This is a genomic window from Bacteroides sp. AM16-13, assembly GCF_003602705.1.
Classification (GTDB): domain Bacteria; phylum Bacteroidota; class Bacteroidia; order Bacteroidales; family Bacteroidaceae; genus Bacteroides; species Bacteroides xylanisolvens.
The window spans coordinates 1-115,343 of the sequence record NZ_QTLK01000011.1; the positions used below are offsets into that span (position 1 = coordinate 1).

At 41.7% G+C, this 115,343-nt stretch carries 65 protein-coding genes (1 of these 65 running past the window's edge); 22 read left to right on the forward strand and 43 right to left on the reverse strand.

Translation table 11 applies throughout. The annotated features are described in order from the left end of the window. Window positions 1–215 precede the first annotated feature (215 nt). Window positions 216–3,347 (forward strand): SusC/RagA family TonB-linked outer membrane protein, encoded by a 3,132-nt coding sequence (locus tag DW173_RS10670; protein WP_004315619.1) that lies wholly within the window; start codon window positions 216–218, stop codon window positions 3,345–3,347. 24 nt (window positions 3,348–3,371) lie between these two features. Further along, window positions 3,372–5,453 carry a RagB/SusD family nutrient uptake outer membrane protein gene (locus DW173_RS10675; protein WP_004315618.1) on the forward strand — a complete coding sequence of 694 codons (2,082 nt, stop codon included), beginning with the start codon at window positions 3,372–3,374 and terminating at the stop codon, window positions 5,451–5,453. Window positions 5,454–5,545: 92 nt separating this feature from the next. On the opposite strand, the gene DW173_RS10680 is transcribed toward DW173_RS10675, so the two are convergent. The 4 genes from DW173_RS10680 to DW173_RS10695 all read right to left on the reverse strand — a co-directional run bounded on the left by DW173_RS10680 (window position 5,546) and on the right by DW173_RS10695 (window position 12,507). Continuing rightward, complete coding sequence (locus DW173_RS10680; protein WP_049701942.1) at window positions 5,546–6,235, reverse strand: SGNH/GDSL hydrolase family protein; 690 nt, start codon at window positions 6,233–6,235, stop codon at window positions 5,546–5,548. 88 nt (window positions 6,236–6,323) lie between these two features. Beyond that, on the reverse strand, window positions 6,324–7,706 hold the full coding sequence (locus tag DW173_RS10685) for a glycoside hydrolase family 28 protein (protein ID WP_083444165.1): 1,383 nt from the start codon (window positions 7,704–7,706) through the stop codon (window positions 6,324–6,326). Window positions 7,707–7,768: 62 nt separating this feature from the next. Then, window positions 7,769–9,856 carry a beta-galactosidase gene (locus DW173_RS10690; protein WP_049701941.1) on the reverse strand — a complete coding sequence of 696 codons (2,088 nt, stop codon included), beginning with the start codon at window positions 9,854–9,856 and terminating at the stop codon, window positions 7,769–7,771. A gap of 293 nt (window positions 9,857–10,149) precedes the next feature. Next, a complete protein-coding gene (locus DW173_RS10695; RefSeq protein WP_182019501.1) occupies window positions 10,150–12,507 on the reverse strand; it encodes a family 43 glycosylhydrolase in 2,358 nt (785 codons plus the stop codon). 243 nt (window positions 12,508–12,750) lie between these two features. On the opposite strand from DW173_RS10695, the gene DW173_RS10700 reads away from it, so the two are divergent. The 6 genes from DW173_RS10700 to DW173_RS10725 are packed head-to-tail and all read left to right on the forward strand — an operon-like array spanning window position 12,751 to window position 23,269. Beyond that, window positions 12,751–15,627 (forward strand): sugar-binding domain-containing protein, encoded by a 2,877-nt coding sequence (locus DW173_RS10700; RefSeq protein WP_049701939.1) that lies wholly within the window; start codon window positions 12,751–12,753, stop codon window positions 15,625–15,627. A 56-nt stretch (window positions 15,628–15,683) separates the two neighbouring features. Continuing rightward, window positions 15,684–16,922, forward strand: a complete 1,239-nt coding sequence (locus tag DW173_RS10705) for a rhamnogalacturonan acetylesterase (protein WP_118220128.1) — start codon at window positions 15,684–15,686, stop codon at window positions 16,920–16,922. 48 nt (window positions 16,923–16,970) lie between these two features. Continuing rightward, entirely contained in the window at window positions 16,971–18,506 is a 1,536-nt protein-coding gene (locus DW173_RS10710; protein ID WP_118220127.1) for a glycoside hydrolase family 28 protein, read from the forward strand. Then, window positions 18,457–19,059 carry a DUF4450 domain-containing protein gene (locus DW173_RS10715; protein ID WP_049701936.1) on the forward strand — a complete coding sequence of 201 codons (603 nt, stop codon included), beginning with the start codon at window positions 18,457–18,459 and terminating at the stop codon, window positions 19,057–19,059. The genes DW173_RS10710 and DW173_RS10715 overlap by 50 nt, the downstream gene beginning before the upstream one ends. Beyond that, entirely contained in the window at window positions 19,056–20,459 is a 1,404-nt protein-coding gene (locus DW173_RS10720) for a glycoside hydrolase family 28 protein (protein ID WP_049701935.1), read from the forward strand. The genes DW173_RS10715 and DW173_RS10720 overlap by 4 nt, the downstream gene beginning before the upstream one ends. Next, complete coding sequence (locus DW173_RS10725) at window positions 20,459–23,269, forward strand: glycosyl hydrolase (RefSeq protein WP_049701934.1); 2,811 nt, start codon at window positions 20,459–20,461, stop codon at window positions 23,267–23,269. Before DW173_RS10720 ends, DW173_RS10725 begins: the two co-directional genes overlap by 1 nt. Before the next feature lie 255 nt (window positions 23,270–23,524). On the opposite strand, the gene DW173_RS10730 is transcribed toward DW173_RS10725, so the two are convergent. Continuing rightward, a complete protein-coding gene (locus DW173_RS10730) occupies window positions 23,525–24,697 on the reverse strand; it encodes a MalY/PatB family protein (RefSeq protein ID WP_049701933.1) in 1,173 nt (390 codons plus the stop codon). A 68-nt stretch (window positions 24,698–24,765) separates the two neighbouring features. Between DW173_RS10730 and DW173_RS10735 the strand changes: the two genes are divergently transcribed. The 4 genes from DW173_RS10735 to DW173_RS10750 all read left to right on the forward strand — a co-directional run bounded on the left by DW173_RS10735 (window position 24,766) and on the right by DW173_RS10750 (window position 30,961). Beyond that, the gene (locus DW173_RS10735) at window positions 24,766–25,551 is read left to right on the forward strand and encodes a Cof-type HAD-IIB family hydrolase (protein ID WP_049701932.1); all 786 of its coding nucleotides are present in this window, start codon (window positions 24,766–24,768) and stop codon (window positions 25,549–25,551) included. 105 nt (window positions 25,552–25,656) lie between these two features. After that, window positions 25,657–27,657 (forward strand): tetratricopeptide repeat protein, encoded by a 2,001-nt coding sequence (locus DW173_RS10740; protein ID WP_120144436.1) that lies wholly within the window; start codon window positions 25,657–25,659, stop codon window positions 27,655–27,657. 83 nt (window positions 27,658–27,740) lie between these two features. Next, window positions 27,741–30,266, forward strand: a complete 2,526-nt coding sequence (locus DW173_RS10745; protein ID WP_120144437.1) for an AsmA-like C-terminal region-containing protein — start codon at window positions 27,741–27,743, stop codon at window positions 30,264–30,266. A gap of 80 nt (window positions 30,267–30,346) precedes the next feature. After that, window positions 30,347–30,961 carry an L-threonylcarbamoyladenylate synthase gene (locus tag DW173_RS10750; RefSeq protein ID WP_015532391.1) on the forward strand — a complete coding sequence of 205 codons (615 nt, stop codon included), beginning with the start codon at window positions 30,347–30,349 and terminating at the stop codon, window positions 30,959–30,961. A 93-nt stretch (window positions 30,962–31,054) separates the two neighbouring features. Here the strand turns inward: DW173_RS10750 and nagB are convergent, their stop codons facing one another. The 7 genes from nagB to DW173_RS10785 form a co-directional block, all read right to left on the reverse strand. Further along, window positions 31,055–31,867: a glucosamine-6-phosphate deaminase gene (nagB, locus tag DW173_RS10755; protein WP_004301540.1), complete on the reverse strand. Its 813-nt coding sequence runs from the start codon at window positions 31,865–31,867 to the stop codon at window positions 31,055–31,057. A 51-nt stretch (window positions 31,868–31,918) separates the two neighbouring features. After that, on the reverse strand, window positions 31,919–33,115 hold the full coding sequence (locus tag DW173_RS10760) for an FprA family A-type flavoprotein (RefSeq protein ID WP_008020770.1): 1,197 nt from the start codon (window positions 33,113–33,115) through the stop codon (window positions 31,919–31,921). 54 nt (window positions 33,116–33,169) lie between these two features. Further along, a complete protein-coding gene (locus DW173_RS10765; protein WP_178286503.1) occupies window positions 33,170–34,150 on the reverse strand; it encodes a TIGR01212 family radical SAM protein in 981 nt (326 codons plus the stop codon). 437 nt (window positions 34,151–34,587) lie between these two features. Continuing rightward, window positions 34,588–35,406, reverse strand: coding sequence for a LytTR family DNA-binding domain-containing protein (locus DW173_RS10770; RefSeq protein WP_009039071.1), 819 nt, complete (start codon window positions 35,404–35,406; stop codon window positions 34,588–34,590). 3 nt (window positions 35,407–35,409) lie between these two features. Further along, window positions 35,410–36,204, reverse strand: a complete 795-nt coding sequence (locus DW173_RS10775) for a LiaF transmembrane domain-containing protein (RefSeq protein WP_120144438.1) — start codon at window positions 36,202–36,204, stop codon at window positions 35,410–35,412. A 173-nt stretch (window positions 36,205–36,377) separates the two neighbouring features. After that, window positions 36,378–37,955, reverse strand: coding sequence for a polysaccharide lyase family 1 protein (locus DW173_RS10780; RefSeq protein WP_008642165.1), 1,578 nt, complete (start codon window positions 37,953–37,955; stop codon window positions 36,378–36,380). Between the two features lie 47 nt (window positions 37,956–38,002). After that, complete coding sequence (locus DW173_RS10785; protein WP_120144439.1) at window positions 38,003–39,643, reverse strand: pectate lyase; 1,641 nt, start codon at window positions 39,641–39,643, stop codon at window positions 38,003–38,005. A gap of 297 nt (window positions 39,644–39,940) precedes the next feature. Between DW173_RS10785 and DW173_RS10790 the strand changes: the two genes are divergently transcribed. From DW173_RS10790 to DW173_RS10800, 3 genes are read left to right on the forward strand one after another with little or no spacing between them, the layout of a single operon-like run. Next, window positions 39,941–43,162, forward strand: coding sequence for a SusC/RagA family TonB-linked outer membrane protein (locus DW173_RS10790; protein ID WP_120144440.1), 3,222 nt, complete (start codon window positions 39,941–39,943; stop codon window positions 43,160–43,162). A 26-nt stretch (window positions 43,163–43,188) separates the two neighbouring features. Continuing rightward, on the forward strand, window positions 43,189–45,186 hold the full coding sequence (locus DW173_RS10795) for a RagB/SusD family nutrient uptake outer membrane protein (RefSeq protein WP_120144441.1): 1,998 nt from the start codon (window positions 43,189–43,191) through the stop codon (window positions 45,184–45,186). 32 nt (window positions 45,187–45,218) lie between these two features. Then, on the forward strand, window positions 45,219–46,829 hold the full coding sequence (locus DW173_RS10800) for a DUF5123 domain-containing protein (protein ID WP_049701917.1): 1,611 nt from the start codon (window positions 45,219–45,221) through the stop codon (window positions 46,827–46,829). Between the two features lie 72 nt (window positions 46,830–46,901). Here DW173_RS10800 and DW173_RS10805 read toward each other — a convergent pair whose 3' ends face one another. The 4 genes from DW173_RS10805 to DW173_RS10820 all read right to left on the reverse strand — a co-directional run bounded on the left by DW173_RS10805 (window position 46,902) and on the right by DW173_RS10820 (window position 55,807). Further along, window positions 46,902–51,437 (reverse strand): two-component regulator propeller domain-containing protein, encoded by a 4,536-nt coding sequence (locus DW173_RS10805; RefSeq protein WP_199722836.1) that lies wholly within the window; start codon window positions 51,435–51,437, stop codon window positions 46,902–46,904. A gap of 81 nt (window positions 51,438–51,518) precedes the next feature. Continuing rightward, entirely contained in the window at window positions 51,519–53,267 is a 1,749-nt protein-coding gene (locus DW173_RS10810) for a pectinesterase family protein (protein ID WP_199722834.1), read from the reverse strand. A 359-nt stretch (window positions 53,268–53,626) separates the two neighbouring features. Then, on the reverse strand, window positions 53,627–54,598 hold the full coding sequence (locus tag DW173_RS10815; protein WP_120144442.1) for a pectinesterase family protein: 972 nt from the start codon (window positions 54,596–54,598) through the stop codon (window positions 53,627–53,629). Window positions 54,599–54,607: 9 nt separating this feature from the next. Further along, on the reverse strand, window positions 54,608–55,807 hold the full coding sequence (locus DW173_RS10820; protein ID WP_004315060.1) for a glycoside hydrolase family 88 protein: 1,200 nt from the start codon (window positions 55,805–55,807) through the stop codon (window positions 54,608–54,610). 301 nt (window positions 55,808–56,108) lie between these two features. Between DW173_RS10820 and DW173_RS10825 the strand changes: the two genes are divergently transcribed. The 3 genes from DW173_RS10825 to DW173_RS10835 all read left to right on the forward strand — a co-directional run bounded on the left by DW173_RS10825 (window position 56,109) and on the right by DW173_RS10835 (window position 60,349). After that, window positions 56,109–57,515: a PTS galactitol transporter subunit IIC gene (locus tag DW173_RS10825; RefSeq protein ID WP_120144443.1), complete on the forward strand. Its 1,407-nt coding sequence runs from the start codon at window positions 56,109–56,111 to the stop codon at window positions 57,513–57,515. 67 nt (window positions 57,516–57,582) lie between these two features. After that, a complete protein-coding gene (gene kduI / locus DW173_RS10830; RefSeq protein WP_004324875.1) occupies window positions 57,583–58,503 on the forward strand; it encodes a 5-dehydro-4-deoxy-D-glucuronate isomerase in 921 nt (306 codons plus the stop codon). Window positions 58,504–58,831: 328 nt separating this feature from the next. Continuing rightward, on the forward strand, window positions 58,832–60,349 hold the full coding sequence (locus DW173_RS10835) for an MFS transporter (RefSeq protein ID WP_004301500.1): 1,518 nt from the start codon (window positions 58,832–58,834) through the stop codon (window positions 60,347–60,349). 399 nt (window positions 60,350–60,748) lie between these two features. On the opposite strand, the gene DW173_RS10840 is transcribed toward DW173_RS10835, so the two are convergent. The 6 genes from DW173_RS10840 to DW173_RS10865 form a co-directional block, all read right to left on the reverse strand. Further along, window positions 60,749–64,240: an AAA domain-containing protein gene (locus tag DW173_RS10840; protein ID WP_120144444.1), complete on the reverse strand. Its 3,492-nt coding sequence runs from the start codon at window positions 64,238–64,240 to the stop codon at window positions 60,749–60,751. Next, window positions 64,203–65,039: a twin-arginine translocase subunit TatC gene (tatC, locus tag DW173_RS10845; RefSeq protein WP_004301498.1), complete on the reverse strand. Its 837-nt coding sequence runs from the start codon at window positions 65,037–65,039 to the stop codon at window positions 64,203–64,205. Before tatC ends, DW173_RS10840 begins: the two co-directional genes overlap by 38 nt. Before the next feature lie 17 nt (window positions 65,040–65,056). Continuing rightward, complete coding sequence (tatA, locus tag DW173_RS10850) at window positions 65,057–65,278, reverse strand: twin-arginine translocase TatA/TatE family subunit (RefSeq protein ID WP_004301497.1); 222 nt, start codon at window positions 65,276–65,278, stop codon at window positions 65,057–65,059. 147 nt (window positions 65,279–65,425) lie between these two features. Continuing rightward, window positions 65,426–67,966, reverse strand: coding sequence for a bifunctional UDP-N-acetylmuramoyl-tripeptide:D-alanyl-D-alanine ligase/alanine racemase (locus DW173_RS10855; RefSeq protein ID WP_049701911.1), 2,541 nt, complete (start codon window positions 67,964–67,966; stop codon window positions 65,426–65,428). Further along, window positions 67,942–68,931 carry a GSCFA domain-containing protein gene (locus DW173_RS10860; RefSeq protein ID WP_120144445.1) on the reverse strand — a complete coding sequence of 330 codons (990 nt, stop codon included), beginning with the start codon at window positions 68,929–68,931 and terminating at the stop codon, window positions 67,942–67,944. Before DW173_RS10860 ends, DW173_RS10855 begins: the two co-directional genes overlap by 25 nt. Window positions 68,932–68,957: 26 nt before the next feature. Continuing rightward, a complete protein-coding gene (locus tag DW173_RS10865) occupies window positions 68,958–70,415 on the reverse strand; it encodes an RNA-binding domain-containing protein (RefSeq protein ID WP_118407818.1) in 1,458 nt (485 codons plus the stop codon). A gap of 148 nt (window positions 70,416–70,563) precedes the next feature. Between DW173_RS10865 and DW173_RS23825 the strand changes: the two genes are divergently transcribed. The 4 genes from DW173_RS23825 (at window position 70,564) to DW173_RS10885 (ending at window position 75,688) form a co-directional block, all read left to right on the forward strand. Next, the gene (locus tag DW173_RS23825; protein WP_153882607.1) at window positions 70,564–70,701 is read left to right on the forward strand and encodes a hypothetical protein; all 138 of its coding nucleotides are present in this window, start codon (window positions 70,564–70,566) and stop codon (window positions 70,699–70,701) included. A 268-nt stretch (window positions 70,702–70,969) separates the two neighbouring features. Then, window positions 70,970–72,874: a 1-deoxy-D-xylulose-5-phosphate synthase gene (gene dxs, locus DW173_RS10875; RefSeq protein WP_004301493.1), complete on the forward strand. Its 1,905-nt coding sequence runs from the start codon at window positions 70,970–70,972 to the stop codon at window positions 72,872–72,874. 1 nt (window position 72,875) lies between these two features. After that, window positions 72,876–74,216, forward strand: a complete 1,341-nt coding sequence (trkA, locus tag DW173_RS10880) for a Trk system potassium transporter TrkA (protein WP_004301492.1) — start codon at window positions 72,876–72,878, stop codon at window positions 74,214–74,216. Between the two features lie 20 nt (window positions 74,217–74,236). Beyond that, entirely contained in the window at window positions 74,237–75,688 is a 1,452-nt protein-coding gene (locus tag DW173_RS10885) for a TrkH family potassium uptake protein (protein ID WP_085929774.1), read from the forward strand. 213 nt (window positions 75,689–75,901) lie between these two features. Here the strand turns inward: DW173_RS10885 and DW173_RS10890 are convergent, their stop codons facing one another. The 21 genes from DW173_RS10890 to DW173_RS10990 all read right to left on the reverse strand — a co-directional run. Then, complete coding sequence (locus tag DW173_RS10890) at window positions 75,902–77,284, reverse strand: SGNH/GDSL hydrolase family protein (protein WP_004301490.1); 1,383 nt, start codon at window positions 77,282–77,284, stop codon at window positions 75,902–75,904. Between the two features lie 49 nt (window positions 77,285–77,333). After that, entirely contained in the window at window positions 77,334–78,467 is a 1,134-nt protein-coding gene (locus tag DW173_RS10895; protein ID WP_008020726.1) for a glycoside hydrolase family 130 protein, read from the reverse strand. Between the two features lie 78 nt (window positions 78,468–78,545). Next, the gene (locus DW173_RS10900) at window positions 78,546–80,702 is read right to left on the reverse strand and encodes a GH92 family glycosyl hydrolase (RefSeq protein WP_004301488.1); all 2,157 of its coding nucleotides are present in this window, start codon (window positions 80,700–80,702) and stop codon (window positions 78,546–78,548) included. Window positions 80,703–80,732: 30 nt separating this feature from the next. Then, complete coding sequence (locus DW173_RS10905) at window positions 80,733–83,006, reverse strand: GH92 family glycosyl hydrolase (protein WP_008020725.1); 2,274 nt, start codon at window positions 83,004–83,006, stop codon at window positions 80,733–80,735. Between the two features lie 55 nt (window positions 83,007–83,061). Continuing rightward, window positions 83,062–85,050 carry a sialate O-acetylesterase gene (locus tag DW173_RS10910; protein WP_008020724.1) on the reverse strand — a complete coding sequence of 663 codons (1,989 nt, stop codon included), beginning with the start codon at window positions 85,048–85,050 and terminating at the stop codon, window positions 83,062–83,064. A gap of 102 nt (window positions 85,051–85,152) precedes the next feature. Continuing rightward, a complete protein-coding gene (locus DW173_RS10915) occupies window positions 85,153–86,460 on the reverse strand; it encodes a DUF5005 domain-containing protein (protein WP_008020723.1) in 1,308 nt (435 codons plus the stop codon). A gap of 170 nt (window positions 86,461–86,630) precedes the next feature. Continuing rightward, window positions 86,631–88,016, reverse strand: a complete 1,386-nt coding sequence (locus tag DW173_RS10920; RefSeq protein ID WP_008020722.1) for an SGNH/GDSL hydrolase family protein — start codon at window positions 88,014–88,016, stop codon at window positions 86,631–86,633. Window positions 88,017–88,232: 216 nt separating this feature from the next. Further along, window positions 88,233–91,316 (reverse strand): SusC/RagA family TonB-linked outer membrane protein, encoded by a 3,084-nt coding sequence (locus tag DW173_RS10925; protein WP_008020721.1) that lies wholly within the window; start codon window positions 91,314–91,316, stop codon window positions 88,233–88,235. A gap of 4 nt (window positions 91,317–91,320) precedes the next feature. After that, on the reverse strand, window positions 91,321–93,084 hold the full coding sequence (locus DW173_RS10930; RefSeq protein WP_008020720.1) for a RagB/SusD family nutrient uptake outer membrane protein: 1,764 nt from the start codon (window positions 93,082–93,084) through the stop codon (window positions 91,321–91,323). A 12-nt stretch (window positions 93,085–93,096) separates the two neighbouring features. Next, window positions 93,097–95,928: a SusC/RagA family TonB-linked outer membrane protein gene (locus DW173_RS10935; RefSeq protein ID WP_008020719.1), complete on the reverse strand. Its 2,832-nt coding sequence runs from the start codon at window positions 95,926–95,928 to the stop codon at window positions 93,097–93,099. Between the two features lie 34 nt (window positions 95,929–95,962). Further along, window positions 95,963–97,027, reverse strand: a complete 1,065-nt coding sequence (locus DW173_RS10940; protein ID WP_008020716.1) for a DUF4961 domain-containing protein — start codon at window positions 97,025–97,027, stop codon at window positions 95,963–95,965. 15 nt (window positions 97,028–97,042) lie between these two features. Then, complete coding sequence (locus DW173_RS10945; RefSeq protein WP_008020714.1) at window positions 97,043–97,498, reverse strand: DUF5004 domain-containing protein; 456 nt, start codon at window positions 97,496–97,498, stop codon at window positions 97,043–97,045. A gap of 27 nt (window positions 97,499–97,525) precedes the next feature. Beyond that, on the reverse strand, window positions 97,526–99,367 hold the full coding sequence (locus DW173_RS10950; RefSeq protein WP_008020712.1) for a RagB/SusD family nutrient uptake outer membrane protein: 1,842 nt from the start codon (window positions 99,365–99,367) through the stop codon (window positions 97,526–97,528). Between the two features lie 206 nt (window positions 99,368–99,573). Next, window positions 99,574–101,718, reverse strand: coding sequence for a TIM-barrel domain-containing protein (locus tag DW173_RS10955; RefSeq protein ID WP_087317505.1), 2,145 nt, complete (start codon window positions 101,716–101,718; stop codon window positions 99,574–99,576). Between the two features lie 1,033 nt (window positions 101,719–102,751). Further along, on the reverse strand, window positions 102,752–105,427 hold the full coding sequence (locus DW173_RS10960) for a family 78 glycoside hydrolase catalytic domain (protein WP_087317503.1): 2,676 nt from the start codon (window positions 105,425–105,427) through the stop codon (window positions 102,752–102,754). A gap of 9 nt (window positions 105,428–105,436) precedes the next feature. Then, a complete protein-coding gene (locus tag DW173_RS10965) occupies window positions 105,437–106,843 on the reverse strand; it encodes an SGNH/GDSL hydrolase family protein (RefSeq protein WP_087317501.1) in 1,407 nt (468 codons plus the stop codon). A 45-nt stretch (window positions 106,844–106,888) separates the two neighbouring features. Further along, window positions 106,889–109,978, reverse strand: a complete 3,090-nt coding sequence (locus DW173_RS10970; RefSeq protein WP_087317499.1) for a discoidin domain-containing protein — start codon at window positions 109,976–109,978, stop codon at window positions 106,889–106,891. A gap of 48 nt (window positions 109,979–110,026) precedes the next feature. After that, the gene (locus tag DW173_RS10975) at window positions 110,027–112,366 is read right to left on the reverse strand and encodes a GH92 family glycosyl hydrolase (protein WP_120144446.1); all 2,340 of its coding nucleotides are present in this window, start codon (window positions 112,364–112,366) and stop codon (window positions 110,027–110,029) included. Between the two features lie 18 nt (window positions 112,367–112,384). Next, window positions 112,385–114,949, reverse strand: coding sequence for a glycoside hydrolase family 38 C-terminal domain-containing protein (locus DW173_RS10980; protein WP_120144447.1), 2,565 nt, complete (start codon window positions 114,947–114,949; stop codon window positions 112,385–112,387). A gap of 12 nt (window positions 114,950–114,961) precedes the next feature. After that, window positions 114,962–115,192: a hypothetical protein gene (locus DW173_RS10985; RefSeq protein ID WP_004312118.1), complete on the reverse strand. Its 231-nt coding sequence runs from the start codon at window positions 115,190–115,192 to the stop codon at window positions 114,962–114,964. A 77-nt stretch (window positions 115,193–115,269) separates the two neighbouring features. Continuing rightward, on the reverse strand, window positions 115,270–115,343 hold the final stretch of the coding sequence (locus DW173_RS10990) for an RNA polymerase sigma-70 factor (RefSeq protein WP_004312117.1). The gene runs 451 nt beyond the window's last position; 74 of the gene's 525 nt are visible here — the last part of the coding sequence; the start codon falls outside the window, past its right edge — the gene reads right to left on this strand; it ends in the stop codon at window positions 115,270–115,272.

A 115,343-nucleotide genomic window follows, 5' to 3' on the forward strand; every position in this document is an offset into this window, starting at 1 on the left:
TAAAAAGAGAATCTAACTTTTGTTTAACTCTATAATAAATGTGCTATGTAAATATAGAAATATCACACAATATATTATACTACTAAACCTCTATAAAGTACTACGTTACAGGAATATCCATATAAAAAGAAACAAAGAGTCTTCATTAGAGGATAAAAAGATAAATCAACAATAAAGGATCTATAAACCAATATTTATAACTTAATAATTAAAGTATGAAAAGCAACAAAAAAGGTAATCACCTGTATGCCTATAAGGATACTATCCGACGGCTATTTCTTCTCACTTTGTTCTCCTTTTTAATAGTAGAATCCTATGCCCAAAACAAAACGATTTCGGGTACGGTTACAGATTTTACCGGAGAACCGGTTATTGGTGCCAGTGTGTTGGTTAATGGTACTACTAATGGTACAATTACTGATTTAAATGGCAAGTTTTCTCTTTCCAATGTACCAACCAAAGGTACAATCACTATCACTTATATAGGATACAAAAAGCAAGAAGTATCCGTAGCAGGAAATACTAACTTCAAGATAACTCTTCAAGAAGATACTGAAACGCTGGATGAAGTAGTAGTTGTGGGCTACGGTGTACAGAAGAAAAGCGATGTAACTGGCGCTATGGCCCGCGTAGGAGAAAAAGAATTAAAAGCAATGCCTGTAAGAAATGCATTGGAAGGAATGCAGGGCAAAACAGCAGGTGTGGATATTACATCTAGCCAACGTCCCGGAGAAGTCGGTAACATTAACATTCGTGGGCAACGCTCTATTAATGCAGAACAAGGACCACTGTATGTCGTAGACGGTATGGTAATTCAAAATGGAGGTATTGAAAACATCAATCCTTCCGACATTGAAGCTATTGACATTTTGAAAGATGCTTCGGCCACAGCCATTTATGGTTCACGTGGTGCCAATGGTGTAATTCTCGTAACTACTAAAAAAGGAAAAGAGGGAAAAGTAACCCTGAACTATTCAGGTACTGTTACTTTTGAAACATTACATGATGTCACAGAAATGATGTCTGCTACAGAATGGCTGGATTATGCTCGCCTAGCCAAATACAATGCGGGTTCTTATGCTTCGGCCACTCCAACTTTTGAAGCAGATAAAGCAGCATTCGGAAGTGTAAGCGCTTCGTGGAAGAATATCGAGCAAGCATGGTCAAACGGCAATTATGATCCCTCAAAGGTCGGCTCCTACGACTGGGCATCTCACGGCAAACAGACGGGTATCACCCACGAACATACCTTAAGTGCCTCCGGAGGTTCGGACAAATTCCAAGGTTATGCTTCATTCGGCTATCTAGATCAAAAAGGAACACAACCAGGACAAGCCTATGAACGTTATACATTAAAGACATCATTTGACGTAACTCCTGTTGATTGGTTCAAAATGGGTTCTTCAATTAACGCATCATATTCTACTCAAGACTATGGATATAGTTTCTCTAAATCCGTAACTGGTTCCGGTGACTTCTATAGTGCATTAAGAAGCATGATCCCATGGACTGTGCCTTACGATGAAAACGGTGAATATGTCCGTTATCCAAGCGGTGACGTAAATATCATCAACCCCATCCGGGAATTAGACTATAATACCAATCAACGCCGTACTTTCCGTGCTTCTGCCAGCATGTACTCACAGATTGATTTCGGAAAAATTTGGAAACCACTGGAAGGTTTATCCTATCGTCTTCAGTTTGGTCCCGAATTTCAATTTTACACTCTAGGAGTTGCTAACGCTGCTGATGGCATCAATGGAGATGGTAACAACGGTGCACAATATAAGAACGAACAAAAGCGTGCATGGACATTGGATAACCTGATCTATTACAATAAAACTCTAGGTCAGCATAGTCTAGGAATGACATTGATGCAATCCGCTTCTGCCTATCATTACGAGATGGGAGATATGAGAGCCACCAATGTAGCCTCGTCGGATGAGCTTTGGTATAATATGGGATCTGCCGGTACATTGAATTCCTTTGGTACTGGACTAACCGAAACTCAGATGGCATCTTATATGGTTCGACTGAACTATGGTTACAAAGATAAATACTTGTTAACGGCATCTATGCGTTGGGATGGTGCCTCTCAATTAGCCGAAGGGCACAAATGGGCAAGTTTTCCTTCTGCAGCTATTGCATGGAGAATGGATCAGGAAGATTTCATGAAAGACATCAGTTGGTTGAATCAGTTGAAACTTCGTGTAGGTATGGGTGTCACAGGCAATGCAGCTATCAAAGCATACGCAACCAAAGGTGCCATCACCGGTTTATACTATAACTGGGGACAAAGTGATTCATCTTTAGGTTATGTACCTTCCGATCCTTCACAAAAAGAGCCTGCTAAAATGGCTAATCCAACCTTAGGCTGGGAACGAACTACACAATACAATGTCGGTATTGACTATGGTTTCTTTAATAACCGACTTACCGGTAGTATTGATGCATACAAAACAAAAACCAATGACTTATTATTAGAAATGTCAATCCCTTCATTAACGGGTTATGTTTCTACGTATGCCAATGTGGGTAAAACATCCGGATATGGTATTGATTTGCAAGTAAATGCAATACCAGTACAAACCAAAGATTTTACCTGGAGCACTACTTTAACATGGTCTATGGATAGAAACCGAATTGACGAATTATCTAACGGCAGAACTGAAGATGTGAATAACAAATGGTTTGTCGGTGAAGAAATCGGTGTTTATTACGACTGGGTATATGATGGAATATGGAAAACGGAAGAAGCTGAAGAAGCTGCTAAATACGGACGTAAGCCAGGACAAATCAAAGTAAAAGATTTAAATAATGATGGTGCAATAGATGCTAACGATGACAAGCAAATTGTAGGGCATACACGTCCACGCTGGACAGGTGGATGGAGCAACACTTTCAGCTATAAGAATTTTGAGCTTTCCTTCTTTATTCTGTCACGCTGGGGATTCACAGTCCCGCAAGGAGCTGTAACGCTCGACGGTCGCTATATGCAACGTAAAGTAGACTATTGGGTGGCTGGTACAAATGAAAATGCAAAATACTATTCACCCGGCTCCAACGGCGAAGGAGCCGATGCTTTCAACAGTGCAATGAACTATCAAGATGGATCGTACATTAAAGTACGTAATATTTCATTGGGCTATAATTTTACCCCGCAACAATTAAAGAAGTTGGGTATCAATAATCTGAAGCTATATGTTCAAGCCATGAACCCATTCAATATCTATAAGGCATGTGACTTTTTAGATACAGACTTGGTAAACTATGACAATAATACCAAGACATTTGGTTCACCTACCACTTTGAAGAGTTTTGTAATAGGTGTCAACATCGGATTCTAATCAACAAATTAAAGTAAAGACATTATGAAATTAAATAGAATATTATTTGCTGCTTTAATAGCCAGCGTAACAGGAAGCTCGATCACATCGTGCAGTGAGTCTTTCCTTGATGAAAATCTTACGACTCAATATAGTACAGACCGTTTTAAAACCCAGGAAGGTCTTGATGAATTGGTAACTGGCGCCTATCAGAAACTTAAATTTAAATTCAATTATATATGGGGAATCCAATGTTACAATATGGGAGTGGACGAGTTTACCGATGCTAACAATGTAATTCCTGCATGGAATCACTATAGCCAGGATTTAAACTCATCTGAAAATGGTGCCAACCAACCCATCTGGGATAATTACTACGGACTAGTTGAACCCGCAAACATATTGATTCAGAACATACCTCAATATTATAATCAGAGTTCACCTACATACAACACCCGTTTAGGAGAAGCACATTTCCTTAGAGCTTATGCTTATTTTGAATTAGTAAAACAATTTGGTGGCGTACCTTTGAAATTAGCTCCGTCTACAAGTGCCGAAACATATTTCACACGGAATTCTGCTGAAGAAATATACACACAGGTTATATCTGATTTTGGAGAAGCCTACAGACTACTTCCCAATAAAGGTGAATCAATCGGACGGATTAACAAATATGCTGCCGCACATTTCCTTGCAAAAGCACATTTATTCCGTGCATCTGAATTGTACAGCGATTGGAACAGTAATTATGTAGCATCCGACCTCGATGCTGTTATTCAATATGGTTCGGAAGTTGTAGATGCACATCCGTTGTGTAGTGATTATGTAGAACTTTGGGACTATGAACAGCCAAACGGAGCCAATGAAAAAGTAAGCGAAGTGATTCTAGCGGCTCAATTCTCTAATGATGAATCAACATGGGGACGCTTTGGAAATCAGATGCATCTTTATTATCCGGCCGTATATCAAGGCAATGATATAGGTGGATGTAAACGTGACATCTCAGGAGGACGTGAATTCTCATACGTAAGTGCTACAGAATATACCATGCAGGTATTTGACCGTGTCAATGACTCTCGTTTCTGGAAATCATTCATCACCTGTTATGGAGCCAACGAAACCAAAAGCGCTCCTACCTGGACAGCAGAAGATATGCCATACGCTCCGGCAGGTGTAAAAGAAGGTGACAAACGTTTTAGTGGAGGTGAACTCGGTATGAAATACATCGTTAATGACCCGGGAGACAACCGCTATGAGAAATATCCCAATGCTCCGGCATATACTGTTTTGAAAGATGGAAAAATGTGTAACACGTATACATATGTACGCTATTTCAAAGGGCAGGAACACAGTTGGAATGTAAATGAAAAAACAGGTAATTATTACGATATCATACCCCACAAACGTTCGGTAGCTTTATCTAAATTCCGTGATGGTTACCGTGTTTCTATTGCGTCTCAATTCGGTACTCGTGATGCTATTATCGCCCGTTCGGCAGATGATGTACTAATGGTTGCCGAGGCATATATTCGTAAGGGGGAAGCCAACTATGACAAAGCTATCGAGTGGATGAATAAATTACGTGAACGTGCCGGTTATAAAACAGGTGAGGATCGTAGTAAGAATGTAGATGGCGGACAAGCCTATAAGAACAATCCTTATTGTTCGGGAAAGGGGGGCGGTCATTCTTCTGAAGGTGCTATTTATTGGGAAGAAAATACTTATTACGAGTCAAACAATATAGAACAGGAAACCACTGCTTCTACCAAAACAACAATGAAATTAAATAGTGTATCAGATGTATATAATTCTACAGTAGATGTCCCTATTTACAACGAACTGGGCTGCACATCCAATGCTGACAAAATGATGTGCTTCCTGTTGAATGAACGTACAAGAGAACTTTGTGGCGAATTGCAACGCTGGGAAGATCTGGCACGTACCAAGACGTTAGACGCCCGTTGGCATAAATTCAACGATGGTGCCAGCAGAGGTCTTGGCGAATTCAAATCGGAGAAACATTACTATCGTCCGATCCCCCAAGCCTTCTTAGACGGTATCACCAATTCAAATGGTTCTGCATTAAGTAATGAGGAAAAGAAAGCAATGCAAAACCCGGGATATTAAGGTAAACAACTAATCCTATTGCCACTTGTCACTCTTTGAAATAGAATTTCTAATCAAAGAAGAACAAGTGGCAATATTTTTTAATGCTCCTTTCACTTCGTCTTCTTCACCATGAACTCTTTAATCTGTTCACTAATCTGCTCCATTCCCTTTATTGAAGGATGCCCACTCTTTTTGTCAATGTCATGCAATTCTATGCAATCAATATTATAATGCCTGCAGATAGTTCTGACTGATTCATTAAACTCTTCCTTTAAACCGGAATTCAATAGAAAATAGATTTCAACATTAGGATAGCGATCAATCATGTGATCGAGCATATAAGCCATAGCCGGACGGAATTTATACAAATCATCTTTAGTCCATCCCACATACTGATACTCCCCAAGCGGAGAACCAGCCCAACAATCATTGGTTGCGCCAAAAACAAAAATCACATTCGGGCAACCCAGTTGATCCATACGGGTTATAAAAGAACGATCCGAGTAATCTTCGTTGCGATAACCCGTATTACAAATCGTTGCACCCGAAAATGAATTATTGACACAAAGGCGGTAATTATTCTCTTTAATGAATTTATGCCACCACGTCTGTTTTACTGAAGTCACATCTGTTTGTTGTCGTGGAGAGACATAATACCAAATACTATTCGTATCTGGTTGTAGATATCCTTCAAACGTTGAATACGAGTCGCCTAAAATAGAAATAGATTTCAGGCTTTGAGCAAAACTTATACTGCTACATAAAATAGTAAGTAGCAGCAAAAAACAGGATTTCTTCATACTAGAATAAAGTTTTCAATTTTGCCGCTAATATACTACATTATGCTAATATGACAGTACGATTTTTTCTGCCAATTTCAGAAAATGATTATTTTACCTCCCTTTCATAGGTCACATTCTTCTCTACTACATTCTCCACATTATTCACTTTCTTCACGAACTTCTTCACTTCCCCTACCTTCACATTCTTGATTGTTACATTCTTCACCGGAAGTTTTGCATCTCCTTTCAATTCGTAAATAGCGTCTGCCGACTCACAAGTGACTTTATCCATATAAATGCCATCAATACGGGTAATCCGTTCTTCATAAGTAGGTACCAGATCCTTCCACTGGTATAGCACTTCGGTATCTATTTCAAGTACACGTTGAGCCATTCCTGCCTGTACATTCTTCATATAAACGTTTTCTATAAACCCACCTCTACGATGATTGGTTTTTACGAAAAAAAGACGCATTACTGAATTCGGAGCTGTGCAATCATGCATATAAATATTCCGTATTCCTCCGGAAATTTCACTTCCAATACCAAGCAAAGTATGTCCTTTAAGAATCTGGCAATTACGGATAACAATATTTTCGCAAGGAGTATTCAATCGCCAGGCATCTTGATTACGTCCGGCTTTAATCACTACTGCATCATCACCCTGATCGAAAGAACAATCTTCTACCAGAAAATTACGGCTCATTTCGAAATCAATACCGTCATTATTATGTCCATGTGCTTTTACATCCAGATTACGTACCAGTCCTCCGTCACACATATAAAGATGAATGGTCCAGAACGGACTTTCACGAATCTTAAACCCATCCAATAAAACATTCTTGCAGCGATTGAAATGAATCAAGTGCGGACGAAGGTGGTTCTCTCCTACCGCCATTTGACGTTCAATAACAGGAACATCGGTCGAAGCTTTCGTATATAACTCTTTCAATGCCTCCAAATGAGGTTGAGGACGTTTGAACCATACTTTCCAAGTATCCATCTTCGGCTGAAGAGTCCCTTTACCTGTAATTGCCACATTCTCACATTCAAAAGCATAGAGTAATGGAGAATAATTATAACATTCCAAACCTTCCCATGAAGTCATCACTGCCGGAAGATAATCAGAAGGATTATCCGTAAAATTCAGAATTGCATTCTCCTCCAAATAAAGATTTACATTACTTTTAAAATGAATTGGCCCAGTTAACCATATACCTGCCGGAACAACAACACGTCCGCCACCTGATTTATGACACGCTTCAATAGCGGCAGCAATTGCTTTTGTATTGTTTACTTCACCTCCGTTTTTTGCTCCGTAATCTGTTATCAAAAAGTCTTTGTCCGGATAGATAAATACTTTAATAGGTTGCATAGGGAAAGGAGCTTTCACCTTTACCATTTTATAATTATCAGCGGCAAAAGTAAAGGAAGCTGTCAATAAGCAAAGGCAGACAACTACCATCGGTTTCAGTAAGTAAGTCTTCATTACAATATCATTTTTTTAATTCTTCAAACACATCAAAGATAAGAATATTAATTTATAGCCGGTCACATTGAAAACACCAATACACCCGCTGTAGGAATATTTGTAGTTCCAATCAATGCTTTGGCTCCTTTCGGCAAGTTGAAGGCATAGGGCTGGTCTGAATAGTTCAAAACAATTCCCAAGCCATTCCGGTATTCCATTGTCACGCCATAAGGCAAATCCATTACCGGGATATTCAGCTGTGCATATAGTTTTTTCAATATATCTTTTTCCAATGCTCCGTTGTGGCTGTCCACTCCAACATAAGTAATCGTACCTTTCCCCAGTTTGCGGAAAGTCACAGCCGGACTTCCTGCGTAGAATTCGTTTTTATAAGTAGCCCATATTTGAGCATCTGCCGGAGGATTCAGAATCTCTCCCCATGTATTCCAGGCATACTCTTTTCCGTTCATAACAACAGTACCGGGATCTTCGGGAAGAAGCAAATCATAAAAGTTCATTTCATTTCCGGTCAGCGGAGTAATCATAGAGCCAAAAGGAGCCTCCGGGAGACGACCATAACGATCCTTCTGCGCCGTACGACAAGTAAGAATGAGGTTTCCGCCATTCTTCACATAAGAAATCCATTTGTCCACCAGTTCTTTATCAGCTAATTGATAAGCCGGCGCAATGACGACCGGATAATCAGATAAGTTCTTGGCTTCTGAAATAAAATCGACGGGTGCTCCGAATGATTTTAAGGTACGGTAATACTTTTCAATATGCGCAAAAGTATCCCAGGTCCGGTTTTGCTTCTGTCGCTCAATGCTCCAGGAGTTTTCAGGATTGAAAAGAATAGCTGTACGACGTGCCAGGTAATCAGCAGGCTTCGCCTCACGGGGAGCATAATGCTTACGAAGTTCACGAATCTCTTTTATAAAAGTTTCATACTCTTTTCCACCGGGGGTAACAGTCACTCCGTCTGTTCCTACTATTCCATAATGATACTGTTCTGTACCATAGAGCGGTTGGCGATAGCGGTAGGTACAAATAAAATCACTTCCACCGGCAAATACACTCCACATCCATAGACGGACAGCTCCCGGAAGAGGCTGGGGATTGATACTGCCCCAGTTCACTTGTCCCGGTTGCAGTTCCATTACACCATACGTTCCCTGTATCGGACGGAAAAAATCATTCGCCCAAGCAATACGCAATGGATTACCTACACGATAGCCCCGACGACCGATTCCCTCATTATCTCCATATACCATGTAACGGGTATAGCTTTGGAAATCCAACGCAGGACTACCACCAATATGTCCTTCATCATAGTTCGGTATATAATTGGTTGTTACCCATTGGTTCTTTGCATATTTCTTGATTAACAAGCATTGCTCATTCAGAAAATCATTGGTTTGCATTGCTGCAAAACGACGGTAATCCAAAATCTGATGATGATTCATAAACATCTGTACACGCTTGGGAAGCGTTATTTCATCAAAAGAAGAATAAGACTCACTCCAAAAAGCAGTTCCCCAGGCATTATTTAAAAGTTGAATGTCATTATTGTATTTGGCACGAAGAAAATCACGGAAGGCAAGTTCCGCTTTCGGATTATAGTCAAACTGTACGGCAGGTTCGTTATCGAGTTGCCATCCGATAATACGAGGATCGTTACCATAGTGCTGCGCCAGTTTTTCAATCATCTTATAAGATAACTCTCTGTAAAGAGGAGAAGCAAATGAAGCATGCTGACGGGCACCGTGGTCAAGTACCGTTCCATCTTCATTCTTCAACAGAATTTCAGGATATTTCCGGCTCATCCATACAGGAGGAGTGGCAGTAGACGTACACATTATCACTTTTAAATCATATTTGGCAGCTAAAGCTACCGCTCTGTCAAGCCAGGCAAAATCATAACGTCCTTCTTCCGGCTCCAACTGCGCCCAGGCAAACTCGGCAAAATGAGTAAATTCAAATCCCAGTTCATGCATTTTCTTGAAGTCACGTTCCCACTGGTTTTCATCCCAGTGTTCAGGATAATAGTAGACACCTGTCAGTGTCAGATCTTTGTCATTAAACCAAGAAGAGGGGTGTGCTGTGGTTGAAAGGGTCAGCAGACTGACACAAAGAATCGCTAATATTTTACTTTTTATCATATACTTCATAAATTCAATTGATTATTAATGTTAGCTATTGTTTATCATTCGTTTTATAAATGGGAATTTAGCAGTTAGGCTGAAAGCCTTACAATTATATATTTATTGGGGTGCCCTGAAAGGTCTTAATTACATAGCGTAGGGCAACGCCCTACGAAAAAGACACACCAGCCACAAGCCCTGAAAGGGCGGAACTGTATACAATTATGCCCTTTCAGGGCGCAAATTCAGATTGTCGTTTTTACGTAGGGCGTTCCCCTACGCTATATAATTAAGCCCTTTCAGGGCACTCCGCAAAATTATCATTTCTCATAGATTTTCCATTCCCACAATCCAGCATCTCCCCTGCGGATATGAAGACGAAGATAACGGGCCTCCCCTATCTCCTTCGCCAAATGCGGGGAGCGCACTTCTACTTTAGCTTGTTCGGCACATGTCCGCCAGTTTTTTCCATCCATCGATTTTTCTAACCGCCACGTATGTCCTTCAGTAGGGCGGGTAAAGTAAAACTGACATTCGTTGACATTGCGAATCCCTTTTAAATCCACCGTAATGAATGGACTGCTATCCGTATCGGCTGCCATCCAACGAGTTCCATTCGATTCATCGGCTACATGAGCAGCCTGATAAGTATGCGTTCGAGTATAATTCTTCACGGAGGCTTTCTCCGGTAGAGGCTGGTTAGGCTGTGTTTCAATGCTGACCACAGAAGTGCGCGGTTCTTTCTCGCTGGAAGCATAAAAATGTGACTGCAAAGACAAATTCGTCCGTTTCTCTTGTGGAGTTGCCAGGCACCCCACTCCACGCATATCGGGAACTAAAGTCTTAATTGTTCCGTCATCATTAAATTCCATCCAGTTGGCATATATCTGCCGGGTGGTTCCACCATCTCCGTATTCGAGATAAAGAAAGATATACTCATCCGTTCCTTCATCGTAGAACACATTGCCATGCCCCGGTCCCCACACTTGATTTTCGGGAGAAGAAAACAAAAAGATATCGTTGCCCTCCGGTTTCACAAAACCTGTAAGAGGAGATTCGCGGCTCATCATGTATGCATTTGCATAATTCTGATGACCGCTCAATGTATAAATATAATAATAGATACCTTTACGTTTAAACATTACGGGACCCTCTGAATATCCCTGACGGGCTGTTTTCAATGTCACCGGTTCCCCATCCAGATGAAGCCGGTCAGCAGAAAGACGTGCCGCATTCCGACGACGCCAAAAGATATATCCCGTACCGTCATCATCAATAAAAGGCTCTCCGTCGATATCATTAATAATGGCGGGGCTATCTACTTCTTCTCCGGAAACAAAAAGCCCTTTTCCTTCGGTAAACCGGAAAGGACCCTCCGGACGATCTGCAACAAGCACATAAGTCCCCATCTTATCACCGGGCTTGACAAAAGTGACATATAAATAAAACTTTCCATCGTGTTCAATCACTCTCCCGGGAGCCCAATACCGGAAATATCCTTTTTTCTTTTCACCTTTATCATTCGTATATTCATATCCTTTCGACCAGTCGAAACCACTAATATGAGAACCCTCAAAGCTCCAGTTTACAAAATCTTTCGACTTCCACACAACAGGTGTTCCGGCACGTTCAAGACCATAATCCAAATCAGTGGTTCCGTAGAGATAATAGGTATCACCAAACTTAGAAACGGAAGGATCCGCCACATTATCGGGGATTAAAGGATTATAAGTACGATTGGCTATCAATGCCTCCACCACGGAAGCATCTACCGCAAACGCCGTTCCATGACGGATGCCTCTCGGAAAAGAAACTTGATCGGACACGTCTTCCCATGTTTCGCCATGATCTAAAGAGCGAACGGCACCATAACGATGATCGCGGTATTTATCGAAATAAACATAAAGCGTATCACCGACAAAAAGAGGAGCAGGTCCTTCCGCCCAATACTTTCCTGTAATAGGCGCCGATACTTTGGTCGGAAATCCTTTTTCGACCTTTTTTGTACGCGTAACGCGCAAATTCTTTTCCGGCGGATTGGAGTTTTCATTCTTGACTATCATTATCAGGTCTCCCAGCTTCGGATCTTTCACAATAGCAGCGTCAATCACACTGAAATCAGGGTTGAAAAACATCTTTGTCTTTGAGAAAGTGCGGAAATCCTTTGTTGTCGCATAATAAATACGATGATTCAATCCCTTCTCGCTTTCGCTGGTAGGTATTTCCTTGTGACGACCGGGGATGGTAGTTGCCCAAAAGATATAGTAAGTTTGCGAAGGTTCGTCATAAAAGAGTTCAGGTGCCCAACAATTATGGGCAGTCGGCTCGTGCATCATCACCGGAATAGCCTGTTGTTCACTCCAATGAATTAAATCACGAGAAGAAGCATGGCCGATAATCCGATCAGTCCAACTGGAAGTCCAGACCATGTGGAAAGTTCCGTCCGGAGCCTGGCAAATACTCGGATCTCGCATTAATTTATCTTTACCAACGGAAGGTGTCAGATAAGACCGTCCGCCATTCAAAGGCATCCAGTTCAACCCGTCATAACTATAAGCTAAATGCAATCCATCTTTACTGTCATTGATGAAATAAGAAAAGAGATAAGCAGTCTTACCGGCGAAGATTGTCATTACCGAGCAAAGACTTAGAGCCATCCAAACAACTACTTTTTTCATGGTTCCTTTTAAGATTAAAAAGTTTACCCCGCAAAGATAAGGTATCTCCCAACCTCCTCAAAGATAAAGAGCATGGACAATATTTCAAATCCATGTAGTTTTGTACACCATCCGTCCTATAAGTGCATTTTGATACAATATTCTATGTATCTGTACATCTTTCTATTTACTAAACCCTTAAAAAGCTCTACTTTAGCGGCAGATTTTAAAATAGAGATGAAAAACATATCAATTCTATATATCATGAAACAACTTTTAGTAAGTATTGCCATCGTATTTGCCTCTATACTGACCGTAACGGGGCAAAATCATTCTTTCAGTTTATCCGGCAAATGGAATTTCCAGATAGACCGGGAAGATATCGGCACCAAGGAACAATGGTTCAAAAAAAGCCTTGATGATCAGATTAATCTCCCCGGCTCCATGCCCGAAAAGCTGAAAGGAGATGAAGTAACCGCCCGCACCCGGTGGACCGGAAGCTTGTATGACAGCTCTTACTATTTCAATCCATACATGGAGAAATACAGAATAGAAGGACAAGTGAAACTTCCCTTTTTCCTGACTCCCGACAAACATTATGTAGGGGTAGCCTGGTATCAAAAGAAAGTTACAATACCTTCCAACTGGAAAGGAGAAAGAATCACTCTTTTCCTGGAACGCCCGCACATCGAAACGACCGTATGGGTCAATCAACAGGAACTCGGTATGCAGAACAGTCTTTGTGTCCCTCATGTGTATGATCTGACTTCTGCTGTTACTCCCGGCAAAACCTGCCTGATTACTATCCGCATCGACAACCGCATCAAAGAAATCAATGTAGGTCCCGACTCTCACAGCATCACCGACCAGACCCAAGGTAACTGGAACGGGATCGTAGGACGAATCGAATTACAGGCCACTCCTAAAGTTCATTTTGAAGACATTCAGATATACCCTGATTTAAACAATCAGAAAGCACTGGTACGCATGAACATACAGTCTGCCTCTTCCACCAAAGGAGATATTACACTTTCTGCCGAAAGTTTCAATACGGACACTCAACACAAAGTAGCTCCTGTTCAGCAAAGCTTCCATATCCGTCCGGGAGACAATGCAATAGAGATGGAACTTCCTATGGGAAAAAATTTCCTCACATGGGATGAGTTCAATCCTGCACTGTATAAACTGACGGCAAAATTGACCAACGGTAAACAGTCCGACATCAAACAGGTACAATTTGGTATGCGCGATTTCAAGATAGAAGGAAAATGGTTCTACGTCAATGGTCGCAAAACAATGCTTCGCGGCACAGTGGAAAACTGTGATTTCCCATTGACCGGTTATGCTCCAATGGACGTAGCTTCCTGGGAGCGGGTGTTCCGCATTTGCCGCAACTATGGTTTGAATCACATGCGTTTTCATTCTTTCTGCCCGCCGGAAGCTGCTTTTATCGCAGCCGATCTAGTCGGTTTCTATCTGCAACCGGAAGGTCCGAGTTGGCCGAATCACGGACCAAGATTGGGTAACGGTCAGCCAATTGACAAATATCTGATGGACGAAACAATTGCCCTGACTAAAGAATACGGAAACTATGCATCTTACTGTATGCTGGCTTGTGGTAACGAACCTTCCGGACGCTGGGTAGCATGGGTGAGCAAGTTTGTCGATTATTGGAAAGCGACAGATCCGCGTCGTGTATATACGGGAGCTTCCGTAGGAAACAGCTGGCAGTGGCAACCTCACAATGAATACCATGTGAAAGCCGGAGCACGCGGTTTGAGTTGGGCAGGTGCACAACCGGAAAGCGAATCGGATTATCGCGCAAGGATAGACACCGTGAAACAACCGTATGTATCACATGAAACAGGTCAATGGTGCGTATTCCCGAATTTCAACGAAATCCGCAAATATACCGGAGTCAACAAAGCGAAGAACTTTGAGATTTTCAGGGATATTCTGAATGATAATCACATGGGAGGCCAAAGTTATGATTTTATGATGGCTTCGGGCAAATTGCAGGCACTTTGTTATAAGCATGAGATTGAAAAGACATTGCGTACCCCCGATTATGCAGGTTTCCAATTGCTGGCTCTCAACGATTACTCGGGTCAGGGAACGGCATTGGTCGGCGTACTGGATGTATTTTTTGAAGAGAAAGGATATATCAACGCGGAGCAATTCAGACGTTTTTGCAGCCCGACTGTCCCCTTAGCCCGTATTCCGAAGTTTGTATATGCCAATGATGAAACATTCCATGCCGACATCGAAGTTTCTCACTTTGGTGCAGCCCCTCTGCAAGGAGCAAAAACTAGCTATACCATCAAAGACAAGTTCGGAAAGGTGTATGCCAAAGGAACTGTCGGCACACAAACGATTCCTATTGGAAACCTTTGTGCACTAGGCAGCGTGGATATGAATCTGAAAGGGATCGATACTCCGCAGAAACTAAATCTGGAAGTATGTATTGAAGGCAGCGATGCCGTCAATGACTGGGATTTCTGGGTATATCCTGCACAAGTGGAACTGACACAGGGAAGTGTATATACTACCGACACACTGGATGAAAAAGCCGTTTCCGTACTGAAAGAAGGGGGAAATGTCTTGATTACGGCAGCCGGCAAAATACAATACGGAAAAGAAGTTAAACAATACTTTACTCCGGTATTCTGGAATACTTCCTGGTTCAAGATGCGCCCGCCGCACACAACTGGTATTTTCCTGAATGAATATCATCCTCTTTTCCGTGAATTTCCTACGGAATTTCATAGTAACCTGCAATGGTGGGAATTATTAAATAAAGCCCAGGTGATGCAATTTACCGACTTTCCGGCAGAATTCCAGCCAACCGTTCAAAGCATCGACACCTGGTTCATCAGCCGGAAAATCGGAATGTTGTTTGAAGCAAACGTATTGAACGGTAAACTGATGATGACCAGTATGGATATCACTTCTCAACCGGAGAAACGAATCGTTGCCCGACAAATGCATAAGGCAATCCTGGATTATATGAATTCAGACGCTTTCCGCCCGTCAGCAACCATTGCCCCGGAACTGATACAAGCATTGTTCACCAAAGTGGCAGGAGATGTAAAATCTTATACCAAAGATTCGCCGGACGAGCTCAAACCGAAAATTAACTAAATGGGAAATTATCAGGCACGGATTACATAAACCAATATACATTCATATTATTTATAATGAAAACTACTATCATAGGCTTACTACTCTTGGCTACAATAACCGTCAATGCCCAAGAAAAAGTCCGAACCTACCAACTGTCGGACGCACCCCGATATAGCGAGGAGACGAGATACGGATACGACCTCACCGCCACACCCGAGAAAGGGAGTAAATCACCTTTCTTCTTCTCTGTCCGTGTTCCGGACGGGAATTACAAAGTTACAGTACGCCTGGGAAGTAAAAAACAGGCAGGAGTGACCACCGTAAGAGGTGAGTCACGCCGGCTATTTGTTGAGAACCTGCCAACTAAAAAAGGACAATTCGTAGACGAAACATTTATCATCAATAAACGTACCCCTCGTATCTCCGAAAAAGAATATGTACGAATCAAGCCCCGTGAGAAAGCGAAACTGAACTGGGATGATAAACTGACATTGGAATTTAATGGAGATGCACCTGTGTGCCAAAGTATCCGTATCGAGCCTGCCAATCCGTCAGTCATCACTGTTTTTCTGTGCGGAAACAGTACGGTAGTCGATCAGGACAACGAACCTTGGGCTAGCTGGGGACAAATGATCCCTCACTTCTTCGGAACAGATGTTTGCATCGCCAATTATGCGGAATCCGGTGAATCGGCCAATACTTTTATCGGAGCAGGACGTTTGAAAAAAGCATTGAGCCAGATGAAGAAAGGCGATTATCTCTTCATGGAGTTCGGACATAACGATCAGAAGCAGAAAGGTCCCGGAAAAGGAGCTTACTACTCTTTTATGACCAGCCTGAAAACATTCATCGACGAAGCACGAGCACGTGGAGCATATCCCGTACTGGTTACTCCCACCCAACGCCGGAGCTTTGACTCAACCGGACATATCCGCGATACACACGAAGATTATCCGGAGGCCATGCGCTGGCTGGCCGCCAAAGAAAATATACCTTTGATTGACCTCAACGAAATGACTCGGACACTATATGAAGCGTTAGGCACGGAAACATCCAAACGCGCCTTCGTACACTATCCGGCAGGAACTTATCCCGGACAGACCAAGGCTTTTGAAGACAATACCCACTTTAACCCTTACGGCGCTTACCAGATAGCCCAGTGTGTGATTGAAGGTATGAAGAAAGCCGTACCCGAGTTAGCCAAACACTTAAAAATAGACCCGGCATATAACCCGGCACACCCGGATGATGTGAATACTTTCCACTGGAACGAATCACCTTTCACAGAAATAGAGAAACCGGACGGAAATTAAGAGATAAGTATTAGGTATCAAGTATTAAGTATCAGGCATTAGATAAATATGAAAACCAAAAGCATCTTTCCCCTGTTCCTATTGGCAGGCACACTTTTGACAGCAGCTTGCGTCACCCCAACGGCCAAACAGGCAGGAAGCAACAGCTTCGAATGGGGGCAAGTACCGCAACAACCGGATTTGTCATGGGCTGACAGTGTAGGAAGCCGGCAAATGCCCGGAAACAATCTTATTTTATCCGCCAATTCTTTTGGCGCAGTAGCAGACAGCACGGTGCTTAGCACAGAGGCTATCCAGAAAGCAATCGACAGTTGTTCCGTCTCCGGTGGAGGCACGGTCACCCTTCAACCGGGATATTATCAGACAGGGGCATTGTTCGTAAAAAGCGGTGTCAACCTGCAACTGGATAAAGGAGTGACTCTACTGGCTAGTCCTCACATTCATCATTATCCCGAATTCCGCTCGCGAATTGCAGGTATTGAGATGACATGGCCCGCGGCAGTAATCAACATTGTCAATGAAAAGAATGCTGCCGTCAGTGGAGAGGGAACGCTGGATTGCCGAGGCAAAGTATTTTGGGATAAATATTGGGAAATGCGGAAAGAATATGAAGCGAAAGGATTACGCTGGATTGTAGATTACGACTGCAAACGTGTACGGGGTATTCTCGTGGAACGCAGTTCGGACATTACCCTCAAAGGATTCACCCTGATGCGGACAGGCTTTTGGGGATGCCAGGTTCTTTATTCCAATTACTGTACCATAGACGGACTGGTCATTAATAATAACTTGGGAGGACACGGTCCCAGCACAGATGGCATCGACATCGACTCGTCTACTAATATTCTGATTGAAAACTGCGACGTCGATTGCAATGATGATAATATTTGTATCAAATCGGGACGCGACGCAGACGGATTGCGTGTCAATCTCCCCACGGAAAATATAGTAATACGCAACTGTATAGCCCGCAAAGGCGCAGGCCTCATCACCTGTGGCAGTGAAACCTCCGGCAGTATACGAAATATATTGGGATACAATCTTCAAGCAGTCGGCACCTCGGCTGTACTACGGTTAAAGAGTGCCATGAACCGCGGAGGAACGATCGAAAACATCTATATGACCGACGTAAAAGCAGAAAACGTCCGCCACGTACTGGCTGCGGATCTAAACTGGAATCCCAGTTATAGTTACAGCGTATTACCTAAAGAGTATGAAGGGAAAGATATTCCGGAACATTGGAGAGTAATGCTGACTCCGGTAACACCACCCGAAAAAGGTTATCCGCACTTCCGCAATGTGTATGTATCGAAAATCAAAGCAGAAAATGTAGATGAATTTATCTCTGCTTCCGGCTGGAATGACTCGTTACGTCTGGAAAATTTCTATCTTTATGCCATCGAAGCGCAGACCAATAAACCGGGAAAAATCTGCTATACAAAAAACTTCAATTTGTCTGAAATAACATTGGATATGAAAGACAAAAACGCTATTGAACTAAAGGAAAATGAACAAAGTAATATCCACTTCAACTATGCTGAAACAACTCCTGACCACCGTACTGCTGGGAATCTTGCTCATTGATGCGCAAGCACAATCCCTGACTCCGCCTGCCGGTACTTTCCGGCTGGGAATATCGAAGGGAAATGAAAGTCACTGGCTGAAGCCTAAAGAAAAAGTAGAAGGGATCCATTTCCAATGGAAAGCCCTGCCCGATAGTCATGGATTTATTCTGGAAGTAGAAGTGACTTCCACATCAAAGGCGGATAAGCTCTTTTGGAGCTTCGGCGATTGCCAGCCGGATTCGGATATCAATGTCTTCAGTGTGGAAGGACAAGCTTTCACTTGCTATTATGGAGAAAGTATGAAATTACGTACTTTACAGGCTGTCACTCCCAGCGATGATATTCGCTTGAGCAACGGACATAAAGATGAAACTCCCCTGATGCTTTACGAATCGGGCAAACGGACCGACCGACCGGTATTGGCCGGACGTTGCAATCTCTCTCCACCCCCCTCTCAAGAAAAGTACACCAAGCCACTCCGACTTTACTTCTGCTTCTACGAACAGAATGAAAAAGCGGATTACAACTATTATATGTTACCGGATATTTTTGCCAAAATCGACAAAAAATGAAAAGAGCTTATTTATTATTCACTCTGTTAATTGGTTGCATCCATATACATGCAGCCATTTATAACGTTAAGGACTTTGGAGCCAAAGCGGATGGAAAAACCATCGATTCTCCTGCTATCAATCGTGCGATTGAAGCAGCTGCAGAAGCGGGAGGAGGTACGGTTTACCTACCAGCCGGAGAATATGCCTGTTATTCTATCCGGTTAAAAAGTAACATTCATTTGTATCTGGAGCAAGGTACGTGTATTCTTGCCGCTTTCCCCGAAAAAGAGGAAGGATACGATAGTGCCGAACCGAATGAACATAACAAATATCAGGATTTCGGACACAGCCATTGGAAGAATTCCTTAATTTGGGGAATCGGGCTGGAGAACATAACGATCAGTGGGCCCGGACTTATCTACGGTAAAGGGCTGACTCGCGAAGAAAGCCGTCTGCCGGGTGTAGGCAATAAAGCTATCAGCTTGAAGGAGTGTAGAAATGTGACTCTGAAAGATTTATCCATGCTACATTGCGGACATTTTGCCCTGTTGGCTACAGGAGTAGATCATCTGACTATTCTGAATCTGAAAGTAGATACAAACCGGGATGGATTCGATATTGATTGTTGCCGGAATGTGCGTATCAGCCAGTGCACGGTGAACTCGCCCTGGGATGATGCCATTGTATTGAAAGCATCCTACGGTTTAGGACGCTTTCAGGATACGGAAAATGTGACGATCAGTGATTGTTATGTAAGTGGTTATGATAAAGGAAGTGTATTGGATGGCACCTGGCAACTGGACGAACCGCAAGCCCCCGATCATGGTTACCGCACCGGACGCATCAAACTGGGAACAGAAAGCAGCGGAGGTTTCCGCAATATTGCGATTACTAATTGTATCTTTGAACATTGCAGGGGACTGGCATTGGAAACGGTAGACGGAGGACATCTGGAAGATATTGTTATCAACAATATAACGATGAGGAATATTGTCAACGCTCCTATCTTTCTCCGGTTAGGCGCACGTATGCGTAGCCCCGAAGGTACGCCTGTAGGCACCATGAAACGTATTCTCATCAGCAACATCAACGTTTGGAATGCCGACAGCCGTTATGCCTCCATCATCAGCGGAGTGCCGGGTGCATGTATTGAGGACGTCACTTTTCGGAATATTCACCTCTATTATAAAGGAGGATATAGCGAAGAGGATGGCAAACGTATTCCGCCCGAACAGGAGAAAGTATATCCCGAGCCCTGGATGTTCGGCACTATTCCCGCTAAAGGGTTTTATATCCGCCATGCACGGAATATTACCTTCGACGGCATCCGCTTCCACTTTGAACAACCGGACGGACGACCGCTTTTTGTAACTGATGACGCAGAAAACATAGAATACTATAATACACCGAAAGAATAATGAATAAAAGACAATTGATAGTTCTTTGCCTGCTCGCCGCAGGTGGAGTAATGCAAGCACAACAATGGCCGAACACTCCGGTGGAAACACGTCCCGGTGCCAGATGGTGGTGGCTGGGAAGTGCCGTAGACGAAAAGAATCTGACGTATAATCTGGAAGAATACGCACGCACCGGAATGGGAGCAGTAGAAATTACTCCTATCTATGGGGTGCAAGGCAATGACGCGAATGAAATTCAGTTTCTTTCTCCCCGCTGGATGGAAATGCTTAAACATACACAGGCGGAAGGAAAACGTACGGGTATCGAGATTGATATGAATACCGGAACCGGATGGCCTTTTGGCGGACCTGAAGTCAGTATCGAAGACGCGGCTACCAAGGCTATCTTCCAGACATACGAAATAGAGGGGGGCAAAGAGATTGAACAAGATATCAATGTGACCGATCCCAAGCAACAACCATTTTCCGTACTAAGCCGGGTGATGGCATACGACGAGAAAGGCAAATGTATCAACCTGACTGCTCACGTCAAAAAAGATAAACTCCAATGGAAAGCGCCTGCCGGCAAATGGAAAGTGATTGCTCTTTACATCGGGAAAACAAGGCAGAAAGTGAAACGGGCAGCTCCGGGAGGAGAAGGCTATGTGATGAATCATCTCTCAAAAAAGGCGGTAAAAAATTATCTTTCCCGCTTTGACCGTGCTTTCAAAAGTAGCAAGACAAGTTATCCACATACTTTCTTCAACGATTCATACGAAGTTTATCAAGCTGACTGGACGGATGATTTCCTGGAACAGTTCGCTCGTAGACGGGGGTATAAACTGGAAGAACATTTCTCCGAGTTTCTGGATGAAAACCGTCCGGAAGTTAGCAGACGTATCGTGTCGGATTACCGGGAAACCATTTCCGACCTCTTATTGGAGAACTTCAGTCATCAATGGACAGACTGGGCACACAAAAACGGTAGTATCACCCGTAATCAAGCACACGGTTCGCCCGGCAATTTGATTGATATCTATGCTTCCGTGGATATTCCCGAATGTGAAGGTTTTGGACTGTCGCAGTTCCATATCGAAGGATTGCGTCAGGACACATTGACCAAAAAGAATGATTCGGACCTGTCTATGCTGAAATATGCCTCCTCGGCAGCTCATATTGCAGGAAAAACGTATACTTCTTCCGAGACATTTACATGGCTGACGGAGCATTTCCGTACTTCCCTATCGCAATGTAAACCGGATATGGATTTGATGTTTGTTTCCGGAGTCAATCACATGTTTTTCCACGGTACTCCTTATTCTCCGAAAGAAGCCGAATGGCCCGGATGGCTGTTCTATGCTTCTATCAATATGAGCCCGACGAACAGTATTTGGCGTGATGCTCCTTCTTTCTTCCATTACATTACCCGCTGTCAGAGTTTTCTGCAAATGGGACGGCCGGATAATGATTTCCTGATTTATCTTCCGGTATATGACATGTGGAACGAGCAACCGGGACGATTGTTACTGTTCACCATCCACCACATGGATAAACTCGCTCCCAAATTTATCAATGCTATCCATCGTATTAATAACAGCGGATATGACGGGGATTATATCTCTGACAACTTTATTCGCAGTACCCGTTTCAAGAACGGCCAGTTAGTTACATCAGGCGGCACTGGTTATAAAGCCCTGGTAGTACCTGCTGCGCACTTGATGCCGAGTGATGTGCTGGCACATCTTTATGAACTAGCCAAGCAAGGAGCTACCATTGTATTCCTCGAAAACTATCCGACAGATGTACCGGGATATGGTCAGCTGGAACAGAAACGAAAAAGTTATCAACAGACTTTGAAGAATCTGCCTGCCGTATCGTTTTCAGAAACAACCGTTACTCCGATTGGGAAAGGTAAGATTATCACCGGAACGGATTATGCACGTACATTAGCCAGTTGCAATATCCCTGCGGAAGAAATGAAAACAAAATTCGGGTTACAGACCATTCGAAGAGTTAATGACACAGGACATCATTACTTCATCTCTTCATTGCAGAACAAAGGAGTAGATGGTTGGATTACTTTAGGTACAAATGCCGAAACAGCCGCTCTCTTTAACCCCATGAACGGAGAATGTGGAGAAGCGAAAGTGCGTCAGGTAGACGGAAAGACACAAGTCTATCTGCAATTAAAATCGGGCGAATCTATCATCCTGCAAACGTACCGACAACCTTTACAAGCATCCAAGCCGTGGAAATATGTAAAAGAACAACCCTTTAGTCTTCGCCTGGACCATGGCTGGAAATTGCACTTTGCTGAAAGCACACCGGATATTCAGGGTACATTTGATATAGACCGTCCATGTTCATGGACAAACATAGATCATCCGGCAGCCCAAACAAATATGGGAACTGGCGTGTATTCTTTGGATATTGAGTTGCCGGCTCTGAAAGCTGATAACTGGATCCTTGACTTGGGAGACGTACGCGAAAGTGCCCGTGTTCGAATCAACGGACAGGAAGCAGGCTGTGTATGGGCAGTACCTTATCAGCTTAAGGTAGGACAATTCCTGAAACCTGGAAAAAACCACATCGAGATAGAAGTCACTAACCTCCCTGCGAATCGGATTGCAGAATTGGACAGACAGGGAGTGCAGTGGCGCAAATTCAAGGAAATCAATATTGTAGATTTAAGATATCGTCCGGCTAATTATGGGCATTGGGCTCCTATGCCTTCCGGTTTGAATAGTGAAGTACGATTGATTCCAGTAGATTTTACACAGGTCACCACAGAGGACACAAAGGACGCAGAGGTGAAAACGGTCCGGATATAAACTAAACAGATGGATCTTCTACTTTATTAGTGAAAGATAATTTCTTTCACTAATAACTTTTATATCTTTCTTTCTAAAAAAAGTGATCGGACTTGCATTCCAGTTTTCGTTTGACTTAAGTTAAGCGATAGTTTGACTTAAGTTATTCTATCGTTTGACTTAAGTCAAACGAAAACTCATTAGGGAATGAAAAAGATATTGTCTTCAAAGAAAACAATTAAATATAGTATAGCGACAGATTATTTCTTGCCAGTGCTACTTTAAATTTCTTACAGCCTGTTCAAGTTGTTTCAATGCCTGTTCCAGCACAGCACGCGGACAAGCGATATTCAGCCGCATAAATCCTTCGCCTTCTTTGCCAAACGTTGTTCCGTCATTCAATGCAAGATGTGCATCTTCTACGAAAAGGCGGTTCAGCTGGTCCTGATTGAGTCCCAACTCACGACAATCCAGGAAAATAAGATAAGAGGCTTGCGGACGAATCATTTTAATGGCGGGAATATGCTCCTTCAAATAAGTTTCCGTGAAGTCTACATTTCCTTTAATATAGCCTACCACTTGATCCAGCCATTCTGTTCCATGACTGTAAGCAGCCGCTACGCTAAGATAAGCAAACAGATGCCCTTCACTGAATTCACTTGCTTCCATATACTTCTGGAAACGGTGACGAAGTTCATCATTTTCAATGATTGCATAAGAACTGGCCAGCCCCGGCATATTGAACGCTTTGCTCGGAGACATAAAGACAAGTGAATTCATCCGTGCTTTTTCCGAAATCAAAGCAAAAGTAGGATGTTTATAAGGAGGTAAGGTCAAGTCGGCATGAATTTCGTCAGAGATCACCAGAGTACCGCTTTCATAACAGATATCAGCTATTTGAGAAAGTTCCTCTTTCGTCCATACGCGTCCACCCGGATTATGAGGATTACTTAAAATCAGCAATTTGCATCCTTGCACATCTTGGCGAAAACGGTCAAAATCAATATAATATTGTTCATCTTTCAATACCAACGGACTGTATACCACTTCACGCTCATTCTTCTGCGTTACCAAAAAGAAAGGATGATAAACAGGAGGCATGACCATTACTTTATCACCTTTTTGCGTAAAACATTGAATAACAAAAGCCAATCCGCGGACAATACCGGGAGTGAAAGTCAACATCTCTTCACGGATCGTCCAGCCATGACGCTCTTTCACCCAATTAACAATAGACTCCGACCATTCTTTGCAAGCAAAAGTATATCCGAGCACTTCATGTTCCAGCCGTTTTCTCAAAGCCTCTATTACAAAAGGAGCCGTACGGAAATCCATATCAGCTACCCACATTGGAATCAAGTCATTGCGTCCCCAACGGCTTTCTACAGCATCCCATTTTACGGAATCTGTACCGTTACGGTTTATTATTTCATCAAAATTATAGTTCATACAGCATGATGTTTTTATGTTATGTGAGACAAAAGTAGTACATTTGTACTCAATTCAAAAAGGAATTTATGACGAAAGCTTTATTTTTTGATATAGACGGAACGCTGGTCAGTTTTAAAACTCACCGTATACCGTCTTCCACCATCGAGGCGTTGGAAGCTGCCCACGCAAAAGGGCTGAAGATATTTATCGCTACCGGACGCCCGAAAGCCATTATCAACAACCTTTCCGAATTACAGGACCGGAACCTTATCGATGGATATATAACCATGAACGGAGCCTATTGTTTTGTCGGTGAACAGGTTATTTATAAAAGTGCCATACCACAGGAAGAAGTGAAAGCAATGGCAGCTTTTTGCGAGAAGAAAGGTGTTCCCTGCATTTTCGTAGAGGAACATCATATTTCTGTCTGCCAACCTGATGATATGGTGAAAAAGATATTCTACGATTTTCTGCATGTGAATGTAATTCCTACTGTATCTTTTGAAGAAGCAACAAGCAAGGAAATTATACAGATGACTCCTTTTATCACAGAGGAAGAAGAAAAAGAAATCCGACCGTCCATCCCTACCTGCGAAATCGGACGCTGGTATCCTGCCTTTGCTGACGTCACGGCTAAAGGAGATACCAAGCAAAAAGGGATTGATGAAATAATCCGTTACTTCGATATTAAACTGGAAGAAACGATGTCATTCGGAGACGGAGGAAACGACATCAGTATGCTTCGCCACGCAGCCATCGGAGTTGCTATGGGACAGGCTAAGGAAGACGTGAAAGCCGCTGCCGATTACGTTACGGCTCCCATTGACGAGGACGGAATAAGTAAGGCAATGAAACATTTCGGAATTATTTAATAATGTGCCGATTTACCAATGCGCCAAAAAAACTATTATCCCGCGATTTCATGACACAACGTATTGGCAAATTAACACATCAACAAATTTGCATATTATTATATTATGAGCGTAGACACTAACAACGCCGAGTTTCAAGATGCACTGGATCTGATTCAATATACCCGTCAATCGGTTTTTCTGACAGGAAAAGCCGGTACGGGAAAATCTACATTCCTGCGTTATGTCTGCGAGCATACCAAGAAAAAGCATGTTGTACTTGCACCGACCGGAATTGCCGCAATCAATGCCGGTGGAAGTACCATGCACAGCTTCTTCAAACTACCTTTTTATCCGTTATTGCCGGATGATCCTAATTTAAGTCTCCAACGTGGCCGTATTCACGAGTTCTTCAAATACACCAAGCCACATCGTAAGTTGCTGGAACAAATAGAACTGGTCATTATCGACGAAATCTCCATGGTACGGGCAGACATCATCGATGCCATCGACCGTATCTTACGAGTTTATTCACATAATCTTCGCGAACCTTTCGGTGGAAAACAACTCTTATTGGTAGGAGACGTCTTCCAACTGGAACCCGTTGTAAAGAACGATGAGCGGGAAATTTTGAACCGCTTCTATCCCACTCCTTACTTTTTCTCTGCCAGAGTGTTCGGACAAATAGACCTCGTCTCTATCGAACTTCAAAAAGTATATCGACAGACAGACCCTGTATTCGTCAGTGTCCTCGACCATATCCGCACCAATACAGCCGGAGCTGCAGACCTGCAACTACTCAACACCCGCTACGGAAGCCAGATTGAAGAATCTGAAGCAGATATGTACATCACACTCGCCACCCGAAGAGATACGGTCGACTCCATTAATGAGAAGAAATTAGCAGAGCTCCCCGGAGAACCCATTACTTTTGAAGGAGTTATCGAAGGAGATTTTCCGGAAAGCAGTCTGCCTACTTCACAAGAGCTTGTACTCAAACCCGGTGCACAAATCATCTTCATCAAAAATGATTTCGATCGCAGATGGGTAAACGGTACGATTGGTGTCATTGCCGGAATTGATGAGGAAGAAGAAACCATCTACGTCATCACCGACGATGGAAAAGAATGTGACGTAAAACTGGAATCATGGCGAAATATCCGCTACCACTACAACGAAAAAACAAAAGAAATAGAAGAAGAAGTATTAGGCAGCTTCACTCAATACCCCATCCGGTTAGCATGGGCCATCACTGTTCATAAAAGCCAGGGACTGACCTTCAGCCGTGTAGTCATCGACTTCACCGGCGGTGTATTTGCCGGAGGACAAGCATACGTAGCACTTAGCCGTTGTACCTCACTGGACGGCATCCAGCTCAAAAAGCCTATTAACCGTGCCGATGTCTTCGTCCGTCCCGAAATCGTCAACTTTGCCGGACGCTTCAACAACCGCCAAGCCATCGACAAAGCCCTGAAACAAGCACAAGCCGATGTACAATATGCCGCTGCTTCACGTGCCTTCGACAAAGGGGATATGGAAGAATGTCTGGAACAGTTTTTCCGTGCCATCCATTCACGCTACGATATTGAGAAACCAGTTCCCCGTCGTTTGATCCGCCGCAAACTCGGCATCATCAATACACTGAAAGAGCAGAACAAGAAACTCAAAGAACAGATGCGCGAACAACAGGAACGTATACGACAATACGCCCACGAGTACCTGTTAATGGGAAACGAATGTATCACCCAAGCCCACGACGTACGTGCCGCCCTTGCCAACTACGACAAAGCCCTTAGCCTCGACCCCAACTACATAGATGCCTGGATAAGAAAAGGAATCACACTCTTCAACAACAAAGAGTACTTCGACGCTGAAAACTGTTTCAACACCGCAGTCAGCCTCCATCCTGCAAACTTTAAAGCAGTCTATAACCGTGGAAAGCTCCGACTAAAAACAGAAAACACAGAAGGCGCCATCGCCGACCTGGACAAAGCCACCAGCCTGAAACCCGAACACGCCGGCGCACACGAACTTTTCGGAGATGCCCTGTTAAAAGCCGGAAAAGAAGTGGAAGCTGCGTTACAATGGAGAATTGCAGAGGAACTGAAGAAAAAGAAGAATCCCTAAAAATTTCTCTTTTATCTCTTATTATCAAAAAGTTTTATTAGTTTTGTTCTTCATTATATCTCAAACTCTTAAAATAGAAGCAAATGAAAAAAGGTTTGAAAATCGCAGCTATCACCGTAGGAGTAATTATCATTCTGATGTTCCTTCTTCCTTTCGCCTTCCAAGGAAAGATAGCCGACATTGTAAAAACAGAAGGCAACAAGATGCTTAACGCACAATTTGACTTTAAGAACCTTAACATTAGTCTGTTCCGCAATTTTCCACAGGCTTCTGTCACTCTCGAAGATTTCTGGCTGAAGGGTACGGGTGAATTTGCCAATGACACCCTTGTACAAGCCGGAGAAGTTACCGCCGCAGTCAACTTATTCTCCCTTTTCGGAGATAGCGGTTACGATATTTCTAAAATATTTATTGAAGACACGAAGTTACATGCCATTATCTTGCCGGACGGACGTGCCAACTGGGATATCATGAAACCGGATACAATAGCAACAGCCGAAACGCCTGCAGAAGAAGAAGCCTCTTCTCCTTTCAAAGTCAAGCTGCAACGCTTTGTCATCAAAAACATGAATCTGATTTATGACGATCAACAAGGAAAGATGTATGCTGATATCCGCGACTTCAACGCTATCTGTGCCGGAGACTTAGGAAGCGAACGTACCACTCTGAAACTGGAAGCGGAAACCAAATCACTCACCTACAAGATGAATGGAATCCCTTTCCTGGCAAATGCCAATATCTCCGCCAAGATGGACGTAGATGCCGACCTTGCCAACAACAAATACACATTGAAAGACAACACTATCCGCCTCAACGCCATTCAGGCAGGCATCGACGGTTGGGTAGCCTTGAAAGACCCGGCTATCGACATGGACTTGAAACTTAACACGAATGATATAGGCTTCAAGGAAATTTTGTCATTAATTCCCGCCATTTACGCCACAGAATTCTCCAGTCTGAAAACAGACGGAACTGCAACGCTTACCGCAACGGCCAAAGGTATCCTGCAAGGAGACACCGTTCCATCATTCAATATTGACATGCAAGTCAAGAATGCCATGTTCCGCTATCCGGCTTTACCGGCAGGAGTAGATCAAATCAACATCAGTGCCAACGTTCAAAATCCCGGAGGAAATATAGACCTGACTACGGTCAACATCCATCCGTTCAGTTTCCGCCTTGCCGGAAATCCGTTTAGCCTGACAGCTACTGTGAAAACGCCGATCAGTGATCCGGATTTTAAAGCAGAAGCGAAAGGAGTACTCAACTTAGGTATGATCAAACAAGTCTACCCGCTTGGAGACATGGAGTTGAACGGTACCATCGACGCCGATATGCAAATGTCGGGACGCCTCTCATCCATCGAAAAAGAAGAATACGAACGTATACAAGCCTCGGGCACTATCGGACTGACGGGCATGAAACTCAAAATGAAAGATATGCCGGATGTAGAAATTAAAAAGTCTCTCTTCACCTTCACTCCGAAATACCTCCAGTTGAGTGAAACAACTGTCAACATCGGAAAAAACGATATCACCGCCGACAGCCGATTTGAAAACTACATCGGTTATGTATTGAAAGGTAGCACATTGAAAGGAAACCTGAATATTCGTTCCAACTACTTCAATCTGAACGACTTCATCACCGCTTCTGCCGATGAAGCCTCCACATCAGAAGCTGCGTCCACCGATTCCGTAGCTACAGCCGCCACAGGTATTGTTGAAGTTCCCCGTAACATCGACTTCCAAATGGACGCTAACCTGAAACAGGTGTTATTCGACAAGATGTCTTTCAACAATATGAATGGCAAACTTGTTGTAAAAGACGGCAAAGTGGATATGAAAAACCTGTCCATGAACACCATGGGTGGTAATGTAGTGATGAACGGCTACTACTCCACCGCCAACGTAAAGAAGCCGGAAATGAAAGCCGGATTCAAACTCTCCAATATTGGTTTTGCGCAAGCTTACAAAGAACTGGATATGGTGCAGAAAATGGCTCCTATCTTCGAAAACCTGAAAGGTAATTTCTCCGGAAGCATCAACGTCCTGACAGATTTGGATGCAGCCATGAGCCCCGTACTGAATACGATGCAGGGTGACGGTAGCCTTTCCACCCGCGACCTTAGTTTAAGCGGAGTAAAAGCAATCGACCAGATAGCCGATGCCGTGAAGCAACCCAGTCTGAAAGACATGAAAGTGAAAGACATGACATTGGATTTCACCATCAAAGACGGCCGCGTAGAAACCAAACCGTTTGATATCAAGATGGGAGACTACACACTGAATCTTTCCGGCAGCACAGGACTCGATCAAACCATCGACTATTCCGGTAAAGTGAAACTGCCCGCATCCGTAGGCAATATCTCTAAGTTAATGACTCTTGACTTGAAAATCGGAGGTTCGTTCACCTCTCCGAAAGTCAGCGTAGATACTAAAAGCATGGCCAACCAAGCTGTCGAAGCCGTAGCCGATGAAGCAATCAGCAAACTCGGACAGAAACTTGGACTGGACTCTGCCGCTACCGCCAACAAAGACTCGATCAAACAAAAAGTTACAGAGAAAGCTGCGGAAAAGGCATTGGATTTCTTAAAAAAGAAACTCAAATAAAAAGAGAAGATAATAACCATTTAACCCCACTCATCCCTCCTCCTTCTTCTTTGCGAAAGGGAAGGGATGAAGCTTTTAATATGCTACTGAAACTATATGATAAAAACAATAACCCGCAGGATTTACAACGAATCATCGATATCCTGAATGACGGCGGACTTATCATCTATCCTACCGATACGATGTACGCCATCGGCTGTCATGGTCTGAAGGAACGTGCCATAGAACGGATATGCCGGATTAAAGAGATAGACCCTCGAAAAAACAATCTGTCCATCATCTGTTATGACTTAAGCAGTATCAGCGAATACGCGAAAGTAGACAATAACGTATTCAAACTGATGAAGCATAATCTTCCGGGACCATTTACCTTTATTTTGAACGGCACCAACCGGTTGCCGAAAATCTTCCGCAACCGGAAAGAAGTAGGTATCCGTATGCCGGACAACAACATCATCCGTGAAATCGCACGCCTGCTGGACGCTCCCATTATGACCACCACACTGCCATACGAAGAGCACGAGGACTTGGAATATATGACTGATCCCGAACTTATAGATGAAAAGTTCGGCGACATCGTCGATCTGGTCATTGACGGCGGTATCGGAGGTATAGAACCTTCAACGGTAGTGAAATGCACGGACAACGAACTGGAAATCGTCCGACAGGGAAAAGGCTGGCTGGAAGAGAATTAATTCCGCTGACAGCTATCCCTAACATACAAAATGGGCTGCAATCAATTCAACACTGATGCAGCCCATTCTCTTTTTATAGAATCAGTTTTATGCTTACTTGATCAAAGATTCCGGATCTAAATGAGCAGACTCGATATCTTTGAAGTAACGGTAAGTACCTACTTTCAATTCCGCCGTAGCAGCATCATCACAAACAATAATACCTTTTTCATGCATTTGCAATGCACTGATTGTCCACATCTGTGTGATAGCACCTTCTACTGCATGATACAAAGCACGAGCTTTGTTATGACCGTTTACAATAATCATCACTTCTTTTGCAGAAAGCACAGTACCCACTCCCACTGTCAAAGAAGTCTTAGGAACTTTGTTGATGTCATTATCGAAGAAACGGGAATTAGCAATGATGGTATCCATTGTCAATGTTTTCTGACGAGTACGTGAAGTCAATGAAGATCCCGGTTCGTTGAACGCAATATGCCCGTCAGGACCGATACCGCCCATGAACAGGTCGATGCCGCCGTATGACTTGATCTTTTCTTCATAACGTGCACACTCTGCATCCAAATCCGGAGCATTACCATTCAGAATATTCGTATTCTCCGGTTTGATGTCGATATGACCGAAAAAGTTATTCCACATGAAAGAATAATAGCTTTCCGGATGTTCTTTTGGCAATCCTACATATTCGTCCATGTTGAATGTTACCACATTCTGGAAGGAAACGATTCCTTTCTTATTCAGGTCGATCAAAGCTTTATACATACCCAGAGGAGAAGATCCGGTGGGGCAGCCCAATACAAATGGTTTTTCGGGGGTTGGATTGGCAGCTTTTATTTTAGCAGCAACATAATGTGCAGCCCACAGAGATACGGACTGATAGTCCGGCTGAATAATAAGTCTCATAAGTCGATTGTTTTATAGGTTAGTTAATAAATTATTATCTCATTCACAGTTTTAACGATCTTTCTTCAAACGATCCGCCATGGCACGTGCCAGATTTTCGCATTGAGTATAAGTCAGGTCTTTCATTGCCTGTTTCATCTCCACCGGATCACCGACCAATTCGAATTTGCTCTTTTCCGCAAACTCTGCCAGACGTTTCACAGCAGCACCTGCCCATGTGAAAGAACCGAAGTAACCCAAATAGCGTCCCTTCACCTCACGCAACAGAATCTTTGAGAGCAGCGCTTCCACTTCCGGGAATATCTGATTACTATAAGTGGGAGAACCGATAATCAATCCCTTGTAACGGAAAATATCCGCTATAATATAAGAAGGATGGCTCTTTGTCACATTATGCATGACGATGTTCTTAACACCCTGTGCCGAAAGCTCTTCTGCAATAGCTTCCGCCATTTGCTCCGTATTTCCATACATGCTTCCATAAGCAATAACAACACCTTCGTCTGCATCATAACGACTCAAACGGTCATAGATACCAATTACCTTGGCAATATTCTCTGTCCATACCGGTCCATGTGTAGAACAAATGGCAGAAATAGGTAGTCCGCCCAATTTTTGCAAAGCTTTTTGCACAGGACTTCCGTATTTGCCTACGATGTTAGAGTAGTAACGAACCATTTCCCCCCAATACTTATCCACATTGATCCGCGTATCCAGGAATCCGCCATCTACAGTGCCAAAGCATCCGAATCCGTCGCCGGAGAAAAGAACGCCGTCCGTTTCATCAAAAGTCATCATCGTTTCCGGCCAATGCACCATCGGAGTCATATAAAAACGCAGTTTATGATGTCCCAAAGCTAAGAAATCACCTTCCTTTACCAGATACTGTTCGCCGGTTACACCGTAGAACCCTTCAATCATACCGAATGTCTGCTTGTTACCTACGATAATAATTTCCGGATAATGTTGCTTAATCAGTCGGATAGATCCCGAATGATCCGGTTCCATGTGGTTTATAATCAAATAATTAATGGGACGTTCTCCAATCACTTGCTTGATCTTACGCAAGTAGACTTCAAAATAACAAATATCTACCGTATCCACCAATGCCACCATTTCATCATCAATCAGATAAGAGTTATATGAAACTCCATAGGGCAATGGCCACATCCCTTCAAATCTGTGCTTGTTACGGTCATTCACTCCCACATAGTGGACATTTCCTTTAATTCTTGTTTTATGTTCCATTCTTCAAATCCATTTATATTTCTTCCACCATCTATATTCCGCTCAAACAGCTATTTATTCAGTGGTAAGTTTATCGTCTGCAAAAATAATCCTTTTTTCCGAATCCCTATACTTCTTACCTTGATAAGCACCTCTTTCTTTCATTCTTTTTTGTAAACGCGCTACAAATTCATAATTTTTCAATCCCCAGTCCGGAGCTATTAATAAATCTTTAGGAGATTGGGAAACAAAACGCTCCACAACGATATCGGGACGGAGATGTTCTACATAATCAATCACCAGATCAATGTATTCCTCCACCTCGTTAAACAAATAAAAACCATCAGGAGCTTCATCATACTCATGCGCCATTCGTGTACCACGAATCAATTGTAACTGATGGATCTTGAGTGTAGCTAAAGGCAGGCCGGAAAGGATTTCCGCTTGTGCCACCATCGTATCATGCGTTTCTCCCGGAAGTCCGAGGATGATATGTCCGCCTGTCAGGATGCCACAGGCGGCTGTCCGCCGGACGGCTGCCACCGTATCGGCATAAGTATGCCCCCGGTTTATGCGTTTTAAGGTTTCGTCACAAGTGCTCTCGATCCCATATTCAACCATAAGGAAAGTGTGTTTGTTCAATTCTTCCAAGTAACGCAACAAACTCTCCGGCATACAATCGGGGCGTGTACCTATCACCAGTCCGACCACCCCGTCTACCGTCAACGCTTCTTCATATTTACGCTTCAATCCTTCCAGTTCGGCATACGTATTGGTATAGGCCTGAAAGTAAGCCAAATATTTCATTTCCGGATATTTATGGGCAAAAAAGCATTTCCCTTCTTCCAATTGGGTAGTGATAGACTTCTCTGTCCGGCAGTAATCCGGATTAAAAGTCTGGTTATTGCAATATGTACATCCGCCCCATCCTTTTGTTCCGTCACGATTAGGACAAGTGAAACCTGCGTTCAATGAAATCTTTTGTACCTTGTAAGGAAAATATTTCCGCAAAAAAGTAGGAAAATCATTATATAATAGCTGTGTAGACATGTTCATTCACTTCTTTCTTTATTTTACCTACAAACATAAGCAAAATCAGCGAGTTATGGAAAGTTGACACAAAATATCTTCAATATATTAAAAATTTCATAAATTCCATAAGATAAATTAATAAACATTGCTATTCAAAAAACTATTTAATTAGCTTTGTAATGATTTTAGGCATTGGCAGGAGGATACTTGTGAAAGTCTTGTGCAATTATTCCCCAATTATGATTTCATCTCACCATACCCCATGCAACTCTTGTCAATAAAATTATCCTCTTTATATTCTGAATAAGATTATAAAGAGGATTTTTTTAACGAATATTATTCATTTCACTTTTCCAAAACAAAGAAGCGAGATCAACATTATTACCCAACCGATCTGCTAGATGAAACATTTATAACAGGGCTGTAGTGATAGTATATTACAAAATCAGAATAAACAGATTTTATATCCCCAACCGTTCTTTCAGCAACCGGTAGCCGGAAAGGCTAACCCGAAGTTTCACTCCATTCTTCAATAATAACTGATAGGTTTCTTTTCCGAAAAGCTCGACCCGGGAAATCTGCGTAACATTCACAATCGTAGAACGATGCACCCGAACAAATGTATCCGGAGAGAGATGAGTTTCAAAATACTTCATAGTCTGCTCTTTCAGGTATTCGCCTGTGGGGGTTATCAGCATCACATAATCTCCACATGCTTGTATGTAAATCAATTCGTCTGCCTTCACCAAATGAATCCGGGAGCCGTCTTTCACTGTAATACGATCTATCCATTCTATGGGTGATTCTTCCTGCTGTTCAGCCACATTCACCTGATGTACAGCCAGTTCTTTTTCCAGTTCCTGATTTTGTACTTCTTCTTTTGTGACTATCAAGCGGTACCATAGAGTAATAGCAATTAAAACCGGTAGTCCGAACAATAACCGGAAAGGGATTGTCTGCGCAAAAGGAACATAGGACACTCCTACAATTCTCACCATTATGTCACAGACCATAAAACTTCCTGCCAGCCAAAGCAGACTTCCAACGATAATCATAATTACATCCGTCTGGAACAACGAGACAAGACCGACCACAAACCATGCCAGATAGGCGATAGCCGCCAACCAACCGATCGTTACTATTCCATCTACCAAAGCGGGAAGATAATCGTTTCCGGTGTATCCACAGACTAAAGCTACTTGGAATACAACCAGAATCAATGCCAGCACCAGCATCGGAATCCAACGAAAAGGAGATTCTATAATCGGATGTGCTTTCATACGCTAGTCTTTAACCTCCAAGCCTCCGAAAGAAAGTGTTCCCCGAATTACTAATACACTCTCCTTATTTATATTTCCATTCTGCCAACGTTTATCATCACATCCTCCAAAGAAAGCATTGCATTTAAACACGACTTTCCAGTCAGAAGGGACATATATCTCAACTCCTCCCCAACTGCAATCCAAATCTATGTATGTTTCTCCGGGTGCAATATGGGTATGGCGCAAATCAATCGTCGTTCCTCCGAAAGATGTGCGAATGACAGCTCCTTTAAACAATTCGTCAAGCACCACGTGACGGGCAGCTCCCCAAACATTTTCGGCACGCAGAAAACCATCTACTGACTCTGACTGCTGTTGTTCACTTTCAAAGTTCATGCCGGGTTGTCCCTGATGCATCTTCATCCACTTCTGACGGTGCTGCATGGCATGATGGTGCGCCCAGTGCCCCCGCCTGTTCTTGCCGGATTTAAAAAAGAATAAGACACCTGCTGTTATCAGAGCGATAGGCCATACCATTGCCTGCGAATTTTCAGGCAACCATGAAAGCCCTCCAATCAAAAAATACACACCTATCAACAAAAGGATGATTCCACCGATGAAATGGCGGCGAATTATAGAATATATACCTAATATAATAAGGAGTGAATGCCAGGATACGATCATATCGAAGACTTCAGATGTAATCCATCCCATATTACGGGCAAACAGCAGAATCCCGGAAAGGATAAAAAGCGAAGCTATCAGTGTTTTACCGGAAAAGCCTGTAGCAGTGGGAAATTTTTGTTTCTCTTCCATTGTCTCTATTACTAATTGATTAATGGTTCAAAGATACATCATTTCTCACTGCTTCTACAGCCTTTTCTGTTGATTTCCGGTATAAATTCCGATGAATGCCGGATAAAAACCGGTGAAACTGACTATAAAGTATCTTACCTGATAAAGATAATTCTTAATACGATGTTTGCAGATTACTTTTTTCCACCGCTATTTTGTTTTTCAATAATGTCATGCACCAAACTATTCATATACATTTCCAGATTTGTATACTGGCCATATTTATCTATCGTTTTTCCATTGCCATCAGAAGCATCATGAGGATTTAATCCGAATTTTCTCTCCCATGCATCAGGCATACCATCATTATCAGAATCAATCAAGGTACTTCTCTGTAAAAGAACTGGCCATGCGGAAACATTTTCCGAAGTATTTAACGAGAGCAAATCATCCTGACTATCTATCAATCCTGGTTTCGGATATCCTTCACTTTTCCAAATACCTCCTTCTCCATTATGAATATTCAAACCTTTATATCCAGCTGTTCTCGTACGTGTTTCCTTCACAATACGTGCATCCACATCATCTCGGTGTAATGAACACCCCGCATAATCCAACACTTGTTTATAAGCATTGAAAGCAGAATGTGTCGTTACCGATGCAAATTCATGAGGTTTGTCCAATCGAATCGAGTCTTTAGTTTTTTGCGTAACTACTTTCTTATAATTATTCGAAAATTGATTGTAAACTCCATATTCCCAATTATTAGCTGTAGCCTTTTGGCTGTTTTTATCATCTGCCCCTCCATCTACAACGTTACCATCGATATAATACTTTCCCCACAGATACCCCCCATTCCTATTTTCTGTTGCATCTATAGCAAAAATCCGTCCACGTTTAGAGCCTGTCACCGTTGCAGGACCAGGTTTATAATAATTGTTCACTATATTAATATTCATCCTTTCACCACCATACGAACTGTTCATACCCCAATTATAGATCACATTATTGCGAAAATCGACATAATCACCATCACATTCTCCATTCTTACGTACCTTAGCTCCTAATCCGAAACGGGGATTCCGGCTATCATGATGGGCTAATAAATTATGATGATAAGAAGAGTGTTCACCTCCCCAAATTCCTCCATATCCATGAGGACCTTTGGTATGTCCACCTAATCTAAGACTTTCAGAAATAATGCACCACTGCATAGTAAAATCATCATTTTCATAAAAAGAGGCACATTCATCTGTACACCAGCTGATAGAGCAATGGTCTATAATCACATTCCTTGCCCCTTTTCCTCCTAAAGCATCTGCACCGTCAGGATGCACACATTCTTTATTACCCATACGGAAACGTAAAAAACGGAGAATTACATTACTAGCATAATTTGTCACCGGATAACCCGCTATGCATATACCGTTTCCCGGTGCAGTTTGTCCCGCAATGGTCAAATTCCCTTTCCGTATTTTTAGGTCTTTATGCAGAAATATTGTACCGGACACTTGAAAAATGATAGTACGAGGACCATCCAACTTTTCTATACCATAACGTAAAGTGCCAGGCATCCCATCATCTGCTAAAGAAGTAACAATATACACTTCACCTCCACGTCCGCCTGTAGTCATACGTCCATATCCTTCTGCTCCGGGAAAAGCAGCCAACTCTCCAAAATCAAGAGTGTTACCAATACCAGAAAAGGCAAAAACAGCCTCATTTCCGATCAGAGTTAATAAAACGGTTAGACAACGAAAGATCAAATTCATATTCATATTTTTATTTATGGAATAATACAAAAATACACCAAATTTATTTATTGTACTCCTCCTTTATTCTGTTCCTCAACAATCTTTTGTACCAAGCTATTCATATACATCTCCAGATTTGTATATGTTCCTTCCTCATCTACTGTTTTACCATTTCGGTCAGAAGCATCATTCGGATTCAAACCATACTTTTTTTCCCATTCATCAGGCATACCATCATTATCCGAATCCTTCAGAATAACACCTTGTACCAATTCAGGCCATGCTGAAGATTCTCCAACAGGAATCACATCATCCTGACTATCAATGATACCTTTCTTTGGATACCCCACGCTTTTCCAATCAATACCTTCAACAACTCCCTGACCATTGTGCTCGTTCATTCCCTGATAGTTCGCAGTCCCGGTACGAGTCTCCTGAACAATACGTTCATCCACTCTATCCCTGTGCAAAGAACAACCTGCATAATCCATAACACGCTCAAAAGCCGTACGAGCATCATGAGTGGTAACAGTACCTGTTTCTACAGGAGTGGTACGTTTAAGAGCTTTTTTTGTACCTTCATCCAACGTTCCATACTTTTTATCAAACTGATTATAAACTCCGTACTCCCAGTTATCCTTTGTAGCCTTCATACAACGATCGTAATCAGCCGCACCATTAATTTGCCCATCATCCACCACATTTCCTTGGATAAAGAAATCTCCCCAAGTGTCAAAAATGGCCGGATATGATTTCTTATCTGAATCACTCACTTTTTTGTCAATGGCGATAATACGTCCACGTTTAGAAGTGCCAGTAGGAGTGGCAGGCCCCGGCTTATAAAAATTATTCACAATATTTACATGCATGGCTTCTCCACCATAACAAGAGTTTCCACACCAGTTATAAATGACATTATTACGCATATCAACAATTTCATTCTCTTTTGTCGAATTAACTCCAGGACCTAGACGAGGATTACGGCTATCATGATGTGCCAATAGATTATGGTGAAAAGAAGCTTTCATACCTCCCCATATACCACCATAGCCATGAGGACCTTTTGTATGCCCACCTAAACGCAGACTTTCAGAAATAAGACACCATTGCAGTGTAAAATTCTCATTTTGATAGAAAGAAACACACTCGTCAGTACACCAACTCATAGAACAATGATCAATCATTATATTTTTATGATACCGGCCGCCAAAGGCGTCGGCTCCGTCTGCACTGACATCTTCTTTATTTCCCATTCGAAAACGCATAAAACGGACAATAACATTGTCTGCTTCCAAGAAAACCGGATAACCAGCCAAACAAATACCATCCCCCGGAGCCGTCTGGCCTGCAATGGTCAAATCTCCATTCTTAATCTTTAAATCACCATTTAAATGAATAGTTCCGGATACCTGGAAAATAATTGTACGTTTTCCGCTTAGTTTCTCAATACCATAACGTAAAGTTCCGTTCTGTAACTTGTCCTCCAATGAAGTAACAATATATACATCGCCACCACGCCCACCGGTTGTGTAGCGTCCATGTCCTTCTGCCCCAGGAAAAGCTGGTATCTTTTCATCTTGAGTTTCTCCAGTCCCTTCAGGTTCTTTAGGCAATTCATTTGCGTCACTACCATCAGTACACGCCAGAATTCCAAAAGCAAACAAAATGGCCAAACACCATTTACTTAGAATTATATCCATTTTCATACATTATTAGATTAATGAGGACAAAAGTAGACAGGATAAAGAAAAGTCTTGTTCAAATTTTGTTTTTCCAAATCATTAAAATCGATAAAACAAGGCTTTTCAAGCTAGCATGTGTATTTTTTGTTTTAAAACTATTCTAAAAATGCCTGCCGGCTATTAAAAAACAAAAAATACTAGGTGAAAAACAAATATTGCACATATCTATATTCACATTCATATACTTTTGTACCGAGGAATTAACTCTAAATGTGAGTACAGAATCAAAACAATAACCATTAATTAATAAACATGCAAAGAATGTCTAACAAAGTGAAAAACATGCGCAGTTGGCTGCTAATGCTATTTGCAGCGATATCGCTTGGCGTATCAGCGCAAACAATTACCGTAAAAGGTAATGTGAAAGACACAACAGGAGAACCGATCATCGGAGCTTCTGTAGTAGAGAAAGGTAATACTACCAATGGTACAATTACTGATTTAGATGGTAACTATTCTATCAAGGTTCCTTCAAAAGCAACCCTTACAATTTCTTATATCGGAATGAAAACTCAGGATATTGCTGTAAAAGGACAAAGTCAAATTAATGTCACTCTTTCCGATGATACACAAGCATTGGACGAAGTTGTGGTAATTGGTTACGGAACCGTTGCAAAAAAGGATCTGACTGGTTCCGTATCTTCCGTTAGTGCCAAACAGATAGCTGCCATTCCGGTATCTTCTGCATCAGAAGCATTACAGGGAAAAATGGCTGGTGTATCTATCACAACGACTGAAGGTTCTCCTGATGCAGACGTAAAAATCCGCGTACGTGGTGGCGGTTCTCTATCTCAAGATAATTCACCGCTTTATATTGTAGACGGATTTCCCGTATCAAGTATCTCTGATATTGCTCCAACAGATATTCAATCGGTAGATGTATTGAAAGATGCTTCTTCTACTGCTATTTATGGTGCCCGTGGTGCAAACGGTGTTATCATCATTACTACTAAATCCGGTCAAGAAGGTAAGATTCAGGTAAATTTGGGGGCTTCGTTCGGTGTTCGTAAAGTTACTAAAATGGTAGATGTACTGAACCCTTACGAATATGTGTTATGGCAACAGGAAATAGACCAGGAAGGGATGAAATATGGTATGTTTGATGATTTGGATATTTACAAATCTATGAAAGGCACCGACTACCAGGATGAGATTTTTGGTCGTACAGGAAATCAACAGCAATACAATGTGAGTGTGAGTGGAGGTAATAAAGATACCAAATTCAGTGTTAGTTATGCCCATAACGAAGAAAAAAGTATCATGCTTGGTTCAGGTTTCTCAAAAGAGAATATTAATGCCAAACTTAATACCAATATCAACAAATGGTTAACAATGGACTTTAATGCCCGTTTTAGTTACCAAACGATTGATGGTATCAGTGGTGGAGCAGATGCAAACGAATCAAGTGCAGCCAATTCACTAATATCACGTTCCGTCATCTACAAACCGGTAGAAGAAATCAATACAACAAGTTCAGACAGCGATGATGATGAAAATGTGAACAATGCACAATATAACCCACTGGAACGTTTAAATGCAACTTACAAGAAACAAACCCGCTTGCAACAAAACTATAACGTAGGACTTAACTGGAAACCAATCAAAGGATTAACATTCAGAAGTGAGTTTGGTTATGGATGGAGATATAACAATACTGACCAAGTATGGGGAGTGGAAGCTACAAGTAATTCTAAATATGGCTATTATGGACAGCCACAAGCTCTGTTAAATAAGGTCGTTAATAAAAACTGGCGTAATGCAAATACAGTAACGTATGATATTAAGTTCTTGAATAACACTCACAAATTAAATGTTATGTTAGGACATGAAGTTTCAAGTAGTTACGATCATGAAACGATTAATACTTCTGTTGCTTTTTCCAAATATATGACTATCAGTGATGTCCTTTCCGGTATGAGTAACGGAACGGCATTGCCTACCTCTACTTATATTGGTTTCAAAGATAATCTATTATCGTTCTTCGGACGTGTCAACTATACGATACAAGACAAGTATCTGATGACTTTCACAATGCGTGCCGACGGCTCCAGCAAATTCTCAAAAGGAAACCAATGGGGATATTTCCCGTCATTAGCTTTAGCATGGAGAATATCTGACGAAGCATGGATGGAAAGAAGCAAAGAATGGTTATCCAACCTAAAACTTCGTTTAAGTGTAGGTACAGCTGGTAATAACCGTATTAAATCGGGTGCCATTAATTCTACTTTCTCATTAGCAGAGACAAGTGATAAGAACATTTATTTCAATGAAACAAGTGCTGTTGTATTACAACATGCTTCTAATCTTTCTAATCCTGACCTAAAATGGGAAACAACACTTACCCGTAACTTAGGTATTGACTTCGGATTCTGGAACAACCGTTTATCCGGTAGTATTGATGCATACTGGAATACAACTAAAGACTTGTTGATGAATGCAACAATACCTTCAAGCACTGGTTTTTCTACCCAATATAAGAACTTTGGACAGACATCAAATAAAGGTATAGAATTAGCATTAGACGCAGTCATAGTAGATACTAAAGATTTTGGTTTAAATGCCAACTTCAACATTTCTTATAATAGAGCCAAAATTGATAAGTTAGCCGGAGGACAAACCTGGCAAAGTAGTAACTGGGGAGGCAAACCTGCCGGACAAAACGACTTCTTCATTGAAGAAGGAGGACGTCTGGGAGAAGTATATGGATATGAATTGGATGGCTTCTATACTACTGACGATTTTTCATGGGACGGCAGCAAGTGGATACTTAACGAGAATCTCACTGATCCGACAGAACTGATTAAATATAACAATTTTGGTCCGGGCTCACTAAAACTGAAAGCTGATGAAGATGGTAAATTTACGAAGAAACGTCTAGGAAATACAGTTCCAACTGTTACCGGTGGTTTCGGTATAAACATGCGTTACAAGAACTTTGATTTATCAGCCTTCTTCAATTACTCTCTTGGTAACAAGATTGTGAATGCAACCAAGTTAGGTTCAAGTTACTACAATGATACTAAAAAAGGATGGAATTTAAATGATAACTTTACATTAGCTAAACGTTATTCCTGGATTGATCCGTCAACAGGAGAAAACATGCTGAAAAGTTCATATATCAAGAGTAATGGGCTTGATTATACTATTAATCGCTTAAATGAAATAAATGCCGGAGCTTCCATGTATAATCCGGGTTCAATCACAGAAATGCCATTACTTGACTGGGCAGTAGAAGATGGTTCTTTCCTGCGTGTCAATAACATTTCAATCGGATATACATTACCTAAAGTTTTCGTAAACAAAATGTTTATGCAAAACGTACGTATCTACGTGACTGGTTACAACTTGTATTGTTTCACAAAATACTCGGGAGCAGATCCGGAAGTAGATACACGCCGCAGTACTCCAATGACTCCGGGCGTAGATTATTCTGCATATCCCAAAAGCCGCTCATTTGTAGGGGGTATTAATGTTACATTCTAACCCATAAATAGAAAGGAAATACATATATGAAAACTTATATAAAATTAGTATTACTAGGAACCGGATTGTTCAGCTTGCTTTCATGCAGTGACTTTCTCGACCAGTCATCCCCTTCGGAGTTGAAAGGAGAAAATGTTTTTAACTCCGTTGTGTATACAGAACAGGCGTTAAACAAGGTATATGCCGATTTGACATACGACCACACTTATGGTTCCCGTATTCCTATCAATTTCGGTAATAATACGGATATTGAACTGGCAAATGCAACCAAGCAATCGGAAGTTCATCAAAATTCAGAAAGAGGATTAGGAAATTACTATCTAAGCAAAGGATGGGATAAACTCGATACGAACTGGGAAAGATGTTTTGCTATTATTGAGAATGCCAATATCGTTATTGACGGTATTCGTAATAGTGACTTGTTAGCAGAAGGAACTACCACCCGTAAACCAATGCTCCGTTATTTAGGAGAAGCATTAACCATGCGTGCAATGGTATATTATGATATAGTTAAGAATTACGGAGATGTTCCAATGCGCTTTGAGCCGACTCAACCTGATGGTTCTAACATGTATGCAACAAAAACAGACCGGGATATTATTTTAGACCAGTTGTTAGATGATCTGGACGAGGCTGCCAATTATCTTCCATGGGCAGGTGAAGATGGATATACAACAGAACATGCCACTGCCGGCTTTGCACACGGTCTATTTGCCCGTATCGCTTTATCACGTGCCGGATATAGTATTCGCGAACAGGCAAAAGCAGGTTATAGAAATCATCCGACTTGCAGCGACGGACAATTCCCTACTCAATGTCCGTCTGTAGCTGAAGTTCAAAAATTACACGAACGTGCATTAGCACATTTGGATATTGTAGTAAGCAAACAAGTTCATAAACTGAATCCATCTTTTGAAAACCAATGGGATTTAATCAATAAACGGACACTGGATACCAAATATTATGAAAATCTATATGAGGTAGCTCACGGGTTAGGTAGATCTGGTGAAATGGGTTACAGTACCGGAGTTCGTATCAATGGTGCCAGCAACAAATATGGCGCAAAAGGTAATAGCAGTGGTAATATCAGACTCACAGCTTCTTATATTTTATCTTTTGATAATAACGACAGCCGTAGAGATATTACATGTGCTTACTATGAATTAAAACAAACGACAGTAGACAATAAAGCTGTGATAAAAGAGACATTGCTTTCTAACGCTCCTTTCAGTGCCTATGTAGCAAAATGGGACATTCGTAAAATGGATGATGCAATCATCTCTCTGGCACAAAATACAGACCAGAAGTGGGCTCCAGGTATTAACTGGGTAGTTATGCGTTATTCTGATATTTTATTAATGTATGCTGAAGTGATGTATAACTTGTATGGATTAGAAGGCAGCAATCCCAATGGTACCACTACAAAAACTGCACTTGAAGCTTTAACAGAAGTACATATTCGTGCCTTTGACACTGCTGCTCAAAATGCTGCTAAAACTGCAATCGAAGCATCTGCCCGAAACAATTTCATGGAAGCCCTTGACCAAGAACGTGCATGGGAGTTTGCAGGTGAATGTGTTCGCAAATATGACCTGATACGTTGGGGAACACTTTCCGAAAAGCTGGATCAATTCAGAACAGACTACAAAGCTATGATTGAGACTGCTCCCAAATTCATCTTCTATAAAATGAAGACAGATGATCCGTATTCTATTGATATGAATAGTATCACTTGGCGTACTGAACAAATTCCTAATGAGCTTAGAGACCTTGAAGATCCAGATAAAGTGAAAGAAGCTGCTAAAACTGCAGGTTATGAATATGTTACCGGTTGGGGAACCAACTATGAATGGAAGAAGGGAGTAGCAGATACCAGTAAAACAACCAATGATTTAAATCTTGAGTATGTAGATGATATCAGCAGTGGTTTAAATGCTACAATCAAAAATAGACATCTATTACCGATAGGCTCCAAAACTGTCTCGGATGCCAACGGTTACATAGAGAACTCTTATAGCTTCTAATAAATTATGAATATCATTCAATAATTGATCTCATGAACATGAATTTTATCAAATCAACAAAATACACGGTTTTATCAGGGCTTTTTATAGCCCTGACCGTACTGCTTTCATCGTGTGAGAAGGCAAATGATTGGGAAACAGATAGTGCCTATAATCGTCTGTTCCGTAGTACTAAACTGGCAGTCAGCCCTAGCATCAATGATGCTGAAGTTATATGGAATAATACAATCAATACTGATTATTATATCATTGAAGTGAATACTTCTGAACTTACAGCTGAAAATTATCAGGAAGGATCTGTTATCTTCGGAGAGGATAAGAGTATAAAAAGCTCTCCGTACACTATTGAAGGATTGGATGCAAATACCAGTTATTATATTCGTATCCGTTCATGCTCTGAAACAGCTTCACCTTCCAAATGGGTATATCCGGAAAATACAAGCTTTAAGACCAAGACAGAACAATTAATTGAGGAGATCTCAACCATCACTGGTTCTACTGCCATTATCACATGGAAAAAGAATCAGAGCGTAACCCACTTCTTACTGACGAACCCAGAGACTTCAGCAGTAACAAACATTCCAATTTCTGCGGAAATGAATGCAGAAGGTAGTTATCAACTTACAGATCTGGCAGCTTCTACCACATACACTATCGGTATATACAATACTGTTAACGGTGAAGATATATTAAGAGGTGAGAAATCATTCCAAACTACAGAAAACTTCCCGGATGGTTACACACCTGTATATCTTACTGCTGCCGATGATCCAAACGAGGTACTTGCTGCACAAAGTGGAAATGTAGTTCTAGTTGTACCACATTCTACAGCAATCACATTCAGTAAAACTGTCATTGTACCTGAAGCTGTTACATCAATCGTATTCTGGGGAGCAAGTGGCGGAGCTGAACAGGCAACAATGACAACTAAGACTATTTTGACTTTAGGCAACAAAGATGTGGTACGTTTCTATAATTTAAATGTTGATGCACAAGGAGATTATTTCTTTAATCTTCAAAAAGGTGCAGATATGACAGATGATATATCAACCAATATCAACACTTTATTAATAGAAAGCTGTACGATTAGTAACTCTAAATCATTAGTAAGAGCCAAAGAAGGTATAAGCATCCAAATTAATAAAGTTAGTGTAAACAAATCTATTATCAATGGTTGTAGCGGAGATATGTTTGCTTATAAAGAATCAACGGTTGCCCAAATTCCTGTTACTGAAATAACTAATAGTACCTTGATAAAACCACAAGGACGCATCTTCTATGCAGGAAATGCTGCTTCTTTCTCCATCGATTATTGTACGATGTACGGCTGGGGAGGTTCAAAAGCAATGTTAGAACTGGGAGATAAAAATACCCTAGGCATGTCTTTAGCTATCAAAAATACAATCTTGGCTAATGGTGGAAGCAATAGAAAAGCTCATAATGCAAATGCAGCTGCTAATCTTAGCCTGACTATCGAGAAAGTTTATGGTACCAATGACATGACATTCCATAGCACTCTTGGTGACGTAACCAAATATGATAAGCCATCTACAGAAGTTTTTGAAAATCCGGAAGAAGGAAACTTCAAAATTATAGATGCCTTATTCCCAAGCAGCATTGGTGACCCTCGCTGGACAGAATAATAAAAGAGAGTAGAATGTCAGAAAAGACATATTGAATAAAAAAGGCTATCAGATAAATGATAGCCTTTCTTATTATCTTCCCACTTTATCCCGATACTCCGTAGGCGTCATTCCAACTTGCGCCTTGAAACATTTACTGAAATAACGTGGATCATTAATACCGACCATATATGAAATCTGCGTCATATTAAACTCTCCGGTTTCTATTAATTGCGTGGCCCGCTTGATACGCATTTCTTTGATAAATTCGATAGGAGCCAGTCCGGTTAGTGTTTTCAGTTTCTTAAAGAAGACAGAGCGACTGACAGCCAGTTCCCGAACCAAGTCATCTACCACCAGTTCACCATTATCCATATTCTGCTCCATTAATTCCACCAGTTTATCCATAAATTTACGGTCGTTGGGAGACATTTCGAGCGTTGCAGATACAGTTTCGGAGGTGTCTTCTTCTGCCGATGGCACATCCGTAGCAACAGGTGCATCCTCCTGACCGGCAGAGATATGGATATGCATCAGGCTATCCCGATAGAAACTTTGCAGTTTCTTACGCTGCATCAACAGATTTTCCACACGGGCTTGCAGATAGGTAGCACTGAAAGGTTTCGTGATATAATCATCCGCACCATATTCCAATCCTTCCAGTTTACTTTCAATCGTAGTCTTGGCAGTAAGCAGGATAATAGGTATATGGCTGGTTGTCATATCCGCACGCAGTTCACGCGTCATTTCGATACCGTCTTTCTCGGGCATCATCACGTCACTGATAATAATATCCGGGAGATACTTCAATGCTTTATTCGCTCCTTCCCTACCATCGGCAGCTTCCACTACCCTGTACATCGGAGAAAATATACTACGCAAGAATTCACGTAACTCCTGATTATCTTCGACTAATAACATCAGCTCTTTGGAGTTTTCTTCTTTCGCAGCATCTTCCTCATAAACAGCTTCAATTTTCTCCGAATCATCGGGTATCAGCGTTTCAGACTGAATGGAAGAGTTGGCTATATCCACCACTTGCCCCATCCTTACCGGAGCTTCCGCATCTTCCAAGATAAACTCGGTTTCCTTATCATAATGTTCTTTCCCTTTCAGGAAATCGACTTTGAAACAACTTCCCTCTCCCAAACGACTATCCACGGAAATTGTAGCCTTGTGCATCTCCACAAGCTCTTTCACCAATGAAAGTCCGATACCCGTACTAGCCTGATTGAACAGATTCTTGTCTACCAGATTCTCAAAACGGACAAACAAGGACTTCTTTTTGTTTTCCGCAATTCCGATTCCCTGATCTTGTACACCGATAGAAACTGTATTCTCATCTTCACGGATAAACATCGTTATCATCTTGCCATTCGGCGTATACTTAAATGCATTGGAAAGCAGATTGAATACAATCTTTTCCAGCTTATCGGCGTCCACCCAAAGATAAAGATGCTCCTTTTCCGTCTGAAACAGGAAATCAATCCGATGCTCTTCGGCCACAGCTTCAAAATTATCCATCACCTTGCGCACGAAAGGAACGATGTCCACACGCTGTACCTGCATCTTCATCTTCTTGTTCTGAATCTTACGGAAGTCCAATATCTGATTGACAAGACGAAGCATACGGCTGGTGTTCCGTTCAACCACCACCAACTGTTCTCGGGCATCAGCCGGCAATTTATCATTCTTCAAAACCTGCTCTACCGGACCTGCTATCAACGTAAGCGGAGTACGCAACTCATGGGATATATTCGTAAAGAAGCGCAGTTTTATATCCGAAATCTGCTGTTCGACCGACACTTCATGCTTCAACCGATAAATGGTGAACAGGATATAAACGGCCACAAGAATAATAATCAGAATAAAAAGTATATAAAGCACGTATGCTATCGGCGTTTCCCAGAAAGAAGGCAGAATGACAATATCCAAGATACGTTCGTTATCCACCCATACACCATCGCTATTGGTAGAACGGACGCGGAGCACATACTCTCCTTTCGGAAGATTCGTATAAGTCACGCTACGCTGTTTGTCGGCAAAGGTCCACTGTTTTTCAAATCCGTCGAGAATATAAGCATACTGTATATTTTGCGGATTGGTATAATCGAGTGCCGCGAAATGAACGGAAAAAATATTCTCTTTATGCGAAAGTACCAATTTATCAGCGTCGTCAATATCCACTTTCAACAATGAGTTACTTCCGGGGGTAATGTCCTCATTGGCCACTGTCAGTTTGGAGAATACAATAGGCGGGATATAGCTGCTCTTACGAATAGAGTCAGGATTAAATATAAAGACTCCGCCGCTAGCACCGAAAAGCATACTTCCTTTAGCAGTTAATGCCGAAGCGGCTTCACTAAAACGTACAGGGAAAGTGATACTACGTTCGTCATAACTTTCAAAACGTTCTTCAGAGGGGATGAACTTACAAATTCCATTCTCTGTACTAATCCATAGATTCTGCTTACTATCTTCACGGATGGAAAGCAGGACATCGGAAGGAAGACCATCCAATACGGAATATGATTTGAATTCTCCGTGACCGTCCTTACTGATAGATACCAGTTTGTTGAGTCCGCCGCCGAAAGTAGCCAGGTAAAGTTCCTTTTTCTTGGTGGAGATAATCCAATGGACATCATTATTACTCAAACTTTGCGTATCATTCGGCATACGGGAGAAATGATAGAACTTCACATCCTCCGGTTTCTTAAAATTCTCATCAAAAGCAACGGCACCCGTAGTTGTTCCTACCCACAAGCGTCCGTTGTTATCGGAAGTGATGAAACGAGCTTTGTAACAAGGATCGATGGGATAACCTTTCAGATTGTTCCGGTGATTGATAAACAATGTCTTTCCAGCTTCATTCTCCGTGATATAATTGATACCTCCGGCAAAAGTTGCCAGCCAGATACGACCATAATGATCTTCATAGACGCAATATACATTATTATCGCTCAAACTGTACATATCATCTTCACGATGAAGATAACGGGTCAGCTTATAAGACATTCCGTTGGAAGAAGTCGGCTCGGCACGAACAAGGCCGTCTCCTTTTGTCGCAATCCAGATGATTCCTTTTGAATCCTGAATAACAAAATAAACGGTTCCCAACATGGGAGTACCGGTGGTAGAGATCGTGCCGCTTTCGGTGAGGTATCCTTTATAAGTTTTGCCGGCATCATACATACGAAGTATACCGTCTTTCAAGCCAACCCACAAATTACCCAGTTTGTCTTCACACAGGGCACGCACCTCATTGTGCAACGATTCGTGTTCATGAGGCATAGGGGTCATCATCGCAAAGGGTACATTTCGATAAGTCACTTTCTCCAATCCTTTAGAGTGGGTACAAAGCCACAGATTACCTTGTTTGTCGGAAAAGGCCGAATGAATCTTATTGGAAAAACGCCAGTCACGGCTACCCAGTCCGTTATAGAAAGGAACCAAGCATTTTTTTTGAGGATCGAAGTAAGAGAAACCTCCTCCGTAAGGATGTACCCAAAGATAACCGTTTACGTCTTCATGGATATGAAAAGCCGGACGGGAACGTTCGGGATTGCTGTATTCTATAGGAATTTGTTCGCGGGTCACCACTCCGGTCGAGGGATTAAAATGAGCTACAACACCCGGTTCTTCCTGTTCGAACCACACTTCCGAAGAACGGTCTACATAAGCAGAAAGGATCGGCTTTGCGGGTAACGCCTTACAAGTCAGGAACGAGTAATGTACGTTTGTTTTTGTTCGCAGGTTGTAAGTAAAGAAGCCATCCGAATCGGTAGTAATAACGGATACGTCCGGTGCAATGGGATGAATGGAGGTGATCTGTCCTTTTGTGGGAAGCTCGATCAACGTAAACTCTCCGCTTTCTTTCTGATAAGACCAGATGCGTCCATGATCCGAGGCGAAGCAAATATCTTTATCGCGTTCCTGCACAGCATAGAAAGCCTGATTCATTCCGCCAAACTTTCCTTTTGTCTCCGTAAAATAAGAATCCGGCTCTTTCTTTCCGGGATGGATCATACCGAGGCCATTATCCGTCAACAACCAGTCATTGCCGGCTTTATCCTGATGAACTTTGAATACATGTAAAGAAGGAAACAGTTCTGTCTTGCTAGAATAAATATCCCATGTCAAGCGATTATTCTCATCCGGATGCGTCAGGATGCGGATAGCTCCATCGTTTTCCGTTAGCAGCCAGACGGTTCCGTTCGGCATCACTTCAATGGTATGCACATTGAAAGCACTCCCCTCTTCTCCGGCAGCAGGCACTTGCTCGAACGTCTCTGTCTTCGGGTCGAAACGATGGACACGGTTGTCATAAGTCAGCAACCACAGAAAGCCGTAACGATCTTCATACATACGGTCTACGCGGTTATTGGTCAGACTGATGTAGTTTCCCTGACGGGCCTTGTATGTTTTGAAAGTATAACCGTTGAAACGGTTGATACCATCCCAGGTGGCAAACCAAAGGTTGTCTTTGTGATCCTGCAAGATGTTCATCACCGTATTTTGGGATAATCCATCTTCAGTAGAATAGTGGGTGAAAAAACAGTGCTGTTGCGCGTATGTTGAGGACGCAATAGCTAACAAAAGAATTACTGAAATTAAGGTTTTCTTCATCATATCACTCGGTTCTGTGGCGTAAAGATAGAAAAATACTTGTAGTATCATGCAATCTTTAGCGGCTATTTAACAGAATCGGGCCTAACGCTTTACCGTTATCAGTTTATTTCCGTTCTCTATCGGATTCCATCCGTCTTCTCCTGCCAAAACTGCATTTATCTCATATCCTTTCAGATTCTTCAATTGTTGGGAGAAAGCAGCGCGCGCTTTCGGATGGGCTCCTTCGCCCCGACTTTCATATTCGGCATAAAAGACAGTTTTCTCGTTTTCCTTCTTGCCCCAGTTGTTCCAGCCAACGGGAAGAATGTGTTTCCCCAGTTCGCAACGGATGAATACAGCTTGTGCATACGGACGCCAGGGACGGGACAGATACACTTTTGTGGCTTCCGGTTCCGCAGTCAGTTTGCAATCATAGAATACATAGCCATATTTTTTCCCTTTATCGGTAGAGGGAGCGGTGACATAACCATCCCGTTTGCTATGAATGTGGCAACGGTTGAAAACAGCCGTAGACCAACCGAAGATAAAATCTACCGTTCCTTCGATGTAGCAGTCTTCATAATATTGGCGGCTTTGCTTGCTGTATGTATAGAGGGTATCCTGGAAGCCGAGGAAACGACAGTTCTTAAAATAGACACGATCGGCAGATACGAAACAGGCAACTGCCTGTCCTACAGGACCTGATGAGTTCTCGAATGTGATATTCTCCGCATAAAAATCGGGGGCATAGATGTAACAGCTGGACGAACCGGAAGTTCCCATGTTCTCGCCGAATACATTTTTCTTGTTTGCAAAACCGTCATAAGTCAGTATCGCACCGTCTTCTCCAATCAAAGAGATATTAATCTTGGATTCAGGAATGATGAGCTTCTCTTTATAAGTTCCTTTACGAATCAGGATAGTGGTACGGACGTCTTTGCGAAAATCGGGAACAGCATTGATAGCTTCCTGCACGGTAAAGAAATCACCGCTACCGTCTTGGGCCACTACATAATCGAATTGACGGATATATTTCGCCAGTTCCGGAATTTTCTTGCCGATAGCATCCACTGCCAGTCCGGCAATTGTTCGTGCTCCGTATACGTTTAAGTGAGTATTGTCTTCACGACCTTTCGGGAAAGCCGGCACCTGATTGGGTTCGACAAACATGAATAGTTTCTTTGATTCTACTGGTCCAAGTCCCTGCACCAGGTCGTGGGTGACTTTGTTCATGTCGATGAAAGTCACTCCCAGTTCCTTTGCCACATTACGGGGAGCATCCAGATAGGCACCATGCGTATCGAACAAAACGGTTCCTTCTTTCGGTTGTTCCTTTTCCCCCGGTGTGCGGCGGACATCTTTTGCGATGGCAGCATCCTTCGGCTGTACGAAGTTTCGACGGACGATAGAGTTGAACAACACCGGAATTCCACCTTTGGCGCGGGTTTCATTCACATACCGACGAAGATTTTCATCAAAAGTACTACCCGGATCGGTGTGACGGGTAGAGTCTGCTTTCTCATCATTATGGCCGAACTGGATAAAGACATAATCTCCTTTTTTCACTTTAGAAATTACTTTTTCCCAGCGTCCTTCGCTAATGAAGCTCTTGGAACTTCGACCGTTGGCGGCATGATTGTCTATCCGTATGTCTTCGGAGAAGAATCCGGGAAGTACCATTCCCCAACCACGTTCGGGATTTCCTCCGTCTATTTTCTTGTTAGCCATTGTCGAATCACCTATCATAAAGATAGTGATGACCGGTTTGTCTGCACGAAATGCAGAAAAAAGAATAAGAGCCGTTGCAAGTAGCCCTACCATTTTAACCCTAAGTGTTTTCATATTCTTCATCCCCTCCTACGAGTTTTATTTTTTGTTTTTATCTGCCACCTGCAACGTTTTGCTTGTATCTTACTTGCAATCAACTGATTGCAGCGTTGCAGATACTGTTGCAGATACCGTTGCAGATGTTTATCTGCAACACCTTATATAATCCTGTTTTGCACGCAGGCAAATTCAGTTTCCACGCATAGGAACTACAGTTTCCCCGGGAAGAAACGCTAGTTTCCACGTAGAGAAACGACAGTTCCCACATAGGGAAACTGCAGTTTCCTGCCTTGGAACAGGAGTTTTAAGCTAGGGAAAGCAAAGAGCCAAGCCCGGAAACAAAAATTTCAAGCTGCATAAACAGTCGGAAAACCTACGTATTTTTATTTATAGGGATACCAATTACTGCTTTCCTTAAAGATATTTTGCGGAGTATACTTCATTGCCTCCTTATTTGTCAACTGTTTAGCCCATGCCACACGCCCGGAAGTATCTGCGCCCGCACCCGTATTTCCGAATTCGGCATAACGGGCTGTCTTTTCGTTCTCCGGATTCTTCCAATTGTGCCATCCTTCGGGACGGATATGATTACCAAACTCACAATTGATAAAGACCGTTGCCGCATAAGGACGCCACGGACGACCCAAATATACTTTTTTCACTCCCGGAGCGGCCGTCAGCTTACAGTTTTTAAATACATAACCGAATTCTTCACTTTGAGGAGTGGAAGCTGCAGTGATATACGAATCACGTTTACTATGCAGTTCACAATATTCGAATAAAGCGGTGGAAGGACCAAAAATAAAATCGGTAGTTCCTTCAATATAGCAATTTGTGAATAAGAGACGCGCTCCTTCGGTTCCTGTATAAATAGTATCCTGATTTCCCAGGAAACGACAGTTGACAAACATCAGTCTGTCACCTTCGGTGTGAAGAGCTACCGCTTGCCCCAGTGGAGCCGCATTATTTTCAATCGTCAGGTCTTTGAAAGTGATGTCATTTCCCTCCACTTTTACCGTATAGGTGCGGAAAGTACCCATCTTATTGATATTGGCATGGTCATCATAAGTGATAATCGTTTTTTCTGCGCTTTCGCCCACTAATTGCACATTCTTTACCCAGGAAGGAATGACCAGTTTTTCTTTGTATATACCGTTCTTGATATAGATCGTCACCGTATAATCCATAAAAGCGCGGACAGCTTCCACGGCTTCCTGAATGTTACGATACTCCCCTGTCCCGTCGCGTGCCACGACTAATGTGTCTTTGCGTTGCTGTTGTTGTGCATAAACAGATGTTGCTCCCACACCCAGTAGAAGCAAACACATCATTCCTTTAAAAATAGTCCTTTTCATTGTCGGAAATTACTTTTGTAAACGTTCGTATTCCAAGCTAGCCATAATAAAAGGTCCTACGGCTTTAGGATCGTTATTGCGGATAGTTTCATTAATATAATAGTCATAATCGCCGGAACGATAGACCTTTCCTCCCAATCCTGCCACTGCACAAGCCTTGGTGATGGTTACCAATCCGTTCTTGTCCACTTCGATAAAATTATCCAGGAATCCTTTGTAGCCTTTCAATGCCACATCCAGATAAGACTTATCAATATATCCCAGACGAACAGCCTTAAAGAGCGAATAAATAAACATAGCGGAACAGGAAGATTCTACGTAATTACCCTTATCACCACTCCGGTCCATCACCTGATACCATCCTCCGGTCTTCGGATCCTGAAGTTTCTTCACCTGCACAGCTACATTATTCAATATATCAAGCAGGGAATCTCTTCCGGCTTCATGCTGCGGAATAAATTCGAGCACATCCACCAATGCCATCGCATACCATCCCATTGCACGTCCCCACGTATGTTTCGACTGTCCGGTCACCGGGTCCGCCCAACGTTCGGTGCGGCTTACATCGCACGCATGACGATAAAGACCATTTTTAGGATCGTACGTATGACGGGCACAAGTGACAAACTGGTTGATTACATCTGCATAGTCCTGCGGAAGATTATTACGGAATGCATATTCCGCGTAGAAAGGAGCTCCCATGTAAATTCCGTCCAGCCACATTTGGTGGGGATAAATCTTTTTATGCCAAAAACCACCGTCCTCATTACGCGGTTGTCCTTCAAACTGGCTATAAAGCAGGTCGAGCGCTTTCTTATATTTAGGATTCTTGGTCTGCTCATAGATACGGAAAAGGATTTTTCCGGAGTTGATACGGTCGAGACTGTAATCGGTTAATTTATAAGCGGTAATGCTTCCGTCCTCGTGCACCATTGTATCCGCATACGCGATGGCGTAATCACGAATTTTCTTGTCGCCATAAGCGTCGTACACATCGAGCATGGCTCCCAGTTCAAGTCCGTGGCAATAATCCCACTTCAGTTTCGGCTGAAAGTCGAGCTGCCAGGATTCGGGGTAACGGATCATTTCCGATTCAGTCAGTCGCACAGACCAGGGAAGCTTGCTATCTACCTGTTGTGCCGATACGGAAGCGGTCATTGTAACCAATAAAGCCACTATAAAAAAATTATAAAAAGGAGTTCGTCTCATGGTTTGTTATTTTAAGGATTCAACATAGTCTTTTTTCACGGTACGAAAGTAGTGTTTTTCCTCCAAACCCAGTGGGATTTTTTAGTCAAGTAGGTGCATTTTTTGTTTTTCGTGCACGGAAACGACTAATTTTGTGCACGCAAACGTCAAAAATGTCCATTTTTGATGCAATATCTCATAAATTAAGAGTTTCGTTTTGGAAGAAAGCAAAAAAGGTCTTACTTTTGGCACGGTTTACAACTAATACCCTCTGGGGAAACACAGGTAATTTATCATTAAAACAGAGAAAAAATAGAACAGAATGGAAGAAGTATTTAAGTACATTATCGGTCTTGGAGCGGCAGTAATGATGCCAATCATTTTCACGATTTTAGGAGTATGTATCGGTATTAAACTTCCCAAAGCGCTGAAGAGCGGTTTGTTGGTTGGTGTCGGTTTCGTTGGTTTATCAGTAGTGACGGCATTGCTCACCAGCAGTCTGGGTCCGGCATTAAGTAAAATGGTTGAAATCTACGGATTGGAATTGGGAATTTTCGACATGGGTTGGCCTTCTGCTGCGGCGGTAGCTTACAACACTTCAGTCGGTGCTTTCATCATCCCTGTTTGCTTGGGAGTCAATTTATTAATGTTGCTTACCAAAACAACCCGTACCGTTAATATCGACCTTTGGAACTATTGGCACTTCGCATTTATCGGTGCTATCGTCTACTTCGCTTCCGACAATATCTATTGGGGATTCTTCGCTGCCATCATCTGTTACATCATTACACTGGTAATGGCTGATATGACTGCTCCTGCTTTCCAGAAGTTCTATGATAAAATGGACGGTATCTCTATTCCTCAACCGTTCTGCCAAAGTTTCGTTCCGTTTGCTATTGTAATCAATAAACTATTGGATAAAATTCCGGGATTCGACAAGCTGAATATCGATTCTGAAGGTATGAAAAAGAAATTCGGATTGATGGGTGAACCGCTGTTCTTGGGTATCGTAATCGGTTGCGGTATCGGCGCATTGGGTTGTGCCAGCTGGAAAGAAGTATTGGATAATATTCCGGGCATTTTAGGACTGGGTATCAAGATGGGTGCGGTGATGGAATTGATTCCACGTATCACCAGCCTCTTTATCGAAGGTTTGAAACCGATCTCTGACGCTACCCGCGAACTGATTGCTAAGAAATATAAGAATAACACCGGTTTGAGCATCGGTATGAGCCCTGCACTGGTTATCGGTCACCCGACTACCCTGGTGGTATCTCTGCTGTTGATCCCTGTCACTATCTTCCTGGCTGTTATCCTTCCGGGCAACCGTTTCTTACCGCTGGCTTCTCTGGCAGGTATGTTCTACCTGTTCCCGATGATTCTGCCTATTACAAAAGGTAACGTAGTGAAATCATTTATTATCGGCCTGGTAGCATTGATTGTAGGTCTGTATTTCGTAACAGGACTGGCAGGCTTCTTCACACTGGCTGCTAAAGATGTATACGAAGCAACAGGTGACCCGACAGTAAACATCCCCGCCGGTTTTGAAGGCGGCGCACTTGACTTTGCTTCCAGTCTCTTCTGCTGGGGTATCTTCCACCTTACTTACAGTCTGAAGATTATCGGCCCTGCCATCCTCGTGGCACTGGCACTCGGAATGGCTATCTACAACCGTATCCGCATGACTAGAAACGACGCAAAGAACACATTGAACAGTAATAAGGAATAAGTAGAAAAGCCTTTAACTGATAATAATAAGTAGTATATAATATATAACTCAATAAAAAACTCGAAAGATGAAAAAATTAGCAATTGCAATGATGTTGGGTATCGCAGCAATGTCTGCCTCCGCCCAGGTGAATTACAAGATGCAAGTGGCTTGCAGCCCGCAAGACGTGAAAACGTATGATACTAACCGCTTGCGCAGTAGCTTCCTGATGGAAAAAGTAATGGTTCCGAACGAAATCAACGTTACTTATTCTATGTACGACCGTCTGATCTTCGGTGGCGCAGTACCTGCGACAAAAGAATTGGTACTTGAAACAATCGACCCATTGAAATCTAAATTCTTCCTCGAACGCCGCGAACTGGGTGTCATCAACATTGGTGGCGAAGGTATCGTAACCGTAGACGGTAAAGAATATACGCTGAAATTTAAAGATGCTCTGTACGTAGGTAGAGGCAAGCAGAAAGTGACTTTCAAGAGCAAAGATTCCAGCAATCCTGCCAAATTCTACATCAACTCGGCTACTGCCCACAAGGAATACAAGACTCAATTGATTACTATCGACGGACGTAAAGGTTCTCTGAAAGCAAACTCATTTGCTGCCGGAAAGCTGGAAGAAAGCAACGACCGCGTTATCAACCAGTTGATTGTTAACAACGTACTTGAGGAAGGTCCTTGCCAATTGCAGATGGGATTGACTGAACTGAAACCGGGTAGCGTATGGAACACCATGCCGGCACACACTCACTCTCGTCGTGTAGAAGCATACTTCTACTTCAATGTACCGGAAGGAAATGCTATCTGCCACTTCATGGGCGAACCTCAAGAAGAACGCGTCGTATGGATGCAGAACGAACAAGCTATCATGTCACCGGAATGGTCTATCCACGCTGCTGCCGGAACAAGCAACTACATGTTTATCTGGGGTATGGCAGGTGAAAACCTCGATTACGGAGACATGGACAAGATCAAATATACAGAAATGCGCTAACCGTTGCGTATTCCTGTATGACATATAATTTTTCAGACGCAGATAACGCGGATAGCACGGATCAAAAAATAAGTATCCGCATTATCCGCGTCATCTGCGTCTAAAAGATTAGACTCATTTGCTCTTGATTCACAAACTCGTTTATCTTCTTTCTGTATTACCCCCAACGTTGCAAATGATAATGCTATGAGACATTTTTATATCCTTTGAAACAAATAGCATATATAATGCAACGAATAATACATGATTTTGACCAATTTTTACAAATAAAATTCAGTCGAAATACCGACCTTTGTCAACGAAACAAAATCTATTTAAATCCATTATCATGAATGCATTTCAAAAAACAGGCGAAAAGATGACAAACTACAGATGGACCATCTGTGCTATGCTATTTTTTGCTACTACAGTTAACTATCTCGACCGTCAGGTTCTCTCATTGACGTGGGATGAATTTATCAAACCGGAATTCCACTGGGACGAATCTCACTACGGTACTATTACTTCTGTTTTCTCCATTGTATACGCTATATGTATGCTGTTTGCCGGTCGTTTTGTCGACTGGATGGGAACTAAAAAAGGTTTTCTATGGGCTATCGGTGTCTGGTCGGCAGGTGCTTGTCTTCATGCCGTTTGTGGTATTGTTACAGAAGCACAAGTTGGGCTTCATAGCGCAGCAGAACTGGCAGGTGCCACAGGAGATGTGGTAGTGACTATTGCTACGGTCAGTATGTACTGCTTCCTCGCCGCCCGCTGTATCCTCGCTTTAGGAGAAGCCGGTAACTTCCCTGCTGCTATTAAAGTAACTGCAGAGTACTTCCCTAAAAAAGACCGTGCTTATGCTACTTCTATCTTTAATGCCGGTGCATCTATCGGAGCATTGATCGCTCCTCTTACCATTCCTATCCTGGCAAAAATGTTCGGTTGGGAAATGGCATTTATCGTAATTGGTGGACTTGGCTTTATCTGGATGGGATTCTGGGTGTTTATGTATGATGCCCCGTCGAAAAGCAAACATGTCAATCAGGCAGAGCTTGACTACATCGAGCAAGATAATCGCGAAGCAGGCAGTGCTCCAATGACAGATGAAAAAGATGAAAAGAGAATGAAGTTCTGGCAATGTTTCAGCTACAAACAAACATGGGCCTTTGTCTTCGGTAAGTTCATGACTGACGGCGTATGGTGGTTCTTCCTTTTCTGGACTCCGTCTTATCTGAATACACAATTCGGTATTAAAACCTCCGACCCACTAGGTATGGCGTTGATCTTTACGCTTTATGCAGTGACTATGTTATCTATCTATGGTGGTAAACTACCTACTATCTTCATCAACAGAACAGGTATGAATCCGTATGCAGCCCGTATGAAAGCGATGCTAATCTTCGCCTTCTTCCCGCTGGTTGTACTGTTAGCACAACCGTTAGGTACTGTTTCTCCATGGTTCCCGGTTATCTTAATCGGTATTGGTGGAGCTGCTCATCAATCTTGGTCGGCCAATATATTCTCTACCGTAGGCGATATGTTCCCAAGAACAGCTATTGCAAGTATCACCGGTATAGGTGGTATGGCAGGAGGTGTAGGCTCTATGATTCTTCAGAAAGTGGCAGGTAACTTGTTCGTATATGCTTCCGGAACAACGATGATCGACGGCAAAGAGGTGGAAATGACAAAAGAATTACTCGAACAAGGAGCACAATTCGTACACCCAGCCATGACATTCATGGGATTCGAAGGTAAACCAGCCGGATATTTCGTTATCTTCTGCGTATGTGCAGTAGCTTATCTGTTGGGTTGGGTTATCATGAAGGCATTAGTTCCGAAATACAAACCTATCGTATTGGAGTAAATCTATTCGAACAGATAGAATCGTTAAAAACAAAAGAGTAACTCGTCGCCGAGTTACTCTTTTGTTTTAACCAATTATTCAAAAAAATGAAAAATGAAAAAATAAAAAAGCCTCTTCTCACGAAGAAGGCTTTTTAGGTTTACTTATCCTGCATCATCCTCCTGCAAAATTTTTAACCGAAACACTAGAAACAGTGTTTTTGCATTCCTATAATGAAGTATAGTAAACGTTAAGATGAAAAAAAGGGAAGTCTCACGACTTCCACAATTCTTCTAACCTTAAATCTAAATCTCTATGAAAAAAACGTGTTGCAAATATAGGCGTTTGTTCAACATAGAGGTGTTAATGAATTGCATAAAGAGAGAATAAAAACTAACATCTGCAAAATGATGCAATTTTTCAGAAGCTTTCTATTAATTTTAATAAACTTTTATAGAGTGGATTGCGTTCGAGTAGTTCGGGAACTCCTGTAATGAACATCTGTTTTCTTGCACGGGTCAAGGCAACATTCAGTTTCCGGTCGATCAAAACACCCTCTTCTTCCGTCAGATTGGATAGAAATTTTAGTTGGTAAGGGTAGTTGACACAGAAGGAATAGATTATTACATCACGCTCGCTTCCCTGGAACCGTTCTACTGTGTCAACCAGGATTCGGTTCAGAGCTGGAATACCTAATGATTCTATTTCTTTTTTTATCAATGCTATCTGACTCCGGTAAGGGGTAATGATCCCTAAAGTACGGGATTCGTCAAAATCTGCCTGATGATCTTCATAAATGCGAACAGCTAAGTCGGCAACAATACGTGCTTCCGAATAGTTGATCTTTGCAGACGCTCCGGCCTTCTCCGGCACAGAGGGATAAAAAGCCAAACGACAGATGGTATCGGATGATTCTATTTGGTGAGGTAGGCCGACAGGGATCAGACGCCCTCCATAAAAGGCACGATTAGCAAACAAAGCAACTTCCGGATGCATTCGCCCTTGACGGCATAGCATATCGTAGGAACGATGAACCGTTGCAGTACAGTTCCGGTAGAGGCGTTCAAACAAGGAATCTTTCAAATTGGTCAACCCGATAGACAGTAAAGATTCATCATAAATAGCCGATTGCTCCGTATTTTGCTGTACCACAGCAGGCAGTTGCTTATGATCTCCGATCAACACAAACTTATCTATTGCATCTTTTCCGTCTTCTCCACGTGCACAGAGGATGCCTAACAACTGCGGTTCCAATATTTGGGTAGCCTCATCAATAATGGCTACATCAAAATGCTTCAAACGAAACAGTTCCGGTTTGCCGGAAATAGCCGCTACCGTTCCCACAATAATCCGACAATTCCGGATGCGTTCGTACACTTCCGAACGACGGTTACAAGAGGATAATTCATTTTCAATCAGATGCCCGCGGTAGGCTTCATCACATGATAATTCACTTCCCACACGTATAAAATCAACAGCCGGAGCAATGGAAGCCAGCGACTTGCATATCTCATCGACAGCCCGGTTGGTGTATGAAAGCAAAAGAATCTGCGCATCTTTATCTGCATGAAAAGTCTCTACCATTTTCTTCAGGGCACATGAAGTTTTGCCTGTTCCCGGAGGCCCGATAAGAAGGAAATAATCCTGTGCGGCTTTTGCTTTCAAGGCGATTCGCGTAAAATCGTCTTCCGAACGGGAAATCATGGAATCCAATGATTCATCAAACCGAGGAGGACGCTGTGACAACAATAAGTCACGCCGCTCCTTCCTTGCAGAAAGATAAATATATAACCCCTGATACATCGAGCGGAATGTTGTATCCATTGTATCATGTTCTATCGCATAAAGGCTTTCGGCAGGAAGTACGGATGGATTCTGCTGGGTAGCACGTAAGCGGATACTTATTTCGTTTTCTGTCAAATATTCAATATTGCCCTTGAAAACCATTTTATTGGTGACGTTATCTGTATCGCGGTTACGTTCATAAAGGATAATGGCGTCGCCTTGACGGAAATTAGGAAGAGAAGTCTCTGTTTCAAGAGCTTCACTTCTGACAGTCTTACTTGCAGAGGCTTCATTTCCGGTAATATCATTTCCAATAGCTTTATCTCCGGTAATGCCATTTACGGCAGCTTCATTCAACAAAGTTTTCCCAGCTTTTTCCTTTTTAAAGAAAGAAAAAGTAAGTCCGGCTTTATGTTCATCGGCAGCATGATTCTCCTTTATTTTCAAATCATAAATGATTTCTCCGGCCTCGCATTTCTCCGCTAATGTAGAAAGCCATAAAGAAGCTGCCCCAGTACGTCCTTCATAATCCACATCACCGGATTTTGAGGTATAAAGTTCCTTTGTAATGAAGTTGTACACCGCATAGAAGTAATTCTTTTCCAGTGGAGAAAGAGCTTTCAGTTTCGATTGAAAGTTATCAATAGAGGGACGCAGATATGTTTCCCAAAAACGTCCTTTCAATCCTCTTTCATTCAAGGTGGAGGCATTGATTTCTTCCAGTTTTTGTGCCGTATATTCCAGACTGTTGCGTAATTGGACGCCATATTCATCGGCCACAATGCGGTTACGCAAATCAATCACCCGACGCACCATCGCCCACGAAGGACGGGAGGGATAAAGAAGCGGATAACGGGTATAAAGCAAATAGGCTTTCACTTTCCGGTGATCCATTCCCATCGAATATTGCAAGACTGCTTGATAAAGTAACATCTGTACTTTATTATTCTCCTTCGGCTCTACCTTGCCCCGAATAGCGTATTCATCCGCCTTGCCGGATTTCATTTCTATGAAAGAAGACATGTCCCGCTGCATATAGTCGAGACGTCCCTGAAGTCCGAGTGCTTCACAGATATAAGAAGGTTCGAGCACGGCATCCGTCTTGTCCAGTTCATAACCGGCTGCATGAAAGGTATCATTGACCGTTTCACGAATATGATCGAAGTGCAGTTTGCAGTCCTCAAAGAATTGGCGTTCTTTCTCTTTGTCGCGCAAATCGGAACAGGCAGCCAGCTCAATAGGATAACGCCGGAAGGCTTTCTGCATACAGGTACGATAATCTATGTCTTCACTCTTCGCATAAATCCATTCGTCCAGGAAAAGATTGGCTATATTTCCCAGCAACAGAGGCCGGGCATTTTCGATCGGTTGAAGACGGGAAAGAAAATAATTGGCCGGATGATGCCCGTAATCACGGAAACACTCTGCCAAAGAACTGATGTCAAGTAAATAATCCGGTTCGAGTACAATGAAAGAAGGAGTCAGGATTCCCGCCTCATCCACTGCAACATCCAATAAATTGACCTGGGCATGACGCCAAAGCAGTTTGCACGTTTCTGCAAACTCTTCATTGATTTGAGGGATATTATAACGAACTAAATATGGTTTCTCCGAGACTTCGTCCAAGGGAGTCACATACAAATATTGCTCGTCGGCATACTGGAAGCAGACACGCATTCGCTGCACTCGTTCGCGGGCAGGAGGCGCAACCAGGTAGGTAGCATCCGCACGCGGAAGTAGCCGGTATAGTTCCAAGGGAATATCCTCTTCCAGGAGTTTACGAATAAAAAAAGCTAATGTTTTCGCATCGCGCAAGAGTTGTTCCCGGTTGGGCTCCTGCTGGCGGTTCAAGATAGCATTCGAAGTGAGCCGGAAAGTATGCAGCCGGTTCTGCTCTGCAACAGAAAGACCGACCTTAGCCGCCACGAAACTGATTCGTGCGGAAAGGTCGGTCATCTGTAAGCTTTCGTTTTGCATTTGCGCGCGACAAATACGCTCCAGCAAGTCGCGCATTTGCTTATATCCTACGGCAAGATAAGCATCTTCCGTCCGGCAAACTGCTAAAAGGATTTCATAAGATTCTATCGCTTCACTCTTCGGACAGGGCAACTTCATCTCCAGCTTCATCTTCAACTTCCTCTTCTGTTTTCTTCTTGTCCTTTATCATCAAAATACTCATCTCGTACAACAGATAAAGCGGAATAGCAACAACACTCAAGGTGAACGGGTCTCCCGTCGGAGTAATAATAGCAGCAGCTATCACTATGACGACAACCGCATGACGGCGGTATTTCCGCAGGAAGGACTTGTTGACCACTCCCATTAAAGAAAGCAACCATGTAACCAATGGAAGTTCAAAAGCCAATCCCATGCAGAGAATCAGCATCATAAAATTGTCGATATAAGAATTGAGCGACAGGATATTCTCCACTTCCGAACTCAACTGATAAGTAGAAAGGAAACGGAGAGTCAACGGATAAACCATAAAGTAGCCCAACAGTACACCGATGAAGAACATCAGTGTTCCGATAGTCAATGCTTTACGCACGCCCTTTCTCTCATTCGGATAAAGGGCGGGATTGATGAAACGCCATATTTCAAAAAAGATATAAGGCATAGCCGTCACCACCGACATCCAGAATGCTGTCGACATGTGAATAAAGAAAGGAGCAGCCAAGTTGATATTGACCAGCTTCACATAAAATTGTTGCGTGAAGAAGTCATCGGTCAAATCAAATGTTTTACCGATATGCCGTAATAAATCGTAGAATATGAAATCATTGTGGCAAGGCGCAAGTATCACATGGTCGAAGAGGTAGGGCATAGCAATAAAATAGCCTATTGCCAATACAAACCAAACTCCAACTACTCGAAAAAGTACTTTACGCAGTTCGTCCAAATGATCCCAAAAGGTCATTTCTGCCATCCGTATGTTGTGCTCTTTTAGTTCTTAGAAGGATCTACAGGTTTGTCCAACTCGTCTTTTGCCTTGTTTATTTCATCTTTCGCTTCGTTCACACCGTCTTTGAAGCTCTTTACGCCTTTGCCTAATCCGCGCATCAGTTCAGGAATTTTCTTTCCACCAAAAAGAAGAAGGATAACCAAAGCGATAATAATCCATTCGGAACCACTGGGCAAAAAGCCTAACAATAATAAGTTTGTCATAAGTTTATTTGATATAAGAGGTTTTTAATAGCTGATGCAAAGATAATTATTTTAATGAAGAATGAAGAATGAAGAATGAAAAATTCGCGATGTGAGTGATTCATCATAATCGCGTAGCCATTCTTCATTCATCATTCTTCATTAAAATTAGTCCTGATAATATACCCGTTTCACCCGTGTCGATATACTTGTCAACACTTCATAAGGGATCGTTTCCAGCTTATCGGACAACACCGTAATCGGCAGATCATCACCGAAGATGATAGCCTGATCGCCTTCCCGACAATCAATATCCGTCACATCGATCATGCAAACGTCCATACAGATATTCCCCACATAAGGAGCTTTCTTTCCGTTCACCAGGCAATAGGCGTTGCCGCGTCCCAAGTGGCGGTTCAGTCCATCCGCATAACCAATAGGAATAGCTGCAATGCGGGAAGGGCGTACCAAATGCCCCATCCGGCTATATCCTACCGTATCTTCTTGAGGAACATCCCGGATCTGAAGGATGGTGGTCTTGAGCGTACTTACATTATGTATTATCGAATTGTCTATCGGGCTGACTCCATAAAGTCCGATTCCCAAGCGTACCATATCGTACTGTGCTTCGGGGAAACGCTCGATTCCTGCCGTATTACAGATATGACGGAGAATCTTATGAGAGAAGGCGGCCTGTAATTCTTGCGAACCTTTCTCAAACAATTCAATCTGTCCGCGGGTGAAAGCGTCGAACTGTGACGAATCACTTCCTACAAAATGAGAGAATACCGAACGGGGAATCACCGCACTCTGATTCTTCAGTCGACGGATGAGCAATGGAATATCCTCCACCGCAAAACCCAAACGGTGCATACCTGTATCAAGTTTCACATGAATGGGGAAGTTGGTGATTCCTTCTTTCTCCGCAGCTTTGATGAGTGCGTCGAGCAAATGGAAATTATAGACTTCCGGTTCCAGTTTATAATCAAACATGGTTTTGAATGCGGTAAGTTCCGGGTCCATAATGATAATAGAGGCGGTAATGCCTGCCTTGCGGAGTTCGGAACCTTCGTCAGCAACGGCTACAGCCAGATAATCGACATGGTGTTCCTGTAAACTCTTGGCAATTTCATACGAACCGGCTCCGTAAGCTGATGCTTTCACCATACAGATCATCTTTGTTTCCGGATGGCGAAGCATAGAACGGTAATGGTTCAAGTTGGCTACCATCGCCCCGAGATTTACTTCAAGAATGGTTTCATGCACCTTCAATTCGAGGGCTTCGGATACCAGATCAAAGTTGAACACGCGGGAACCTTTCACCAGAATCACTTCCGAATGAAGCGATTTGAGTATATTGGATGCAAGGAGTGCTTCTGTGTTAGGAAAGAAATAGCGTTCGAGATCATCATCAAAACGGGCGGAACAAGAAGATATCTCCTGCCCTACTCCAATCAGTTTATTAATACCTTTACTCTGTACCAATTGTGCCACACGCCGATAAAGCGTAGCGGTACTTTGTCCGGTTTCCAGTATATCCGACAGGATAAGCGTCCGTTTCAAGCCTTTCTTTTCCGAGCGGCGTACAAGGAAATCGAGAGCAATATCCAATGATGCCAGGTCTGAATTATAGCTATCATTAATCAGTACACAGTTATTCTTTCCTTCTTTCACCTCCAGACGCATGGCAATCGGTTCGAGACGGGCCATCCGCTCGGTTATCTGGTCGGCAGGTGTCATCAGGTAAAGACAAGCTGCCAGACAATTCAGTGCATTTTCAATGGAAGCGTCATCGATGAAAGGAATACAGAAAGTATTATCCATCTCCAGATAACGATAGGATATAACGGTATGATCTTCTTTCTTGGTCACACGGCTGATATACAACGGGCGTTCAATGTCGGTACGGCTCCAGGCAATCTCACGTGCCGTCAGCATTGATTTTGCGACACAATTGCTGATTAACTCGTTATCACCGTTGTAAATCACGACATCACAGTCTTTGAAAAGCGTTAGCTTTTCCATGCATTTCTCCTGCAAGGAGAAGAAGTTTTCCTGATGGGCACCACCGATATTGGTCAGAATACCAATAGTAGGCTTAATCATTCGTTTCAAAGCTCCCATCTCCCCCATCTCGGAAATGCCGGCTTCGAAAATACCCAGTTCGGCTTCTTCAGAAAGTTGCCACACAGAAAGTGGGACTCCGATCTGCGAATTATAACTGCGTGGAGAACGAACGATGCAACGATCCGGGCTAAGCAACTGGTGCAACCACTCCTTCACAATGGTTTTTCCATTACTGCCAGTGATACCAATCACAGGGATTTTAAATTTATCACGATGTGTTTCAGCAAGCTTCTGCAAAGCTTTCAGAGGATTGGGAACGATGAGGAAGTTGAGAGTTGAGAGTTGAGAATTGAGAGTGGGCTGCGCACCATCATGCTGCATAGAACTCTCAACTCTCAACTCTCCATTCTCAACTTCTTTAAAGTCTTCTTCCGTAATTACAAAATTACGTACGCCCCGGTCATATAAATCAGGGATATAACGGGCTCCGCTATTTCGTTTGGTAGTTAAAGCAAAAAAAAGAGTTTCTTCCGGAAAACTCAAAGAGCGGCTGTCTGTTAGCAGCCAATCAATAGTCGCTTTATGTTTGCCCACACGGCGGGCACCGATACTTTTGGCTATGGATTCAATCGCATATGACATAGTTCTGTTTCTTTTTGAAAATCTAAGTACGGGTATTTTCCGATAAGTCGTTCTATTTTTAACACTATTTGTCCTAAAAAGCGTTGATACGCCTCTGACTCGGGATGAAAGGGCTTGTGCGCCAAGTCCCGGCGGATGTCTTGCACAGCTACGATAACCTGCTTTGTTTCAGAAGAAAAGAAGGTTTCGGAGAAGCGTTCCCACAGGTAACGAATCGCTAGAGGAGACGGATGCAACATGTCGTCGGCATAGAAACGATAATCACGTAATTCGTCCAATATGATTTCATAAGAGGGGAAATAGAACACTCGCTCCGGGAACAGTTGTTGCAATCGGTCGATGGCGAGTAGCAGAGTCGATTTGCTTAACTGGTTGGCGTGCATCCCGTCGCGTATATGACGGATCGGGCTGACTGTAAACAGCCATTTTAGATCCGGATTCCGGGCGGCCATTTCGGTGATGAGTGCTGTATAATCTTCTACAATTTCTTCAACAGACAGAAGCCTACGATTAAATTTATTCTCAGGCAGTTTATGACAGTTAGACACTACCTTTCCCGTTTCTTTCTGCTCATAAACATAAGCAGTTCCAAAAGTCAACATCAGCCAGTCAAGTTTTTGCATAGCCTGATGAACTTGTAACAGCCGAATATTGATATTCTGCAATGTACTTTCCAAGGTAGGTCCAGAAAAAAGACCATGATGCATAGGACTATGCCAAAGGTCATTATGGAAAAACAAGTCACCCTTCTTATATACTTTTCTTTTTAAGATTTCAATCAGAACAGCAGAAAGAGAAGAAGGGTTGTAAAGAATACCAAAAGGATTCAAATCTAATTGAAATTTGGCATCTTTCAAAAAATTCCCTACATTTTGGACAAAGCAAGATCCCATCATGAGTATTTGTCCGGCATGAGTAATAGGCGGTAAACCAACAGGTAACTCTATTTGTGTACGGAAATCCATATTATTTTCTCTTTAAAAATTTCAAACTATTCTCCAAGCACTACCCAATACCCATATCGTTTGCTTCCTACGCGTTTTAATAAGCCCAACTCCTGTAAACGTGCCAAGTTATATTTTATACCATCGACTGTTATACCTTCAATATGACTATTTAAATCCGCCCGTGTGGCCTCCGGATGTTCTCTTAGATAACTTAAAATCATATTTTGGGCTTCTGTTAATTTCTGGGTAGTGTATTGGGTAGTAGATTGGGTAGTAGATTGGGTAGTAGATTGAGCCGGTCTTCGTTCATTATCGGCACTATCTTCCATATTTGTATTCTCCTGATAATTCTTTTTAATAAACTGTACTTGAAAAGACAAACCAACCTCCTTCCAACATAAATCAATTTCAGGATAAGATTTCATTTCTTCAGCCACCATTTTCAATCCATTACCCCATTGGTCAATGATGCCAAGTCTTTTAAACACAGGAGCTATTACTTTATTTCTTGCATCTGATTGGCGGCTCTCCATTGCCGAATAATCAATAGAGGGTGGTAAAAGACCAGGACTTGTGATCTCAACCATATCATCATATATGGCAACTTTGACATCTTTTCCTGTCAGAGAATAATCTCTATGTACAATCGCATTACGGATAATCTCCCTTATTGCCTTCACTGGATACTCCCAACGTGAAACCGTATATACTCCCTCTATATTTGCTGCTTTATTAATATGCCGAAGTACAAAGTTATAAGTTTCTTCCGCCTGTAACCCAATGTGGACAATAATACTTTTTTGATCTAAAAACTCTTCCGTTCCTGTCCCTTTGAAACGGGCACATTCAACTTTGGCATTCGGAAACATAGAATTACGCAAATTATCATCCGAAAATAGAAGTAAAGCTTTTGTAGGATATTCTTTATCCTGTTCAGTCTTAACCAATTCCAGTTTACGAAGCACTTGAATATTTAAATCTTCACCTGTTTTCTCTTTGTAGAGTAATTTAAACCCACTTATATCCAATTCATCTGCGGACTTATCCATGACAACCTCACTATCAAAAGAAATATTTCTCCGTCTCCGCTCTAACTCTGCAATAATTGTTTCATCAGCTAGTTTATTGGTTGAACCAACCCTAATATAAGTTCCTTTCAGCTTCCCTTTATCTTTAAGATAGTAAGGGGGCATACTTCCACGATAAATACACACTTTAATAAGGTGTTTGTCCTCTATAGTTAAAAAAGAGACTTCAGGTAATATAATCGGATAACATCTATCATATATTAAATTACTAATTTGCTCTTCAATACGAGGTAATTCTTCTTCGGACAACCCTATTATCTGTCGCGGGTTATCATTGATACCTATATAAATTTCACCTCCCGCATCATTGGCAAAAGCCACTACAGTTTTTGCTAAATCAGAATTTGTAGGAAGCTCACCTTTAAATTCTAAACGCCGACCTTCAGACTGGTTTATAAGTTCATTAATAGACATCTATTGAATATATTGTTTTTTAAACTTTTTCTCGAAGCAAAAGTACAATAAAGATATGACAAATAATTGGAGAAGCAAAAGAACTTTCTTATCTTTGTCTTTATCTGATAATCAAACCAACAAACTGCAAAATATAATTATCCATAATATGAATAACATACAAGTTAGCCTAAAAGCAGATAACCAAAACGGAATACTATCCATACAAGGAGTTGATTTATTTAGTATCATAGATACCGACTGGAACTGGAACAATATTTCATTCATACAAATCAGCTATCAATGAATATTTCTAATCAATTATTGGATGAAATAGCCAATGAATGCCAACCATTATTTAAAGGAATAAAACAAGAAGACATACATGTAAAATGATTAGTTCATTGATAAAAAGTAACCATTTAGATTAACTGGATAGTTAACCTACTCTCATTTATTCATTTATTATTGGTACTACAGACTGATTAGACAGTAGGAAACAAAATAAGTTTTTCGCCGAAAAGGAGGTCGAATATACTTTCTTTTCGTATTTTTGCACTAAATTTCCTAGAATCATGAATAGTGAACCAACATATAACTTGTTAAACTCCATCAATTACCCCGAAGACCTACGTAAACTAACCGTAGAGCAACTGCCGGAAGTATGCGGTGAACTAAGACAAGACATTATTAAAGAACTCTGCTGCAACCCCGGACATTTCGCCGCCAGCCTGGGGACCGTGGAACTAACCGTAGCTCTGCACTACGTCTACAATACACCATACGACCGTATTGTATGGGACGTGGGACATCAGGCATACGGCCACAAAATTCTGACAGGACGCCGTGAAGCATTTTCCACAAACAGGAAACTCGGTGGAATCCGCCCTTTCCCGTCTCCGGAAGAAAGCGAATATGATACTTTCACGTGCGGACACGCTTCCAATTCGATTTCTGCCGCTCTCGGTATGGCTGTCGCAGCCGCCCGGAAAGGAGACGCCAAACGCCATGTAGTAGCCATTATCGGCGACGGATCAATGAGTGGCGGACTGGCTTTTGAAGGACTGAACAACGCATCTGCCACGTCGAACAACCTGCTCATTATCCTGAATGACAATGATATGGCAATCGACCGCAGCGTAGGAGGCATGAAGCAGTATCTTTTCAACCTGACAACTTCCAACCGTTATAATCAGCTACGTTTCAAGCTCTCGCGCATGCTATTCAAACTTGGCATTCTAAACGAAGAACGCCGCAAAGCACTTATTCGTTTCGGAAATAGCCTGAAATCAATGGCGGCCCAGCAACAGAATATTTTTGAAGGGATGAATATCCGTTACTTCGGTCCGATAGACGGACACGACGTAAAGAACCTGGCAAGAGTATTACGTGATATCAAAGATATGCAAGGACCTAAAATCCTGCACCTGCATACTATCAAAGGAAAAGGATTCGGTCCGGCAGAGAAACACGCTACCGAATGGCATGCTCCCGGCAAATTCGATCCCGTCACCGGCGAACGTTTCATTGCCAACACCGAAGGAATGCCCCCGCTTTTCCAGGACGTATTCGGAAATACACTGGTGGAACTTGCCGAAGCCAACCCGAAGATTGTCGGTGTCACTCCCGCCATGCCCAGCGGCTGTTCGATGAATATACTAATGGAGAAAATGCCGAAACGCGCTTTCGATGTCGGCATTGCCGAAGGACATGCGGTTACCTTCTCCGGAGGGATGGCTAAAGACGGACTGCAACCGTTCTGCAATATCTATTCTTCTTTTATGCAACGGGCGCATGATAATATCATCCACGACGTAGCGATTCAGAATCTCCCAGTTGTTTTGTGTCTCGACCGCGCCGGACTGGTTGGCGAAGACGGTCCTACTCATCACGGAGCTTTTGATATGGCATGTTTACGCCCGATCCCTAATCTGACTATCAGTTCCCCGATGGACGAACATGAATTACGTCGCCTGATGTATACGGCACAATTGCCGGACAAGGGACCGTTCGTGATCCGCTACCCCCGTGGACGCGGCGTACTGGTGGACTGGAAATGTCCGCTGGAAGAGATCCCGGTAGGAAAAGGACGGAAACTGAAAGAGGGTAGCGACCTTGCAGTGATTACTATCGGACCGATAGGAAATGTAGCCGCCCGTGCCATCACCCGGGCAGAAGCAGATTTAGGTCTGTCCATCGCCCATTACGATTTACGATTCCTGAAACCGCTGGATGAAGAGCTGTTGCATGAGGCAGGACGCAAATTCCAACGTATCCTGACCATCGAAGACGGAATTATCAAAGGCGGTATGGGTAGCGCTGTCCTCGAATTTATGGCAGACAACGAATACAAACCGACCGTGAAGCGTATCGGTATCCCTAATATATTTGTAGAACATGGGGCAGTCGCCGAACTGTACCAACTGTGCGGCATGGATGAAGAAGGGATTCTGACTAAAATAAAAGAATTTATCAATTGACATGAAGATTATTATTGCCGGTGCCGGCAACGTAGGCACCCATTTGGCCAAACTGTTATCGCGCGAAAAGCAAGATATTATCTTGATGGATGATGACGAAGAGAAACTAAGTGCTCTTAGCGCCAACTTTGACTTGCTGACTGTTGCCGCTTCTCCTTCTTCCATCTCCGGATTGAAAGAAGTGGGCGTCAAAGAAGCCGACCTGTTCATCGCAGTCACACCGGACGAAAGCCGCAACATGACTGCCTGTATGCTGGCTACCAACCTGGGAGCCAAAAAGACAGTGGCGCGTATCGACAACTATGAATATCTTCTACCCAAAAATAAAGAGTTTTTCCAGAAGCTGGGAGTAGATTCGCTGATTTACCCGGAAATGCTGGCTGCTAAAGAAATCGTATCTTCCATGCGCATGAGCTGGGTACGCCAATGGTGGGAGTTCTGCGGAGGTTCGCTGGTTCTGATTGGTACGAAGATGCGCGAAAAGGCTGAAATCCTGAATATACCGCTGCACCAGCTGGGCGGTCCCAACATTCCTTACCACGTAGTGGCCATCAAACGCGGAACGGAAACGATTATCCCTCGCGGAGACGATGTTATTAAATTGCATGACATTGTTTATTTCACCACTACCCGCAAATACATTCCTTATATACGTAAGATAGCCGGCAAAGAAGACTATGCCGACGTACGCAATGTAATGATTATGGGAGGTAGCCGTATCGCAGTCCGTACCGCACAATATGTACCGGACTATATGCAGGTGAAAATAGTGGATAATGACCTGAACCGTTGCAACCGTCTGACAGAGCTACTGGATGACAAAACAATGATTATCAACGGAGACGGTCGCGACATGGACCTGCTTATCGAAGAAGGGCTAAAGAATACCGAAGCATTTGTAGCCTTGACCGGCAACTCGGAAACGAATATCCTGGCCTGTCTTGCCGCCAAACGTATGGGAGTGGAAAAGACGGTGGCAGAAGTGGAGAACATCGACTATATCGGTATGGCAGAAAGTCTCGACATCGGCACGGTTATCAATAAAAAAATGATTGCTGCCAGCCATATCTACCAAATGATGCTGGACGCCGACGTGTCTAATGTAAAATGCCTGACTTTTGCCAATGCGGACGTTGCAGAATTCACCGTACCGGAAGGGGCCAAAATAACCAAACACCTGATTAAAGACCTGGGACTTCCCAAAGGCACCACCATCGGAGGAATGATCCGTAACGGAGAAGGTATCCTGGTGACAGGTGATACGCAAATCCGCCCCGGCGACCATGTAGTCGTATTCTGCCTAAGCATGATGATTAAAAAGATTGAGAAGTTCTTTCACTAAGTATCAACAAATACTTGTATATGATTAACTCGAAGATGATATTCCGGATTCTGGGTTTTCTGCTTCTGATAGAAACAGTTATGCTATTATGTTGTGGGGGTGTTTCTCTTTTTTATAAGGAGAATGACTTGCAGAGTTTTCTGGTTTCATCGGCTATTACCACTAGCATCGGTATTCTGTTGCTCGCCATCGGGAAAGACGCAGTGAAATCCCTGAATCGCCGTGATGGATATGTCATAGTCAGTGTAGCATGGGTCACCTTTTCCCTTTTCGGAATGTTACCTTATTATATAGGAGGGTATATCCCAAGTGTTACGGATGCATTTTTTGAAACGATGTCCGGGTTCAGCAGTACGGGTGCCACCATCTTGAATAATATAGAGTCAATGCCTCATGGAATACTTTTTTGGCGGGCTATGACACAATGGATAGGCGGTTTGGGTATTGTATTCTTCACCATTGCCGTTCTACCGATTTTCGGTGTGGGCGGGATTCAGGTGTTTGCAGCAGAAGCCAGCGGTCCTACTCATGACAAAGTGCATCCCCGTATTGGTATCACTGCCAAATGGATTTGGGGTATTTATGCCGGAATGACAGGGACATTGATTGTCTTATTAGTATTTGGAGGTATGAGTGTGTTTGACAGTATATGCCATGCTTTCACGACAACCAGCACTGGCGGATTTTCTACCAAACAAGCAAGTATCGAATATTATCACTCACCCTATATAGATTATGTAATCTCTATTTTCATGTTTCTTTCGGGCATCAACTTCACGCTATTACTGTTGATGTTCAATGGAAAAATAAAGAAGTTCATTCATGATGCAGAGCTAAAATTCTATTTCTGGTGTGTTTCTTTCTTTACTATATTTATTGCAGTCTGGCTTCATCAGACTTCTTCTATGGAGATAGAAGAAGCGTTCCGTAAATCACTTTTCCAAGTGATTTCCTTGCAAACTTCTACGGGATTTGCCACAGCCGATTATATGCTTTGGCCTTCTATCCTTTGGGGATGCCTTGTAATAGTGATGATCATCGGAGCCTGTGCCGGCAGTACAACAGGAGGTATAAAATGTATTCGTATGGTTATCCTGTTTCAGGTTGTGAAAAACGAATTCAAACATATTCTTCACCCTAATGCCGTGCTCCCGGTGCGAGTTAACAAACAGGTTATTCCTCCTTCCATCCAGTCTACAGTATTGGCCTTTACTTTTTTATATGCAGTCATCGCTATCATCAGCATACTTATCATGATGGGGCTGGGAGTCGGTTTTCTGGAATCAATCGGAACGGTTATCTCAAGTATGGGTAATATGGGACCGGGACTCGGCACATGCGGCCCGGCTTTTTCATGGAGTCAATTGCCTGATGCCGCCAAATGGCTGCTTTCTTTTTTAATGCTCTTGGGACGTTTGGAATTGTTTACAGTATTACTACTTTTCACTTCCGATTTCTGGAAAAAGAATTAAGAATTCAATAAAGGTAGTCTCTTTAATGTAAAAGCTACAATAAGATATACATTATCAAGCTATTACAAAGAGTACTTATCTATTCATATATTCTCAATGATACTCACTGTAATGAGAAAAAATACTCATCGCAATGAGAAAAAGTTCTCATTACAGTGAGAATTCTTTCTCATTACGGTGAGTATTCTATCGTATTTCTACGCTGTTATCACATCATATCTTTCTAAGTAAAATCTTTCTTACAACAGGCTTATTTATTTCATAAATCTTATTGATAAGAACATCCATTTCCTGTTGGCGAGCATCACGGACAGCTTCAAACATCATCTTTGAATACATATCACGACGTCCCTTCAACCAAACGTTTTTATCCAAGTTTTCATCCATCACCTCGATCGCTTTTCTGTCGTCAGCATACAACAATCCCTTTTGCTGGAAAAAGCCGAATTCACACCACGCATATTCTCTGAATGTTCTTTCAATTTCCCAACGATATTCATTCAGGTGCATCACCGTCAATGCTTGTTGGTATTGGGGAGTTTTGGATTCAGCAGCAAGATTAATGCCCTTTGCCAGTTCATCTCCACTCCAGGTTCCAATTTCTTCATCGTCTATCAACAACTTATAATTGCCTTTTAGTCCTGTTACTTTCAACGTTTCACGGTTCATCTCTTCCATAAAAGGAACAACTTTCAGCACTTCTGCCTGGCTCTTTTTCTGTCCCCAACCACGAGCAATAGTATCTAAAGGATAAGGAAGAGCTTCTGCCAAATAGTCAAAACTCAAATCTTTTCCATTCTTCTTTATATTTGAAACGGTACAATTTTCCGACTTAACGGCTTGTTTCTTATTAGCATTAATCTCCATATCCGCTACTTCTTTACCTACAAATCCCTGGGCTTTCAGGAAAAGATAGGCCATCACCATGTGCCCGTCGTTATCGGGATGAATACGGTCACTGCCACAAAGGGTAAAGGTAGGATCTTTCTGCTGATATTGCTGATTAATAGCTGTCATAGGAGCATTTAAATCGGTAAATTCCCAATTATTCTTAGCTGCCGATTCTTTCTGATATTCAACAAGCCGTTTGATGGTTTCATTTTTTGTCTTGAACGGTGTATTCTCTTTCAGTTGTACGGTTTCATCATACGGAGAAGTTCCGACCATCACGATACGGGTATCAGGAAGATCTTTAAAACGTTTCTCCATCTGCTGGTAATTCTTTATACTTTCCTGATATTTCTGCTCACCGAATTCTTTGGGCTTATCACCGTTGTATTCAAAATATCCGGAATCATTCATACCAAAAGTAACCATCAACACGGAAGGTTTCATAGCAAAAATATCACCATCCAGACGTTTGTTCATATCATAGGCTGTATCTCCACCAATACCACCGTTGAAAACACGGATAGGCATATCTGGAAAGCGGGTCATATAATACAACCAGATGTATGAATGGTAATGCCCACCATCCGTTATACTATTTCCCAGGAACACTGCTCTCTCACCCTCCTTAAAAGGTTTCACAGTTTGTGCAAACGCAGCAGTACATGTCATACAAGCCGCTGCAATCAATACAAAAAGTTTTTTCATGTCTTAATTTCTATTTTATAAACTGTTATTTTCATTATGAACGTTCTCTTTATTTTTTGAGAGGATCATATACGGCAACTGCCACGCGTGAATCGGCACAGCCATAATATAAGAACCATTTCTGATTGTGGAATACAAGTCCTTCTATAAATACGGTTCCGGCTGGATATTGTCCGCTCTTTTCAAAGTCTGATTCGGGAATATAGAAAGGTTTATCCAAGCGATCGATTAGTTTAGTAGGATTTTTGGCATCAAATAAAGCTTGTCCGGCGCAATAAGAGTTGGCTGTATACAGTGTGTCTCCTTCTGCGCCCGATTTATTTTTGCCGTTATAAAGCAGCAGTATTCCTTTGTCAGTCAGGATGGCAGGAGGACCACATTCGGTCAGGTCACTGTCGAACTTACCTGCGCGGGGAGTCATCACTTTCAGAAATTCTCCATTTTCATCCAACATCGGTTCCCAGTTGACAAGGTCTGTGGAAGTGGCTACATTCACAAACTTTTCTCCCCAGTACATCCAGTATTTGCCGTCAATCTTGGCAATCACTTGTTTGCCGTCGATTAATTGGGTTACGATAGAGGCAGATTTGGAAAATTCATCTATGAATCTTCCGTTGTATGCTTTTGCGAAAGCCGGTCCATGTTTTTCCCACGTTTGAAGATCGCGCGAGGTGGCCACTGCCAAACGTGCCTGTTTGCGGTTCCATTGTGTGTAATGCATTACGTAAAGCCCGTCTTCTGTTACAGCAACACGTGGGTCTTCGCAACCGCCGGGATTTTCCAGTTCTTTCTGACTGTCGTCTGCCGGATAAAATACAGGTACGGACATTCGTTTGAAGTGTAGTCCATCGTCAGAAGAGGCATATCCCAGACGGGAGGTACGTGATCCGATACCGGTTGCCGAGTTATCTTCAGCCCGGTAGAGGACTACTACTTTCCCATCATAAACAGTAGCAGCGGGATTAAACGTATCACTCGCTTCCCATGCTACTGACTCCTGTCGCATCGGACAATAGAAAAAGGTAGTAGTGTCAGGAGAAATAATCGGATTAATTCCTTCCGGACGCTGGAAATCTGCCCACGCCCAATCCGGAAATTCTGCAGTTTGCTTCTTCTCGCCACAGGAAGTGATTAATGTGGCAGCCATCAGTAGATAAGCTATGTTTTGTAGTTTTCTTTTCATTTTTACGTTTGATATTATAAATAAGTGCTCTTACAAAATTATCTTATATCATAAATTTATATACCTCGTTGATTTGCTTTAAGGAAAAGAGGGAGGCGTCACTTTAGTTCCCCATTTCACGTCAGGCTTGGACGAGGTAGTGTATTCTATTGTAGCCCCATTATTCAGTTGATCCCAATCGATCCATGTACTGTCATACGGTTTACCGTTTAGCTTCATGGACTTGATATAAATATTCTTTTCCGAACCGCCTTTTATCACCATATCCCCTTTCTTTAAATGAACTTTCACGGATGAGAATATCGGAGTGTTCACCGTAAAGCCTCCCACTCCCGGTATTTCGGGATAAAGACCGATACAAGCGAACACATACCAGGCGCCCATCGTCCCTAAATCATCATTACCCGGCAGACCATCAATTTTACTTGAATATTGTTCATTCAATACACGGTTAATAATCTCCTGTGCTTTATAGGGAGTTCCTACCCAGTTGTATATCCAGGGAATGTGGAAGCTCGGTTCATTGCCGGAAGCGAACCAGGCATCATTATAACCGGCATCCAGACGAGTAAAGAATTCATCCAGGCGTTTTTCTGCCGCTGCTTTGCCTCCGATGATTTCTATCAGCCCGGCAATATCGTATGGCACCATCCAGAAATAATTCTTATAGGTCGATTCACGGAAATCTTCAGTCAGTGGTTTCCACGAACCATCCGGATTACGTGATTGCAACCATCCGGTTTCCGGGTTATACAGATTCTTCCATGAACGTGCAAAATGGAAATAACGCCAACTTGCAAACTCATCTCCTACGGCATGTAAGGCAAATTGTGCGATTGCAAAATCAGCGGAAGTATATTCTAGTTGTATAGAAGCGTTGTAATATCCTTTATCCAAATACTGTTTCAGTCCCGGACGAGCCTCAACCTCCTGTGACATTGCTCCCGGTTCTTCCGCTCCTTTTCTCATGGTTTTGAAAATCGGTTTCGGGTCATAATTGCGGGCACCAAAAGCGTAAGCATTGGATATTAGGATAGGAGTCGGATCTCCTTGCATCACGCCGGTCTCTATATTAGCCATCACCCAACGCGGGAAAGCACCACCAGCTTCTTCGGCAAACAATTGGTGAGAAATAACAATATCAGAGGCTACTTCAGGATCAAGGATTGACAATAGTTGAATCTGTGTACGATAGGTATCCCAGTTGCTAAAAGAAGTATAGTGCTTGGAACGGGATTTATGCACTCTGAAGTCAGCTCCCATGTATTCTCCGTTCACATCGCTGCATACATTCGGGTGAATGAATGAACGATACAGATGAGTATAAAATTGAGTGGTACGATCCGGATTGGTTCCTTCTACTTCAATCTTACCCAAATAATGATTCCATTTGGATTCTGCCTGATTCTGAATCTGCAGGAAATCCCATCCGGTATTCTCCGCTTTCAGATTCTCGCGTGCATTTTCTACTGATACATAAGAAACCCCAATCTTATATTGGATATTTTTCTTCTTATTTACATCAAAAGTAAAATAGACTCCGGAGTATTCTCCTTCAGCAAAAGTCGTGTTCGGCTTCAGTTCATCTCTTTTCCATGTTCCCGATTCCAACGCATCCGTATCAAACTCTGCTACAAAATAGACTTTATACGGTGTACGGAGTCCACAGAAATTACCGCCTTCTGCATATCCTTCACACTTATTCGGTGCAGTAATAACGATGGCGGCCTGCTCTATCGGAGTTGCGGAAATGCCTCCACCGATAATTACCGTACCATATTGCTGATCTGCCGGATATTCATAACTCGCCATACCGGTCCTTTCAGTTACTGTCAGTTTTGCATGAATATCTTCCTGCACCTTTGCTTCATAATAACCGGCGTGTCCTTTTTCTTCAGAAATATTGATGCGGTAGTTGAGAATATTGTCCGGAGACATCTTCAGTTTACCTTTTACCGGAAAAGTGGGAAAGTTGCCCATGTGTTCGCAACCGCCACCACTCAACTGATTGATGACGAATCCGGAACGTTTGGAAAAATAAGAGGGGGTGAACTGCACCATTCCATAAGGATAGGTGGCTCCGGGATAAAGATATCCCGAAGTCAAACCCACGCCCTTCGTTCCTATTAGGGTATTTACCTGACGGGCATAATTACTCCCAGCGCTCTGCGCCGAGAGACTCCCCCACCCTCCAATCAAAACCAATAATAAACCTGTTAAAATTTTATTTTTCATACTGTATTCTTCTTATATCTTTTTAGTTTCTTATTCTTTCGATAAAGAGAAGGGAGCGGCATACTTCGACGTACATCGTTCTTTATTCGGTTGACTTCCCATTTCAAAACGGATAATTCCTCCGTCTGCTATATCGTCGTATCTGATAAAATTCTTATCCAACACACGTCCATTTAAGGTAGCAGACTGGATATAGAGATTCTCTTTACTATTGTTGTTCGCTTCAATCACGAATTTATTGCCGTTTTCCATCGTTATAGTAGCTTTCTTAAATAATGGACTGCCAATTACATACTCATCCGTACCCGGACAAACGGCATAAATACCTAATGAACTCAAGATATACCATGATGACATACCACCTTGGTCTTCGTCTCCCGGATATCCTCTTTCTGTGGAATTATACAATCTTTCAACGATCTGACGCACCCAATACTGTGTTTTCCATGGCTGGCCGGCATAGCTATACAAATAAGGCATGTGCTGAATCGGCTGATTGCCGTGTGCATATTGTCCCATACCCGCCAATTCCATTTCTTTCATTTCATGGATCACTCCTCCGTAAGTTCCCGGTTTAATAGTGCTGGGAAGGGCGAATACCGAATCCATTTTGGTCGTAAATCTTTGGTCGCTTCCGAACAAGTTTATTAATCCTTCTACATCATGGAATACGGACCAGGTATAATGCCAGGCATTACCTTCGCAGAAAGGTCCACCCCACTCCAACGGGTCAAACGGTTCCTGCCATTTACCATCGACGCCTTTTCCACGCATAAAACCGATAGACGGATCGAATACGTTTTTATAATTATACATCTGACGGGCAAAGACTTCCTGATAATGTTTGTTTCCGGTCATTTTAGCCAGTTGGTAGCCACAGAAATCATCGTATGCATATTCCATTGTCTGTGCACTCGATCCCATTGATTCCGGATAAGGAACATATCCCAGTTCAAAATATTCTTTCCAGAAACCACGTCCGTTGGCACCTCCCCAAGGACCTTTATTCATGGCTTCGTGTGCGTAGGCTTTCAGAGCTTTCTCCGGATCAAAAGTCCGAATCCCTTTTGCCCACGCATCTGCCAATAATGAAATGGAGTGATTACCCAACATTCCTCCTGTTTCTCCGGGTGCTGACCAAGCAGGTAACCATCCGCATTGTTCTTGTGCGGCAAGCAAGGCATTCATGTAACGTCCCTGCATAGTAGGATGAAGAATATTAGTTAATGGAAATTGAGAACGGAAAGTGTCCCAGAAACCATTATCGGTATACATATATCCGTCATATACTTTACCGTCATAAGGACTATAATAATAAGGTTCTCCGTTCGCTTTACGTTCATAGAATTTGCGTGAGAAGAGATTGGCACGGAACATGCAGGAGTAGAAAGTTTTCATTTGTTCGTCTGTTCCACCTTCTACCTGGATTCTGTTCAATAATTCATTCCACGTTTTATGTCCACGTATTTTGGTGGCTTCCAAATTCTTATCTTTACCCAGTTCGTCGTTCAGTGTAATCACAGCCTGCTCTGCGCTGATATAGGAAGAGGCAGCCTTTGCCTGTACTTTCGATCCTTTCTTAAATTTGATATAAGCACCATAGCCTTTGCCTTCTCCTTCCAACTTTTTAGGATAAATCTCATCTTTCTGATTTTCCCACATACCGTAATCCTCAAATGCTTTATCGAACTGCACTACAAAATAACTACGGAATGTCTTAGAGTTATTTACAAAACGTTGGTTATTCACCCAACCGGAGATTTGTCTCTTAGCCGGATCAATCTTGATTTCACTCATATCTGTATATCCGTCAATTACCAGATAGGCGTCTTCGGTAGAGGGATAAGAAAAGCGTAAATGTACACCACGAGTAGTTGGAGCCATCTCGGTTGTAATTCCATTATCCAGCATCACTTTATAATAATGCGGCTTGGCCATTTCATTATCATGGCTGAACTTCGTTGCCCGCATCTCCTGATTTACAACTAATTTCCCCACCATCGGCATAAAAGAATACACTGCATAATCACTCATCCACGGACTGCATTGGTGAGACTGGCAGAATCCTCTGATATTATCTACCGCATATTGATATTTCCAGCCTTCTCCATTTTTCCCTGTTTGGGCAGACCACGTATGCATGGCATAAGGCATACCGGTAGTAGGGTATGTATTTCCATAACTTAATCCGAAATGAGAGTCGGTACCTTGCAGTGTATTGACATATTGCACAAGGTCTTTCATTTGGGCATATATACCTGTTGAGAAAAAAGAGAAGATCACTAAATAAATGAGCTTGTTCATGGTTATTTTTTTATGTGTTACATCTATTTCACTTGGCAAATCGAAACAACTATATCTATTTATTACCATAAGTAATACCCTGCCAGTCATCTGTACGGAAAGGGGACGCCGGAAGGTTAACTCCATTGTATAAATTACAAATTGGATTATCTGCCCAAGCATAACGCACTGCTATTGGGAAAGCAACTTCAGGAGATGAGACGATGATGGAATTACCATCAATCACAGCATCAGCCCAGTGAAACTTATGATCAACGCCAGAGATAGTAAATCCTTTTAGAGTTTCATTATTTTGAGTTTTCAGTCCCCCGTCTGTATGCTTAAAGTAAATGCGTATCTTATTACCTTCAATCTGATAAGTATCATACATAGGACCAGAATAAGGAATCTTTTCTCCATAGGTTTGCGCCCGGGCAACTAACGCCAAGCGTCTTCCTACTTCCTGTTTGTTCTTCGGATGAATATCAAAAGCATCACCTATATCAATTGTCACAGCCATACCTGTATTTGCAAGATGCAAGGTTCTTGTCTGAGCTTCTCGTAACTCTGCCCAGGTTGCGTCTACCGGAACAGTTTGTTGAGCTGTGAAACTAGCTAACTGTACCATATAAAATGGGAAATCATATCCCCAACGATCCCGCCAGTCTTTTATCATTAATGGCATCAATTCGCGATATTGATATGCTTGCCCTGTATTAGCCTCTCCTTGATACCAGATCGCACCCTTAATAGCATAAGGAATTAGGGGATTCAACATTGCATTGAACAGAAAACTGGGAACATTCGGTTCATTAGCAGTATTAACTGGCATCTGTGGAATATCCTTAATATTCAAAGAAATCTGATATTTCCAATCTCCGGCCAACTGTATGACATCTGTTTGAGAACGATGGAGCGAGATACTCTCAGGACTACCATTAATTCCACCGGTACCACCAGTATCCATTACACGCACAGCAATCACTGCCTTGCCACCTTTCACCAATTCTTTGGGCACTTTATAGCTTCTGGGTGTCATCCATCCTTCAGTATGTCCTATTTGCACGCCATTGAAATAAGTAAAGTCATTATCATCAATCACCCCTACATTTAATGTCAGTTCTTTGCCGGCCCAGTCGGTCGGAATATCAATTGTCTTTCTAAACCAAACAATACCATTGAATCCTTTCAAACCTTGATCCTGCATCAAACCAGGCACTTTCATTGTTTTCCAGACGCTATCTTCAAAATCCGGAGTTGCCCATACAGCCTGACTGTTCACAAATCCTTTATCAATCTTTTCAATCTCTTTTTTCCAGTCTTCTACATCCGAATGGAATTTCTTCTCCCTATCTTCTTTCGATATCGGGAGTTTATTCAGTACATCCAGTTTCTTTTGCATATCCGGCATCGTTGCCAGTGCATCTTTGCTCGTCCATGTTTCAATATAGGTACCTCCCCAAGAGGTATCTATCAATCCAATCGGTACATTCTGATACTTATGCAAATCGCGTCCGAAAAAATAACCGGCAGCCGAAAAGTCTGCCACACTTTTGGAAGAGCAAACCTGCCAGCCATTACCTGCCGCTTTAATGTCATTTATTGGTAATGGGCTTGTCGCTTTCTCTACCAATAAGAAACGAATATTCGGATAATTGTTCGCCTCTTCTTTTTCTTGTTGATAGTTCATCACTTTACCCCAACCTTCTACCTGCATTTCCATGTTGGATTGACCGGAGCACACCCATACTTCACCAATCATCACATTGTTCAATTTTATAGGTTTTCCGTCAGAGATTGTTATCGTATATGGACCTCCGGCTACTGGGGTATAGACTTCAGTCTTCCAATTCCCTTGTGCATCAGCTTGGACAGTATATCTTCTCTGATCCCATGAAGTAATAATTTCTACTTTCTTATCAGGTTTAGACTTGCCCCATATAGGGGCTTGTGTCTGTTGCTGCAACACCATATTATCAGAGAATATCGGGAGCAAATTCACTTGTGCAGAAAGCATAGCACTCCCCAAGAAAAAGAACAGAGAGATTGCAATATTCTTATACATATTTACGATTTTTAATCTACAATAAAGTTGAAAAGCATAGAAACAAACAATTATTTATAATAGTAAACTATCGTTTTTTAGAAACTATCATCCATAGATACTTTATTCAAGCGGAGCGTCATTGTCATATACTGATTCCCAATTAAATACACGGTAGAAATAAGGACGATAGAAATCGGCACTTCCCGGTGCATTGAAATTATCCCAGAAGCTGGAACAGTCTGTGTTTGTAGAGAATACCAACTCACCCGTACGTGACAAAGCCGGATGAATATTTACCATATAAACGTGTTGGTAACGTTGTTCGCCAATCTTATCAAGAAATTCCGGCAATGTAAAGAGAGTCTTTTGATCAACAAACGGTCCGTAAGGATGTTTACTACGGAACATTAACACATCCCGTCCGAACCAAATGGATTGCCCGATCATATAGTAAGTATCTCCTTTCTTAAATACCCATGGCATGGAACATCCACTTTCTAAAGGGATAATCGTTGAGTATTCTGCATCTTGGGTTGAGGGATACTCTGTTGTCCACGAGAAATTCCCTTGCGGATCAGCTACATAGTACTCCCATTGGCTACTAAGGTCATGCGTAGCAGTACGTGCTACGGCTACTTTATAGTTGGAAGTTGTATAAAGATAGGTATGTCCGTCTTCATCCTCCCACATAGTATCACCATATCCCAATGTATGATCATTGAAGTCGTCGTTGCGACTGATAAGTTTCATGTAAGTGTCATCACCCGGTTTTCCTTCCAAGCTGTAAGTTACCAAACAGGTGCCAAAACGACGCATCAGGTTGTTTTCATCGGTATTGTCAACAGCTCCCCACAACATTTGCATCTGGTTATTGTATATCGTAGCATCTCCTGCCCAATAAAGATAATCCTGGTCGATTTCTCCAGCTTGTATTTTATCTTCCGAAAGTGTAGCTTTCGGATGACGAATGTGAGTACGTACTTGATAATATCTATCGGCATTAGGATCATTGGTTTGCACATAATCAGCCAACCAAACAAGGTTCTCATCCTTCTCGCCAGATGTTTGTACCATAATACTGTTACGTGGGAAACTGCAATTGCCTCGCGAACGATTCTCGTTGACTACGCCGTAAAAGCTATCATTAAATGACCAAAATATATTCCCATCAGGCAATCCAGTGGTGAACACACCATCTCCTCCATTCCAGCCTAATGAACGGGTGAAAAGGGCATTGTATTTCAAATCTTTATAAACAAACACTTTCCAATATTGTCCTGACCGATTAGGGATTAACTTAAGGTTCCAATCAGGATCAATTTGAGGTATCTTCACTTCTGAATTACCGTAATAGGGGTCTTGTTGAGCGTCACATGCTCCGGTGAGTAGTGCAACAACAATACTTAAAATAAGATGAATTGATTTCATGTTAATTGTGATATTTAAGATTACTATTTATTTACTTTATTTTTCCATATACAGCACAAAGTATCCCATTCCATCAAATAACCCGTATTGAAAATATTGCCAACGAACAAGATTATAGTTATGATAAGAATAAATTCAGATGGTTTAATGGGAACAAATCTTTATCACTCTTAAATAGGAGTAAGAGTAACTCTGTGCATCACAGGTTTATTGATTTCATATATTCTGTCGGTAAGAAGTTTGATTTCTGCCCAGTAAGCATCGCGCACATCTTTGTGGATCATTTTCCCGTAGAGATCGGCTTTACTCCTTACCCATCCATCCGACATTCCTTTTTCAGACAAAATCTTAACCGCCTTTTGGTTATTAACATTGAGTAATCCATGTTTTAAGAAAAAGTTGTATTGCAACCATGCATAATCTCGAAATCGGCGTTCAATTTCCCAACGTTCTTCATTGAGTGCCATAATAGTTAGTGCTTGTTGATACTGTGGAGTGTTAACACATTCAGCTAAGTTTATACCTCTAGCTAATGATTCGGCTGTAAATACGGCAATAGGTTCATCATCAATAAGAAGTTGATATTGGCCTTTGAGACCCGAAACAGAGAGTTGTTCCATATTCATTTCACTCATGAACGAAGGAATTATTTGCTTAATATCGGATTGAGGAAATTTCATATTCCAACCTCTTGCAATAGTATCAAGCGGATAAGGTAATGAATTAGCCAAGTAATCAAATGATAATACACGACCATTTTTTTTCACGTTGGAAATTAGACAATTCTCTGTAAAAATTGCTTTTCCGGCTTTGGCATCAATAGAAATGTCCGCCACTTTCTTTCCGACCATGCCCTGCGCTTTAAGGAAAAGATACGCCATCACCATGTGACCATTGTTATCGGGATGAATACGGTCACTGCCACAAAGAGTGAATGCAGGATTCTTCTGTTGTCCGGTAGAATTAATGGCAGTCATAGGGGCATTAAAATCCAAAAACTCCCATTTATTCTGCCAGGCAGCTTCTTTTTGTAATTCGATAATACGCTTGATAGCTTCATTCTTTCTCTTGAATGGCGTGTTATCTATTTGCGCCATTTCATCGTAGGGCGATGTGCCAATCATTACAATCCGGGTATCATCCAATCCTTTAAGGCGTTCTTGGATTTTTGCGAAATTCTTTTTAGCAAAAGCTACCCGTTGGTCAGCAAAAGTTTGAGGATTATCACCGTTGTACTCAAAATACCCACTGTCGTTCATTCCAAAAGTAAGAGTAAGTACTGTCGGATTTTTAGCAAATACATCATCATCCAATCGATTTAAAATATGCTCACTTGTATCTCCTCCCACACCACAGTTGAATATTTGCAGTTCAGAATATGGGAAATGGGTCATGTAATAAAGCCAGATATACGAGTGATAATGTCCCCCGTCTGTAATACTATTACCCACTATAGCCACGCGATCTCCCTTTTGAAAAGGAGTAATCGTTTGAGCAGCAGCTGTTGCAAAACCGATAATAGAAACCATTAAGGCTGATAAAAAGATACGTTTCATTATATTATGCTATTAAAGTTTATAGAGTAAAGACGATTTAGAAATCAAAAACCACTAATTAGAAAGAGTTGCAAGCGAATGCTATTTATCATTCGTCATGCAACTCTTTCTATTAATTTAGAAAAAGAGAATTAAACCACCAAGAAGATAACTTTTTCCATGTTCTCTCATTATGATACATCTCCTTTTCACTGATATTAAAAAATGATCAGTTTACTAGAATGTTAGTTGTACTCCAAAGTTAAATACACGCTGATTCATATACGCATCACCGGCCGAGTTGGTACTGATCTCCGGATCTTGCTGATATTTATCATAACTTGTAAATGTAAACATGTTATAAGCATTCATATAAACCCGTAAGTTAGTCAGCCATGAAGGAAGAACCTTCACCGGTACTTGATACGATAGATCGATTGTCTTCAAGCGGATATACCAAGCATTAATGAGCCAAAAATCTGACATGTACGACTCCGCGCTATTCACCGTAGAAGGATTGCTTGTCAATCGAGGAAATTCGATAGCCTCTCCGTTCAAATAGCGCTCTAATGTCCAACGTTTCTGGTGCAAAGGCTGAAATTGGCTTTTGAAAGGTTCGATACCTGTTCCAACCACCGAGAAGCTGTAATTAAATGAACCTTGGAAAAGCAGGCTTAACGAAAGACCCTTCCACGACCCACCAATCGTCCATCCCAATGTTGTATTAGGAAGATTAGGCTTGCCGATAGCACCTTTATCGAAATCATTGATTACGCCATCTCCATTCAAATCTTTATATTTCAGGTCACCGGCTTGTATAGGCACATCAGTATTCGGTATAGCAGGTGCATTAGCTGCGCCGGCATGAATCAAATCAACGTCTTCAGGAGTGTAATATCCGATCCAAGTATATCCGAAAGGTTGACCAATAGGGCGCCCCGTTGCCGACAACCATTCGTAACGCTGCTGGGCTTCTGCATTGTATTCTATCTTATTCTTGGCATAAGAGAACACAAAATTAGTATTGAAATTGAAATCCCCAAAACGATCCTGGTATCCTATTTGTCCGTCAAACCCTTTATTACTGGTTCGTGCCACATTGATAGGAGAAGTTCCAACTCCTAATATTTGAGGAATATCATTGCGTTTCACCAGCTGATCGTATCGCTTATCATAGAAAAAATCAATTGTAAATGACAATCGGTCGAATGCATTGAAGTCGAGACCTATATCAAATTTCTTTGCTTTTTCCCATGTCACGTTATCATTACCCAAATCACCTTCTATAATAGAATTAGATTGCACATCAGTCTGACCGAAATTATAAGCGTTCTCATTTTCAGTATATTGTTGATTGTAGAGGTAACGATTTCCCATTGCTACGTCTGAACCTACAATACCATAAGACGCTCTGATTTTCAGTAACTGAATAAAGGATATATTATCTTTGAAGAAAGATTCTTCAGAAATACTCCACCCCACGCCAATGGCAGGAAATACACCATAACGATGTCCTTCTGCAAAACGGTCGGTACCGTTATATGCAGCATTGAAGTCTATCAAATATTTGTTTTTGTACTTGTAGCTTAAAGTAGCAGTCAAGCCTTGAAAATTTTCAGGAATTTTCTCCCCTTCATCTTCCACTGTGCGACTTTGACGACTATAAAGCAACATGCCACTAACATCGTGTGCTTCATTAAATACACGTGCATAATTTAACGATGCCTGAATATCTAAATTCTTTATAGCTTGATGCGTTCCTGCCGTCAATGCGTAATTGCTATAAGCATATTTACGATTCGGATTGATGGTGTATTGTTCCGTTGTGGCATCATAATGATAAGTAGGATAGCCATCTTTACCACGACTTACTTTTCGAAAATTTTCATCAACAGTAGAGTACGCCATACGTGCATTGGCTGATAATCCCTTAGTGAGCCAGTCCATTTTCCAATTCACACCGTACAAGATATTGTTATCGTTGCGGCGCGTACGTGTATAACCTTCGTTAGCCAAACGGGCATTCAGCGTAGGGCCATATCCATCTACATCACTAAGGTAGGCATAGGATCCGTCAGGATTAAGGACCGGTGCCGAATATGGGTGCATGGCAGTAAAGTTATAAATTTCTCCTGTAGCATTCAAGCTACTCGGTTCGTTGATGTTCATAAATCGCGAGCTGAAATCCAGGCGCATGGTCAGATTATTAGTTACAGTGAAGTCCAGATTAGTACGATAGTCAAAACGACGATAGAAATAGCCTGTATTCACATCATCCCCCGATTTATCAAAATTACGAACCAAACCGCCTTGCGAAAAATATCCACCGGATACAAAGTATTTCAAACGTTTTGTACCACCTGATACGTCAACATTAATATTCGACTGCATAGCCGATTTCTTAAAGACTTCATCATACCAATTTACATTAGGATGTCCATAAGGATCGGAACCGTCTTGAAACAAATCCAAGTCACGTTGAGTAAATGTTTTTGCCAAACCATCGTTAGCACGCGCTTCATTGACCAATAAGGCAGTATTATATGAATCTAAGAAGTTGGGAGTACGAACCGGAATCTGTCCACCGGCTTCAGCCCGTACATGTATTACAGGTTTTCCTTCTTCACCACGGCGGGTCTTGACTACCAATACACCATTAGCCCCTTTAATACCGTAGATAGCAGTAGTCGAAGCATCTTTTAAGATAGAAATACTTTCAATCTCGTTGATATTGATTTGCGAAAGTTGCTCATAGGAATATTCCACATCGTCCACCATAATAAGGGGCTTGTTTCCATCCGAATTGAGCGAACTGACACCACGAATAAAGAAATCGGAAGCATCTTTACCGGGCTGACCAGAACGTTGCTGGCTAAAGAATCCGGGTAATTTACCAGCTAATGTATTCTGTAAATTACTTGTCGGAACTCTTCGTAGTTCGCTAGCCTGAATACCGCTCACTGCACCGGTCAAAGTGATACGTTTAGCACTACCGTGTCCTACCACAAGCACTTCATTCAAGTTGTTGGCTTCAGAAACGGTCAGGCTGATGTTGAGCGTGCGTTGGTTGGTTATCGCTATCTCTGTACTTTGATAACCGACATACGAGAACACCAATGTTTCTCCACGTTTCACCTCCAACGAATATTTTCCATCCATATCAGTGATGGTACCTCTTCCGACTCCTTTCACCAAAATTCCTGCACCGATAAGCGGCTCGTTGGATTCCCTGTCGGTGATAGTACCACTTATCGTAAACGATTGGGAGTATGCCTGTACAATACAGAGTAGGCATAAGAATGTTATTATTACTCTTTTCATAGTATTACCAATTAGGGTTTTGAACCATATTTTTGTTTTTTATCACTTCCGAATAAGGAATCGGATAGAGATAACGTTTATTATCCCAATCCACCGTCAATACATCTTGTGGAATATAAGTAGTTCCAGTTAGAGAAGTCGTAATGAACATTCCTTTAACAGGTTGTGCATAGATCATCTCGGCAAGTCGCCAACGACGGATATCCCAATAGCGATGTTCTTCAAAAGCTAATTCAATACGGCGTTCGTTTTGGATCACTTTACGCATATCAGCTTGAGACATATCATCCCTAAGTCCATATAAATTATCATTGCCGGCTTCAATACCTGCACGTTTACGTAGTGCGATAATAGCATCGTATACATCCTGCGAAGGAGAAGACAGATATTCATTTTCGGCTTCGGCAAAGTTCAGAAGAATTTCAGCATAGCGAAACATGACCCAATTATGCAAAGTAGCTTGGTATTCACTGCCAGATTCAAAATTACCCATAAATTTACGCATATAATAGCTGGTAAGCGAGTACGATGAACCTAAAGGATTGTTAGCACCTCCTTGCCAAGTTTGCATCGTATTATTAAGCCAATTGGTTCCGTTATGTATAATGGTATATTCCAAACGTGGATCCCGATTGTCATATGGGTGCTGGGGATCATATTCATAGGCAGAACCTTCTTCATTGATAAAGTATCCATCTTTCATCAAAAAGGCATCCACTAAATTCTGTGTCGGATTCGTTCTACCGTTTCCTTGCTTTGCTCCGCTAAGTCCCAACGGACCATTGGCAGTTTCTATTGATGTATTGCTATCATTTTCACGGAAGAATATCATTTCTTTATGAATGGTATTGTCATACCAATTAGTAAACACATCTTTAAAGTTAGGATCAAGCCCGAGAGGTCCGCCGTCTGTTCCATAAGCATTCATAAATGAACGAGCAGCGTCGGCAGCCGTTTTCCAACGTTCACGGTCATAAGTAGCATATCCTACTAGTTCATTACCTGATTCAACAGGCTTCTCGTTGAATAACGGACTAGCTGCATAAAGTAACACACGAATCTTAAGTGCTTGTGCAGCCTGTGTTGTAACCACATGAGCATTGGCTGCAGCATCAGGCAGGGGTAACGAACGAAGGTCATCCTTAATGGCATCCAGTTCACTTACAATATATTTCACTGTTTGCTCAAAAGTACTACGTGGCAGTTCGATGTTTTCGTTCAAATCATATACTTTATCGCCAATTATGGGAATTCCTCCATAACGTTTCATGAGTTCGAAATAAAAATATGCACGCAGAAAACGGGCTTCAGCTTTCATGGATACATTCAGCGGACGCGCATTACCAAGCGCGTCAATATAAGTAGTATTGAAAGGTACCACATCAATACCATTTAACAGAATATTCACCCGGCGAATTAATCCGTAAGGATCTGTCCATATCATATCCGAGGGTATAGTAGAAGATGCACTATAGCGGCCTACGGCTAATTTATAAACATCGGGGTCTCCAGAGTTAACAGAGAGTGCGTCATCCGAGGCAGCATCCAAGTAATCTCCGTTCACACCGTTATGTCCGTTACGCATATACCAATAGATGCGATTGAGAAATTGACGGGCAACAACACCGTTGGAGTCAGTTCTCGAGAAAAGATAGTCTTCCGTAAACATGTTTACCGGTGTACCCTCATAACTATCTGTACATGATACAGCCGTCAGAAGCAGCATCCATGCTCCAATAGCCCATGCACCATATTTATTTTGTTTCATATTTATAGTTTTTTAGAAATTAAGATTGATTCCGGTTGTGATGGTACGTTGCAACGGATAGCTGGTGAAAGCCACTTCAGGATCTTGCAACTTAGTGCCTGCCCATGTAAGAAGGTTTTGTCCTTCCACAAATATCTTCACACGAAGTCCACCTAAGTAATTACGACAGAAGCTTTCGGGCAGTTTGTACGAAACCACAGCATTTTTGAGTCGAATATAGTTCCCATTCTGAACAAAAAGAGATGAATTCCAATTATTTCCGTAGTTGTACATATTACCTCCGGCAGTCAATCGCGGATATGTAGCGGTTTCAGCTGTTTCAGGTGTCCAACGGTCCAACAGATTGGTATAAGCCTGTCCGAAACTTTGTCCGCGAACTTGAAATCCTTCCAGTAGAGTCCGGTCACTATTATAGAGATCACGGTTGTAGGCTCCTTGTATCAATGCAGATACTTCCAGACCTTTCCATTCCAGACCTAAATTAATCCCAAAATAACACGTCGGTTTATCGCCACCAATCACTGTACGGTCAAATTCATTAATTTCACCATCATGATTCATATCGACATATTTCACATCACCTGCTTGAATATTATCGAATCCGTTCATTACAGGATATCCGTCAGCAATGTCTTTAGCACTAAGGAAGCCGTCAGCAACCAATCCATAGATAGCACCGATTGGTTGGCCAGTCATACGCATATAGTCATAAGGTACATATTGCTCATCCATGAAGATTCGTTTAGTTTGTTCCATACTCCAATTAGCCGATGCGTAATAATTCACTTTACCAATACGGTGCATCCAACTTAATTCCAATTCTAATCCAGAATAACGTGCCTTACCGATATTTTCTGCAGGATAAGAAATTCCGATCAATTCAATGCTCTTTCCGCGAGCTTGGAGCATATCATAATAATTATCGTTGTAATAATCGGCCGAAAATGTCAAACGGTTCTTCAACAAAGCCACATCGACACCAACATTGAATTTCTTACCTTTCTCCCATGTAAGTAATGAGTTCGCTAAAGGAGTTATTTCCGAAACCGAACCTCCATTCGATCCAGAAGTACCATTTAAATACCAGAATCCACCATCAACAGCATAACGTTTCAGGTAACCATAGTATCCGGCATTGTCAATACCATTACCTGTATAGCCATATGTAGCACGAAGCTTGAGTTGGTCAATCCATTCAGCTTGTTCCATGATTTTTTCTTTACTGATATCCCAACCAAGACCAACAGCCCAAAAAGTACCCCAACGACGTCCTTCAGCATACCGATTATAGTAACTTTCAGTTACAGCAGCTTGAGCGAAATATTTATTATCATAATTGTATTCAACTTTCTGTCCTACGTTCGATGGTATCATCGGCAAGTCGAAATTGTTCAGAATAGAACGTGTATCTCCAAACAGTGAAGCCTTCACTCCATGCATGCCAAACTGACGCTCCCAATCTACATACAATTTTCCATACATATATTGATAAGTTGAAACCGAACGGTAATCATTACTTTGCGAACTAACATTTCCATACATTGAATAGACATCAGTGCCACTCTCTGTTACGTCATACTGGAATACTTGTGCTTGCTTGGTACGAACGATAGCATTACGTACTTGAGCAGAAATATTCCCTATTGCACCTACGGAAAGTCCTTTTACTAATTTATTGAAATCATAGTTCAAGTGAATTGTCCCCACTACATCACGGGTATTACTCGATATATATCCGGAACCGACAGTTTGAGCATAGAGATTCTGCGTATATGATGCATTCCCACCATAACTACCGTCAGGATTAAAGATGGGATAAGCATTATTGGGTGTCTGCCATATATTGCTTAAAAGATCACTATATCCTGTACCGGAAATTCCTCCGGGCTGTGTCCCTTCTTCCACACGTCCTAACAAACTCATGTTTACCTTAAATTCATCGGTTACATTAATGTTGACTTTCGAAGAAATCAAATAACGATTATATTTGAAATTTGTGTTATAACTATTCGCATCGCTCGTCTTAAACAATCCGTTCTCGCTGTAGTATCCTAAACTCACAAAATATTGAGCGACTCGTCCTCCCCCTGTTACATTCAAATTATAGGCTTGTGAAGTGGTGGAGTTCTTCATGATTGCATCCCTCCAGTTTACATCAGGATGCAAATAAGGAGAAGTACCATTACGATAAGCTTCAAAATCATCATAACTATATAAAGGACTTTTCCCATCATTGAGCAAAGCTTCATTCAGTAAGTAAGCATATTGATAGGACGAGAGGGGATTCGGCCCCGATTTCAACGCACTGGATATGCCAAACTTACCAGTAAGTGATAAATGAAAACCACCTTCCGGATCGGGATTCTTGGTGGTAATGATTAATGTACCACGAGAGCTACGCATCCCCAAAAACATGTTAGAAAGCGCATCTTTCCGTATTGTAACTGATTCTATAGCCTCGGGATCTAAAGAATAAAGGTCACGCTCCACACCATCCACAATAGCCACCGGTGATTGTCCGCGTGCAGAAATCAGAAATTCAGAATTATCTCCATAAATACCTCCACCTACATTAGGAATAGCTCCTACTATATCAGATGAAGTATTGGCATCAGTACGTAACAACATCATACCGCGAAATGGTGATACATTAAGTCCTTTCAGGCGACCTTGTAATCCGGTAAGAATAGTGGCCGACTGATATTTCGTCAGATCATTAGTATAAATAGTGGACGTCGCGCCTAAATTAGAACTTTTTGCGCTAACACTATCTATCGGCGTATTTTGTGCCTTTAACACGACGGCAGCCATACATAGCAAGCTCGTCGTTATCATTTTATACATATTCTGTTTCATTATCTAGTAGAGTATAAGGTTATCACTCGCAATAGAATGTATACGTAAATGGTTCTTTCTGTTCTGGTAGAGGCGTACCTAACATCACGAAATCATCATCAGATTGTGTTACCGAGATTGAACCATCAGCATTAGTAAAAGCATATTCAATATCAGTAATTTCTGTTCCTTCCGGAATGTTAAAAAAGCCCTCCGGCCACAAGGTGATGTTATATGTTTTGACATATTGATTTTCACGTTTCATCAGTGTTTTAGCACTTTTCTCATTCACAGTATAACGGTGTCCGTCACTACCTATCGCTGTTGCTTCAAAATAGACATTATCAGCATCAATAAGCTTATTTTCACCCATGCCTCCTACAAAACTAAAGGTAATAAAGTCGTTTTGTAATGCTGTCAACGGAGTTGTTTTATTGAAGTGCTCACTACAGAAGTCGGTTACAAGTCCTTCGCCTTCTACGACTTCAAAACATCCACCTTCTTGATATTTTTTAGCATCACTACTATCACTGAAATTATCATCTGTACTGTTAATAAAGAATCCCGGCTTGAATCGTAGATTTTTTGTTCCTACCGGCACACGGATATAGATTGTAAATTCAATGTGTCCAGCAACTCCATTATATGGTTTTGTCCAATAGGCAGCCCATTCCATATCTTCGAGAATATTTGTTCCCTGACCATACTCCTGCATGAGAGCAGCCGACCATGACTGTCCGGGTTTATTAGACGGTTGTTCGGTTAAAGGGATAAACGTCATCTCTTGCTCACCGGCATCCGGGTCAAAAGTATTCTCTGTATAAGTGACTTTAGCATTTTGTGCCAAATTCCAACTTTTGGGGGCACAAAATCCTACAACTAATCTTTTATCATTACGAGGATCTCCATTTACATCAATATGTCCGTTGATTTTAAAAGTAGCTACAGTACCTGCCTTGGCATAGTCTACCAGTTGTCCATCCACCTCTTGAGTGATATCGACAGAGTCTATAAAAAGACACCCCGTCACAACAAAGACTATTAACAGAGTAAATAACGCTACGATATGTCGTTTGCGTTGAAGCAAACTGGTTGTTTTCTTCTTCATAAAGCGCTATGTTTTTTAGTTTTCAGATATTTTTTTAAATACATATGTATAGCTATTTTTCACGCATCCCGGACTATGAGTAATGATGATATTACGCTCACCATTGATGATAGGGAATTGTATCTCTGTACTTGCTTGATACGTAGTTCCTTCCTCTGTAAAGTAAAGGTGAAATGGAAAATAAGCATCATCGACGTTCCACTTACCATCATGACGTACCACAAACGGCAAGTAGTTCTCTATGCTGTAGTTACCGTCTTTTTTCAAGTGGATTTTGAATTGGCTGAAGTCCATAACATCGGTTATATCGGTTCCGTTACGGCTCACAGTGGTTAGTTGCCACATGCCCGATACATCTTTTACTTGTTCCCTATTTTTATCCGGATCTAAAGGCGCGGAAAACGTATCACACGAAACCATAAATAGCATGGTCAATAAGGTCACTGCCACTAAGTATATGCAATGTTTCATATCTTTAATATTTATATTAACAAGGTATTAGTTATAATAAGGGTTTTGTATTAACCCTTCGGACTTCACCGTCTCATTATAAGGAATAGGGAAGAAGTACATAGCAGGACGCCATACATGAGTACGAACATCAAACTCTCTCCATGTCTTTGTTCCGTCAGTAGCACGAGAAATTTCGATGCCGTGCATGGTTTTGCTTTCGGTTGTTGGTGCAATCATCCAACGGCGCACATCAAAGAAGCGTTGTCCCTCGAAAGCAAATTCAATACGACGTTCTTCTTGAATAGCTTTGCGCATTTCCTTTTGATCCATGTTGGGGTCAAGTCCATACCAACCGTCACCTTCTTCAATACCTGCCCGTTTCCGAATCAGTTTCAATATGGGATAGCAACCCAATTGTTGGCCACCTATAGTTTCCTCATAATCAGGTCCATAATATTCATTAGCAGCTTCGGCAAACATCAACAAAATATCGGCATATCGTATCAATGGGTCATTATGACGGCTAGGATTCCATGTACCACCTTTACATAAACGATCACATCCCTTACGTACATAGAAGCCGGTAGCAGTACCTTGATATACAGCATCACTTGTTTGCCCTACACCAATCCATGTATTAACCGTTGTAGTTGCACCATAATAGTCATCTGCAGGAACCAACGAACCGTCATAAATTACAGTGTTCTTAAAACGCGGATCACGATTTTCTGCCGGATTCAACGGATCAAATGTATAACTACTTTCATTGATAGGTTTACCATCAATCATCGGAAAGGCATCAGCCAAGTCTTTATAAATATATCCTCCATGACGCGTACCAGAATAACTACCACTAGGTGGATAATAAGCAGCTTCATGTCCGCTTTCGCGAGGATATTTTCGATCAAGGATATTACCAGCAAAAGCACCGTCGTGTTGTTCACCGTCATCATCGATTAACTGTGCATTTCGTGTATCACCAGCTTGGAATAAAACGTAAAATCCAAAACCGGGTTCACTAGCTCCATTTAAGTCTGTACTTCTGATAAAAAGTTTGTACGCGCCCAAATTAATTACTGCACGAGCTGCATCCATTGCCGTTTTCCAACGTTCTTTATCATTAGAGGGATAACCTACCAACTCTTTAGTTTCGGCCGGAGCGAAATCACTACCATTAAATAACGGGCTAGCTGCATAAAGACACACACGCGCTTTCAGCCCCAATGCGGCTGCCGATGTAGCACGCCCGTTTTCATTACCTGTCCGTCGAACAGGAAGTACATTCAACGAAACAATAGAATCACACTGATGCGTAACATATTCCACACATTCAGCCCATGTATTACGAGTCGTTTTCATCTCCGAAGTAGCATCGTAGACATTATTACCTATAATAGGCACACCACCGTAATGTTTCATTAAAATAAAGTAGTACCAGGCACGAAGAAAAAGTGCCTCCGCCTTGTATTGAGCTTTTCGACTGGCTATCATTGGTGATCGATCAGCATTGGCAAGAAAGACATTACACCGACGAATGTTAGTATAGCATTTTTCCCATGCGTCACCACTCACAGTTACAGGATTCACCGTACCAGTAGCAAACATCATATTTGTCCAAATGGTAGACGAAGGATAAAATTCAGCTTCATCGCAAGCACTTTGTAGACCACCGCCATTAGCCAAAAGGTACGTCCAACGGTTGAAGTTAATATCAAACCCGATGTCGGTGTAAATCCCAGTCAGGAAATTAGCAGTATACGTACTATCTGCAAAAACAGTTTCACGATTCAAATCTGAAGTCTGGGTTTGATCGAGGAAACTGTCGTTACAAGATACAGCGGTTCCTAAAAGTAGGAGCAGCAATAGTGATTTCACATACAATTTCATAGTAGAACATATAAATTTAAATTAAACAAATCAAACAAATAGAAATAAAACGAATTAAAGCTAATAAGCGGAGACCAATTCGCGACTTAAGTTTACATTGAGACGATTGACAAGATATATACCACTAAACAATACAATACTTTTTTTTACGTATTGTTGTCGTGAGTAGCTGAATAATGGTATTCTTTCATAACTCGTTCTTTTTTTTATAAGTTTACTGTAATGCCTTTAGCTATATCACCAGAAGATTTATAAGTATGACCAGCATGCAATACTTCTACCTTTATCATTCCAAAATCAATTTGGTCTTCCCCTTTATCGTCTGTCACTTTTACAATAAGATGATGCCCGTCTACTAACTCTGCTTTAAAAGTTAGCTGTTTATAATCTCCTTTCTGAAATCCCCATCCATCTCCTTTGTCCCAATACAGAGAGCCTTCCGCTTTGCCATCCTCATCCGGGCAAACAACTAAAGTCAATGGGTCGAATGAATTTTCATTCACATTCTGAATTATTTTGCCTACTGGAATAATAGAACCACCTCTCACTTTTAATTTAGCCTGATATTTACCTTTTGTATCTCCTTTAACCAAAGATAAATTTTCCCAAATTCCTTTGGGTAGAGAAGGATTCTTTGCAAATGCAGGAATTATCAACAGGTCTGTCCCCAACATGAAAGCTTGCTCTTCAGCACGCAAACTTTCATCTTTCGGATCGGCAAAGAAAACCGGAGCCATCACAGGCTGTCCATCTTTATGAGCCCCATGAAAAGCAGTGTAGAGATAAGGCAGCAAACGGTAACGACGTTCTAATGCCATGCGTGATTCCTTTTCTATATCTTTAGTAAATGCCCACGGTTCCTTGTTATTTGTATCACAGGAAGCATGTCCTCTGGAAAAAGGGAAAAATGCACCGAAGCCTAACCAGTTTCCCCACAAATCGGGAGTCGTATTCCCAGCAAATCCACCTATATCCGGACCATTGAAAGGTTGACCGGACAACCCCAATGTAATAGACATCGGTATAGAAAGTTTCATGTGTTCATAAGTAGCTTCGTTATCGCCCGTCCACATGGCTGCATAACGCTGTCCGCCAATAATATTGGAGCGGGAAAGAAGAAATGGACGTTTGCCTGGATTAGCAGCCATCATGCCATTATAAGAAGCTTCGACCATCAGACGACCATAAGCGTTATGATACATTAAATGGCTACCAATAGGTAAATTGCCTCCTCCTAAATGAATATTGTTCTCCGGCATCGTTCCCCCAGGACCATCAAATACAGACGGTTCATTCATATCATTCCAAATGCCATCTATTCCATTAGCCATAAAGTCTTTATAAAGTCCGGACCACCAAGTGCGCGTCTCCGGACGGGTAAAGTCAGGAAATGCGCAAGCACCCGGCCATACTTTCCCGTGAAACTCATTACGATAGATATCACAAACAAAAGCATTTTGCTCTTTTCCGGTTTTATATACAAAATAGTTATCATCCACTTTTACGCCTGGATCTATCATATACACGGAATGGAATCCATTATCATGCAGATACTTATTCATGCGCTTCGGATCGGGAAAATCCCTGTTATTAATCGTGAATACACGGAATTCATCCATATAGTTGATATCAAACCATATTACATCGCACGGTATCTTCTTTTCACGAAAAGTATTGGCAACTTCTTTCACTCTAGCTTCCGGCACGTAAGAAAAACGAGACTGATGATAACCGATTGCCCATCTGGGAGGCATACTTATAGTACCGGTCAATTCGGCAAGTCCTTTTAATACAGCTTGCGGAGATTCACGATCTATGATATAAGTACGAAAAGGTGCTCCTTCAGTATTAAATTCAATTTTATCTGAATTAGTAATCAATTCAGCCTTCCAAAAACTATCAAACAATACGCCAAATGCTGTCCCGTCCGGACGAACACCCAACACCCACGGATGCGTTTGATACAGACGTGAGCCACCATCAACCCGATACATACCATTATCCGTATTCCACATTTTAATCTTTTGCCCATTACGCAGCAACGGACCGGTCACTTCACCACCTCCATACAGACTTGTTCCGGCTGGAACATCCAATGAGGCATTTGCCTTGCCATCAGTCATCGTAAATTGAGGTACTAATTTCCAGTTTTCCGGTACTTCACCTTTCTTTTCCGGTTCATGGGAGAGAATTAATGAAGGCGTACGGGAAACATCATACCCTACGGGGATAAATTCTACAATTCCATTTCCTACCAGTGTTACTTTTTCTGTTTTTATATTACCTGCCCAAGCTACCTGAGCCGTAAAGAAGAAAACAGCCATTTGCAATAACGATATTCTTTTTCTCATTTAAATATTATTTTAGTTATTAGTTCCGCCAACGGATTTTAGTCTGGCAATTTCATTATCAAAAGCTTGGAAAACAGTCCTCATGATATCATATTTTCATTTTGGTCAAACAGGATTTCCAGCAACTCCTCCGGTCACTCATAAAAGAAGAATAAACAGACCGGAGGAATATTGTGGAATTTCAAACACCAATCCTAACTTTTTACCTATATCTATTGAACTTTATACTATGAACGTTTGAAATTTAAGAAACCACTAAAGAGAAATTTAAAAAGAATCATATAAAAATAATAATCAAGGCGATTAACTTCAAGTCCATTCACTGGACAATTTTCCTAAAGTTAATTTTGTTTCTGCACAGACTTAAATTAAATGATAATTTAGTTTATTACGGTGCGTTTTTAAATGTATCAATAAAAAATTCAGCAGCCTCTAGAGAAGATTTTTAAATTTCATTTCTCATATTCTCATAGGTGACTGATAAACAACAAATAATCAAATAAATAGCTTATGAGAAATACTTTCTAAGACGGCATTTCTCATAATACACCTTCTATTTTAGCTTAAAATTCACCTTATTCTCATAGTATTTCAGAGTATTTCTCATAGTTAAATACTATACTTCTCCTTTTTTCTGGTTGAAGATAAACTGTAGTTCCGATTGTCCCATATATTATGGGAAAATGTTCCCTAATATTATGAGAATTTATTCCCACAAAATAAGAGAATCTTTTCCCTGTTAATAGGGAATACCTTCCCACAATATATGGGACAAGAAGAATATGTACTTCCCTGATAATCGTTGACTAGTTGCTTCTTTATTCTTGTATAGGTTGATTGGAAAAACACTATGAGAAATGAATCCAACAAGTATGAGAAACAAGGTAAAATACGGGGTATTTGACGGAAAAATTATGAGAAATGCCGTCTTAGAAATCATTTCTCATAGTCTATTCTATTAGTTTTCTGCTATTTATGATTAATGAATGAGAATATGAGAAATGAAAATCATAAATACACTCTAGTAGGGTATCTATTTCAAATTAAATAGAAAATCATAATGCCCTGCTTCTACATCAACAGTCTGCTCCTTAACGCTCACTTTTTTCTTATTCTTTTTACATGAGACAGCATTATTAGGGATGCAAACTGTAGCCGTTGTTCCGGCAGGAACTGTCAATTGAAGATTCAACTGATTATCATCTTTCAACTTCCAATTAACAGCAATTGTGCCATAAGGTGATTCTTTCGTTACTTTTGCCCAGGTCACACCGTTTGGAATTTGAGGATCGACATAGAAGTGACGATATCCAGGTTTAGCCTCGTCAAGACGTATTCCTCCTACAGCCTGATAAAACCAAGTACCAATTCCATTGTAACAATTGTGCACACGACTTCGTTCTCCGCTCCAATATTCCCAAGTCGCTGTCGCACCATGGTCAATCATATACAGATAACCGGGATAATCACGTTTCTTCATCATTTGATAGAAGAAATCCACTTGTTTATTCCGAACAGCCCATTCTGTCAAAATAGGCACTCCAACCAAACCAACAGCAATATGTCCTTTATATTTTTCTTCGGTCATGGCAACGACATTCTCTTTCACTTTATTGTACAAAGAATCAGGTACAACACCTACCAACATAGGATAGCACATATCCAACTGTGAGCCGGTAGAATAGATCCCTTCATCCTCACGGTAGAACGTCTGATGAATCAACTTGTTGAGTTTTTCTCTACGCATAGCAAACTCTTCCGCCTCTTCTCTTTTTCCTAATGTTATGGCTGTCTTATACATAGTGCTCAAGCATTCGCTGATAAAACAGTTACTTACCAAATCCACTGAAGCCTGATTACCTGCATCTACTCCCATAGGTGCCAGCCAATCACCCAAATACCAGTCACGGTATTTGGTATCGGGCCAACGTTTCAGCAAACCATCCACTGTATATTTATCAACATACTTAAACCACTCTTTCATTTGAGAATAATATTTCTCAATCAAGCGGGGATCATTATAGTTGACATACGTTCTCCAGGGAGCCTGTACAAAGAATCCGCACCAATACGGACCGCCGCCACCGGCACCCGGATTAGGACCAACATGCGGCAAACTTCCTCCTTCACGCATGGAGTCTCCCCATGTTTGCACCCAGTTTTCAAATGTTGGAGCTACATCGTACATCGTTTGCAAAGACATCGTTGAGGAGTTTCCATCACCACCATATCCTGCACGTTCCAAATGCGGACAGTCTACCATATATCCACTAAAAGTCAGACATTTCATCGTATACTGAATCATTTGGTGAATAGCATTCAAGTCGGCATCCGAACATTCAAAAGTTGCGGTCTGTTTATAATCTCCATAAATCTGCAGAGATTTCATAGCAGCTGTTTCCGGTTTTTGAGGAAGATTGGAGATGCGCACATATCGAAAAGCGTGATGATTGAATTTATTTCTGAAGTATTCTCCTTGCTTACCACCAGATATATAAATATCACTTTCACCTTGCTTGTCAAATTCACCGTCTTTCGTCAAATTATCACTATATTCCATAATAACTTCATGACCTGCCGGCAATATAGGTATTTGCATCTCAAACCATCCGGTCTGAACCTTTCCCATATCTACCAGCCAGAGACCTTCACCCAGCTTCTTTACAGAAACAGCCTGCAAAATCTGATGTATCTTGTTTATCTCACACATTTGAGGGGAAGCGATATGATCGGGAACATTCACTTTCACAACAGGAGTCCATTTCATTTTATCTAAAGCTTGTGTTGAAAGATCTTGCGGAAGAATCCTTCCATCCACCCTCTCACCTCCAAACTGCAAAGCACGCCAAGTACCTGTATCAGAATAGCCACTTTCACGTCCGTACCATGATCCGTCTGTCTTCGTTACGACTTCCCATTTACCATTTCTCAACACATCCAATTCTGCTTTTACCAGCGGACCTTCATAAGCTGCTCCGAAAGTCGTCGTTTTATACCAACCTTGTCCCAGCCAGATAAGCAGATCATTTTCTCCTTCTCTTAAATAAGGAGTAATATCATAAGTAACAATTAGTGAACGTTTAGATAAATGTGATACAGCAGGGGTCAGAACGTCCTCCCCAACCTTTCTCCCATTGATATAAATTTCGTGATAACCTAACGTATTTACATGCAGGAAAGAAGTCTCTCCCTGAGTCAATTTCACTTTCTTGCGAAGAATAGAAGCACAAATCTTACCACCTTCAACAGAAGCCCCTATATATTCTCCTTTCATCTGTGACTGATCCAAGATGCCAACTCCAAAACGGGCAACAGGACTCCATGATGAAGCTTGTTTTTTAACATCCCAAACGCGTACCCGCCAATAACACAAAGAACGAGAAGTTAAAGCCTTTCCCTGATAAGGTACCATAACCGAAGCATTGGATTTCAATTTCCCGGTATTCCATAAATCAGCTTTATCCTGCACCAACAGAATACTATCCGAAGCTACCTGTATTTCATAATAAGTTTGCCCGCCTTTCCAGCCGTCCCCCTTTAACTTCCAACTGAAGTGAGGAGTCACATTATCAATCCCCAAAGGATCAATAAGATTCTCACATTTTAATTCCGCCAAATAGAAAGTAGATATTTTCTTACTTCCATACACTATCACAGACAGCCAACAGAAACAACAAACTAAACATAATAATCGTTTCATTCTATTCATCTTCTATTATTATTCAACTCTTACCAGCCTCACTTTATGAGTGACAGGTTTATTGATTTTATAAATTGTTTCAACAATAGTCTTCATATAATTGCTCCAAACCTCCCGTATTTCGGGATTCATCGCTTTTATATACCAATCGTAGCTCATCCTAAGAAACCCGTCTTTAGGTAAGTACTCTTTTAGCCTATCGATAGCTTTCTGATCATCAGCAAACAGTAATCCTTCTTTTTTCAGGAATGAATATTCGGTCCACAAGTATTCTCTGAAACGTTTCTCCACTTCAAATCGTTCTTCATTCAGATACATGATTTTCGCAGCTTGTTGATATTGGGGAGTATTCGGGTAATCTGCCAAATTCACTCCATTCGCCAACTTTTCGGATGAGAGATTGTCAATAAACTGATTGTCTATAGTTAACCGATACATTCCTTTCTCTAAGTTTGTTACCTGAAAACGTTCCTGATTAAACTCTTCCATAAATGGAACCAACTGCATTGCATCACGTTGTGACCTTTTATTTCCCCAGCCACTTCTAGAAATAGAATCCAGCGGATAAGGAAGAGCATACGCCAGATAATCAAAAGTCAGATCAGCTCCGCTCTTTTTTAGTTTTGAAATCTTACAGTTCTTATGGGTTATTACAGATGAATGATATGCATCAATAGATACTGATGACACTTCATCCCCAGCCAGTCCCTGTGCTTTCAGAAACAAATAGGCCATGACCATCTGTCCGTCATTATCCGGATGAATTCTATCTATCCTGCAGAATGTAAATGTAGAATCTGCCTCCTGCTCTTTTCTGCTTATCTCACGCATCGGTTGGTTAAAATCAACAAAACCCCAGCCATTCTTTTTAGCCGATGTACGTTGGGCATCTATGATTTTTAAAATGGCGTTGTTCTTATTATGCAATATAAAATTATTAAACCGGGAAGTCTCATCATAAGGAGAACCACCAATCAAAACTTTCTTTATTTTATTTTTAGCCAGTAAGCGTTCTTCTATTTCCCGATAGCTTTCCAATGACTTTGCAATCCGTTGTTCCGACAGTTCTTTTGCATCGTCTTTCATGTAAATATCATAACCGGTATCATTCATACCGAAAGTTAGAGTCACATAAGTTGGTTTCCTGTTGAAAACATCATAGTCCAAGCGATCCTTCATATCCCACGCACTCTCTCCACCAATTCCGGCATTCATGATAGTAATCGGTTTATCCGGGAAACGAGTCATGTAATACAACCAGATAAATGAATGATAATGTCCGCCGTGAGTAATGCTGTTTCCTACAAATACCACACGTTCCCCTTCTTCAAACCGAGGTATTGTTGTTTGTGCCTGTAAGTAATCGCAATTTATATAAACTAAAGATAACAACAAAAGTATCCTCATTTTTAGTCTATTAGCCATTTTCTTTATTCTTTTAATCAAACCATAAAGATAACCGTACAACAATCAATCTGCTATATCCAGCTTATTCTTCTCTGCTTTCCCATACTGTTTCACCAATACACTTACGCCTCCTTTCAACAGTTCGGGAGTCGCCTCCATAGTGATAACCTTTTCTTCGCCCGGCATCAACGTCACATAATTATCGGACATAATAATTGGAAGTATTCGTTTTTGCGTAGCCTTATTAACAAGCCTCACCCGATTAGCAAAAGCCACAGTCTCGGAATTGTTCTTTACAGCTATATTTATCTTTCCGTCAGACATCGATTTATCCACCAATCGGCAAGACAAAGCAACTTCCGGAAGTGTGTTCAGCAATGTATAGTCAAGATCTCTCACGCCATTCCGCCAATAGAAGTTTTCAGAGATTAAATTACCTTTGGCATCTATCAGTTCCAACTTGATAAAATGAAGCGGAGTCAGTTCTTCTATCTCTTTTGGTTTCTCACCGTAGATTTCGAATTCGAACAAAGAATATCCAAACTGTGTGGCACGGCTGATGCCTGCCAATTTCACATAACGTGCTGTAACAGGTTCCAATTCAATCTGTTCAGTACCACCTCTTCCATCTTTGTTGGCATAAACGGTTTTCCATTCTTGCGCATCATTCGATACTTGCAGTTCGTATTTCTTAGCACAAGCTGCCTCCCATTTCAAAATAACCTTTTCTATCTTTTCTTCTTTACCAAGATCAATGTATATCCATTGAGGATCACTGTATGCACTTTCCCAACGACTTCCGGCTCCTCCGTCAGTAACCATTGAAGCACTTTTAGAGGCACCTGTTGAAGAAGAAGCTACAGCCTTCTTTCCATAAGCCAGATTGAAAGGGTTAAAGTTCAAAGAAAAAGCTTCTGCAATGTTGCTGGCTGCCACATCGACCTGTTTTGTCTGTCCGTATGCAGGCACTTCTTTTCCATTCAGGTCATAAATTGTAGCTTTAGCTATTGCACCTTTCAAGTCCTCTGCTGTAGTATTTATTACTTTTATATTGTTATTGGAAGCATTCCATTGGATATGTAAAGGTTCACAAGCCTTTTTTGCTCCCCAATAAGCACCTGTAGGATCATAATAATAGTCATAAGTCTGCCATACAAACGAGGGATAAGCCGGATGGCTCATCCAGATCAGAAGTCCGGCTGCATCATTCCACATCTTATCGTTCCAAGCCTCATACATACCTTTCATCACTTCGAGATTCAGCATTTGCGCTTTCTCGCAGAATTCTTCCAATCCGGATGATTCTCCGTACTGTGTGTTCACTGAATTCTTATAATTAACCGGGTTGGCATTAGACGCTTCCTTACCGAAGAAATGTTTGTTCCATACATTGTCATCATCATTCTTCAACTGCTCATCAGTAGGCAGAGGCCACCAGTCTTTTTCCGGGATAAACTCTTTGATACTTTCAAATGTGGGGAAAGTGGCCGTTCCTATTTCTGTACGCATACCGTAACCGTGATCAATACCGTATGGATAAGCCGGTGTATTAAATGCCAGATTACTGCCTGAAGTTTCAAAATGGTGTCTTGGAGGTTGATTTCCCCACCAACCACTTCCGGACAATCCATCCTGATTGGAGCAAGACTTATACATACGGTCATTATTGTCCTCCTTCGCAATCATTTCACGCAGGTAATTATCCAAATCAGGTGCCGGATGCGTTTCATTTGCTCCACACCAAATAGCAATAGAAGGATGGTTTCTAAGACGTCTGACTTTATCAAGGGCATTCGCTTTAAATGCTTCCGGTTGCGCCACGTCATTGTATGCTACATATAACCAGAAATCATTCCATACCATAATCCCATATTTATCACAATAATCATAAAACTCATCATCAGTAACACAACCGGTCCATAGACGGATCATATTGTAATTCATTTCCTTATGAAGTCTGATTTTCGTTTCATACTCTTTACCCTGACAGCGAAGCAGATATTCGCTCATTCCCCAGTTTCCACCTTTCAGATAGATCTTCTGTCCGTTGATAAAGAATGTAAGAACAGGATATCCCACTACATTATCAACCATTTTATACTCATACTTCTTGATACCGAATGTCATTTCTTTTACATCCGACACTTTTCCATCTACAGAACAAGTCAGCTTACAAGTATAAAGATTGGGATCACCATAACCATTCGGCCACCAAAGTTTCGGATGGTCAACGACCAATTGCGCTATGTCATCTTTGTTAATAGATAGTCTGGCTGTTGTTCCTCCTTCTACCCGAATGTCTTTAGAGAAAGAAATATTCCCCGGCTGAATCACTCCGGATACAACGACATCTTTGGGGGAAGAAGAAGCATTTCTAATATCTGTTGAGACAGAAAGCTCTGCTTTCTGCAAGGTCGGTAACTCTGAACGTACCCAAGGATCTTCCATCACTACATCTCCCGTTACCACAAGATAAGCATTGCCTGTGATACCAGCCAGACGTCCCGGTACGTATGGCATCCAGTCCCAACCGGCACCAGCCAGATAACTGGGGCTACACGCAACTCCATACGGGTCTTTAGCCTTACGCGTCTTTTTCTGATCGGCATCGGTAATCAGAACAGCTATTACATTCTTACCGGATTTCTTTATCAGATTAGTTACATCAAACTTCGAACGTAACATGTGACCGCTTACATCTTTAGTAGATGTTTTTGTTCCTGATATCTTCTCGCCATTAAAATAGAAATCGGCAAAGCGGTTCGTATTGTCGAAATGAAGCCATACCCGCTTCCCCTCCGAATAAGAAGACGGAAGTTCGAATTCCGTACGATACCAGAAAGGACGGTTATAAAACGTTTCGTCTACTTTATAAATATTATCGGCATAATTAGGATCTGGAACGATTCCTGCTTCAACATAAGCAGTAAAAACAGTTCCGGGAACCACACCTTTAACGTAATCGGACATTTTAAATTCCGGAGTAGAAATCTGCTCTCCGGTTATGTTCTCTAAATCTGCCTGGGGTTTCACTTCCCAGATAATCCGAGGATTAGAGCTGTTCAAAGACATCCATGTACTCTGCTCTGCACACCCTGTCTGGATTAGAGCTAATATAACCGATACAATGATAAGCCCAAGTTTATTCATCATACTATCAAGATTTTAAAGTAACAATTTGTTTTAGAGTATGTTATTCAATCAAAGTCCCCACTCAACATTAGGTTTATCACCCATAAACAGCTCTAATGTACCTCCGGCTGCAATGTCCGCAAAATCAAGATAACATTTATTGTATTCCTGACCGTTCAACAAGGCCTTTTGTATGTAGACGTTATTTATGCTGTTATTATGAGCTATCACCGTGAATTTCTTCCCAGTATAATAGCTGGGATCAAGATTGAACTCTACTTTATCAAAAACCGGACTTGTAATCTCCATACGTGTATTTCCCGGACAGGAAGGATGAATACCGGAAGCAGCCAACACATACCACGCCGACATCTGACCTACATCTTCATTGCCAACAATCCCTTCAACTTTGTTTGCATAAGCCTTTTCACATGTATAGCGTGTCCATTTTTGAGTATACCAGGGAACTTCAAGCTGATTGAACAAAAAAGGAACGAAGTGCACAGGTTCATTCGCATGATTATAATATTCATTCCACAGCATATTAGAAGGAGTTTTATTAAAGAAATCTGTTAAATCCGCAATAACTTTCTCCTTACCACCCATCAAATTCACCATTCCCGGAACATCGTGAGGTACAAACCAACCTTGCTGATAAGAGTTTGCTTCTATACACCCATACCATTCTTTAAGACGTGCATTCTCCGGCCATTCTACCCATGTACCATCTGCTTTACGGGGACGGAACCATCCCTTTTCTTTATCAAAAATATGATGATATGCCTGTCCCTTTTCATAGAAACATTTGGCATCGTCTTCTTTCCCCATAGCTTTCGCTAATTGAGATATACACCAATCAGTATAAGCATACTCCAAAGTGGTTGAAATACTCAATGGTTCCGGAGCATACCCCAATGAATCATTACCAAAACGACGGGATGTGTTAATGGCATAATGATATGCTTTCTCTGCATCATACGTACGAATCCCTTTGATATAAGCATCCGCCAAAACAGACAAAGCAGGATTTCCCAACATACAGCCGGAATAGGAATTCAGCAATTCCCAACGTTCATAGTATTCGCACCCACTCTGATCTGCCATAGTAATCAATGAGTTCAGTTCATCACTTACTAAACGCGGATTAATTATAGTCTGCAAAGGAAACTGACTACGAAATACATCCCATCCACTGAATATAGTACGTTTTGTAAAAGTGCTGTCAGCCGTATGTATTTTATAATCACCGCCTACATAACGTCCGTCTACATCTGTATAGATACGAGGATCAATCATCGTATGATACATGGCAGTATAGAATATCGTTTTTTCATCATCCGTACCACCGGATATCCGGACACGATTAAGTTCTTTATTCCACAATTCAGTAGCTTCCTGCTTTACTTGTCCAAAATTTTTAGAGGCTATTTCTTGTTCAAAGTTATTTGCAGCACCCTCCATATCAACAAAAGAGATACCAACTTTCATCTCTACAGTCTCTCCCTCCTTCGTTGGAAATTCAGTAAAAAAGCCTAGATGTTTACCCGTCAGTTCTTTCTTGTCTTTTATAACCGGAGCTTGTGATACACGAGTCAAATAAGGAATACTCACTACTTCATCACGTTTCCGAACCCAATGTTCGGGAATATCTGCACTCCAAAAGCCATAATTAGTCAAAGGTTTACTAAATTGTGCATAATAATAAACGGTATAATCGGCTTTTCCTTCACCATTACCCCATCCACCACCATCAGGTGTACACTTCATCCATCCTTGAATTGTATAATCATCTACAACTTTAATATACTGTGAAGTAGATGTTCCCCCTACTCTACGAGCTAAATCAATCTGAATACGCGATTGGTCACTAGAAGGATAAGTAAAATGTAAAATTCCACAGTGTGGTGTCGCGCTACTTTCTACTTTGATATGATAATCAGTCAATTCTACCGAATAATATCCGGCCTTAGCCGTTTCAGTGGCTTTGTTATAAGCCGAACGATATCCTTTTATACTATCATTATTCTCTTTACCTGCCACTTTATATAATTCACCAGTTGTAGGCATCACAAGAAAATTGCCCAAATCACCAAACCATCCCACACCACTCATCTGGGTAAAGGCAAATCCTTCGATTGTCTTATGTTCATCACTGTATCCGGAACCGTTATCACCTCCCGTTATTGTATTAGGACTAACCTGTACCATACCATACGGAGTCGTAGCTCCGGGAAAAGTTTTACCTAATCCGTGATAAACACCGGCAGCCCCTACACTAGTACTGGCACCAATAAACGGGTTTACATAATCGGTCGGAACCAAATCTTCCGATACGGTATTGGTTGATGAGCAACCCGTCATCCAACACAAAAAGCAAACAATTAAAAGATTAGCAGTCGCTTTATACATAACAATAATCTAATTATTTTAAGTCAAACTAAGAACGAAAGTCTTAATACCAAAACGAGGCATTGAAATCATCATTTCCGATTTACCTGCACGTGTTTTTATCTTCTTTCTTTCGATACATTGTCCATTCAAATCAACTTCCTCCACACCGGATAATGGCATGTCAATGGTAACCTTTTGTAATTTTTCGTTCCCTTCAGAATTGAACAGGCGCAATAGTACCTTTCCATCTTTCATTTGAAGAGCACTCACTTGATAACCAGTATTCTGTAAATCAATAAATGATTTCGATTCCGGTTTTGCCACTGGATAGCAAGAATGCAGCAATGGTTCATTCCAACAATCGCTATCATCTGCGATTGATGCTTTGTCCCATTTGCCACGATGAGGTATAATTGCATACTTCATCCTCAAAGGGTGTGTTATTTTATAATCAGGTCCCCAAAGTCCTCCACCCGAATATTGAGCAGTCAGTCCTAATGGATAGTCCTCTCCATAAGAATAAGAAGTAGTATGGTCTGATAATAAAGCCAGAGCATAGTCGCCTTCCTGTTCAGCCAAGTCAACCCAATGAAGTATAATATTATGTTTGATTTGATCCCAAGAACCAAAGAAAGTATCAGTCAGTTTGCTTTCGCATACATCAAACGGTGCATTTTTATAAACACGGGGAGAATGTAAATCAGTCGGGAATAATACACTTAGTTTAAACCGATCGTCACAATAAGCCCGACGATTATCACGCCAACGTTCCTCTTTATATTCACCAATACCTACATTCTTTTTCCAGTCAACCGTCAAATCAAAATCGATTCGTCTCGTTCCTTTAGTGAGAGTGATTACCTGTGTAAACGGATGGGAAGCAATCTCACCCTCTATCTTAATTTTTTGCTCATATACATTATCCCTTACTACTGTCAGCCTAGCCGGAGTCTCTATAGAAGAACGAAATTTGCCTTCTTCATAAAAAAAGCCTCGTAACTCCCCTAAAGCATATTTCTCCGTTTTACCTGCAAAATCCTTATTCCCTTCTTTTTTAGCTATCAGGCTTTTTATGGTTCCTCCCTTTGATAAGTCAAAAACAATTTTATACATATCATTTTCAACCACGTATTCCTGTTTATTCACCTTATTACCTTCCAAAACGAATCTACTCTCCGAAGCCTCTTTCTTACCGGCTTCTTTCTTTTTTATACAATACGTGGAATAACCAAAGGGAGGAATCTCTGCCTCAAAAAATAATCTTATCTCTTTACCTTCATTTTCTACCAAACAACCTATATCTTTACCTTTCCAGTCATAAACACTTAAATCCGCATTTTCAGATTCCGTAGGCAGAAGAACACTTACGATTTCCTTTCTTCTCATTCCTAATGTATTAAAAACACGCATATATTGCTGTTGAGCATTATTTTGCGGAATAAACTTTTCATTAAAGCTCCGCATAGATGCCTTAATAATTCCATCTGCAAGATGATTGGTACTGTCTGTCCATCGCTTAATCTGATCAGCCCATGTTCCTTTTCTATTCAGTCCATTATAAGGCACAATCCACGAATCATGATGTTGTGCCAACATCAGTGTACGCCAAGCCTCATCCATATCTGCCTGTCGACAAATATATTTATTTTCCAGATAAGCCATTACAGACATTTTCTCTGCCATGACAATTCTATTTTCTGAAACACGTACTTCTTGCGCTATTTTTTGCAAAACCTGACTTCCCCACATAAGATTCACATGTATATCTTCCTGTGAAAAATACCAGTTATCATCCGTTTTTCCAATGGAGACATTTTCAATGTAATCTCTCCATGTCACATATATAGAGTTATTTTTTGTGTTCTTTCCACTTCCCAGCCATGGGCCGTTTTTCCATCCGGCATCCTGAAAACACATACCAACGGGGTGTTTGATACCTGCGTTACGGCAATCTTTTAAATAAGCATCCGAATTTCCCCAAGCAGTTGTCTGCCAAGTTGATCCCGGCTCTAGTTTTTCACAAGCATACCTGGGAACGGTCAATATTGCAGTCCCGTCCGGTCCCACCCAATTAACCAATTCTCCGCCATAAGCAGCAGTATACCCTCCCCAACAGGTGTTGGGACATTTTAATACAGCATATTTAAAGCCGAACTGTTTAAGGATTTGTGGCAAGCAACTTGTGAAGCAAGGTTCTTCTACCGAATAGGTTACAAAATCCACCCCCGGAAAATGTTTGTTTATTTTAGCAATACCATATTGAAACTGTCTTATTATACTCTCTCCCGAGATATTATAACAATAAGGCTGTGCATAAGTAGGATTCGTAAACTCTACCTGATTACTAGTAGCCATCTCTTTAAAACGCAAATAAGCCTCCGGAGTCTGTACTCTGACTGTATCCCATGTTTCAGGCTCTATCTCCATACAAATCCGCCAGTCCGGATGCATAGCCAGCTGATCCACAATGAATTGAGTTTTCCACTTTACCGGATAATGTCCATATATCCCGCCATGATACCCATCAACAAAATAAGCTTGTTGAGAATAAACATTTGTATAAAAGAAAACAGTCAGTAATATGATATAAATTTTATTCATGGTATCCTAAACCTATTTATCTTTGTGTTGCTCCATTCTACACATAAATTCATATAATTTATGTTGGACAACTTCTTTATTATTTTCATATTCCGGAGATATCCAATCAACGAGTGCCAGCAAAGTCTGATTTTCTATAAATTCTTCCTTCAGCCTTTCGTTGTTTTCCACTTCTATGAGAAACTCTGTTTTTTCATCAGAAGTAAATTCATCCGCAAAATATTTATTCAGACAATTCTCCATATACACAGTCCTTTTTTATCAAAGAACGATTATCTCAATAAATACCCCTAAAAAACACCGATAAATTCATTAAAAAGTTATGCAGCCAATGTTACATTGAGTTTTGCTCTCAACTTTTTTAGTGCTATTCCCATCTGACATTCCACTGTAT

What these genes read in the sequence shown, in the direction of transcription:
- DW173_RS10705 (WP_118220128.1), top strand. Translation starts at nt 15,684, where the DNA reads ATGAAAACTACTATCATAGGCTTACTACTCTTGGCTACAATAACCGTC.
- DW173_RS10750 (WP_015532391.1), top strand. Translation starts at nt 30,347, where the DNA reads ATGCTACTGAAACTATATGATAAAAACAATAACCCGCAGGATTTACAA.
- DW173_RS10745 (WP_120144437.1), top strand. Translation starts at nt 27,741, where the DNA reads ATGAAAAAAGGTTTGAAAATCGCAGCTATCACCGTAGGAGTAATTATC.
- DW173_RS10690 (WP_049701941.1), bottom strand. Translation starts at nt 9,856, where the DNA reads ATGAAGTATATGATAAAAAGTAAAATATTAGCGATTCTTTGTGTCAGT.
- DW173_RS10765 (WP_178286503.1), bottom strand. Translation starts at nt 34,150, where the DNA reads ATGAACATGTCTACACAGCTATTATATAATGATTTTCCTACTTTTTTG.
- DW173_RS10820 (WP_004315060.1), bottom strand. Translation starts at nt 55,807, where the DNA reads ATGAGACGAACTCCTTTTTATAATTTTTTTATAGTGGCTTTATTGGTT.
- DW173_RS10800 (WP_049701917.1), top strand. Translation starts at nt 45,219, where the DNA reads ATGAACATGAATTTTATCAAATCAACAAAATACACGGTTTTATCAGGG.
- DW173_RS10935 (WP_008020719.1), bottom strand. Translation starts at nt 95,928, where the DNA reads ATGTATAAAATGATAACGACGAGCTTGCTATGTATGGCTGCCGTCGTG.
- DW173_RS10675 (WP_004315618.1), top strand. Translation starts at nt 3,372, where the DNA reads ATGAAATTAAATAGAATATTATTTGCTGCTTTAATAGCCAGCGTAACA.
- DW173_RS10695 (WP_182019501.1), bottom strand. Translation starts at nt 12,507, where the DNA reads ATGAAAAAAGTAGTTGTTTGGATGGCTCTAAGTCTTTGCTCGGTAATG.
- DW173_RS10885 (WP_085929774.1), top strand. Translation starts at nt 74,237, where the DNA reads ATGATTAACTCGAAGATGATATTCCGGATTCTGGGTTTTCTGCTTCTG.
- trkA (WP_004301492.1), top strand. Translation starts at nt 72,876, where the DNA reads ATGAAGATTATTATTGCCGGTGCCGGCAACGTAGGCACCCATTTGGCC.
- DW173_RS10700 (WP_049701939.1), top strand. Translation starts at nt 12,751, where the DNA reads ATGAAACAACTTTTAGTAAGTATTGCCATCGTATTTGCCTCTATACTG.
- DW173_RS10790 (WP_120144440.1), top strand. Translation starts at nt 39,941, where the DNA reads ATGTCTAACAAAGTGAAAAACATGCGCAGTTGGCTGCTAATGCTATTT.
- DW173_RS10890 (WP_004301490.1), bottom strand. Translation starts at nt 77,284, where the DNA reads ATGAAAAAACTTTTTGTATTGATTGCAGCGGCTTGTATGACATGTACT.
- DW173_RS10805 (WP_199722836.1), bottom strand. Translation starts at nt 51,437, where the DNA reads ATGATGAAGAAAACCTTAATTTCAGTAATTCTTTTGTTAGCTATTGCG.
- DW173_RS10975 (WP_120144446.1), bottom strand. Translation starts at nt 112,366, where the DNA reads ATGTATAAAGCGACTGCTAATCTTTTAATTGTTTGCTTTTTGTGTTGG.
- DW173_RS10770 (WP_009039071.1), bottom strand. Translation starts at nt 35,406, where the DNA reads ATGAAAGCACATCCGATTATAGAATCTCCTTTTCGTTGGATTCCGATG.
- DW173_RS10910 (WP_008020724.1), bottom strand. Translation starts at nt 85,050, where the DNA reads ATGTATAAGAATATTGCAATCTCTCTGTTCTTTTTCTTGGGGAGTGCT.
- DW173_RS10915 (WP_008020723.1), bottom strand. Translation starts at nt 86,460, where the DNA reads ATGAAATCAATTCATCTTATTTTAAGTATTGTTGTTGCACTACTCACC.
- DW173_RS10855 (WP_049701911.1), bottom strand. Translation starts at nt 67,966, where the DNA reads ATGTCATATGCGATTGAATCCATAGCCAAAAGTATCGGTGCCCGCCGT.
- DW173_RS10835 (WP_004301500.1), top strand. Translation starts at nt 58,832, where the DNA reads ATGAATGCATTTCAAAAAACAGGCGAAAAGATGACAAACTACAGATGG.
- DW173_RS10815 (WP_120144442.1), bottom strand. Translation starts at nt 54,598, where the DNA reads ATGAAAAGGACTATTTTTAAAGGAATGATGTGTTTGCTTCTACTGGGT.
- DW173_RS10740 (WP_120144436.1), top strand. Translation starts at nt 25,657, where the DNA reads ATGAGCGTAGACACTAACAACGCCGAGTTTCAAGATGCACTGGATCTG.
- kduI (WP_004324875.1), top strand. Translation starts at nt 57,583, where the DNA reads ATGAAAAAATTAGCAATTGCAATGATGTTGGGTATCGCAGCAATGTCT.
- DW173_RS10925 (WP_008020721.1), bottom strand. Translation starts at nt 91,316, where the DNA reads ATGAAAAGAGTAATAATAACATTCTTATGCCTACTCTGTATTGTACAG.
- DW173_RS10680 (WP_049701942.1), bottom strand. Translation starts at nt 6,235, where the DNA reads ATGAAGAAATCCTGTTTTTTGCTGCTACTTACTATTTTATGTAGCAGT.
- DW173_RS10960 (WP_087317503.1), bottom strand. Translation starts at nt 105,427, where the DNA reads ATGAATAGAATGAAACGATTATTATGTTTAGTTTGTTGTTTCTGTTGG.
- nagB (WP_004301540.1), bottom strand. Translation starts at nt 31,867, where the DNA reads ATGAGACTTATTATTCAGCCGGACTATCAGTCCGTATCTCTGTGGGCT.
- DW173_RS10780 (WP_008642165.1), bottom strand. Translation starts at nt 37,955, where the DNA reads ATGAATTTGATCTTTCGTTGTCTAACCGTTTTATTAACTCTGATCGGA.
- tatC (WP_004301498.1), bottom strand. Translation starts at nt 65,039, where the DNA reads ATGGCAGAAATGACCTTTTGGGATCATTTGGACGAACTGCGTAAAGTA.
- dxs (WP_004301493.1), top strand. Translation starts at nt 70,970, where the DNA reads ATGAATAGTGAACCAACATATAACTTGTTAAACTCCATCAATTACCCC.
- DW173_RS10720 (WP_049701935.1), top strand. Translation starts at nt 19,056, where the DNA reads ATGAAAAGAGCTTATTTATTATTCACTCTGTTAATTGGTTGCATCCAT.
- DW173_RS10825 (WP_120144443.1), top strand. Translation starts at nt 56,109, where the DNA reads ATGGAAGAAGTATTTAAGTACATTATCGGTCTTGGAGCGGCAGTAATG.
- DW173_RS10810 (WP_199722834.1), bottom strand. Translation starts at nt 53,267, where the DNA reads ATGAAGAATATGAAAACACTTAGGGTTAAAATGGTAGGGCTACTTGCA.
- DW173_RS10985 (WP_004312118.1), bottom strand. Translation starts at nt 115,192, where the DNA reads ATGGAGAATTGTCTGAATAAATATTTTGCGGATGAATTTACTTCTGAT.
- DW173_RS10955 (WP_087317505.1), bottom strand. Translation starts at nt 101,718, where the DNA reads ATGAGAAAAAGAATATCGTTATTGCAAATGGCTGTTTTCTTCTTTACG.
- DW173_RS10865 (WP_118407818.1), bottom strand. Translation starts at nt 70,415, where the DNA reads ATGTCTATTAATGAACTTATAAACCAGTCTGAAGGTCGGCGTTTAGAA.
- DW173_RS10840 (WP_120144444.1), bottom strand. Translation starts at nt 64,240, where the DNA reads ATGAAGCTGGAGATGAAGTTGCCCTGTCCGAAGAGTGAAGCGATAGAA.
- DW173_RS10945 (WP_008020714.1), bottom strand. Translation starts at nt 97,498, where the DNA reads ATGAAACATTGCATATACTTAGTGGCAGTGACCTTATTGACCATGCTA.
- DW173_RS10670 (WP_004315619.1), top strand. Translation starts at nt 216, where the DNA reads ATGAAAAGCAACAAAAAAGGTAATCACCTGTATGCCTATAAGGATACT.
- DW173_RS10940 (WP_008020716.1), bottom strand. Translation starts at nt 97,027, where the DNA reads ATGAAGAAGAAAACAACCAGTTTGCTTCAACGCAAACGACATATCGTA.
- DW173_RS10715 (WP_049701936.1), top strand. Translation starts at nt 18,457, where the DNA reads ATGCTGAAACAACTCCTGACCACCGTACTGCTGGGAATCTTGCTCATT.
- DW173_RS10725 (WP_049701934.1), top strand. Translation starts at nt 20,459, where the DNA reads ATGAATAAAAGACAATTGATAGTTCTTTGCCTGCTCGCCGCAGGTGGA.
- DW173_RS10980 (WP_120144447.1), bottom strand. Translation starts at nt 114,949, where the DNA reads ATGAATAAAATTTATATCATATTACTGACTGTTTTCTTTTATACAAAT.
- DW173_RS10950 (WP_008020712.1), bottom strand. Translation starts at nt 99,367, where the DNA reads ATGAAATTGTATGTGAAATCACTATTGCTGCTCCTACTTTTAGGAACC.
- DW173_RS10785 (WP_120144439.1), bottom strand. Translation starts at nt 39,643, where the DNA reads ATGAAAATGGATATAATTCTAAGTAAATGGTGTTTGGCCATTTTGTTT.
- DW173_RS10760 (WP_008020770.1), bottom strand. Translation starts at nt 33,115, where the DNA reads ATGGAACATAAAACAAGAATTAAAGGAAATGTCCACTATGTGGGAGTG.
- DW173_RS10685 (WP_083444165.1), bottom strand. Translation starts at nt 7,706, where the DNA reads ATGAAGACTTACTTACTGAAACCGATGGTAGTTGTCTGCCTTTGCTTA.
- DW173_RS10905 (WP_008020725.1), bottom strand. Translation starts at nt 83,006, where the DNA reads ATGAACAAGCTCATTTATTTAGTGATCTTCTCTTTTTTCTCAACAGGT.
- DW173_RS10860 (WP_120144445.1), bottom strand. Translation starts at nt 68,931, where the DNA reads ATGGATTTCCGTACACAAATAGAGTTACCTGTTGGTTTACCGCCTATT.
- DW173_RS10775 (WP_120144438.1), bottom strand. Translation starts at nt 36,204, where the DNA reads ATGGAAGAGAAACAAAAATTTCCCACTGCTACAGGCTTTTCCGGTAAA.
- DW173_RS10735 (WP_049701932.1), top strand. Translation starts at nt 24,766, where the DNA reads ATGACGAAAGCTTTATTTTTTGATATAGACGGAACGCTGGTCAGTTTT.
- DW173_RS10730 (WP_049701933.1), bottom strand. Translation starts at nt 24,697, where the DNA reads ATGAACTATAATTTTGATGAAATAATAAACCGTAACGGTACAGATTCC.
- tatA (WP_004301497.1), bottom strand. Translation starts at nt 65,278, where the DNA reads ATGACAAACTTATTATTGTTAGGCTTTTTGCCCAGTGGTTCCGAATGG.
- DW173_RS10710 (WP_118220127.1), top strand. Translation starts at nt 16,971, where the DNA reads ATGAAAACCAAAAGCATCTTTCCCCTGTTCCTATTGGCAGGCACACTT.
- DW173_RS10930 (WP_008020720.1), bottom strand. Translation starts at nt 93,084, where the DNA reads ATGAAACAAAATAAATATGGTGCATGGGCTATTGGAGCATGGATGCTG.
- DW173_RS10965 (WP_087317501.1), bottom strand. Translation starts at nt 106,843, where the DNA reads ATGGCTAATAGACTAAAAATGAGGATACTTTTGTTGTTATCTTTAGTT.
- DW173_RS10970 (WP_087317499.1), bottom strand. Translation starts at nt 109,978, where the DNA reads ATGATGAATAAACTTGGGCTTATCATTGTATCGGTTATATTAGCTCTA.
- DW173_RS10895 (WP_008020726.1), bottom strand. Translation starts at nt 78,467, where the DNA reads ATGAAAAGAAAACTACAAAACATAGCTTATCTACTGATGGCTGCCACA.
- DW173_RS10920 (WP_008020722.1), bottom strand. Translation starts at nt 88,016, where the DNA reads ATGAAACGTATCTTTTTATCAGCCTTAATGGTTTCTATTATCGGTTTT.
- DW173_RS10795 (WP_120144441.1), top strand. Translation starts at nt 43,189, where the DNA reads ATGAAAACTTATATAAAATTAGTATTACTAGGAACCGGATTGTTCAGC.
- DW173_RS10900 (WP_004301488.1), bottom strand. Translation starts at nt 80,702, where the DNA reads ATGAAAAATAAAATTTTAACAGGTTTATTATTGGTTTTGATTGGAGGG.
- DW173_RS23825 (WP_153882607.1), top strand. Translation starts at nt 70,564, where the DNA reads ATGAATAACATACAAGTTAGCCTAAAAGCAGATAACCAAAACGGAATA.